This is a genomic window from Acinetobacter sp. YWS30-1 (assembly GCF_033558715.1).
Lineage (GTDB): Bacteria > Pseudomonadota > Gammaproteobacteria > Pseudomonadales > Moraxellaceae > Acinetobacter.
On record NZ_CP114606.1, the window covers coordinates 1,038,089 to 1,153,431 of the forward strand.

The window sequence follows — 115,343 nt, forward strand, 5'->3', positions numbered from 1 at the left end:
AAAATACCGCTGGTAACTGTTTACTGTAAGACAATGACCACATCATACGGGATGCAGCAAATAGACCTGAGTTAGCAGCAGATAGCAATGCTGTGATAATCACAAAGCGGATAATATCTTCGGCATAAGGAATACCGATATGCTGGAATACTGTCACGAATGGGCTGCTACTGACACCTTCAGCTGCCAGACCTGCTTCCTGATGCGGAAGAAGGGAAGTCACCACAATAATCGTACCTACAAAGAAAATCAGTAAGCGGAAAATTGCAGTATTAATCGCTTTTGGTACATTTTTGGCCGGATCTTTGGTTTCACCCGCAGCCACACCAATCAGTTCTGTGCCAGAGAATGCAAAGTTTACAATCAGCATGGTGGTGAAGATTGGGAACAGACCTTCTGGGAACCAGCCTTGAGCTGTCAGGTTACTGAATAGCGGAGCAGTTTCCTGTCCTTGGTAGCTTACTACACCAAAAATAGCGAGTAGGCCAAGCAGGATAAAGGTCACGACAGTAACGACTTTCACAAGTGCTAGCCAGAACTCGGACTCTGCAAACCAGCGGGTAGAAATCATATTCAGTGAGAATACGAAAGCACCAAAAATCAGTGTCCACATCCACATAGAGCTATCCGGGAACCATTCCTGCATTAATAAAGCTGCAGCGGTAAATTCAGTTCCCAAGGTCACTGACCAGGTCAGCCAGTATAGCCAGGTAATGGTGTAGCCAGTCCCTGGTCCAATATAGCGTTTGGCATAGGCGCCAAATGAGCCAGATTCGGGCATATGAACGGCAAGTTCACCCAGACATAGCATAACCATGTAAGCGATGATCCCGCCAAGGAGATAAGCAAGAATGGCACCTACAGGCCCCGTTTGTGCAATGACTTCACCCGAACCTAGAAATAGGCCTGTTCCGATTGCGCCACCAAGCGAAATCATGACCAGATGTCGAGTACTCATAGCGCGTTTTAAAGGCGCAGAATTGCCCTGATGCGTAGCATCATTCGGAGATGAGTGCATAGGAGTCAAAAAATAAAAGAATGAAGCGGGTTATTGTAGTGAAAAACTACAAATCTGCAACGTATTAATATGGATTATGTATAAGACTTGATCGTGAGCGATCAGATAATGGCGTCCCTACGGGGATTCGAACCCCGGTTACCGCCGTGAAAGGGCGATGTCCTAGGCCTCTAGACGATAGGGACGTTGCGAGGTGATGGCTATATTAAGGACTAAGCCGGACTTTGTCAAAAGAGTTTTTACTAAAATGTATTTAACAGTTTAAACATTAGGCAAAACAAAAACTTTATTTTATTAAGATATTATTTTCTGAACGGATTTACCTGATATGAAAAAATAAACCCAATCGGAATTGGGTTTATTAAAGAAATTATTTCAGTGCAAAAGTTTAGAACTTAAGCTTTTTGATGATAAAGCCAGTAATAACTTGCATAACATGCTGCCATAAACAATAAACAGCCAATAAAACCAGAGAGCATTTCAGGGTCAGCTGCCATACTCAGACCGGTTGCAGTACAAGTTACAAAACCTAGAGTGGGAACTAAGGGGAACCAAGGTGTACGGAATTTTAGTTCAGAGACGCTATGACCAGACTTCAGCCATTGGCGACGGAAATTAAACTGGCTCCAGCAGATACTCATCCAGACAATCACCATGGTAAAAGCGGCCACGCCCATCAGGTTTTTAAAGATGACATCTGCACCAAATTGTTCAGAGAGCAGACCAGGCAAGCCGCCAATCATGGTGACCCAAACTGCTACATAAGGCACGCCGGATTTGCTGACTTTGGCAAATAGTCGCGGTAACTGGTTTTGTGAAGACAATGCCCACATCATACGTGAAGCTGCATAGAGTCCAGAGTTTGCAGTAGAGAGCAGCGCAGTGATAATTACGAAACGAATGAAATCTTCGGCATAAGGAATACCCATCTGGGTAAACACGGATACAAACGGACTGCTGCTTAAGCCCCCATGACCACCGACCTGTAGACCTGCATCGGTATAAGTCAGTAACGAGCTGATCACAATGATGGTGCCAACAAAGAAAATCATCAGACGCCATACCGCAGCATGAATCGCTTTCGGTACATTTTTCTCAGGATTTTCGGTTTCACCGGCAGCGATCCCGATCATCTCGGTACCGTTAAAGGCAAAATTCACGATCAGCAGGGTAGTGAATAATGGGATCAAACCATTTGGTAGCCAGCCATGTTCAGTCAAATTATTGAACAGTGGCGCAGATTCATAACCTTGAAATGGAATAAAGCCAAAGATACAGCCAAAGCCCAGAATAATAAAAATCAGTACAGTCGCAACTTTAACCAGTGACAGCCAGAATTCTGATTCGGCAAAAGTACGGGTTGAGCTTAAATTAGGCCTCTTTCATAAATCAAAAAACGATCTTCTTTTTGGTTAATATTTGCACTCCGGATTTCTTGGCATTCGTGCATAATCTGCGGATGAAATACATCGATTCAAACAAGCTTTCTGATCCTCAGTTCAAGCGATACACAGGCATCTCATGGTCAACTTTCTATTTGATGGTTGAGCAATTGCAGAAGCATGTCTCTGCCAAAGGCAGACCGCCCAAGTTAAGCCTGGAGGATCAGGTTCTGCTCTGTCTGAGCTATTGGCGGGAATACCGAACCTTATTTCACGTTGCGACGAGTTACGGGGTTTCAGAGCCCACAGCCTCAAGAATTGTCCGTCATGTTGAAGACTGCCTGATTCGGTCCAATCTGTTTAATTTACCCAAAGATTTACCCAAGGGCGAAGGCATCGACTGGAATGTTGTGATCGTGGATGCCACGGAAATTCCAATCCAAAGGCCTAAAAAAACAGAAGAAAAGCTATAGCGGCAAGAAAAAGACCCATACCTTTAAAGTACAGGCCATGATTCACTACAAAACTCAGCAAATTCTGAGTTTATGTACCAGTCGCGGTGCAGTGCATGATTTCGAGTTGTTCAAACGCAATTTAAACCAGATTCCTTTTGGGGCTTTTATCCTTGCAGATAAAGGCTATCAGGGGATTTATGTGTTGTATCCGAATAGCCTGTTGCCATTAAAAGCCAAAAGACACTGTAAATTGGATCCTGAATTGAAAATCTATAATCAAGAAATCAATAAAAGAAGAATCGGAATTGAGCATGTATTTGGCAGCCTGAAAACCTTCAAAATCCTTGCTGAGCGTTATCGAAATAGAGGTAAAAGGCTTGGTTTGAGATTCAATTTAATCGCTGGAATCTACAACTTGGAACTGAGCAAAAAATGATTTATGAAAGAGGTCTATTGGAGAGCAGTACACCTGCAGCAAAGATCAATGTCCATAACCAGATCGAAGTTTGCGGGAACCATTCCTGCATTAGAATCGCAGCTGCAGTGAATTCGGTACCCAAAGTGGCTGACCAGCCGAGCCAGTACATCCAGGACACCATATAGCCTGTACCCGGTCCAATATAATGGGTTGCAAAGGCACCAAAGGAACCAGACACGGGTAAATGTACGGCCAGTTCACCGAGGCAGAGCATTACCATATAGGCGATCAAGCCACCAATAATATAGGCCAGTACTGCGCCCAAAGGTCCAGCTTGTGAAATCACTTCACCGGAACCCATAAACAGGCCGGTACCAATAGCGCCACCAAGGGAAAGCATGATCAGATGACGTGTGCCCATGGCACGTTTTAATGACGGAGTTTGACCCTCAACAGACGAATGCTGTGAAGGTGGAGAGGGAGATTGCATAGCTCAATTAAAAGGAGAGATTTAAAAAAAGTATTTTAGTTTTAATTATGTGAAATATCACATAAATTGGAATTTCCTCATAAAGTTCTTCTTTTAATTTAAAAAATAAATATTTGCAAAGCCTCTTAAAAACTAGTGATCGGGAGTCTGGTATTGCTCAGTCGGTGTTTTTTCAGCAGGCGTAGTTTCTGCTCGGTTCTCAGCAGTTTTATCATCGCGACTGATCACATAAATATAAAGCGCTGAAGGTGCCAGAATAAGTAAAACAAGCAGGATTTTCTTTAGCATGGGAAAATTGATCAAAACCTAACATCAACTTGATTATAGCCTAAGCAAACGAGAAAGGGCACTAAACTCAGTCAATCGGAATTTATAAAATAGTATTGAAAGCAATAATAAGAAAAAGAGTTTTCTTGAAAAAATGAAAGAAGAGAAGGATAAATAAGATGGCGTCCCTACGGGGATTCGAACCCCGGTTACCGCCGTGAAAGGGCGATGTCCTAGGCCTCTAGACGATAGGGACGTTTAGAAGATGGCGGTATCTTATTGATCCGCCACCAAAGTGTCAAGCAGGTGAGGTGCGAGTTTGTTTAAAATATAGCAAAACAGTTCCGCAGTCTTTTGCGTATCGTATAACGCAGAGTGTGCTTCTTTGCCATCAAACTCAATACCGGCCTGAATACAAGATTTAGCCAGAACCGTTTGACCAAACATCACCGCACTTAAAGTCACGGTATCAAACACAGAAAAACTGTGAAACGGATTCTGGTTTTTGGTTCCGGTACGGGCAATTGCTGCCTGTACAAAGCCCAAATCAAAATGCGCATTGTGACCGACCAAAACGGCATGCGTACAATTTTGCTGACGACGCACTTCATTGACCGATTTAAAAATACGTTTTAACGCGGTTTTTTCATCTTCAGCCATTGCGATCCGCATCGGATTTGACGGGTCAATCCCGATAAATTCCAAAGAGCGGCGATCCAGGTTGGCACCTTCGAAAGGATTGATATGTGCGTGGTAAGCTTCACCGGGCACAAACTGGCCATCTTCATTATAAACAATAGGAATGGCCGCAATTTCTAACAAGGCATCAGTCTGTGCATTAAAGCCTGCTGTTTCAACATCGACAACAACAGGCAAAAATCCACGGAAACGCTGACCAATGACTGGAAGAGTTTCATTTGTCACATTTTTCTCCATTGAATGGTTTTTCCTGCATATAGCGGAACGATTTGTTCACCATCCAAGTAGTCTAGACTTTCAGGAATAACTTGATCTTCTTTGACCAGCGTAATGGTTTTGGTATTACGTGGGAGGCCGTAGAAATCTGCACCAAAGTGGCTGGCAAAACCTTCTAGGCGGTCGATTTTACCTACTTGATCAAAGGCCTGAGCATATAACTCAATTGCAGTCGGAGCACTATAGCATCCTGCGCAGCCACACGCATTTTCTTTGGCATTTTTTGAGTGCGGTGCACTGTCGGTGCCTAAGAAAAATTTAGGATTACCGCTCGTTGCCACTTCAAGCAACGTTTGCTGATGCGTCTGACGTTTTAAAATTGGCAGACAATAGAAGTGCGGCTTGATCCCACCAACCAGCATATCATTACGGTTAAACAGTAAATGCTGTGGGGTAATAGTCGCAGCCACATTACGATCCTGTTCCAGTACGAAATTAGCTGCCTCGCTGGTAGTAATGTGTTCCAGAACCAGTTTCAGTTTCGGGAACTGTTTTAGTAATGGTGCTAAGACTTCATCAAGGAAACGTTTTTCACGGTCAAAAATATCGACATGATTATGCGTCACTTCACCGTGCAGCAATAAAGGCACCTGATGCTCTTCAAGCTGTTCAATGACTGAATATACTTTACGAATGTCGCTTACACCGCTATCCGAGTTGGTGGTTGCGCCAGCAGGGTAAAGTTTAATAGCATTGACATGCTCAGAATCTTTAATCTTTTTGACTTCACTTGGAGAGGTATTATCTGTGAAATACAGCACCATGCGTGGATCAAAATCGCTACCTTCAGGAACATGCGCCATAATACGTTCACGGTAGCTTAATGCTTCTTCCACAGTTTTAACCGGTGGAACAAGGTTCGGCATACAGATGGCGCGGGAAAACTGTTTGGCTAGATCAGGAACGGTGCGTTGCAGAGCGTGACCATCACGCAGGTGGGCATGCCAGTCGTCTGGCTGGAGAAGGGTAATCGTATTCAAGGCGAATTCAATCGGAGAAATAAAACAAATGATAATGCATCTATGCCTAAAATGGTAACGAGAAATATATACAAAATAAGGGATATCTATAAATTAATTTATAAAAGTATGATATTTTAAAATTAATAAAAAAATTACATAAATACTTGGCAATGGAATACAAGTACAATCTAGCAAAATTGCAAGATGAAAAAGAAAAAATAGAAGAATTAATCACACGGCAAAGTCAGCGTGTAGGCTCGGTTTTCCCTCAGAATCTGGAACAGGAGTTCTGGAGCAAAAACCTGGAGCGAGCACGTAAACATGTCGAAAAGTATGTCTGGGCAGGTGTACTGACCTATTTTATTTTTCTGCTGGTCATGATTCCGACCGACTACTGGATTATCGATTCACAATATTTCGTGCAAGATTTTGTGCGCTGCATGCTGGGGCTGATCAATGGTAGTCTAGCTTTACTTGCTTTTTATTTCTTCTCCTGTCTGCCTAAAATCAAACACTTTTTTCCGCAGGCTTCCATGCTGCTAATGTTCTGGATGATAGTCTCGACCTCTTATCTGACCATGTCCATTCAAACAGTAAGCTTGCAACATCAGTCGATGGCGATCATCACTATTATCTACATTCTGGGGTATATTCTGACCGGAGTAAAACCTTTACAGATGTTAATCACGGGGTTGTTTGCTGCACTTTGTACGGTCTGGCTGTTATCCGTGTTATCGATCGAATTTAATGCGCTGGTCTTGGGGCGGATTCTAATTGGCAGTAGCCTATTGGGATGTGTGATTAGTTATATGCTTTTTGCCCGTGAGCGCATGATTTTTCTATACACCATGCGGGCCAGAATCAGTGAGAAAATTCAGCGGATTCATACCACAGAATTATTGCATTTAAGCCAGCATGATGAGCTGACCAAAATCTCTAATCGACGAACTTTCGATGAAACACTGGATATCTTCTTTGAACGTTCTCGCCGTAATCAGCATGCTTTGGCGATTTTGTTTATTGATGTAGATCACTTTAAAAATTATAACGATTTTTATGGACATCAAAAAGGGGACGATGTCATTTCCAGTATTGCCTTTACTATTAAAAATGCGATCCGGCATATGGATTTCGTGGCCCGTTATGGTGGTGAAGAGTTTGTGGTACTGCTTCCAGAAACTGATGCTCATGGTGCTTATGCAGTGGCTTCTAATATTTTTAATGCGATTGAGCGTCTGGAAATTCCGCATGAGAAATCTGGTGTGGCTGATCACATCACCATCAGTTTGGGCATCACTGTGTATCGTGGTGAAGACTTTATTGATAAGGATGTCTTATTGGGAATTGCCGATCAGGCGTTGTATCGAGCCAAACAGCTAGGACGGAATCAGATTTATTATCAGTCGATCCGCACTGCAAATCCAAATAGTGTAAATACCTAAATCGAATCTATAAAAAAACCGCTCAATTGAGCGGTTTTTTTGACGTTAAAACAAACTTATTTGTTTTTGTCTTTTAATTGAGGTACTGCAGAACCTGTACCTACTGCAAGCAGGCCAGAATCTGTATAGATACCCAGTTTTGCACGTGTATCTGTGATGTCCAGATTACGCATAGTCAACTGACCGATACGATCCGCTGGAGAGAACATAGAATCACCTTTCTCCATAGTCAAACGCTCAGCTTCATAAGTGAGGTTAGGAGATTCAGTGTTCATGATGGTGTAGTCATTACCACGACGCAGTTCTAAAGTCACAGTACCAGTGATAGCTTTAGCTACCCAACGCTGTGCAGTTTCACGAAGCATCAATGCTTGAGAATCGAACCAGCGACCTTGGTACAGAAGACGACCCAAACGAAGACCGTTGATACGGTATTGTTCGATGGTGTCTTCGTTATGAATACCAGTGACCAGACGTTCATAAGCGATGTGAAGAAGGGCCATACCCGGAGCTTCGTAGATACCACGAGATTTCGCTTCGATGATACGGTTTTCGATCTGATCCGACATACCTAGACCATGACGGCCACCAATACGGTTCGCTTCAAGAATGAACTCAACTGGATCTTCGATACGTTGACCATTGATTGCAACAGGGAAACCTTCTTCAAAAGTAATCGATACTTCTTCAGGTTTGATTTCAACGTCTTCTTTCCAGAATGCAACGCCCATGATTGGATCAACGATTTTGATACCGGCATTCAGGTATTCAAGATCTTTGGCTTCATGAGTTGCACCCAACATGTTTGAGTCAGTTGAGTAAGCTTTCTCTTTTGACATTTTGTAGTCAAAGCCATTGTCGATCAGGAACTGTGACATTTCTGCACGGCCGCCTAGCTCGTCAATGAAGGTCTGGTCTAACCAAGGTTTGTAGATTTTCAGGTTAGGGTTGGTCAACAGACCGTAGCGGTAGAAACGCTCGATGTCGTTACCTTTATAAGTAGAACCGTCACCCCAGATGTTCACGTCATCTTCTTTCATTGCAGTTACCAGCATGGTACCTGTCACTGCACGGCCAAGAGGAGTCGTGTTGAAGTATGGAACGCCACCTGTAGAAATGTGGAACGCGCCACATTGAATTGCAGCAATACCTTCTAATGCAAGCTGTAAACGGCAGTCGATCAAACGTGCTTTTACTGCGCCATAAGCTTCAGCTTTTTTTGGAATCGCATCGTAATCGTCTTCGTCTGGCTGACCCAAGTTTGCTGTATAAGCATAAGGTTCAGCGCCTTTTTGTTTCATCCACAAAAGAGCTGCAGAAGTATCTAGACCGCCAGAAAAGGCAATACCAACTTTTTTGCCTACTGGGACATTCTGCAAGATAGTTGCATTATCAGACATTGTTCATCCTAATGATATGAAATAGGCACGCCAGAAGTGGTGGCCTGAAAAAACACATATTGCGTCAATTGTATCATTATTTTATTTAGGTTTGCTTTAGAAAAGAAAAACTCGTTTCAAAATCTTGATTCAATAGGCTTAAATAATCATAAAATTACCGTATTTTTGACAAACGCTTAAAAAATAGGAAAATCTGGGAAGATTCAATAAAATCATTAAGAAAAAACATCTTCAGGATAGCCCTCATGAGCCCGAATATTCCTCCTTTGCCTAATCTGCAACCTGCTGCCAAAAATGAAACCTTATCGGTTGTGCATGGAATCTATGCCGGTTTGCTGGTTTTTAGTACGGTTGCATTTTTATATCTGGAATATCAGCAGTCGACGATTTCCATGTTGAGTCTGGGTATTGTGTTGCTGCTTTTGGCTGTGCTGATTGTTTTGAATATTCAGACCTGTCTCAAGGTCAAACAGGGCAATGGTTCAGGACGCACCTTGTCCAGAATTATGGCGATCCTTATGCTGCTCAGTTTTCCTATTGGTACAGTACTCGGAGTAATTGCGTTATGGAAATCCAGTAAAAATCAATGGCAGCAATAAATCCATCACTCAGGTACGGCATGAATATCACAATTGGTATTTGTGCCTGAGAAAGCGGACCTGATAGTCATAAAAAGCCTCTGAAAATCAGTTAAAGTACATTGATAAGATTTAAGCTTTTAGCCAAATAAGAATCAGGGATATTTTATGACAACGACGCGCTATGCAAATATTTTAAAACCATTACATCTGGGTTTCACCACGATTAAAAACCGTGTGGTGATGGGATCAATGCATACGGGCTTGGAAGATCGTTTTTATAATTATCCTAAACTGGCCGCTTATTTTGGTGAACGTGCCAAAGGTGGTGTGGGTCTCCTGATTACTGGCGGGATTTCACCGAATCGTCAGGGCTGGTTATTGCCTGCTGGCGGAACCATGAATACCTTGGGCGATGTTGCACCGCATCGACTGGTTACGCATGCCGTGCATAAGCATGGGGCCAAGATTCTGTTGCAGATTTTGCATGCCGGACGTTATGGCTATCAGCCTTTTGTGGTATCTGCCAGTCCGATCAAATCGCCAATTTCACCTTTTAAACCACGTCAGATGTCTGAAAACCAGATTCTGGATACGATTCAGGACTATGTTAAAACTGCAAAACTGGCTAAAAAAGCGGGTTATGACGGCGTGGAAATCATGGGCTCTGAAGGGTATTTGATTAACCAGTTTTTAAGCCGTCATGTCAATCAGCGTACTGATCGCTGGGGTGGAGAAACTGAAAACCGCATGCGTTTTGCAGTGGAAATTGTTAAAGCGATTCGTGCTGAAATTGGTGAAAAATTTATTATCTGTTTCCGCTTGTCCTTGCTAGATTTGGTACACGATGGAAATACCATGCAGGAAGTGATTACCGTCGCTAAAGCATTAGAGAAGGCTGGAATAACTTTGCTGAATACCGGTATTGGCTGGCATGAAGCGCGTATTCCGACGATTGTCACTTCTGTTCCTCGTGCTGCATTTGTAGATTACACCGCAGAAGTCAAAAAGCATGTTGCTGTTCCAGTTATTGCATCGAACCGGATCAATATGCCAGAAACGGCTGAAGCGATTTTGGCATCGGGTCAGGCAGATATGGTGCAAATGGCACGCCCGTTGTTGGCAGATGCATTCTGGGTAAATAAGACAGCAACCAATCGTGTTGATGAAATTAATACCTGTATCGCCTGTAACCAGGCCTGTCTGGATCATACCTTTAAAAATAAGCGCGCTACCTGTCTGGTGAATCCACGTGCCGGCTATGAAACCGAACTGGTTTATGTCAAAACCAAAAAACCTAAAGGCATCGCCGTGGTAGGTGGTGGGGTGGCAGGCCTATCCGCAGCTACAGTCGCTGCCAGCCGCGGTCATGATGTGACTTTGTTTGAAGCCACTAATGAAGTGGGTGGACAATTTAATCTGGCCAAAGTGATTCCAGGCAAAGAAGAATTTCACGAAACCATTCGTTATTTCAAAGTACAACTGGAAAAAACCGGGGTAGATGTCCGTTTAAATACCCGAGTAAATCGGGAACAACTGGAACGCGAAGGTTTTGATGAAGTCATTGTTGCTACGGGCGTTGTTCCGCGTGAATTGAAAATTGCCGGTAGTGATGCACCTCAAGTCCTGTCTTATGCTGAAGTATTGCGCGGTGCACCAGTAGGAGATCGTGTCGCTGTCATTGGTGCCGGAGGAATCGGTTTTGATGTATCAGAATTTTTATTAAAGCCACCGCATCAGCCACAACCGCAACCTGTAGATGAATGGAAACGGGAATGGGGTGTAGATCTGCATGCAAATTATGCAAGTGAAGGCGGACTGCAGCCAGCAGAAGTCGAGCCACCTGTACGTGAAATTTATCTATTACAACGTAAAACTACTGCTTTAGGAGCAGGCTTAGGTAAAACCACGGGCTGGGTTCATCGTGCCCAATTAAAAAAACATGGCGTACGCATGTTACGCGGTGTGCACTATAAATCGATCACGGATGAAGGTTTGTGGATTGAAGTGGATGGACATGATCAGTTGCTGCGTGTAGATACGGTCGTCGTTTGTGCTGGTCAGGAGTCAGTCAAAGATGTCATGCCTTCAGAGGATCAAAAGACTTTAGCGAATTACCATATTATTGGTGGAGCAAAGCTGGCTGCTGAGCTGGATGCCAAGCGTGCAATTCGTGAAGGGGCAGAATTGGCAGCAAAATTGTAAGGATTTGATGAAACTATATGCAGTTGATGAGATTCACTGTAATTTTCACTTGTCAGTCACCTAAAAGCTCCGTATTATTGCGGACATGGAAGCGTGGCAGAGCGGTTTAATGCACCGGTCTTGAAAACCGACGAGGGCTTATACCCCTCCGTGAGTTCGAATCTCACCGCTTCCGCCAGATACGAAAAACCCCGATCATTGATCGGGGTTTTTTATTGCCTAAGTTTTATTGAGTGGGAAATTGTCTGATTTTTTAGATAAAGCAGATAGATAACAAGCTAATTGATCTAATTTCTAAGATATTTTCTTATTAAAAAAATAAATGAATAAAAACGAATGCATATAGCTTTAATTTCTAAGGCTCTAGACTAGCAAAATGATTATGTTAGTCTAGAATCATGATAGAAAACAGTAAATTAAGTCACTACAAGATTAAAAAAATTATTCAATGCTTTTGTGTTGATATTCCTGCTTCCAAAACAGCCTTATTACTCAATTTAAATCGTAATACGATTAACTATTGGTACATGCTTTTTAGAGAAACTATCTATGATCATCAAACAGATTTAAGAGCTAAGTTTGTTGGTTCAATAGAAGTAGATGAAAGCTATTTTGGAGCGAAAAGGCAACGTGGGTTTCATGGAAAGTTAAAGCGTGGTCGTGGGACTCTAAAACAGCCAGTATTTGGAATATTCGAACGTAATGGGCGCGTCTATACTGAAATCGTACCTGACTGTAAAATGAAGACTTTACAAGAGGTTATCATTGGTAAAGTTTCACTTGAGAGTGTGATTTATAGTGATGGATGGCGTGGCTATAATGGTCTTGTTGATGTGGGTTATTCAAAGCATTTTAGGGTAAATCACGGAGCAAATGAGTTTGCTAGAGGAGAATGTCATATAAATGGAATAGAATCATTTTGGAGCTTTTGTAAAAGAAGGCTAGCAAAGTTTAACGGCATATCAAAAGAGTACTTTGATTATCATCTTAAAGAAACTGAATGGCGTTGGATGAGGGAACCTAATGAGTTAGCAACTGAGCTGTGGAACCTCATTAGGTAAAATTAAGTGTAAATCTGCTAGTCTAGAGCCTTTCTAAAATTTAATCTCAGGCAATTAGCTTAAGCCTAAATTCAAAAAGTATGATCCAAATTTTTATCTGACAAGAGGATATAAAAATTTAAAGCTTATTTCATTGCCGTTATCAGTTTATTAAATAGAACATTTTTCATTATTAATTCGCTGAATGACTGAAACAGCTGAAAGTCGACTAGGATAGTAGGATAATTTTTTGTTCTTTTCGGCTTTCATTTATGTCGAATTTTAAAGTGCGAGTTAAAAATGGCAACTGAACCTCTGAACCCTAAACGTCCACTTTATATTCCCTACGCAGGTACTGCATTACTTGAACTCCCATTGCTGAATAAAGGCTCAGCTTTCTCTGTAGAAGAACGTATTCATTTTAATTTACATGGACTTTTGCCCCAAGTAATTGAATCGATTGAGGAACAAAGTCAGCGTTCGTATCAGCAATACTGCTCATTCAATGATGCAATCAATAAGCATATTTACCTACGTAACATCCAGGACACCAATGAGACGCTTTTCTATCATTTGATCGAAAATCACTTAAGCGAAATGATGCCGATCATCTATACGCCAACGGTAGGAGAGGCATGTCAGCATTTTTCCGAGATTTATCGCCGTCATCGCGGGGTTTTTATTTCCTATCCAGATCGGGATCATATTGAGCACATCCTGCATAACGTGAATCGAAGAAATGTCAAAGTGATTGTGATTACGGATGGAGAGCGCATTCTTGGTTTAGGTGATCAAGGCATTGGCGGAATGGGTATTCCGATTGGAAAGCTGGCTTTATATACGGCCTGCGGAGGCATTAGTCCGGCCTATACCTTGCCAATTACCTTAGATGTAGGCACGAACAACGAGCAGTTGTTGAATGATCCGATTTATATGGGATGGCGTCAGCCTCGTATCACCGGTGATGAATATTATGAATTTGTCGAAATGGTGATACAGGCAATTCAGCAAAGATGGCCCGATGCGCTGATTCAATTTGAAGATTTTGCCCAGCACAATGCCATGCCTTTACTGGAAAAATATCGAGATCGAATATGTTGCTTCAATGACGATATTCAGGGTACGGCAGCTGTGGCAGTAGGCAGTTTGATTGCGGCTTCCTATGCGTCAAACAAACAATTAAAAGATCAGACCATTGCTTTCTTGGGAGCAGGTTCAGCCGGTTGTGGGATCGCTGAACAGATTGTGGCAAAAATGGTGGCAGAAGGCCTGACTGATGCTGAAGCGCGTAAGCGGGTTTTTATGGTGGATCGCTTCGGCCTTATTACTCAAAACCAGCCAAACCTATTAAATTTCCAGAGAAAACTGGCTCAAGAACCAGAAAATATTGCTGAATGGGGAAATGCCGAAGAGATTATTTCTCTATTGGATGTCATCAAATATGCAAAACCCACAGTACTGATTGGGGTCTCTGGACAGCCGGGATTATTTAGTAAAGAAGTAATCACGACCATGGCTGAAAATTGTGAACATCCGATCATCCTTCCTTTATCGAATCCTACTTCTCGCGTAGAAGCTGTTCCAGCCGATATTATTCAATGGACCAATGGGAAAGCTCTGATTGCTACAGGTAGCCCATTTGCACCCGTTAATTATCAGGAACACATTTATACTATTTCTCAATGTAATAACTCTTATATTTTCCCGGGAATTGGACTAGGCGTGATTGCTTCAGGCGCTACACGAGTCACGGATAATATGCTGATGGCATCAAGTAATGCCTTAGCAGAATGCTCTCCAAAACTTCAAGACCCAACCGCCAATTTGTTGCCAGATCTGGATCAGATTCAGCATATTTCCAAGATTATTGCTCTAAGGGTTGCACAAGCTGCGGTTGAGGATGGCGTCGCTCCAAAAGTTGGTTCTGAGGTGCTGCAGAAAGCCATAGATGCGAATTTCTGGATACCGGAATACCGGGAATATAAGCGTGTGACCTTTTAATATTATTAGGGAAAGGGCAGTCTAAAATTAAGTAAAGCAGAGCGATGACATTGTTATTTCTCTGCTTCTTTGTTTGCAGGAAACGAAAGTACACTAAAATGTAGAAGTTTAATTCACTCAAGCAATATGGATTTATTTTATCAAGTCGTTGAAATTAAATAAAATATAATGAAAATTCTGTAAATAATAAAATAATATTTATAAGGTAATTAAATATATATATAAGAAAACTTGATTATTTTAAATCTTCCTGTATACTGGCCTTAACTAGAAAAAAAAGTCTTGTTGCAAAAAATCTTCCTTAAGTATCGTCGTTTTATTCATAATCCTTCGTTTTATCCAGATTTTAAGTTCCATTCTTTATTATTTTCAAAGTTACAACTGGTCATTCAGATGACTAAAAATTATTAAAAATTAGTAGGTTTTATTATGTCAAACTCAAATATTGTTAAAGGTACTGTAAAGTGGTTCAACGAAACTAAAGGTTTCGGTTTTATTCAACAAGAATCTGGTCCAGATGTTTTTGCTCATTTCAGTGAAATTGCTAGTTCAGGTTTTAAAACCTTAATGGAAGGTCAGCAAGTTGAATTCAGCGTAGTTCAAGGTCAAAAAGGCCCAAATGCTGTAAATATTACTGCGCTATAAGTCTGTAGAATAAAAAAGCACGCATCAGTGCTTTTTTATTGTTTTAAATAAAAGTTAAAAAGCTTTTTCTAGATTGGAAGAAGTATAAAAATAGGATACAAGTTGTTAAAAATTAATGAATTAATTGCAAAATCTAAAAATGGTACAGAAATTATTGTTTCTTTGATTCCCTTGAATAAAATGCAAAATACACGTCAAGGTTTTAAGGAAATTGAAGTAGGTAAAAGAGTACTGCTTCAATCAGGAATCGAAGTTGACCTGAATCTAGACGGTCGTACATTTTATACATCTTTAAATCAATTATTTAAATTAAATCATAAAGTTATTTAATATTTAAATTATATATTGGCTAACCAATTTCTAGCCGATCTCTCTTATAATCATTACTAAAGGTTTATTTATGCTTAAGCAAAATATTAATGTGAAAGATCAATTCGGTGTTCAATACGTGATTCAGGCTACTGTTGACCCTGATTTTGTTCATACCCAATCGGATTCTAACGTTAAACATATTACGGTTGAAGGTGAAAATATTCGCCCAAGTTTTGAAATGTTTTTTCAAAGCACCATCAGCGGCAAAATTTTCAAAATTATTTAGTGGTCATATGACATGACCAAAAGTGAATATAAAAAATCCTGGTATCTTGCCAGGATTTTGTCTTTGAAATTATTCACTTCTTAATTAAACCTATTCATCGTCTTATAAATAAACCCTGAATTAATAAGCACATTTTAGTTCACACTTAAATCGACTTAGCCATCATTTCAGTGATCTATATTTTATATCTTCTACTATTTATGCTTTTAGGCATACAACTATCATGAACCTATAAAAAATCTAATACACATCAAATCAGAAAGCCAATCAGAGTTAAAACCCGTCAAGGTTATTATAAGTTTCGTTGGTATGAACTTAAGTCATATAAATGACTGAGGATATACAGCTGGTTTAAGGTGGTGAGCAAGGGCAGTTAAGTTTTCTTTTTGCTAGGACATTCAGAAGCTAAGTATTTAATCTTTTATTTTTGAATATTTAATACTCTATAGATGATCATAAAGTCAGGAGTTTACTCTATGAATAAATGTATAAAATTACTCGCCAAAAAAAATTAAGTATTACTTTTCTAGAGAGTGCATCAGCAGGTTACCTGGCTTACCGATTTTCCCAAAATAAATATTCTGGCGATATTCTATATGGTGGACTGGTGTGTTATGACATGGGTGTCAAAGAGAATATTTTAAAAATCAAACCTGAATTTATTAAAAAATATACCCCGGAATCTATGGAAGTCACGCAGGAAATGGTCAGAAAAGCCAAGAAAATGTTTTATTCTGATATTTATATTGCCTGTACAGGACTCTTAAAAAGAGGCGGGACAGAAACCAAAGAAAAGCCAGTAGGAACTTTTTTCTATGTAATTTCTTATAAAGATGAGCTTTATAGTTTCCGCTTTCTTTGCAGAGGAAAACCGAGAGAGAAATTAAAAAAACTGGCGAGAAATATCAATCTGAGCTTAATTGAAATCCTTGAAGGCAGTGAACCGTACCGGGTTTGTCGGAGAGTCAATATTCTGAGAGACTATCCCGATGACAAAATTAAAATATACCCCTGAAATCAGAGAAAGAGCGGTTCAATTATTGATTGAATCTGAAAAAGATTATCCATCGAATTGGGCTGCGATCACCGCTATTGCTCCCAAGATAGGTTGTACTCCTGAAACACTACGTGTTTGGTATCAAAAATATTTAGATAAACAAAATCCAGTTAAAGTACAGCAGCTTTCAGACCAAGAACGTATCAAACAACTCGAACGCGAAAATAAAGAACTGCAACGCGCCAATGAAATTCTACGTAAAGCAGCCGCTTTTTTCGCCCAGGCGGAGCTCGACCGCCCACACAAATAATGGTGGATTTTATCCATAATAATAAAGAGCTGTACGGAGTCGAGGCGATTTGTAGAATTTTACCGATCGCACCTTCAACCTATTACCGGACTCTAGATCTCTGCGAAAATCCAGAACATCGAGCAAAGCGAGATTTACATGACTTGCATCATGCTGAGGAGATTAAACGAATTTGGAAAGAAAGTTCAGGTCGATACGGTGTGCGTAAGGTCTGGCAACAACTGAAACGTGAAGGCTATGTGATTGCACGTTGTACAGTTGCTCGATTGATGCAGAAGCTAGGTATACAAGGTGTTTGGCGCGGTAAGAATAAACAAACTACCCGTAGCCGGGATGACCAAAAACGGGCAGATGATTTAGTGAAACGTAATTTTAGTGCTGATCATCCAAACCAACTATGGGTCGGTGACTTTACGTATATTCAAACTCATTCAGGCTGGGTCTATACCGCCTTTATTATTGATGTGTTTTCACGAGCAATTGTTGGATGGAAAGTATCTACACGGATGAATACAGATATGGTGCTCGATGCATTGGAGCAAGCATTGCATGATCGCGGCATGCCAAAGAATGTGATTCATCATTCCGACAGAGGTGTGCAATATCTTTCCATTCGCTATACCAATCGTTTAGAAGCAGCAAATTTACGAGCATCAGTCGGTACGACTGGTGATTCATACGATAATGCTTTGGCTGAAACGGTGAATGGCTTATACAAAACAGAGGTAATTGAATATCTAAAAGCAGATTGGCAAGGTTTAGCAGATGTACAACTTGCGACACTAAACTGGGTAGATTGGTTCAATAAAAAGCGTGTACACAGTGCACTGGGTTATGTATCGCCTTTTGAGTTTGAAGCAATGTACTATGATAAGATTAACCCGTTAGGTCAGGTGGCCTAACTTAAATAAAAAAGTCTCCGACAAACCCGGTACGGTTCACAGTCGGGACAAGAAAAATAAATAGCTATTTATTTAGTTCTCACTGATCGCTAATACACAGATCATGAAAATGTTCTGCTATAAAAAATCCCAGCCGAAGCCGGGATTTTTTTATATTAAATTGGTCAATTAGTAAGGATAGTTAGGGAGAGGGCCGTTTGCTGGAATGGTGAGCCATTGTCCTGTTGCCAGGCGATTTGAACCGCCATCTGGTTGCGCATAGAAATACAAAGGTGCGGTAGGCAGATTAAGCATGGCGACTGAAGCATGTGCGGTTGCAGTTACAGGCAAGCCATAAAGTGCATAGAAATCTTTTAGGTCATAGCCCATGATTTTTGAACTGAGTACATAAATCAGGTCAGGGCGGCTCATGTTTTTCGCATTAAATGCAGCTAGTCCCAGTTTATTCTTATCTGCTTGAGAAGCTTTACTTAAATCGATCTGGTTATATAAACGTTGTGCCGTATTCAGTAGGCGTATGAACTCAAATACACCCTGAAGATCAGGTCGTGATTTACCTTGATGTAAACGGGTATAGTTCATGGCCATCTGGATATGGAAAGCCTGCATCGATACATGATAGCCATCTTGCCATAAGCGTTTTTCCATGGCGGCACGTTGTGCCTCACCTGACAGACCAAGACTTCGTGTATCCTTGATATTGGCATATAAAGTTGGGTGACGGAAATTGCTGGCATTACTGTCCTGAGCATATAGATGATATTTACGCATCATGCTTAGGCCTGCCAGAATGTTGTTATTACATTCCACTACGCAACCAATAGTTTTCCCGGTTTCAGTGGAAGGGAATACCATGGTTAAGACATCCTGAACAGTATTATGTCCCAGTTCATGCACCCAGCCCCAACCGGTATCAATGCCAGTTGACCCATCTGATGGATTTCCTGAGCACAGGAAGCCACAGGTCGCAATCCAGCCCACAAAATGTTGAACATTCGGGGCACGATGAACTGTGCCGGTACAATCCCAGCCTAATTCATTACAACGCTGTGCCGTACTGCTATCCAGCGGCATGTTGTTATAACCGTTGGCAATGTGGTTACTGTCAAAGATTACGCCCTTAATCTGATCCACATAGGTACGTGCCGATCGATCACCAATGGCTTTTAAAGCATAGTCATTGGTCTGTTGAATTTCACCACCAACAAATTTAAAAGTGTTCCAGCCGAAGTTTCTACTTTGCAGGATGCTGGTGGCTTCGCTAATATCCGCTTCAGTGATCATTTGAGTAAAATCATAATGCGCATATTTTGCTGCGCCTTTGATTTTTAAGGTCACCACCGAGCCTGCTTTGGCATTGCTGTAATTCAACATCAATGGTCCACCGAACGGGCTAATAAAGTCATTGCTTTGAGTGGCGTCTAATTTTACGGTGAAACTATTGGGACGGCGAGGACGTTTATAGCCGCCATCATCAAAGGGATTGCCCCAGGCACGTAAATAGCTGGTCTGGACTGAAAGCTGCGCACCCTGAGCATCAACAATCTCAATACTGACAGGTTTGCCCGGAATGCTGGCACGACCAATTGCGGTAATTCCACTGCCTTGTGGAATGGTCACGGTAATGGTTTCGGCTTGAGCACTGACAGCCATGTTTTGTGCAGAGGCTGGCATATAATCGCCGGCACCATTTGGATTCACCAATGTGGTTTTGCGTTTATAGTCCGTCCAGGAGTCGCTGGCATAGGTACGCATAAAAGTCAGAGCATCGCCATTTTTCGACAGTCCGCTGTAATTCACGCCTGGACGCCAGAGATCTGCCAATAACACCAAAGCTTTTAGAATCTGATTATTATTTTTTGCGCTAAATGCAGTAATGCCTTGTGCATTTAAATTTTGTAGATTGGTAGAAGCTTTATTGATGGTTTGAATCAACGGATTATTGGCATTTAAATCACCTAGACGTGCCGCACTTGGTGACTTGAAATATTCCAGCATTTGGATCGTACTATCGATGTCATTCACTTTATTCCATTGATCTGTGATAGAACGTCCTGAAGACATGAGTAAAGTATCTTGGCCACGCCAGTAATTATTATTGGTCTCAATCTTCAATGCCGAAAAGATTTTTTCCATCGGTGTAGTGACGTTATAACCCATTGCCTGGAAATATATTGGCTTACCTGCCTCCAGATATTCCTGAATCAAGCTGGATTCAAAATTATTGGCGCCAATATTACTGCCTAAAATCATCAGGTCAGCATCTTTCCAGCAGGTATTGGTTTGATCCAGTACATTACATTGTAGAAAGGTAACTTTAACCCCTAAATGCTGGGAAAAATAACTTTCTATCATGCTCAGGTTGGTTTGTGCCAGGCCATTCACGGTAAGTTTTAATTCTTGTTTAGGCTGTGCTTGTGTTTTCCCCGTCAATAGCCAGCGAAAACCATTGTTGAGCACGGGTGCAAAATCTACCACGTCAGGACTATTCGCTGAGATTCCCCCAAGCATATTCTGGCCAAAAGCCAGCGCACGGCCTTTACTGATTTGTGATGCGACTCCCAGACCACAGCCTTTATTCGCCTGCTGACTTAAATTCCAGCCGCAGGCTTGATCTGAAACTGCGATTGGCAAAGCTGCGCTTAAATCATAAGGATAAAAATTAATCGAAGCAGTTGGCGTAAATTGCAGTTGAGGTTGCAAAACTTTGCCATTCGAACTGGTATAGAGTGAGGTAATTAAACCCTTTTGCCATGTTTGTTGTTGCTTGGCGAGCTGCAAGGCCCAGTCTAACAATGTGGTGGAATCTTGCTGAATCAAAGGTCGGGCATCACCTGTACTCAATGCCTTATTAATCCGGGTGGTCGTTGGCGTTTGTGGATTTAAAGGTGGTGTACTGCCATCAGGTGTTTCTATAGGTGAGGGGGATGATTCCTCGTTATCAGGTGGATGGGTTGTTGATGGTGGATTAACAGCAGAATCTGGTGTTTCTGCAGGAGAAGATGTTCCGCTACTGCCACCTCCACCACAGGCAATCAGACTCATCGATAGCGATAAGGCTAGTAAGGTTGTTCTCAACCTCAAATAATTTCTTTCCACAATTTTCCCCAAGGTATAACCAAAAAGACGACATTATTTTTAAAGTTGTCGTAAATATCAGATGAGAATTATAGAAGTACGTGGTGATAAAATAGAACTAATATTTTATTTAAGTATATGTTTTTTAATGATAAATAATTATTGAAAATAATATTTAATGTGATGCGGATTGAGTTAATTTTTATTTGTTTTAATTAGGCCGCAGTTTAAAAATAGCCACAACCCGAGCTGAAATTTTATGGTCTATCAGTTTTGACTTCGAACTTGAGTAGGGCCAGCGCAATTCTTTCTACATGTTGATAAGCAGGTTGCTCTAACTCCTCACCGAAAATATCCGGATCAATTTCCTCATAACACCAGTCAATATTTTGATGCTGTTTCATCAAGGCTTCCAGATGCTGTAAGAAGCGATTGCCATCCTGACAAATAGTGACGCCAGTATATAAAAATAGACGTCCATCTGGACTGAGTCGTTGTAAACCCTGTTTAATAATCTTAAAAGACAATTCATTACCATCCAGTTCATTGCCACCATGACGGTATTGCCGTTGATCTGGATCAATTAAATAAGGGGGATTGGCAAAAATCAGGTTGAACTGGCCTTCAAGATCAGAAAATAAATTACTTTGCACAGGATGAATCGAATTAAAACCTGAAAAATCGATATTAATCTGGCTATAGAGAAGAGCTTTCGGATTCAGATCTGCGACAAAGATTTCCTCATGATCTGGAAAATGTTTAGCCATATGAATTGCAGCAGCAGAAGTGCCACAGCATATTTCAGCCGCTCGTTTAAAAGAATTGGCCTGGCAAGATAAATATTGCTTTAAATGATAGGCAAAGCGGTAAGTATCAGGACCAAAAAAAACAGCGTCCTGTTGGGTCGTAGGAAAGGCTGAGTGAATAAATAATTCGTCTTCGAGTGAAGCGACTCTGATCAGACTTTTATATGCATTATTCTTAACTTCTAGAAGCTGATGTTCTAACAATAATGAAAAAAGAACAGGATCAAGATCGGTAATTGTAAATTCCAGATTCCAGCCAAAGATATCCTGTAGGGTTTTCTGTTTATTTTTTTCGCTTCTTTTGCGATCCAGAATCCGTTGATGAGAAAGTGGGGTAATGGCGGTAAACTGATATTGCTGTTGTTTTAAAAAATTTAATAGAAAGTGCAGAGCTTGTTGCTGGCTATTTTGAATTTCTAAAATCTGGTTCATTAGATGTGCTCTTCGGTTTATTCAGAATAAATGAAAAGGTGCATACACCTGTTTAATCTATACAAGATAATGACCAGAACAGCCATTCGCTATATTCATTCGCTATATTGATCCAATCAAAATGGATCAGCTCAATCTTCGCCCAAAATTTGCTGTTGTTCGGTAAAAAACTGATGTGAATTGGTTTAATTTGTATAGTGGTATATTGAAGTTCAAATCCTTATAAAGAATGAATCACTTTTATTTTTATATGTTTTCTATAAAAATGCCGACTGATCAAAATGATGAGTCGGCATAGACTGAATATAAATAGAAGTTTTAATGGGTAGCTTCTGGTAAATCAAACCAGATCACCTGAGCATCTTCAATTGCTTTAATTTCTGCGTCATCCATAAAGGCAATCGCACCACCAGCTTCAACTGTATATTCTGCAATTTGTACTGAGCCAGAAATCACATGTACATAATTGATATGCTGGGTTGCCTTAATATCTAGACTTTGACCTTGCTGGATCACTGCTGTTTTGACTTCTGCATTTTGACGAATGTGCATGGGTGCATTGTCATTCGGTCCACAGATTAAATGCCATTGATTCGGTTGTTCTTTGGCATCCAGACGAATTTGCTGATAATTCGGCTGAGCATCACGTTCATTCGGAATGATCCAGATTTGCAGGAGATGTACCTGTTTATCGCCCTGGTTCATTTCACTATGACGTACACCGGTTCCGGCACTCATCAATTGCCATTCACCTGCTGTAATACCGCCATGATTGCCCATACTGTCCTGATGAGTAATCGTACCTTTCAATACACAGGTCAGAATTTCCATATTGTCATGCGGATGGGTACCAAAGCCCTGATGTGCATCAATCAGATCATCATTAATAACGCGTAATGCACTCACGCCCATATAGTTCGGATTGTACCAATTGCCAAATGAGAAGCTGTGTTTAGACTCCAGCCAGCCCATTTTTACATGACCACGATTTTCACTGGGATGTAGAAAAGCTTTCATGAATTTATCTCACTTTAATTTTTAACTTGAGATCATCATAACGTTGTTTTAATTCTTAAAAAATTATAAACAGGCGACAGATCATTGCATTTTTGCAACGATGTAAGAGAAAGCAGGTATAAAAAAGCCCACTCGTAAGCAGGCTTAAGTATTTAAATAAAGATTATTCAAGGAAACGGACAGTTACACCTGATTTCACTTTACGGCCTAAATCATTCGCATCCCAGTTAGTCAGACGGATACAACCGTGTGATGCAGTTTTAGAGATTGCAGATGGATTCGGTGTACCGTGAATACCAAATGATTTTTTGCTTAAACCAATCCAGATATTACCTACAGGACCGTTTGGACCAGGTGGTAAAGAAAGTGGTTTCTTGTTATTGCCCTGAACGAAGTTAGATGGTGAGTAGCTATACCATGGGTTTTTCGCTACGCCAGTCACTTTATAAGTTCCTGTTGGCGATGGAGTACTTGAGCTACCAATCGTTGCAGGGAAAGAAGCAATCATCTGGTTGCGGCTATTGAACAGATAAAGCTGCTTGGCACCTTTATGCGCTACAATTAAATGAATATCTTCAGGCACTTCATTGCGGATATTGGCAACAATCAGCTTTTCCCCAGCTTTCTTAAAGGTAGCTTTTGGATTTAACTTTTTCAAAAAGTCTTCATCCATATGGAATTTTTCACCCAGCATTTCAGTCACGCGAGTGTAATATAGACCTTTCATTTTTGCCTGTAAGGCATAGTCAGAAGGAATAGACTCGGCATAAGGACCTTTCAGGTCTTCTTCAGTGATAGTGTATTCCACAAAAGCAGGCTTAGATCCTTGTTTAGCCAATAGGGCATCCCAAGTTTCCTGAGTCAACGTACCTGTTGGTTTAATACCATTCATTTGCTGGAAAGATGCAATCGCTTTCAAGGTATTTTTACCGCTAGTACCGTCAATCGCACCTGGAGAAGCATGGGCATTATTTAGCATGACATGCGCACGTGCATACACCGGAAATTGGCCTTTACCAATATCTTCATACCAGCTTGCATTATTAAGGCCGTCTAAAGTCCAAGATGCTTTCGCAGCAGCAGAATTTGTCGGTGCTTTAGTCGTGGTTGGAGCAGCACCGATATTGGCAGTCTGGTCTTCAGTATCTTGTAATACATCTAATGCTTCAGAAGCTTTCTTCAGATCTTGTTGTTCTTGAGCACTAATTCGAGTTTCTACTTGTGCTGCCGAAGCTTCAGTCGCTAAAGGATCAATCGGATCCTGAACCGCAACATCAGTGACAACTTGGGGGTTTAATGGTTGTTCAGCATTAGACGCAGCGAAAACAGTACCTGCGAAAATGCAACCTAGACTCACAGCGAGCATTGTGCGAACGAACATGTAACTCAACCTTAAAAATATTTCGTTAACTATGTGAAAAAACACTATAAGTATTACAGAAAAAATGTGGAGATGCAGTAGTTCTTTTGTGTAGTTCCTCACATTTGATCACTTAACATGATCGGTTTTTAAAGTCATGAGAAGTTATTCAAAATGCAGCCATTTTGTTATGATGTGGGCAATATCAAAGATAGATAGGAAAGTGAATGACGACCTTAAAAAATGATCGTTTTCTGCGCGCATTGTTACGTGAACCTGTAGATACTACCCCTGTATGGATGATGCGTCAGGCAGGCCGTTATTTACCAGAATATCGAGAAACACGTGCCAAAGCAGGGGATTTCCTTTCTCTTTGCAAAAATACTGAATTTGCCTGTGAAGTGACTTTGCAGCCTTTACGCCGTTATGAGCTGGATGCGGCCATTTTATTTTCGGACATTCTGACTGTACCAGATGCTTTAGGTCTGGGTCTGTATTTTGAAGCAGGTGAAGGTCCGAAATTCCACAAAACTGTGCGGACTGAACAGGATGTGGCTAATTTACCCAAATTCAATGCCAAGTCTGACCTTGATTATGTAATGAATGCAGTATCGACCATTCGTTCCGCTTTGGGTGGGCAAGTACCATTGATCGGCTTCTCTGGCAGTCCGTGGACCTTGGCGACATATATGGTTGAAGGGGGTTCGAGCAAAGACTTCCGCTTCACTAAAAACATGATGTACGCACAGCCAGAGGTTCTGCATGCTTTATTAGAACGTTTAGCAGATGCTGTGACTGAATATCTGAATGCCCAGATTGATGCCGGTGCTCAGGCAGTACAGATCTTTGATAGCTGGGGCGGGGCACTTGCTCATCGTGAATATATTGAATTTTCACTCAATTATATGCAGAAAATTGTGGCAGGTTTGCAACGTGAAAAAGATGGCCGCAAGATTCCAGTGATTCTGTTTACCAAAGGTGGCGGTCAATGGCTGGAGCCAATGGTTGCGACCGGTGCAGATGCTTTTGGTCTGGACTGGACTACACCGCTTAATGTTGCGCGTCAGACTGTTGCAGGCCGTGCCGCACTACAAGGCAACCTGGATCCGGCAACTTTATATGGCACTCCAGACGCGATTGCTAAAGCGACCAAGTTGATGCTGGATGATGCCTATGCTAACGGTGAAAAAACCGGTTATGTAGCCAACTTAGGTCATGGTATTACCCAGTGGGTGGATCCAGCCAATCCTAAAGTATTTATTGATACCGTACATGAGTACAGCGCTAAATACCTTTAGGATGTAAACCTTGATCGACTTTTTTAAATCAGGGTTTGAATTTATCTATAAGGCAGCTTCGGCTGCCTTATTTGGGATTCTGCTCCTGCTTGCTTTTGCACAAACCGCATCAATGGGTAGTGAACTATTTTACGGTTTCTATCGCTATGACTATCTATTATTTTTCGCTTTACTGATTCAGGTGGTATTACTCTATACCAAACTGGAATCCTGGGCCGAAGCCAAAGTAATTGCCTTGTTCCATATCATGGCGATGGTCATGGAAATTTTCCTGACCCATCCGGCAATTGCATCCTGGCAATATCCGCAACCTGCAATTTTTAAAATACTGACGGTACCTTTATTTGCCGGCTTTATGTATTCGGCTGTCGGCAGTTTTTTTGCACGTTCCTTACGCTTATACCAAGTTTCATTTGAAAAATTGCCGCGCTTTAGCCACATGCTGGCCTTGGCAGTCTTGTCCTACATCAACTTCATGAGCAAATTCTTTATTCCGGACTATCGCTTGCTGTTATTTGTCTGGAGTGTAGTGATGTTCTGGAAAACCAGAATTCGATTTCAGTTGAATCAGCATGCTTTTCAGCTGCCGATGTTACCTGTCCTGTTGATTTTGGCTTTCATTATCTGGGTGGCTGAGAACATCAGTACCTTTTATCAGATCTGGCTATATCCAAGCCAGGTAGAAAAATGGCACATGGTCGGTTGGGGCAAGCTCGGTTCCTGGTATTTACTTTTATTGCTCAGTCTGGTGCTGGTATTAAAGATTCTAGGACAGCGTAATTCTCAAGGTAACTGGAGCCTAAAAACCCGGTAAAATTATTCTGTTTATCTTTATGTAAATTGGACATTTTTTTCATTGCGCCAAATTAGACTTCCCGCTACTCTCCTGAATGTGTAATGAAGATTACATCATTAGCGTAATAACAAAAGATGCATGAGAATAACCGGAGAATAAGTATGTTAAAAAAGATTATGCTCGCTGTGGTATTGGCAACGGGTTCTGGTATGGCGATGGCGGATAGAGATGTAGGTTGTGGTATTGGTAGCCAGGTATGGGCAGGCCAGTCAGGCATTATTCCTAAGCTGCTTGCAGGTACAACAAACGTCCTGTTTACTAACCAGTGGCTGGGTATTACTTTCGGTACTTTAGGATGTAGCCAGGGCGGTACAGTAACGGCTCAAGTCGTGACTTTTACCAATGAAAATGCTGAGGCATTGGCACGTGATATGGCCGTAGGTGAAGGTGAAAGCCTGAATGTACTGGCTGAACTGCTAAATATCAAGGCAGAAGACAAAGCACGTTTCTTCACTGTATCTAAGCAGAATTTCTCTGAAATCTATTCAGAAGAAAACCAGAATACTTTACAAGTGTTAAGTACTCTACAAACAGTCATGGCTAAAGATGAAGTATTAAAAGCTTATATCTAAGTATCGCTGTAAAAACCCTGCTGTCCTGGCAGGGTTTTCTTATAAATAAAAACTGAAAAGAACCGTTGACTGAATGAAATATGCTTTTTTGCTCTCAGCCTTGCTGTGGAGTCCCCTAAGTTTTGCATCCGAAATTTCTCCAGATATTCAAGCTTATCTAGAACAAGCCACACAAAAAAAATTGCACCAGACCGCGACCTGGCAGCGTTTGATGTATGTCAATGCTGAAGGAAAAAGTGAAGTCAGCTATGCTGGCTATTTTCTGGCAAAGCAGAGCAAGACAGACCTGCAACTTGAATTGGAGCAAAATATACAGGCATTGTTTGAGCCAGCAGAACCCAATCAGTCTGTACGATGTAAATTTCCGGCGCGTAGTCAGTGGTTAATGCAACAGCTGAATATTCCTGAACAGCAATTGCCTGAAGCGAGTTGCCCGGATTTTGAGCGCTGGATGAATGAAGTCAAGCCTTATCAAGCGACCCTGATTTATGCCACCGATTATATGGGTAATCCCAGCTCCATGTTTGGTCATACTTTGCTGCGTCTGGATCCCAAAGACCAGCAGCAACTGAATCTGGTTTCTTATGCGGTCAATTATGCTGCCACAGTTGACAGTAATGATAACTGGTCCTTTGCCTGGAAAGGGCTGACCGGACAATATCCGGGGGAATATTCCTTGATGCCGTATTACCGCAAAGTCAAGGAATATGGTGACTTTGAAAGCCGTGATTTATGGGAATATGAACTTAATTTAACACCTGAAGAAACCGGTTTTCTGGTGAAGCATCTCTGGGAAATGCAGCAGGTAAGTTTTCCTTATTATTTCATTAATGATAACTGTGCCTATCGTCTATTAGGGCTTTTTGATCTGGTACGTCCTGAACTGAACTTGCAGCAGCAATTCGATACCGCCGCGATTCCGGTCGAAACTTTAAAAGTTGTGGAACAGCAGGGACTGATCAGGAAGAAGATTTACCGTCCAGCACTGGAAACTCAATTGCTGGCTCAAGCCCGGCAACATGGAAAATCCTTGGCAAAAACTGCGCATCAGGTAGCGTATGCAGAAACCTCTAAAATGGAATCCATGCTACAACATTATCCGGCTGAAGACCAAGCCAAGATTCTGGAAATGGCCTATGACCATTTATATCTGGATTTCCTTCGCCAGGAAGTCGATGAACCTTTTGCCCAACTGCGCTTTCGCAAATTATTGGGCCTAAGAAGTCAGTTGGCGATAGACAAACAGCGTCAGCAGCCAGAGCGTCCAAAAATAGATCCGGTTCAAAGCCATCATGCCCGAAATATCGTTCTTGAAACTGGGCAAGTACAGGGTGATACTTTTGTGCAGTTGGGGCATCGTCAGGCTTATCACGACCTCATGGATCCGCAAGGCGGGCTTCGTACAGGAACCCAATTATTATTCCTTGATGGTGCATTGCAGTATCGTGATGACCGCGTGAAGCTGGAGTATCTGGATCTACTTACAGTGAATTCCTATAACCCGATCAATGCATTTAAAGCGCCTTTATCTTGGGGTTTTAGTTTGGGCTGGAAACAGGAAGCACTGGATCAGCATGGCCAGTTTAGTACCGAGCAGCAGCATGGTGTAGCCAATTTTCAGGTTCAGGGTGGCTATAGCTGGGCAAATGAAGCACGTGAACATCTCTGCTATGTGCAGCTACAAAATCATGTGCAGGCCGGAAAAGCGCTTGACAAAGGATGGCGTGTCGGTATGGGGCCAACGGTGGGTTGTCAGAATATCTGGACGGATCAGATCAATAGTCTGGTACAGGTGGAACTGCCGTATTGGGAAGATTCTCATCAGTGGCAACTGAAGTTGAAAAACCAGTTGCAATATGCCTGGAATGCACAAAATGCCATTCGGGTGGGCTGGGAATATCAGCAACAGGAATCGAAAGACTGGGAAAAATGGAGTCTGGGCTTAGTCCATTATTTTTAATTTGGCTAACATAACCTCGAGTATTGAGTAAATGAAGTTTATAGATCAAATGACTTGTATTTGAATGTTTAAAATAAATTCATGTTCGGAGACTTCTACCGATATTATCAAAGATTGTATTCAGTAATTGGGTTAAAATACCTGAATATTGTTGTATTTGTCACATAATATCACTGCGAATCGCAAGTATCGGGAAAAGTTATATGAATAATGAGTATATGGCTATGCTGGCGGAGCAGTGGAAGCAGATCTGTCAAAATTATTCATCGGATGATTTGCTACACGCATTTCAGTTTATTCAAGACCACTCTTTGGTACTGGTAGAAGAATTCTATAAAAATATGCTTCTGGAAGAAGAAGCATCTCAATATTTTACTGATGAGCTAATTCAGCAGCGTTTACGCGATACTTTACATCAATGGCTTTCAGAAAGTTTTAGTGTGGCGCTGAATAAGCGTTATGCAGAGGCCGTGCAAAAACAGAATATCGTTGGACATGTGCATGCGCGGATCGGGATTCCATCCTGGCTGATTATGCGCGGTGTACGAGAAATTCAGCGCAAAATGTTTGAATTGCTGAGTTTAAATCCGCAGCCGAACATGCTTACTACCTGTAGCTATATTGTACAAATCATGGGATTTGCCACAGAAATTATGTGTCGTTCCTATGAGGCGAAATCCGTCCAGAATCAGGAAATGAAGCACAGTTACCGGGTATTTTCTGCAATGCAAGATGTCGCGGTACAAAAAGATAAACAGCGCAGTTCATTGCTGGATTGGGAAAATGAGCTGATGTTCAAGGTCTTTTCTGGAACTACAGGCATTAGACATCAAATGCTGTCCAAGTCAGAATTTGGCTTATGGTTTATTCATAAGGCGTCTTATGCCTTTACCGGTTCTGATCAGGTCGATTTAATTATCGAGCGAATTTATCAGATCGATACGCTGAATCAGGCAGTGCTGGAATGTACTGAAAAAGATCAGATGCTGAATCTGATTCAAAGTATTCGTGATTTAAACCGTGAAATACAGCACTTGGTCGATCAATTATTCCAGGTTGCAGATTACATCGAATCTGGAAATGACTCTCTAACCCAGTTATTGAATCGCCGTTATTTAAATACCATTATTTCACGTGAAATTAACTTTTCTCGTGATAACCAGACACCATTATCCTTGCTAGCGATTGATGCCGACTTCTTCAAAGCCATTAATGATAAATATGGTCATGCAGCCGGCGATCTGGCCTTAAAATTTATTGCTGATGCCTTACAGAAATATATTCAGGGCAGTGACTATGCCTTCCGTGTCGGTGGGGAAGAATTCCTGCTGCTGCTGGTGGATTCCGATGAAAGACGCGCGCTGAACATTGCTGAAAATATCCGTAAATATGTAGAGCATGGCCTGATCAGTACGGCTCAAGGACAGCAATTTAGACTCACGGTTAGTATCGGCTGCGCGTTATTTGATGGTCATCCGGATTACCAAAGATTCCTGGATGCCGCAGATGCTGCACTGTATATGGCTAAAAATACAGGGCGTAACCGGGTCTATCTGGCGCAACCTTCTCAAATTCAGGGCGCACAAAAAGCGTCTGTCTAATTTAAAATTTGCTGCTGAATCGCAGCCTGAAATTGCTGTTTTTGCCGTACATATTCGGGATGGACTTTGGCTTTATCCCATTTTTGTTTAAATATTTTCGCTGCAGCAGCTTTAACCGGATCTTCAGAACTACGCGGCAATTCCTCACGCCCATGCGCACCACTTAAACCCTTTTTATCATCTGGAACCGGACCATCGTATTTTTTGCCGCCTTTATGATTGGCATAACGTCGGGCGCGGGTATAACCCATTTGTAAAAACTTGCGTGCCATATCGGCCCCGACGAAATCTTCATGTTTTAAATATTCTAGAAACAGGGCATAAATTTTTTCACTACTGGCTTGGGCTTTTTCCGCATCTGCAAAACGCCAGTGGGGCAGAATTTCCGACTTATAAGGTTCTACTAAAAGCACGCCTTGCTCACCGCGTCCAATCCGGTATAAGTCTGGACGTTTACGGAAATCAATTTTTTTAAAATCTAGACTATAGTCAAAACTATTTGAATGAACACGTGAAGGGCGTTTAGGCGGATCAGGCTGTTTTCTACTCATGGCTGTTTCCAGAATTTATACACTTGGATCATGCAGCCTTCTAAACAAAAGATCTGTATTTAAACATGGCAGGTAATGTAGTCAGGAAATTAATTATGCAGCATCAATTTGTTTATTTTTAAAACTAGGGAAGTTAAGTTAATGAGACAACTTTTTGAAAAGAATGTAGGGATAAAATTTTAAGAAATTGAATGAATACGTAGAAAAGTTAAGGAATTGATTGCAAAATTCCTTAACTGATGAAGATATTGAATTCGTACTTATCTTTTAACTTTCTACCACGACATAATATTTTTTAACTGCTTCAACCACTTCAAAAGTGCCAATAAAACCGGGTGGAATAATGCCGGCTTCACCTGCTTTGATTTCAACAAAGGATTGTCTTTGAGCATCATGTAAACGGACGATCCCTTCGATTACCTGAAAGAATTCCTGTTTATTCTCGGCAAATACGATATTCCACGCACCCACTTCACATTGCCAGATTCCGCAATCCATATTGGGATGTTGATAGGCACTCTGGGTCAGGCGTTTAGGATTGCCTTTAACCAGCCGGTCTGGCCGTGGATAATCGATACTTTCTTCAGCCTGGCCTAAACCTTGACCCGCAATCCAAATAGATGACATTTTCGTAACCTCATCGTGTAAAAAAGCCCCAATATCAATTGAGGCTTTCATGTATGAATCTATATTAATAACTTTCTGGTACAGCGCCTAAAAACTCACGGCGGACTTCTTTATCGGTTTTAAAGTCACCGATAAATGACACCGTACGCGTCGTCGATTCCTGTTTGCCAACACCACGCATCATCATACACATATGTGCTGAATCAATCATCACAGCCACACCACGTGCATTGGTGACTTCAGCAACCGCTTCTGCGATTTGCTGGGTCAGATTTTCCTGAATCTGCAAACGACGGGCAAACATTTCAGTAATTCGGGCAAATTTAGACAGCCCCAATACCTTGCCTTCAGGTAAATAGGCAATATGTACACGGCCATAAAATGGCAATAAATGGTGTTCGCAGAGTGAATAAAATTCGATATTTTTCACTAAAACCATTTCATGGTTATCTGATGGAAAAACCGCACTATTGGTCACTTCTTCCAGAGTCTGGCTATAACCTGAGGTTAAATACGAAAACGCTTTCGCAGCACGCACGGGCGTATCTTTGAGACCAGGGCGATTGAGATCTTCACCAACGGCAGTAAGAATGTTTGCGTAAGATTGCTGCATAGTCATATGACGTATTCACTTAAACTGAGAATGAACAAGGACGGCATTGTAGCAGAAATCTTTTACAATGCCTTATTTTGGGGGTAAATCCGCTTACTGTTTAAACTTTGGATTTTTTTCTGCACGTTTTAGCAAAACTAAAACTGCGCCAGTGCCACCCTGTTTTTCAGGCGCACTGACAAAGGCCAGAACATCACGGTGCTGACGTAACCAGCCGTTGACATAAGTTTTTAAAATCGCTTCCGGCCCTTTGCCATGTACGATCTTGATCACGTTCTGGTTTTCATCTTTGGCGATCTGGATAATCTGAAGCACAGCCTGACGTGCCTCTTCGACCGTACAACCATGCAGGTCGACAGCTTCGAACCAGCGCAGATTGCCTGCTTTTAAATCTTCAAAAACCTTATGCTGCAAGGTCGCAATGCGGTAGCTTAAGCTCGCTTGACTGCCAACCGGATTGAGCATGGCTTGAGTATCAGACAGGACGGTTTCATCGGTATGCATGGGGCCTTCGGCAGCAGCACGCTTGGCCAAAGTTTGCGCATCGACTTTTTTCTTGGGAGATTTTTCTATTTTCGCAATATTGCCGGCATCAATTTTTTGTACGCCTTGCATCTGCTTGCGAAATAGATCGAGGTCTTCCTCCTGTTCCTGCTCCGCTGTTTTCACGACAGGGGCAACAGGTTCAGCCTTAGGTTGAGGATGACTAATTTGCTTTTTAAGATCTTTGAGTAAATTGTACTGATCTTTAGAAAGCGAAGAATCGTGTTTGCTCATAATCTGGAAACGGGGGAGATACTGAATTTGGTAAATTATAGTCTTAAATCACTGAAAGGAGAAATGAATTGCACTAAATACAACATATCCTAAACCCAGCTTTAATTTCTGGGTGGTTTTCAAATACTGAATAGCTTGATGAGCTTTAAATAGAAAATAATTCATGAATATTCTCCTTTTATCATTTTAACAGTTGCCGCGATGGAACATCTCTCTTTAAATATAAATCAATCAAACCTGGAAAATAAAAAAATGAGTTACTCAGGCAGTTGTTTGTGTGGCAATGTCCAGTTCAAAGTAAATACGAATATTCATACCATGTATCATTGTCACTGCAATTTATGTCGTAAACAGAGTGGTACGGCCGCGAATGCAGCAACTTTAGTTCATCAGCAATATTTTGAATGGATCTCAAGACACGCTTCAATTGCCTATTATCAAAAAGAGACCGGATTTCGTTCCCATTTTTGTCAACATTGTGGCTCGCCTGTACCGAATCAGGTAGGTGTAACGGCATTGATCTGGATTCCTTTGGGACTCTTGGATCAAGCACCCAAGGTTCAGTATAGACTGAGTTTTTGCCTGAACTCGAAGGTAGATTGGGCAGATGAAATCAAGGCGGATGAGTACTATTCTGAACTGCCAGAATTTGAAAAATTAATCTCTTATTTTGATCATTCAACTCAGTATTAAATGAATTAGTTAATAAAAATAAAAAAGCCCCATGCTGAGATGGAGCTTTTTTATACTTAATATTTTAAACCGATTCAGGTTCACCGAATAAATCACGGAAAGCATGATCTGGGCGTGGCTGTTTCATGAAACTTTCACCGACCAGGAAAGCATGAATATCATGTTCCTGCATCATCGCAACATCAGCAGGGGTCGCAATACCGCTTTCAGTGACCAGCAGGCGTGAAGGATCCAGTAATTTTTTCAGACGTAGTGATGTATTCAGGTCGACATCAAAAGTTTTTAAATTACGGTTGTTCACACCCAGTAGACAACGATCAGAAAGTTTTAAAGCACGCCCTAATTCTTCTTCATCATGCACTTCAACCAGTACATCCAGATTATGCTCAAACGCAGTTTTAGACATTTCTTCTAACTGCTGATCAGACAGACAGGCCACGATCAGCAAGATACAGTCTGCATGTAGTGCACGCGCTTCAATCACGCCATAAGGATCGATCAGGAAATCTTTACGCAGCGCAGGCAAGTCACAGTGTGAACGGGCAATCTGAATATTTTCATCAGCACCCTGGAAAAAATCCACATCAGTAAGTACAGATAAACAGGCAGCGCCGGCATCCTGATATTGCGCTGCAATTTCTGCAGGATTAAAGTTTTCACGAATCACGCCTTTGGACGGAGAAGCCTTTTTAATTTCAGCGATTACACCCGGACGTTTAGACATTAAAGATTGAGCAAAACCACGTATAGGTGTCGCAGCTTGAGCCAACTCTTCTATATCTTTATAGCTTTTCTGCTTCAGACGGAGAGCGAACTCTTCTTTCTTACGATCAACAATTTTACCCAGAATTGTATTTGCGATATCAACCATGATTCAAATTCCTGACCGTATTAAGCTTCGTATTGTTTGATGGTTTTGGTGAATTCAGAGAGCACGCTCATTTTTTCCAGCGCCTGACCTCCATAAATAATATCGTGAGCCAGTGCTACACCTTGCTTATAGCTTGAAGTCAGACCAGAAACATAAATACCAGCACCGGCATTTAGGGCAATCATATTGGCAGCCTTATGACCGATCTCAGATTTCTTCTTGCCTAAGGCATCTTTAATCAGAGCCAGACTTTCTGCTGAGCTTTCAATAATTAAACCAGTTAAGGTTTGCGATTCAATATCGACCTGTTCAGGAATGATTTCCCATTCAGTGATTTTACCGTTTTTCAGCTCAGCCACATGGGTAGAGGAAGCCAGACTAATTTCATCTAAGCCATCACGTGAATGTACGACCATCACATGTTCAGCACCGAGCTGTTTCATGACTTCTGCAATCGGGCGGCAAAGTTCATTGGAAAATACCCCAATGACCAAACGTTTTACGCCGGCCGGATTCGTAAGCGGGCCGAGCAGGTTGAAAATACTACGAATACCCACTTCTTTACGTGGACCAATCGCATATTTCATGGCTTTGTGATGGTTTGGCGCAAACAGGAAGCCCACACCGATATCACGGATACAGCGTTCGGTTTGCTGCATATTCAAATCAAGATTAATGCCTGCCTGTTCCAGTAAATCTGAAGAACCTGATTTGGTGGAAACACCACGGTTACCATGTTTGGCAATGGTTGCACCAGCTGCTGCAATTACAAAAGCAGAAGCGGTAGATACGTTAAACAGGTTTTGTCCATCACCGCCTGTACCCACGATATCCACCAGATGAGGGACATCACTGACATCGATTTTGGTTGCTAGTTCACGCATGACACGTGCTGCAGCAGTAATTTCATCAATACTTTCGCCTTTCAGACGTAGACCCATGAGCAGAGCACCGATCTGGGCATCGGTTGCTTCGCCAGACATAATGGTGCGCATCACGTCTTCCATTTGTTCCTGAGTCAGGTGAATGTTTTTAGTAATATTGCTTAAAGCTTGTTGAATATTCATGACTTGCGTTTCGCTCATTATGCGTAAATTTCAAGAAAGTTTTTAAAGATCTGATGACCATGCTGGCTCAGGATTGATTCCGGATGGAACTGCACACCTTCAATCGGTAGTGTCTTATGTTTAATCCCCATGATTTCTTCCATAGAGCCATCTTCTTCATTGGTCCAGCAGGTCACTTCCAGGCATTCTGGTAAAGTGGTCTGATCAATCACCAGCGAGTGGTAACGCGTCGCAGAGAAAGGATTCGGTAGGTTGCTGAAAATACCTTTGTCGCTGTGATACATATCAGACAAACGCCCATGCATGACGCGTTTGGCACGAATAATATCGCCACCAAAAGCCTGACCAATACTTTGATGCCCCAAACAAACACCGAGTAGGGGAATCTTACCGCCAAAATGCTGAATGGCAGGAATCGATATTCCCGCTTCACTTGGCGAACATGGACCAGGACCAATCACCAGATACTTGGGTTGCCATCGCTCAATATCCTCCAATGTCACGGCATCATTGCGGACTACTTTTACTTCTTGATTCAGTTCGCCAAAATACTGGACGATGTTATAAGTAAAGGAGTCATAGTTGTCGATCATTAGAAGCATGAGCTTAACCTATTGAAATTATTGCACTTAACTGTGCTAAAGTGATCCAGATTGAGCTTTATCGGGACTTGTTGCAAGTCTAGGGAATACACGACTAAATCGTTGATTTCATTGTGTGAAAATAAAGCACGCCTCATCATAGCAAAAAATAGCCACATCGGGCGCAATAATTTTTCAATTTTCAGCCTGGTGATTAGCTCACAGCCTTTTAAATATTTTAAATGTGCATATAAGTAATTAACTGACGAAAAGTAAGTTTAAATAAATATTGCAGTTATTATTTTTTTAAATTAAAAATAAATAAGTTTTAAATGATTAAAATCATTATGCTGAAAAAAACATCATTTGAATAATAATGCATGGGATAAATCAAACAATGAGATCGACTATTTGAATAAAAGTGACTCAAAATAGTGATCTTTTAAAGTACACAAACCTACAGATACCACTTTGTAATTGATAAAAATTAACCAGAATTAAACGAAATTGAATATTTTTTAAACTAAATTAGCATAAAAACGCAAATCCTCACTGAAAAGTGCTCCTATTCTTACCTAATATGAAATCGTCGCACTATTTAGGTGCGCTAAAAAAATACCTGCAACAATTCTCAGGAAGAATGCTTGAATATAGTGCATTTAGTTTAAGTCACAGTATAATAGCGACAAGGTATTTTTATCTTCCTATGTTTTCTTATAAAGATTTCAAGATTTTAGATATACTTTTAAAAGTTGGTACGCTAATTGCTTAATAGATACCAACTTCTAACACGCACTTTGCGAGTGCAACAAAAAACATCGGAGCAAAATGAGCATGGCGAACAAGGTCCTTCAACTCATACAAGAAAGTGGCGCGAAATGGGTCGATTTTCGCTTTACTGATACCAAGGGTAAAGAACAGCACGTTACTTATCCAGCAGACAGTATTGATGAAGATACGTTTGAAGACGGCAAAATGTTTGACGGTTCTTCAATCGCAGGTTGGAAAGGCATCGAAGCATCGGACATGATCTTACGTCCAGATGCAGAAACAGGTTTCATCGACCCGTTCTTTGCAGAGCCAACTGTTGTTGTGACTTGTGACGTTATCGAACCATCAACTGGTCAAGGTTATGAACGTGACCCACGTTCGATTGCTCGCCGTGCAGAAGAATACCTGAAATCTACAGGTATCGGTGATACTGCATTCTTCGGTCCAGAACCAGAATTCTTCGTATTTGACGAAGTAAAATGGGACATCGACATGTCTGGCGCTCGTCATACATTGATCGCTGAAGAAGCTGCTTGGTCTACTGGTAAAGATTACGAAGCAGGTAACTCAGGTCACCGTCCACGTGTTAAAGGTGGTTATTTCCCAGTTCCTCCTGTTGATTCTCATCAAGATATGCGTGCAGACATGTGTGCAAAAATTGAAGAAATCATGGGCCCAGGTCGTGTAGAAGTGCATCACCACGAAGTTGCATCTTGCCAGTTAGAAATTGGCGTGAGCTTCAACACAATGGTTCGTAAAGCTGACGAAGTACAACAGTTCAAATATGCTGTTTGGAACGTTGCGCACCAATACGCTAAAACTGCAACCTTTATGCCTAAACCAATGGTAGGCGACAACGGTTCTGGTATGCACGTTCACATGTCGATCTCTAAAGATGGCAAGAACCTGTTTGCTGGTGATGAATATGCAGGCCTTTCAGAAATGGCATTGTACTTCATCGGTGGTGTGATCAAACATGCTCGTTCATTGAATGCGATCACTAACCCATCTACAAACTCATACAAACGTTTGGTACCTCACTTCGAAGCACCGATTATGCTTGCTTACTCAGCGCGTAACCGTTCAGCTTCTATCCGTATTCCTTATGTTTCTAGCCCTAAAGGCAAACGTATCGAAGCACGTTTCCCTGATCCAATGATGAACCCGTACCTAGGTTTCGCTGCATTGTTGATGGCGGGTATCGACGGTATCCAAAACAAGATTCACCCAGGTGAAGCTGCTGACAAGAACCTGTACGATCTTCCTCCTGAAGAAGAAGCAAAAATCCCTACAGTGGCGCACAGCCTTGAAATGGCACTTGAAGCTCTTAAAGAAGATCATGACTACCTGCTTAAAGGTGGCGTGTTCACTAAAGAAATGCTTGATGCCTATATCGAACTTAAGACTGAAGATGTACGTCGTCTGAACACGACTACTCACCCAGTTGAATTCGACATGTACTACAGCCTGTAATTCTGACCTGAATTTCACTGTAAAAAAGACCCGCCTTTGTGCGGGTTTTTTTTGTATGATGCTGTTATTGATCAAAGATATGAAGTTATGGCACAACGTAAAAGATATACCGGCTTTTTGCCCTGGATTGATCCGCAGGATCATAGCAAAGGCTTTAAACTGAATTTTTCTGAAGTGACCTATGTAGAAGTCGCGCGTACACCTGAAGGCTATAAGCAGGTTGAGTTTGTGGCATTACGTCATCCTGAGTTGGCTCTGGACTATGACTACCCACAAAGTTTTTATCTCACCACAGATGGCATGATTTTGAAAAAGCTGCCAAATGGAAAATATGAAGTGATTGCCAAGACAGATAATGCCTAATCGTGAAGTTGATAACGTTGTGAGTGTAAAATTCAAAAAATCGCATGGACCGCAGATACCTGCCGCGCTTCGAGAATGGCTGTATGCCTCAGGATCATTGACGCAGCAATTAACGGATCTGGCTGGTGGGGAATTCCGGGTAGAACCACAGCAAGAGCATTTTCAGCGTCTGGAATTCGTAGATGCAAGGTGGATGCAGATGCCACATCAGCATACGTCCTGGGTGAGAGAAAGCTATTTATATGGCTGTGAAGAACAGCCTTGGGTCAAAGCAAAAAGTATATTTCCAATTTTAAGCCTACAAAAACGTGCGCGGATATTCCAGCATATTGGATCGAAGCCGATTGGCTGGCTATTATTCCAGCGTACCAATCCACAGTGTGAGCGACGTGTGATTTATCTGGAAGAGGGCTGGACCCGCCAGAGCTGCTATACTTGGCATGGTTGTAAATTTATCGTACAAGAAACGTTTTTACCGGCATTTGAACACTTTATACAAAATCAACAGGCTTAACTTGATATGGCAACTGCACAAGCAATTACTTGGCGTGAACGTCTGAGCGCCTATTATTATCTTTGTCGTTTTGATAAACCAATTGGCACAGAGCTGGTCTTTTGGCCGACCATGTGGGCGCTATGGGTCGCAGCAAAAGGAATCCCTGATCTCAGTATTCTGGTGCTGATGATTCTAGGTGTAATTTTTATGCGCGCAGCGGGTTGTGCCATTAATGACTTTGCCGACCGTAAAGTGGATGCGCATGTCGAGCGTACCAAAACTCGTCCACTGGCAACTGGCATCATTAGTGGTAAAGAAGCGGTGATGGTCTTTCTAGTGCTCGTCGCAGCCAGTGCCTGCCTGTTATTTTTCCTACCGATTGAAACCTTTTACTGGTCATTTGGCGCGTTATTTTTAGCGTTCATTTATCCATTTATGAAACGCTATACCCATTTGCCGCAGGTATTTTTGGGAGCTGCGTTTTCCTGGTCCATTCCTATGGCCTATACCGCAGTGGGACAGACACCGGACTTAACTTGTTGGCTTCTCTATTTTGGCAATCTGGCTTGGACCGTGGCCTATGACACGCAATATGCGATTACCGATCGTGAGTATGATTTAAAGATTGGCGTAAAATCCACAGCCATTTTATTTGGTCAGCATGATATTCAGATCATTAGTACCTTACAGGCTCTAAGTCTGGTCTTGATTGGCTCAGCATTATGGATTGAGGATTTGCTGATTCCATTTGGTCTGATGGGGCTTCTAGCCGTCGCAATTGATTTTATTTACCAATGGTCAAAAACTCGAGATAAGGACCCGCAACGCTGTTTCTGGGCTTTCCGTCATAACCGTTGGGTGGGGCTGATGATTTTCCTTGGAATCTTTGCCGCGCTTCTGTAACTGCACCTTGTCGATTCATAACAAAAGCATCCTATAAGGGTGCTTTTTTTTATGCTTAATTCAAGATTCTTCATGAAAATCATAAACAACAATAAGGGATTAGAATATGAATAATGTAGTGAAAAACGGTTTCAAAAAAACCTGCCTGGCAGTGGTATGTTCCATGTCATTGTTCATGACTGCGTGTAATGACGATGATAATGATTCGTTCCGACCCCAGGAAAGGGTGTTTTTAAGTCAACAGTCTTATGATGAGGATACCTTGCCTGAAGCGGCGGATATTCAAGTCATACGCTATAATATGCCAAACGTAAATGGTGAACGGGCTGAAGCGACAGCCATGGTGTTTTATCCAAATACACCTCAACCTCAAGACGGATGGAGGGTGGTGGTTTGGGAACATGGCACGGTGGGTAGCGGTGATTCTTGTGCACCAAGTAATAACCAGCTGAATAATAATTTTAGAGGACTGGCCAGCAGCTTGCTTGCACAGGGATATGTGATTGTTGCACCCGATTATGAAGGATTAGGTACTCGGGGGATTCATCCTTATTTAAATTTAAAGAGTGCTGCACAATCGGCTATCTATGCAGTAAGAGCCTTTAAAGAACAACAAGGAAATCGATTTAATGGTGCTTGGGTCTCAGTGGGACAATCCCAGGGAGGACACGCATCACTTGCCACAGCCCAGTTTGCCGATGAAGATCCAAATTATAAGGCGGCAGTTGCAGCAGCTCCGGCCTCAAGTCTGGGCTATATTATCAGTGAAGTAGCACCGCAAGCGCTCAGAGCTTTGGTTGAGGCTGGGCAAGATAATGCTGCGAAAGCGGTCTATGCAGAATTACTGGCATATGCGGCTTATGTGGCTGTAGGGATTAAAGCTTATGAACCAGGCTTTAACTATCGCAATATATTCTCAAGCCGTGCAGGGATTGTTGCTGAAAAGGCGGAAGGGACGACTGGAGAAAATGGACTTTGTTTAGGGCCGCTGATTACTGAATATATGCAAGATATTGATGATTATCTAGTGAATAATCCAGAAAAAACGGTCGTGGACTATCCGGGATTAGTAGAAAACTTCCAGAATAATTCGTCGGTTGAAAAGTTCCTTAAGAATAATCAGCCTGCAACTGAAAAAATTAATGTTCCTGTGATGATCATTCAAGGTACTGCAGATATGGCTGTTCCGTATCCAGTGACAAATACATTACAACAAGGCTTGAAAGATATGGGAACCACAGTTAATTTTGTAGAGGTAGAGAATGCTTCACATACCGAGGCTATTGTAGAAAGCAGAACCCAGCTGCTGACCTTCATCAATACCTATATGCCTTCAGGTATTTCTGTCAGTCCTTAATCCTAAAAGGAGCTTCGGCTCCTTTTTTATTCCTTGTGATGCTAGGCCTTGAGCAATCATTTAAGTTTGTTATAGTGACTTAGGATTATAGGTTATGAGTATAGGCTTGTTATGTCGGAACAGACAAAACCCCGCAGTATCAAAAAACTGCTTATCTTTGGAACCCTGGCTTTATGTGTTCCGATTTTTTTAGTGACGATGGCATTTTTGGCTGTTAATAGTGATGCAAAAAATCAGGAAAAATATAAACAGCAACAGGCGGATATGATTGCCCGGATTGAAGCACGCGAAGCAGCTGAAAAATCAAAGGCAGAGCAGGAGGCTCAAGCAACTCAAGCTGCTTCCGAAGCTGAAACAAATTCCTCTCATTAAACTATTTATCTCAAATCTCTTTGTAGCTGCCGGATCGTTGGGATTTCAGTGTAGCGGACGACCGTATAGCCGGCAGCAATCAGCATCGCATCGCGTTCCGCATCTTCCTGTTCCTTTCCAATATGGGTTGGATCATCCAATTCTATAATCGCCACTACATTATATTCCCGGTCCATCACCACAAAATCGGTCACTTTACGGTTGAACTTGCTGCGCATTTTCATATTGTCATGTGTGATCAAAGCACTAAATGCGACCTGTGCCAGAATGTGATGATGCGGAAAAGCATCTTTCAGGCGAGTAAACATCTTGCTTTCGAAAGCTGTAATGACACGCTTGGGATAGAATTTCTTCTGGCGGGTAAACAGATGGGGGAAGAGCAGGCAAATTAAGGCAAAGCTTGCCAGACAGCCAATCACAAAGAATATAAACTGACTCAAATCAAACACGGATCATAAAAGAGAAAAGAATAAAAAAACCCACTTCGCAATGAGTGGGTTTTTCAGAATCTTGGCTCTCCCACCTGGGCTCGAACCAGGGACCTGCGGATTAACAGTCCGTCGCTCTACCGACTGAGCTATGGGAGAATAGATTGGCTCTCCAACCTGGGCTCGAACCAGGGACCTGCGGATTAACAGTCCGTCGCTCTACCGACTGAGCTATTGGAGAATCTGCAAGCGATTATAGAGAGATTTAAAAAGGGGTCAAGGCACTTTTATAAAAAAGCTGAAAAAACTGAATCAAGTGTTTTAAAAATAATCAAAAATGATTGTAGTTCAAAATGTTATGTTTATGTAAACCCAGATTAAGGGTAGAGGGGTTGCGTGATTATTCGCTGCCATGGTTGAGAGTCGCTAAAATTATAAACAAGACTCATATAGATATTTAATCCCAAAAAGATAGACATAAAAAAACCCACTTCGCAATGAGTGGGTTTTTTTAGAATCTTGGCTCTCCCACCTGGGCTCGAACCAGGGACCTGCGGATTAACAGTCCGTCGCTCTACCGACTGAGCTATGGGAGAATAGATTGGCTCTCCAACCTGGGCTCGAACCAGGGACCTGCGGATTAACAGTCCGTCGCTCTACCGACTGAGCTATTGGAGAATCTGATGCGCATTTTAGGCAGGAAAATAAAGACCGTCAATCAATTCCTGTAAAGAAATGAATCATTTGCTTTTTTAATATGCACCTCAGGCCTAAAAATAAAAAAATCACCCATAAAGGGTGATTTTTTAAGCTGGAAATAAAAAATTATTTCTCAACACCAGCAGGTTGACCTGCATATTTCGCATTTGCGTAGTCCCAGTTCACCAGGCTTTCTAGGAAAGTAGAGATGTATTTAGGACGAGCGTTACGGTAGTCGATGTAGTAAGCATGTTCCCAAACATCGATTGTCAACACAGCAATTTTACCGTGCGCCATTGGAGTGTCGGCATTTGAAGTTTTAAGGATAGACAGGTTACCGTTTACTTCATCAGCAACTAACCAAGCCCAACCTGAACCGAACTGAGTTGCAGCAGCAGTTGCGAACTCTTCAGCGAATTTTTCGTAAGAACCGAAAGCTTCGTCAATTTTTGCAGCCAAAGCGCCAGTTGCTTTACCGCCACCGTTTTTAGTCAAGCAGTTCCAGTAGAATGTGTGGTTCCATACTTGCGCAGCGTTGTTAAATACACCTGCTTTAGATGAATCACCAGCAGTTGCTTTGATGATTTCTTCTAGAGTTTTGCCTTCAAGCTCAGTACCAGCGATCAGGTTGTTCAGGTTAACCACATAAGTGTTGTGGTGTTTGTCGTGGTGGTATTCTAAAGTTTCTTTGCTGATGTGTGGAGCAAGAGCGTCGTAGTCGTATGGTAATGGTGGTAAAGTAATGGTTGTCATGTTTTCAATTCCTTGCATTTTGCTGGGTTTTGACAATAAGTGGCGTTATTGTAATAGATTCTTAGGCAAAAATGGGCACTGTGTATAAATAACAATACAGAATAAAGCCTGAAAATTTAAAGATAAAGCCACTCATCTACTTGCCAATCGAAATTAAATCGGATTGTTTAATTCGAAATAACTATACTTAATATTAAATTGTTCTGAAATAGCTTTAGCCAGACGTTGTACACCATATTTTTCAGTGGCGTGGTGGCCGCAGGCATAATAATGCACATCCAGTTCCTGAGCATCATAAAAAGTACGCTCACTGACTTCGCCAGAAATATAAGCATCACAGTCTTGTGCCGCCGCTTTATGAATATAATCCTGTGCACCACCAGTACAGAAACCGACTTTTTGAATCAGGCTTTTTTCAGCAGGTAAATGCAGCGCATCATAGCCAAGTCTTTCTGATACATAGGCCTTGAATCCTTCTGGCGTCATGGCCTGCTTTAAATAACCAATATTCCCAATTGGACGGCGCTCACTCGGATCAAGCTGTTCTAGGTTTTCCAGTTCCAGCAGGTCTGCAATCGCAGCATTATTTCCCAGAGTTGGATGGCTGTCTAAAGGCAGATGATAACCGACAAGGGAAATATCATTTTGGATCAGGCTTTTAATTCTTTTACCACGCATCCCAGCAATCGGGTAGGCTTCGCCTTTCCAGAAATAACCATGGTGAACCAATAATAAATCAGCACCTTGTTCAATTGCAGCTTCGATTGCAGTTTGTGAGGCAGTAACCGCACATAAAATTTTATTGACTTCAGCTCGGCCTTCGATCTGTAAGCCATTCGGTGCATAGTCCTTAAATTCGGAAGATGCCAAAGTCTGATCGCACCAGCGGATAATATCGTTTAAATTCGCCATAAAATTCCTGTCAGTTTATAAATTTGCCAATTCTTATTTATATGTCCAATTGTAACTAAAGCAGCACAAATCTCTGTGGATTTTTTTGTGTTTAGTTATGTATTTGGCATTACAATAGGATACAAATCAATTAGTCATCAACGAATTAAAATATTTTAGAGGATAGCAAAGTGCGCCGCACCTTTACATGGTTACCTTGGGTGTTACTGATTTTAGTCATTATCGGTTTTTTGGGGTGGCAGCAGCTGCAGAAACCTAAATCACCGATTGCGCCGGATGGCGTAAAAATGCCTGCTGAAAAAGTAGAACCGTTGATTGATACTTCGCGTTCTGGAGGGGTTGTCTCCTATAGTGCCGCCGTGAAAGTCGCAGCACCTGCGGTGGTGAATATCTTTACCACACAAAAAGTAAAACAGCAGGCGCATCCTTTACTGACTGATCCAGTCTTCCGTGAATTTTTCGGTGATCAGTTGCCAGACCAGTTTGGTCAGAGTCCAAATGAAAACAGTTTAGGTTCAGGTGTAATTGTACGTCCTGATGGTTATATCCTGACCAATAACCACGTGATTGCACAAGCAGACCAGATTGTGGTGGCCTTGCATGATGGACGCCGTGCCGAAGCCAAGGTCGTGGGTACAGACCCAGATACGGATTTGGCTGTAATCAAGATCGAACTTGAACAATTGCCAGTTTTGCCATTCAAGCTGAGTGGCAATGAAGTCGGTGATGTTGTTCTGGCTATTGGTAACCCGTTTGGTGTCGGTCAAACCGTGACTCAGGGGATTATTTCTGCGACAGGCCGTTCTGATCTGGGCATCAATACCTATGAAGACTTTATTCAGACAGATGCTGCAATTAACCCGGGTAACTCGGGTGGTGCATTGATTGATGTTGCTGGTAACCTGATCGGGGTAAATACAGCAATCTTCTCCCAAACAGGTGGCTCACTGGGGATTGGTTTTGCGATTCCCGCTAAAATCTGTCAGCAAGTGATGAATGCAATCCTGAAAGATGGCCGTGTCGTGCGTGGCTGGCTGGGTATCAGTCTGTTGCCGACAGAACGTAATGATGTTTTGCAACCTAAAGAATCAGGTGTAGTGGTCGCTGAAGTGCTGGAAAATGGACCTGCAGCAAAAGCTGGCATCCAGCGTGGTGATAAAATCATTAAGGTGAATAATGAAGTGATTACTTCTGCCTCACATCTGATTAATTTTGTCGCTTTACAGGCCCCAAACAGTACTGTTCAGATTGAAGTAGAACGCGCTGGAAAAACTATGACACTGGATGTGGTGATTAGTGAACGTAAAACGCAAAGCAGTTCTTCACAATATATTCCTTTACCACGTCAGTAATTTTTTCTTCAGGAAAATCCCTCCATGTGAGGGATTTTTTATGCACGCTGTATTTACTATAGATACAAAACAAAAATATTTTATGTGAATTAAATCATTTAACTTCATTGAATAAAAATCAAAAAGGGTGAAGAACAATGAGTTTTATAACTGCGGACCAAGCCAAAGTTTTATCGAATGTAGCCAACTTGAATATTGAAATGTACAAGCCTCGCTTGGCTCAACTGATTGAAGATAATGCCCGACTGGGCAATACCGCTGTGCTAACGGTATTTCCTAAACATTTGCCTCTAGAAGAAATTCGGGGTCTTTCGGCAGAGCTGACTGAGCTCGGTTATAACGTGCGCTTTGAAGTGCAGGAGTTTTATTATAGCTTTAATGTCTACTGGCTATAATTTTATCAATTGTTCAAAAAAATCCTGTTTAGGCATATATTTTGCTGCATTTACCTCATAACGAAACTATGAGAAATTTATGTCTTTATTTATTCATCCTGCAGCACAGGCAGATGCACCTTATGTGGTGCTTTCATCTGGACTGGGCGGGCATGCCAGTTTCTGGAATCCTCAAATTAGAGTTTTACAGCAGCATTTTCATGTAGTCACTTATGATCAGGAAGGCTGTCATTCAGATTCTGAGCTATTGCCCACGTCTTATTCGATCGACCATATGGCCGGCCAGATTCTGGATTTATTGATCAATGATGGCATTCGAGAGTTTCATTTCATCGGGCATGCATTGGGCGGACATATCGGCATGCAATTAGCGACCTATCAGGCTGAAAGAAAGTTTAAGCTACTCAGTCTGACCATGTTAAATGCTTGGGGAGAGCTGGATGCTCATACTCAGAAGTGTTTCGAAGCCCGGACTTCGTTATTGCTCAATAGCGGGGCAGAGGCATATGTGAGAGCACAGGCTTTATTTCTTTATCCGCCGCAGTGGATTTCAACCCATATTGATCAGTTAACCGAAGCAGAAAATAAGCAGCTCCTTGACTTTCCACCGATCCAAAATGTTCTGGCACGCCTACAAGCCGTGCAGGCTTTTAAACTGAACGCAGAACATCGTCAGGCACTCAAGGATATTCCTGTGCATTTGCTTGCTAACCAAGATGATTTTCTGGTGCCTTATCAGCGATCACAACAATTACAACAATGCCTGCCGCATAGTCACCTCAGTTTGCTTGATACAGGTGCACATGCATCTACTGTGACCGAGACAGATCAGGTGAATCAACTGATCCTTTCATTCCTGATTTCCCCTTAGTTTGAAGATTTTTTTAAAGCCAGACCTCGTGTCTGGTTTTTCATTTTTTCTAATCAATTATTTTTGTAGCATCAGCATGGTTTTTACTTCGAATTGATGCATGAACTGCAAATGCACAAATTGCTACGAGTGCACTTGAATGAAACAGTATGTGCAAAATTGACTCATAGGTGAAAATGGTTATTTTACTAAAAATTCAAAAAATAAAATATTAAGTATTTGATAAATATTAATTAAATAGAGTTGGCACACGCTTTGCAATGCTTATCTTGTAAATAAAATTCCTGAAGTGGAATCAGAAATTTGAATAAGTGTTAAAAATAATGAGGTGTGAAAATGAAAATAGGTGTCTTCTGTCCAATCGGAAATAATGGCTGGTTACTCTCTGAAAATGCACCGCAGTACATGCCGACTTTTGAGTTAAACAAACAAATCGTACAGCGTGCTGAGCACTATGGTTTCGATTTCGCACTTTCTATGATCAAGCTGCGTGGCTTTGGTGGCAAGACTGAATTTTGGGAACATAACCTGGAAACGTTTACCCTGATGGCAGGTCTTGCGGCTGTCACCAGCAAAATTAAAATTTTCGCAACTGCCGCAACTCTGGTGATGCCACCCGCAATTGTCGCGCGTATGGCATCAACCATTGATTCGATCTCAAATGGCCGTTTTGGTCTGAATGTCGTGACCGGCTGGCAGCCACCTGAATATACCCAAATGGGCATGTGGCCAGGCAATGACTATTTTGGTAAACGCTATGAATATCTGTCTGAATATGTACAAATTCTGCGTGAACTTTGGGCGACTGGTAAATCAGACTTTAAAGGCGAACATTTCCAGATGGAAGATTGCCGTGTTAGCCCACGTCCACAAGCCGACATGAAGATTATCTGTGCAGGTCAATCTGATGCAGGTTTAGAGTTTTCTGCACAATACGCTGACTATAACTTCGTGTTTGGTAAAGGCCTGAATACTCCAACAGCTTATGCAGAAATTAATGACCGCCTGAAAGAAAAAACAGATGTGACTGGCCGTGATGTACAGACTTATGTGCTGTTTATGGTCATTGCGGCAGAAACCGATGAAGAAGCTCAAGCCAAATGGCAGCACTATAACGATGGTGCCGACATGGAAGCGATTAACTGGCTGATGAATCAAGGCGGTAAAGATACCACTTCCGGTGCAGACACCAATATCCGTCAAATGGCTTCTAGCGTATCTCCAGTGAATATCAATATGGGTACGCTGGTGGGTTCTTATGAAAATGTGGCACGAATGTTGGATGAAATTGGTGAGATCAAAGGTACGGAAGGCGTACTACTAACTTTTGATGATTTTATTCAAGGGGTTGAAGACTTTGGTCAAAAAATCCAGCCGCTAATGAAATGCCGTGATCATATTGTCATTGAAGATGAAGCGCCAGTTTTGGAGAAAAGCGCATGAGTGAATCAGTCGTAACAGCCGGTTTTACGGAAAAACTCGGCACAGGAAAAACGCTTAAAGCGGAACCCGAAGCGATTTGTCTTGCACCAGAACAGACAGCCTTGATTGTGATTGATATGCAAAATGCCTATACCTCTCAGGGTGGCTATCTGGATCTGGCGGGCTTTGATGTCTCGAAAACCAAGCCCGTGGTTGAAAATATTAAAAAGGCCGTTGATGCCGCACATGCAGCCGGTATTCAGGTGATTTATTTCAAAAATGGCTGGGATGCAGAATATAAGGAAGCGGGTGGTAAGGACTCTCCAAATTTCCATAAATCCAATGCCTTAAAGACCATGCGTAAACGTCCTGAATTACAGGGGCAATTGTTAGCAAAAGGTGGTTGGGATTTTGAGCTGATTGATGAGTTAAAACCACTGCCACAAGACCTGGTGATCGAAAAGCCACGTTATAGCGGTTTCTTTAATACCGCGCTGGACAGCATGTTGCGTGTAAGAGGAATTCGCAATCTGGTCTTTGTGGGGATTGCCACCAACGTGTGTGTGGAGTCGACACTACGTGATGGCTTCTTCTTAGAATATTTTGGTATCGCACTTGCTGATGCCTGCCATCAGGCCGGTCCAGTCGAAGCGCATGAAGCCAGTCTGTATAACATCAAGACTTTCTTTGGCTGGGTATCAGATACCAAAAATTTTGTAGAGACCTTTCAAAAATAAAGTGAGTCACTAAAAGAAACTAAATTAGCTGTAAGCGCATAAAGAATTAAAGAACAGAATTAAGGAAAAATAGTATGCCTAAAGAAATCATTATTCCAGCAGGAACATCGAAACCATTAGCACCGTATGTACCGGCAACCAAGGCAGACAATATCGTGTATGTATCCGGTACATTAGCTTTTGATGAAAATAATAATGTGGTGCATGTCGGTGATGCCGCAGCACAGACCCGTCATATTCTGGAAACTATCAAGCGTGTGATTGAGGAAGCAGGCGGCAGTATGGATGACGTGACCTTTAACCATGTCTTTGTCAAAGACTGGGCAGATTATGCTGCGATTAATGCAGTTTATGCAGAGTATTTCCCGGGAGATAAGCCGGCACGGTATTGCGTACAGACAGGTTTGGTCAAACCTGATGCGCTGGTCGAAATTGCTTCGATTGCCCATGTATAAGTCGATCTACCTGATTCAATCTCATTACTAGATGCCCCAGGTCTGAAACTGAATATTGACTTGGGGGCGGGAGAACAGCATGAATGCCAAACTATCTAAAATCATTACAGAAACAGTTGCAGAAAATAACGCATTAAATAAGGTTTTGGCGACTAACGCATCAGATGACATCTTTACCCAAGTTGATCAGCAGATTTTCCGTCAAGGCATGTCCAATCTCGGGGCTGCAGTCAATGTCATTACCACGCAAGGTGAGGCAGGACAGGCAGGATTTACTGCCTCAGCCGTATGTAGCGTGACGGATACACCACCAACGTTGCTGGTGTGTCTGAACCGTTTTGCTTCAGTTTATGAAACCTTTAAAAAGAATCAGGTGTTGTGTGTGAATACCCTGGCATCACATCAACAACATCTTTCCAATCTGTTTGGTGGAAAAACACCAATGGCAGAGCGTTTCAGTCAGGGGAACTGGAAAACTTTGGTGACCCAGTCACCTGTACTTGAGGATGCCTTAGTCAGTTTTGACTGCGAGGTGGTCCAATGTTTATCCGTAGGCAGTCATGACGTGCTGTTCTGTGAGGTGAAAGCGATGTGCCAGAGTCAAGGCAATGCGCTGATGTACTTCAACCGTTCTTACTGTGAGCCACACAAAATGTGCTAATTCAATTCAATCCTAATCAAGGAGGGGAAGCCGATGCAAGAAAAAGAAACGTGGTTTCCAAAATTTAAGCCTTACCAAGGCAATCTCGATACCACACCCGTGCAAACAGATGAATATCTGCCTGCTGGAAAAAGTATTATTCTCGGGTTGCAGCATGTGTTTGCCATGTTTGGCGCAACCGTGCTGGCACCCTTATTAATGGGGTTTGATCCCAATCTCACGATTTTCATTACTGGGATTGGGACCATTTTATTTTTCCTGATCACGGGCGGTCGATTGCCTAGTTATCTGGGATCAAGCTTTGCCTTTATTGGTGCGGTCGTCGCAGTGACGGGTTATTCAGGGGTTGGAGCCAATCCAAATATAGGATTAGCCCTTGGCGGTACGATTGCTTGCGGTATTGTCTATGCCTTGATTGGGCTACTGGTGATGAAAACTGGTACCAACTGGATTGAAAAACTGATGCCACCTGTAGTGACAGGCGTGATCGTGATGATCATCGGTTTGAACTTGGCGCCCGTGGCGATTAAGAGTGTTTCAGCGAACCAGTTTGATTCGTGGATGGCTTTAATCACGATTATCTGTATCAGTGTGATTGCTGTGTTTACCCGAGGAATGGTACGCCGTCTATTATTGTTATTGGGCTTATTATCTTCCTACCTGATTTATTTCCTTTTCACCAATGTGATGGGCTTCGGACCTGCGATTGATTTTACCAAAGTCAGTGAAGCAGCATGGTTTGGTTTGCCGAATTTCCAGAGTCCGGTCTTTGAAATGAATGCCATGCTGATGATTGCACCAGTGGCAATTATCTTGGTTGCAGAAAATCTAGGGCACTTTAAGGCAGTCTCTGCGATGACCGGTAAAAACCTGTCTCCATATATGGGTCGTGGTTTCTTTGCTGATGGGGTGTGTACTTCATTGTCCGCTTCTGTCGGTGGTACGGGGATGACCACTTATGCTGAAAATATCGGTGTGATGGCAGTCACCAAGGTTTATGCAACCACGGTATTTGTCTTCGCGGGTATCTTCGCGATTTTACTCGGACTTTCGCCTAAATTTGGTGCAGTGATCAGTACCATTCCAGTGGCTTTATTGGGTGGTGCATCGATTGTCGTATTTGGTCTGATTACGGTGGCTGGTGCAAAAATCTGGGTAGATAACAAGGTTGATTTTACCAAGAACAGTACGCTGATTATTGGTGCCGTGTGTCTGATCATGGGTACAGGGAACTATAGCTTGCAGATTGGTGGTTTTGATCTAGGGGGTATTGGTACTGCGACTTTAGCTGCGATCTTACTCAATCTATTCCTGAATCGTGGTGAAGATAAAGAATTGCCAGCCTCTGAACCAGCTGAAACCATAACTGAGGTTGAGGCTAAGCCAGTCGCTTAAAATGAGGAGTATTTTTTGAGTCATACAATTGCATTTTTAGGACTCGGGGCAATGGGCTGGCATATGGCCTCCCATCTGCCAAAACTCGGACATCAGGTTTGGGTCTGGAACCGGACTGAACAGAAAGCTGTAGCGCATGCTGAAACTTTTGTAACGCAGGCAGTTGGTATTGAGCAGGCGGTTCAGGCAGATTTTATCTTTTCCTGTTTGCCGACCAGTCAGGATGTAGAAGCATTAATTGCAGCTCATCCACCCAAACAAGGGGCAATCTGGATTGACTGTACCAGTGGTGTACCGGAATCAGCACAGAAACTGGCGAAGCTCTTGGAGCAACAAAGCAGTTTTTATCTGGATGCACCGGTTTCTGGCCAAACCATTGGAGCGGAACGCGGTACTTTAACTGTGATGGTCGGAGGCAATGAACAAGCCTTTGAACAAGCCAAACCGATTATTGAAGCCTTTGCTGGTCTGATTGAATATGTGGGAGAAAGTGGTTCTGGTTTTGCGGTAAAAGCCGTGAATAATACCCTAATGGCGACTCACTTGTGGGCCCTGGCTGAAGGGCTGACTGTACTGAAAGGACAGGGAGTTGATTTAAGCAGTGCACTAAACTGTATTAATCATTCTAGCGGTAAAAGCAGCATGTCGGAAAATATCATGGCGCAGCGTGTACTGAACCGTGAGTTTCACAAGACGTTTGCACTGGATTTGTTGCAGAAAGATATTGGCATTGCTTTGGAGCTGGCACAACAACAGCAACTGGATTTATCAGTGATGTCTTTGGTTCAGCAGGAATTTCAGCAGATTTCCAAGCCACAGGCTAGCCAGCTGGATTTCTCCGCTGCGGTGCAAGGCTTGGAGCAACGTACTCAAATTGAATTAAGAGGATAATCTTTTCAAACAATATTAAAGACAGTGTTAAAGAAGTTATAGCTATAGATATATCAGTTTAAAATTTAAAAAGCCGGGAATTTTAATTCCCGGCTTTATTATTGATAAGCCAGTTAAATAGCCTAAGCAATTCTTAATTCTGCTGATTCGCTTGATATTCCTGAATTACTTCAAGCGCTGCACGGAAGGCTTCCTGAGTGGCAGGGGCACCGCAGTAAGGTAGACTATGTAACAGTACTTCCTGAATTTCTTCTACTGTTGCGCCATTATTCAAAGCGCCACGAACATGGCCTTTCAATTCAGTCGGGCTTTTTTGCGCTGTAAGAAAAGCGATAGTAATTAAAGAACGGTATTTACGTGGTAAAACCCCTTCACGTTGCCAGGTCGAACCCCAAGCATGTTCATTAATCCAGTCCTGTAAAGGTTGGGTAAAAGGAACTGTATTGTCCTGAGCGCGCTTTACAAAGCTTGCACCCATCACTTCAGTACGGACTTTCAAGCCATTTTCATAATCTTGTTGTGACATCATTGACCCTCAATTTTATTATGGGTCTAGCTTAACGTTTTATATTCTAAATACCATCGTGCAATGGTCGTAAAAAAGTGGCTAAATAGCCACTTGAGATATCCAAAGTGAAGTCAAGAAATAACTTCACTTTGGAAAGCAAGATCCGATTGAGATAAGAGATCTATCTAAGGGCTGGTTGAATGTGAAGGTGCACTTTGAACTGATGTATCAGTACCTGTCGCATCTGCTTTCGAAATATGAGGATTTTCAAGTTCAAATACTTCTTGTAAATGCAGATCGAAGACATCAGTCAACATGCTGTCATAGCGACGCGCATTATAGTGCAGTAACTTATTGGCTTCTTCTTCATTAATAAAGCCTTGTTCATGCGCATCAGCCACATGATCAGCAAAACTGAGTCCTTTAAATTGACCTTTGTTTTCGGCTTTTTTAAAGCGATCCCAAAGCTGCTCAATCTCCAATAACATGGTGAAGGTTGATTCCATACGACCATTCACATCATCTTCCGCTGTGCTATAGAAAACATGCTTTTTCAGTACCTTCCGGAAAGCGTTATCTTCCATCATGACATTTGCGACTTCCTGTTTAAGTCGGTCAGATGGTTTCGCGACAGGGCGGCCAAATGGGAAACAGATGAGTTTGACCATGCCAGCAGCAACACCCACCGGGAAGTTTGCAAACAGGTCATAAAACGCTTCTTGAGCGGTATATAAAGATTTCTCAATTGCCAATTGTGCATGCAGACGTTCAGCTTCAGTTTTTTTGCTATGTTCAAAGAATTTCAGGATTGCCGTGGCAATGAACAGATGGGCATGAATATCAGCCAGACGGCCAGAAAGCATTTCCTTGCGTTTAATATCACCTGCCAATAGACCTAAACACATATCTGCAGTCAGGGCAAAGTTGGCACTGAGCCGGTTAATGATCTTGTAATAAGGACGGGTAAAATCAACCGCACTTTGTGGCGCAGCACTTGAACCACCGCTAAAAGCATAGGCAAAAGAGCGGGCAGTCCGGTTAAAGGTATAACCCAGATGTTTAAACAACATAGTATCGAATGGATTCAGAGCGGCTTTCGGGTCTTCAGCTTGCAGAAGCTGTAATTCTTCATACAGATAAGGATGGCAACGCATCGAACCTTGGCCAAAGATCATTAATGAACGGCTCAGAATATTGGCGCCTTCGACTGTAATCGATACTGGAATAGCCTGATAGTTAAGAGCCAGGAAGTTACGAGGCCCCATTTGAATAGCACGACCGCCCACGACATCCATACCGTGATTGACAATTTTACGCATGGTCTCAGTGGCGTAGTATTTGGCAATTGCCGTCATGACTGCTGGTTTACCACCTTGGTTCAGACCACAAGTCACTAAATAACGGAAAGCTTCCAGCATATAAGCATCACTGGCAATTTCGCTATTGGCTTCCTGTACGCCTTCAAATTTACCCACCGAAATCTTGAATTGCTGACGGATTCGCGAGAATGCGCTGACATTCAGATAAGTCATTTCGGCACTGGAGGTAGACAAAGCCGGTAAGGAAATACCACGGCCAACCGCTAGACATTCCATCAGCATACGCCAGCCCTTACCGGCATTTTTCACGCCACCAATGATCCAGTCTAAAGGAATAAATACATCCTTACCTTCAACAGTACCATTCATAAAAGGGGAGCCAGGATTATGACGTGGACCGACTTTTACCCCTTCATGATTGGCCGGTAGCAAGGCACATGTAATCCCATAATCCGTTTTATCACCGAGTAGATGATCAGGGTCATACATTTTAAAAGCCAGACCGACGACAGTAGCAATCGGTGCTAAGGTAATCCAGCGTTTGGAAAAATTCATTCTCAAACCGAGAACTTCCTGACCTTCAAACTGCCCATAACAGATCACACCGGTATCTGGAATTGCACCGGCATCTGAACCGGCTTCAGGACTGGTCAGACCAAAACATGGGATTTCTTCACCTTTGGCCAGACCGGGTAAATAACGATTTTTTTGCTCATCGGTACCATAATGTAGTAACAACTCACCCGGCCCAAGTGAGTTAGGCACCATACAGCTCACAGCAGCAGTGAGAGAGCGTGAAGAAATTTTGCTCATCACCCGGCTTTGAGCAAATGAACTAAAGGCACGACCGCCGTATTCTTTGGGAATAATTAGTCCCAAGAAACCATTATCTTTAATGTATTGCCAGATATGTTCAGGCAGCATTTTCTTCTCATGGATTTCCCATTCATCCAGCATGCTACACAGTGTTTCGACTTCGTTATCCAAGAATGCCTGTTCCTCAACAGAGAGTTTTGGATAAGGATAGCTATTAAAGGTTTCCCAGTTCGGCGCACCCATAAAGAGTTCTTTTTCCCACCAGCTGGTGCCGGAATCAAGAGCCTCACGTTCTGTCGGGCTAATGCTCGGCATGGCATCCGCTAAAGCCTTATAGGCTGGCCTGGAAATGAAAGACATACGCAAAGGTTCGATCATGACGACCAGACTGATCAGGATCAGGGGAATACCCAGAATCAGTGACCAAGGACTGATAAAAGCACAAACCACTGACATGACAATAAGGGTAATTGCACCAATGGTACGGGAGAGTTGAAAAAAGAAAATCGCCCATAAACTGGCAATGAGAAGAAGTACGGCGAAAATAAATAGCATTGTTATATTTCTCCAGGGTCATACAATTGTGATGCTGCCGATCTCCCTAAGGTGTCTTCATAAGACTTGATCAATTTTTTTACATCGCTTAAGCAACTGGCAAATTCACAATTGTTGTTGTGAGAACGATCGTTATTAAATATTTCAACGATATATTGAAGTGTTTTATCTGTTTTTTGAGATTGTTTGAAAAATGCGCAGTCTTCAAGTGAGAACACGCAAAGAAATGTGAAGATAAGTAATAACTTAATCTCCAAGAGAGGGTAGGTAAAATAATTAAAAAGTGAACAAATATAAATTTAGTTAGGCATAAAAAAGCCCTCTACTTAAGAGGGCTTTGATCTAAGTCATTTTAAGCTTCAATTGCCTGTACAGCAATTTTTTTTGCTGGATCAACTTTACGGCGTACTTCCGGAACCGGTTCGCCATAGTATTGACGATCCGCAAAGTAACTTGAACGTACCATCGGTGCTGACCAGATATTCTTAAAGCCAAGTTTACGACCATGTTCTGCATAACGTTCGAATTCTTCTGGCGTTACAAAACGGTCGATTGGTGCATGCTGTTTAGATGGCTGTAGATACTGACCAATCGTTACATAATCTACGTCATGTGCTTTCAGGTCGTCTAACAGAGCGAGAACTTCTTCTTCAGTTTCACCAATACCGACCATCAAACCACATTTGGTTGGAATTTCTGGGCAATAATCTTTAAACATTTTCAACAGATTTAAAGAGTGCTGATAATCAGAACCTGGACGCATGGCTTTATACAGACGTGGCACAGTTTCGATGTTGTGGTTAAACACGTCTGGCGGACATTCAGTCATGATGCGCAGGGCAATGTCCATACGACCACGAAAATCCGGTACCAGAATTTCCAGCAAAGTCTTTGGACTCAAAGCACGGGCTTCTTTAATACAATCTACAAAATGCTGTGCACCGCCATCTAGCAGGTCGTCACGGTCAACTGAAGTGATGACTGCATATTTCAGACCCAGGTTGGCAATCGTTTCTGCCATATGACGCGGTTCATCCGGATCAAGTGCATTTGGACGACCATGTGCCACATCACAGAACGGACAGCGACGCGTACAAATATCACCCATAATCATAAAGGTTGCTGTACCCCCACCAAAACATTCAGGCAGGTTCGGACAGGCAGCTTCTTCACATACGGTATGCAGTTTTTGCTGACGAAGTGTAGTTTTAATACGCTGAACTTCCTCGGGAGCGGCCATTTTCACGCGGATCCAGTCCGGTTTACGTGGCGTTTCAACCGTAGGAACAACTTTTACAGGAATACGGGCGACCTTTTCTGCGCCGCGAAGTTTGATACCCTGTTCAGGTTTACGGTTTTCAGACATATATAACTTTTCCACTGTTTTGAAGGAGGGAGATAAATCAAAGTTAACACTTTTTTAATTATAACGAAACTCGGGTGAAATAGGGCGAAAAGGATTATTCATTTAAAAAATGTTCTTATCACACAATATATGTAAGTTAAATACACCAAATTGGCAGCAATTACGTCATAATATAGCGTAGATTAAAGCAAAATTTTTTAATTTTAAGGAGCGTTGAATGCCACGTAAAAAAGAGGTCGTTAGTGGGACTTTCGTTAAGTACGATGCGGTAGTTCTAGGTTCAGGCCCTGCGGGCGAAGGCGCGGCAATGAAACTTGCCAAATCTGGTAAGCGTGTTGCAATTGTGGATATGCGTGAACAGCTGGGTGGTAACTGTACTCACGTAGGTACGATTCCAAGTAAGGCATTGCGTCAAACGGTATCCAGCATTATCCGTTATCAACGTGATCCAATGTTTCAAAAAGTAGGTGAATGGAAACAATTCACCATGAAACAGGTACTGCGCAATGCACATAAAGTGATTCAGCAGCAGGTGGATACTCACTCACGTTTTTATGACCGTAACAAGATTGATATCTATCATGGTCGTGCTTACATTCAAGACGCAAATACGATCTTTGTATTTACACCAGATGGCATAAAAGAAACTATTATGTTCCAGCAACTGGTAATTGCGACCGGTTCACGTCCATACCGTCCAGAGATTCTTGATTTCAATCATCCACGTGTATTTGATTCAGACAAAATTCTGGATCTGGATTTCTCAATCCAAAAAATCATTATTTATGGTGCAGGTGTGATTGGCTGTGAATATGCATCAATCTTTATTGGTCTGGGACATAAGGTTGACTTGATCAACACCCAACCAAAACTGCTCAGCTATTTAGATGATGAAATCTCTGATGCGCTGTCTTATCACTTACGTGAACAGGGTGTATTGATCCGTCATAATGAACAGATCGATTTCCTTGAAACTTCTGATGATTATGTGGTTCTGCATACACAAAGCGGTAAGAAAATTAAAGCTGATGCCATTCTGTGGTGTAATGGCCGTTCAGGAAATACTGATGGTTTAGGCCTTGAAAATATTGGTTTGAAACCAAACAGTCGTGGTCAATTAACTGTGAATGAGCAGTATCAGACTGAAGTCGAAAATATCTATGCTGCGGGTGACGTGATTGGCTGGCCATCATTGGCTTCTGCTGCTTATGACCAAGGTCGTTGTGCAGGTGCCAATATGAGTGGTGAACAAGACGTTGCACCTGTGACTGATATTCCGACTGGTATTTATACCATTCCGGAAATTTCTTCAATCGGTAAAACTGAGCAACAGCTGACTGAAGAAAAAATTCCGTATGAAGTGGGTCAGGCTTCTTTCCGTCATCTGGCGCGTGCACAGATTACTGGTGATACGGTTGGTGAATTAAAAATCCTGTTCCACCGCGATACGCTGGAAGTTCTAGGTGTGCATTGCTTCGGTAATAACGCTTCGGAGATTATCCATATTGGTCAGGCTGTGATGAACAGTCCTAACAATACGATCAAGTATTTTGTAGAAACTACATTCAACTATCCAACGATGGCAGAAGCTTACCGTGTGGCAACCTTGAATGGTATGAACCGTTTATTCTAATTTGATTTATTCAGGTTAGATCAAAAACCCGCAGATTTGGCTTGCGGGTTTTTTATTTTCCAGATTGAAAAAATTCAATCTAGTCAGTAATGCTGGAAATTAGGCTGCTATTTTGCGGCATTCTTCAGCACAGCGACGGCAAGCTTCGGCACATTGCTGGCAATGATCATCCTCATGATGGCCACATTCTTCTACACAATAATCGCAAGCTTTTGCGCATAGCTCGCAAATCTCTTTCATAAATGGAGATTGCTTTTGTTGCATGCGGGCGCAGAGCTGACACAGATCAGCACAGTCCAGACAGCGCTGGATACATTCCCGCATCATTTCTAAATGTTCTTCTTTCAGGCAGGCACTGGCACAGTTGGTACAGGCCAGCGAGCAGGTCATACATGCGCGGATACAATCTGAAAATTGAATCTCGTTCATTTTCTTCTCCTTTTTTGCAGCTTATAGCAATGGCTTGATTTTTAATACGCTAAACAGAAAAGGAAAAATACACTAGGCAGTTTGAGTGAGAAAAAGTAATCCAATCACCGATTTTGTTAAAAGCTGTATTTCTAAAAAAGTTAATTTAAAGCCTCTAGCCTGATATTCCCAAAATAGGACGACTAAAGATTTAAAAATAAAACCATTGAGGCGGTCATTCCTCAATGGCGGAAAATCTACATGATGAGTCGTTATTGTCGAAGGCTTAAATGACCTTTCTTGTTATTATATTTGGCTCTAGACTAGCAAAATGATTATGTTAGTCTAGAATCATGATAGAAAACAGTAAATTAAGTCACTACAAGATTAAAAAAATTATTCAATGCTTTTGTGTTGATATTCCTGCTTCCAAAACAGCCTTATTACTCAATTTAAATCGTAATACGATTAACTATTGGTACATGCTTTTTAGAGAAACTATCTATGATCATCAAACAGATTTAAGAGCTAAGTTTGTTGGTTCAATAGAAGTAGATGAAAGCTATTTTGGAGCGAAAAGGCAACGTGGGTTTCATGGAAAGTTAAAGCGTGGTCGTGGGACTCTAAAACAGCCAGTATTTGGAATATTCGAACGTAATGGGCGCGTCTATACTGAAATCGTACCTGACTGTAAAATGAAGACTTTACAAGAGGTTATCATTGGTAAAGTTTCACTTGAGAGTGTGATTTATAGTGATGGATGGCGTGGCTATAATGGTCTTGTTGATGTGGGTTATTCAAAGCATTTTAGGGTAAATCACGGAGCAAATGAGTTTGCTAGAGGAGAATGTCATATAAATGGAATAGAATCATTTTGGAGCTTTTGTAAAAGAAGGCTAGCAAAGTTTAACGGCATATCAAAAGAGTACTTTGATTATCATCTTAAAGAAACTGAATGGCGTTGGATGAGGGAACCTAATGAGTTAGCAACTGAGCTGTGGAACCTCATTAGGTAAAATTAAGTGTAAATCTGCTAGTCTAGAGCCTATATTTTTATGGTGATTAAAATGGACGACTACCTGCCAGGCTGATACGTTTTAATAAACGGCGCTGATCAGCAGGGAAAGGACGGCGTGAATGTAGAGTAACCTGATTGTCCCAGAACACGATATCGCCTGCTTCCCAATTGTGCTCATAAGCGAATTCAGGTTTTAAGACATGCTCACGTAATTTTGCAATCAGTTCACTACCTGCCTGATCGTCATAATTCACTAATTCAACTTCAGTATGGGTATTTAACCAAAGTGCTTTACGGCCAGATTCAGGATGGGTGCGTACCAGTGGGTGCGGATAGGCATGACCTAAAATTGGCTGATCTTTAAAGCGATATTTTGGCATATTTCCCGCATACGCATTACCACCTTTATTGCTCTGGAAGCGTACAAATGGATTATAGGTAATGAGCTGTAACTGATCGATTTTTGCTTTGGTTTTTTCATCTAAGGCTTCATAAGCCTTGATGGTATTGATCCAGGACGTCTGGCCACCGTCTTTTGGCAGTTCAATGGCATAGAGTAAAGAGCCAAAAGAAGGTAACGGTGTCCACTGGTGATCGGCATGCGGTGCAAGTTCACCATGACCGGTGTAATCCCCTTGACCGACTGCATTGGAAACTGGTACGACATCAGGTGGAGTGCCCGTATCTGTTTTAGAAGCCAGCACTGGCGTGTCGGCATCTGGACGGAAAATCGAACCGAAATAGGTGGCAAATGCCAGATACTGTAGATCATCCAGACTTTGATTCTTAAAGATCAGGATCAAATGTTCAGCCAGAGCCTGCTTCAGACGCAGGATGGTTTCGCCAGATTGGGCTTTACGGGCATCGAGGCCATAAACCACTGCGCCTAGGGCTTGATCTGCCTGCGGGACAATTTTGATTTCATCAGTATTCTGGAACTGATCTTGCTGATGCCAGCGTGGTGCATCGTGAATGGCTTGTGAAAGTTGGGTCAAGCTTGTCATTGGAAAGTCTCTGAATTTTCTTGTTGCAGAAAATCTAAAAAAAACCAGAGCAAAAATAAAATCAAAAGAATTGCTAAACTTATGAAAAACTTAATAAAAATATCTAAATGATTGATTTGATATCTTTTAATTAAAATGGCAAAACAAAGTCCTAAAGCTGCTGAAAAATGTCAAATATTTGACAATCAGTGTGCGCAAAAAGCCTGATTAAAGTACTCAAACAGTTCTGGAGTCTGGCTCCAGAGCAATAGAGAAATAGCGAGGAGAAGTACCATCGCTACCGCAATGGAAAGCTTGAGCAGAAAGGTCGAATCAGTCATGTACGATTTGCTCCTCATTCACCCATAAGTGCACCAGTACGCCAAAAATACTTAAGGCAATCGACAACATCCATACCGCATTATAGTTACCACTCATGTCATGGTTTACACCACCGAGCCAACCGCCAAAGAATGAACCGACCTGATGGGTAAAGAATACAATCCCGCTGAGCATAGTTAGATATTTCACGCCAAACATATTGGCAACAATACCGTTGGTCAGTGGTACGGTGGAAAGCCATAATAATCCCATGATGACACCAAATGCATAGACCGTCCAGGTGCTTAAAGGCAGCATCAAAAAGGCGATAATCGCAATCCCGCGCAGACCGTATAAGCCCATTAGCAGACGTGGTTTGGAATACTTTCCACCGAGCCAGCCAGCCGTATAGGTACCGACAACATTAAACAGGCCCACCAGCGCCAGGAAAATGGTGCCAGTTGTAGCATTGAATCCATGATCAATCAGATAACCCGGCAGGTGAATCCCGATAAAGACCACCTGAAAGCCACAGACAAAAAAGCCCATCGCCAGAAACCAGAACGGCTTATGGTTTTTGACTATCACTAAAATCTGTTTAAAACTGAGTGAAACTTTATTCGGTGTAGGAGTCGCATTCGGATCGACATACATCGGGGCTTGTAGCATCCAGGCCAAAGGTACAATCAAAGCGATTAAAATTGCGCTGACAACAAGTGCTGCTGACCAGCCGACATTCTGTAAAAGTAATAATGTTGAAGGCAGCATAATAAACTGGCCGAAGGAGCCTGCTGCACTGGCAATCCCCATTGCCAGACTACGTTTTTCAGGTGGTGCAGCTCGTCCAACCGCAGATAATAAAACCGGGAAAGAGGTGGCAGACAAGGCCAGACCTAAAATCAGTCCGACGCTGAGATTCAATAATAATCCGGTTGAACTGACAGCCATCAATAACAGGCCAAGCGCATATAAAGCACCGCCAATGGCAACGACAATCTTGCTGCCATATTTATCAGCGAAGGCACCAGTAATGGGCTGAACAGCACCCCAGATCAGGTTTTGCATGGCAATGGCTAAACTAAAGACATTATGACCCCAGCCAAATTCTTCACTCATTGGCACCAGGTACAGGCCAAATGCATGACGAATCCCCAAAGATAAAGCCAGAATAATGGCAGTGCCAATCAACATAAAAATCAGGGTTCTGGAAAATTGACTGTCAGCCATAAGTCATTCATGCATATAAAGTTGATAAGTATAGTATTCGATTCAACCTAGAGAGGCGATAAAATAAAAATTAATCAAACGATAAATTTTTTTTATAGCTGCATAGAACGTCAGAAAACAGAACAACGGCCGTAGCCGTTGTCCTGAAGTATTCAGTTTTTTTAATGAAAGAATTAATTGATTAGAAACGCATCCCGAATCCGGCATAGGCGAGAATTGGATTGACTTCAATATCGGCTTTAGAGCGAATCAGTTCACCTAGATTTGCATCTGTTACCGTAATCGTGGTGTCATTTTTCAGATGAGCATAAGATACAGAACCTACCGCGAACCAGGTATCATTAAAGTCATAAGTAAAGCCGACAGTCGCGACAGGAGCAAAAGCATCAGACGCTTCTAGATCAACTTTTGGATTAGCACTACTTTCTATGCCATCTAAAGAAGCGCCAGCTTTGCCTTCCTTAATGTTGGCAATCATATGACCGGCCTTAATCAGGTCTTGTTCAGTACTTGAATTGATTTCCAGTTCATTGAAATAGGCATACATGAGTCCAAGCCCGACATAAGGACGGAATTTATTGACACCTGTTTTGCCAAAATGGTACTGAAATTCAAAAGCCGGGGTCCAGGCACGTGCAGATGCTGCCGGTCCATACGCTTCCAAATCCGTAATCGGGATGTCATTTTTTAAGTCAATACTCGGTAAATCAATGCTACCCGGTATCTGAGGAATTAAATCAATACTTGGCGTTGCCATTGCAGAGAATGGTGCATAAATCTTGCCTTTACCTTGCAAGTCGACTTTGGGAGGAATGCCGGCCTTTATTTCCAGTGAGACATTGTCAGTAAAGAAATAGTTGGTCATGATCCCGAGTGTAGTGACATCATCGGCTTCCAGACCCGTTCCGGCATTATTCCAGCTTTCCAGACCATAAATCTCTGCACTACCACTTAAATTACCAGATAAAGTTTTTACGCCTAAGCCATCGATGAGGTTAATGAAGCCGGTTGAAAGATTCGATTCCATGGCAGGATCAAGATTGCCTTTGACTGCGGCGATCGATATGTCACCGACTTTAGCCGTTTCACCATCTTGAACTGCTGTATTTACCGCAAATGGTTGTGCTTTTCCTTGTGGCATGACATGCAGTGCACCGACTGAAACGGAAAATCGCTTAAAGCCATCGCCATCCTGTAGGCTGAAATATGGGGATTCTGCATGTGCAAGCAGGGGTAATGTGGCTAGACCTGCCATGCATACCATGATTGTCTTCATTGTTCAGAGGACTCCTTGTCCGTGCTAGTTATTTGTTTTTCTATTGAACAATTTAGTTAAATCTCACCAATTTACACAGTTACAGAACGAGTAGTGAAAAGTTAACAGAAAGTAAAAAATGCCAAAATTTGTATAAATTGTATTAATAAAATATATATTTATGTAGAAATTATTATGAATAGTGAAGATAAATAGGATATTAATTTTTATAAAATTTTCAGTTTTATCTAAGTAATAGAATAATAAGTGGGTAACATTTTTCTCATTAATCTAAGTTTTAAATAATGATTTAAGCTTTCTATCCTGGACGCGATTTGTACAAGAAATCAGGAAATTTTCTGCTCAAAACCTACTAGAAAAAGCTTGAATAAATTTAGCCAACCGGTGGTACACAGCAGATAGAGTTTTTTTGTACAATAGCCGCATAAATTATTGAGTATTGCGCATGAGCTCCCAAAATTCTCCCAAGAAAAAGCCTCTGGTTAATTTACCATTTCCATTAAAACAGGCAGAACAATCTGCTTCAGATGAAGTTCTGGAAGATCTGCGGCCTAAACCGCAGCGTTATGCCGATCGTACTTGGATGCCACCTCGTGGTACACGCCGTTCAATGGGCAAACGTTAACAAATAAAAAAGCCATGAAGTTCATGGCTTTTTTATGAGTAAAATTTGAGATCTTCTTAGCGAACTGTTTTACGCGCCTTATTTTCAGGTTTTGGCGGGGCAATCTCACGATCACCTTTCCAGACATCAATAAAGTCTTTTTCATTAATATTATAAAGTTCCAGTAACGCCAGAATCACGGCACCAAACAGCATGGAACCTTCAGAATTGTTCTTGAAATCAAAAATCTTGCCATTCAGGTTATGCAGAATATCTTCAATCTCAAATACACGATCGCGACCATTGCTGTCGACCGGATAAATCTGAGTATTGAGCAGAATCTTGGCCAGACTCTTTTCATTATCGGTCAGTGCCAGCACATCAATCAGCTCATCTGTCGCCGGAGTAAAAATCACCGAATCCCGAAAGATGGTATGCAGGAATTGCGACGTAATTTTCGGAAGCGCTTTTTCTACAAAAGGCCGGAATGACTGGGGGAAAATAACATTGTGAGAAATGCCTTTGAACATCGGAGCAATTTCTTCAACTTTATAACCTGCAATTCCACAACCGACCGAAGTAATAAAATATTTAATTTTAGGATGGTTCTTGGTGTAAATCTTGAAGTCATCAATATAGTGCTGGATCTGTGAGAGAGGCATCTGTTGCAAATGCTCATTCATAGTCGGAATCGCATAACTTTGACCTGCCCAACCACGACCAACCCCCATGACCGCCCCAAAATGCTCATAAGCTGTTCTGGCTGCTCCTCCGGCATGTTGTCCAGCCAAGTTGCTTCCGAAAACAAATACCGTATTTTCTGGCAGAGATTTAACAATACTTTCATCGTGATAATGGTAAGTCATGGCTTTTTTATTCGATGTCCTGATTAGCTTCATGTTGCCTTTGAACGCTATAAGGGTCAAGACGAAATTAATCTTTATTACGTCATCAGATAAGGCAGAACTTTGTCCAGAAATTTTAGCTGAATAGCGAATAAGCTAGAATGAAGTAATGATCCGGCTCGAAATTTATGCTGATTCAATTTTGATAGAAAAGTTTAGATCTAAAACGACTTTAAGCTACGAAAGCATAATATTTCACTCGATTTATTTTACTAAACAGAAACCTGGATAGGGATTGAGTAATTCAGTTTTACCCCCATAATAAATTGAGTCGATATCGGCAGTGAAATGATTAAAGCTATGAGTGATAAACAACCCTTTGAACTGGTGACTAATTATCAACCTGCTGGCGATCAGCCACAGGCCATTGAAAAGCTGGTCAAGGGTATAGAAAAAGGCTATCACGATCAGCTTTTGCTGGGGGTTACCGGTTCAGGTAAAACCTATACTATGGCCAATGTCATCGCCCGTACCCAGCGTCCGACTATTGTCATGGCCCATAACAAAACGCTGGCTGCACAGCTTTATGGCGAATTTAAAGCATTTTTCCCGAATAATGCGGTTGAATATTTCGTTAGTTATTATGACTACTATCAGCCAGAAGCCTATGTGCCATCTTCAGATACCTTTATCGAGAAAGATGCGGCGATTAATGACCACATTGACCAGATGCGTCTTTCGGCCACCCGTGCACTTTTAGAACGACGTGACGCGATTATTGTTGCTTCGGTGTCTGCAATTTATGGTCTGGGTGATCCGAATGCTTATATGAGCATGCTGCTGCATGTGGTGGAAGGGGATCGCATTGGTCGTGATGATATTATCCGTCGTCTGGTCGAAATGCAGTATTCACGTAATGAACTGGAATTCCTGCGCGGTACCTATCGTATCCGTGGTGAGATCATTGATATTTTCCCAGCCGAATCGGATCAGGATGCCATCCGGATTGAACTGTTTGATGATGAAGTCGACTCCATTCGCTGGTTTGATCCTTTAACCGGGAAAATGATCCGTAAAGTGCCGCGTGTCACGATCTATCCTAAAAGTCACTATGTAACACCTAAAGACAATCTGGCTCGCGCGATTGAAACGATTCGAGATGAGTTAAAAGAACGTCTGGTCTTTTTCCGTGAAAATGACAAGTTGCTGGAAGCTCAGCGGATCGAGCAGCGTACCCGTTATGATCTGGAAATGATGCAGCAGCTCGGTTATACCAACGGTATCGAAAACTATTCACGTCATTTATCGGGTCGTCCGGCAGGCGAAGCACCACCGACGCTTTTTGATTATGTACCCGATGATGCTTTGCTGATTATCGATGAATCGCACGTGACGGTTCCACAAATTGGAGCCATGTACAAAGGTGACCGTTCCCGTAAAGAAAATCTGGTGAATTACGGTTTCCGCTTGCCAAGTGCGCTGGATAACCGTCCAATGAAATTTGAGGAATGGGAACGTATTGTACCGACGACCGTGTACGTCAGTGCCACACCTGCACGATATGAACTGGAAAAATCTGAACAGGTGGTCGAGCAGGTGGTTCGTCCAACCGGTCTGATTGATCCGGAAATTGAAATCCGTCCAGTCTTGACGCAGGTCGATGATGTATTGTCTGAAATCAATATCCGTAAGGAAATGAATGAACGTGTGCTGGTAACGACATTGACCAAGCGTATGGCGGAAGACCTGACATCCTATTTAAAAGAATATGGAATCAAGGTTGCCTATTTGCACTCCGATATTGATACCGTAGAGCGTGTGAAAATCATTCATGAGCTGCGTACCGGTGTGCATGATGTTCTGGTCGGCATTAACCTGCTGCGTGAAGGTCTAGATATGCCAGAAGTTTCACTGGTTGCAATTCTGGATGCGGATAAAGAAGGTTTCCTGCGTTCAGAGCGTTCACTGATCCAGACCATTGGTCGTGCAGCGCGTAACTTGAAAGGTAAAGCGATTTTGTATGCGGATCGCATTACCGATTCTATGCAAAAAGCTATTGATGAGACTGAACGCCGTCGTGCCAAACAGATCCAGTTTAATGAAGAGCATGGCATTACACCACGTAGTGCAGTACGTCAGGTGATTAAGGAAATTGATACAGGCGAAGTGCTGGATGATGAAACTATTGAGCTGAAAGCTTCCGATCAGGCCCGTGCGATCAGTGCAGATGAACGCCATATCATGGCCGATCCAAAGATGTTCGCGAAGCATATCAATAAACTGGAAAAAGAAATGCTCAAGGCTTCAAAAGAACTACAGTTTGAGCAGGCTGCACGTATACGGGATGAAATTTTACGTTTAAAAGCGCAGATGTTAAGTTAGGTCTGTGTGTAAATTACAGATTTAAATTACGTAAAATCAATCACAAACCTAACATAATGCTACAAAATATGTCTGCGGATGCCGCTATTGTAAGTACGAAATATTCATGTTGAAAATTTTGTCCTGATCAAATAGGTATCGTATGACAACTAAAAATAATCTCCCTCATGCGGGATTGAAACTTGCAAAAATTGCAGTGGGTGGTGCAGTTCTACTTGGACTCGGGGCTGCAACCATGGCTTATGCCAAGAACGATTCTTTACCCACTGTAGAGAAAGTTGAACTGGACCGTTATTTGGGCACCTGGTATGAAGTGGCTCGTAAGCCACTTACATTCCAGAACAAGTGTGATCGTGACGTTACGGCGACGTATACATTAAATGAAAATGGTAATGTTAATGTAGATAACCGCTGTATCCAGAAAAATGGTCAGGTGACCCAATCAGTGGGTGAGGCATATATTCAGAATGCACCTTATAACACCAAGCTCAAAGTAAGTTTCTTACCAGAGTTTATTCGCTGGTTGCCGGTGGGCCGTGGCGATTATTGGGTATTGAAACTGGATGATAATTATCAAACCGTACTGGTCGGCGAGCCTAAACGTAAATATATGTGGGTATTGTCACGTGATCCTCAACTTGATCAGAACGTGGTGAATGAATACCTGCAATATGCGCAATCTGTGGGTTATGATTTGAGTGATGTGATTCATACCAAACAGACCCAAAAGGCAAGAAAATAAAAGACCAATCGGGTTATGTATAAAAACCATGCTTCGGCATGGTTTTTTTAATGCTTCTCTTTTTTGAATCATATGTTTTGCCTTGCTATCACTTTTGGTCAGATGAATCTTCAAGCTTTATTTTAGACTAATCGTTATAATGCGCTGGAATAATCTTGGGTTTGAAGTATGTATAAAGGCATTGCATTATCGGTATTGGCATCAGTAGTATTTGGTGTTCTTTATATATTCACGCCATTTTTGCAGCCTTTAGACAGTGAACAGACCTTTGCCTGGCGGATGTTGGCGACCATTCCATTTTTGACTGCGTTCATGTGGTGGTCAGGTGACCTCAGCCATATCACTCAAATTTTAAAACGCATTCTCAAACAACCTGCTTTTCTGCTCTGGTTGATCATCAGTTCCCTGTTATGTACGACACAGTTGTGGCTCTTTTTATGGGGACCAATTAATGGCCGCGGTTTACAGGTATCCCTAGGATATTTCCTGTTGCCCTTAGTCATGGTGCTGGTCGGATGTGTGCTTTATAAGGAAAAACTATCGCGCTGGCAGATGGCAGCAGTCGCACTGGCCATATTAGGTGTGGGACATGAAATCTGGCGAATCGGTTCGATCGCCTGGGAAACGGTCTATGTGGCTTTGGCTTATCCACTGTATTTCTTCCTGCGCCGTCGCTTTGGTACGGATCACTTGGGTGGATTCTGGTGGGACTTGTGTCTGATTCTGCCAGTGGCTTTCTATCTGGGCTTTGTACATAGCGATTCTCTCAAGCTTATGGTCAGTTTCCCTCATCTCATCTTGGCAGTGTTGGGTTTGGGCTTCTTAAGTGCTTTAGGCTTAGGTAGTTATATTCTGGCAAGCCGTTATCTGCCTTTCGTAATTTTTGGTCTGCTGAGCTATCTGGAGCCAGTACTTTTGGCTTTTGCGTCTATGGCATTAGGGGAGCGGGTTGAAGCCGGCGAATGGCTGACCTATCTTCCGATCTGGCTGGCCGTCGTATTGTTGGTAATTGAAGGTATACTACACATTATTGAACAACGAAAAAGACGCCTGACACTAGCACAAAATTTAGAGCGTTATCAGAAACGTTTAGATTCTTGAATGATAAATTTGGCTGAATAAACAACATTTAACAAAAATCTGGTTTTTACAGGGAATAGATGATTTTTCAAATTTTAAATGCAAAATCATCTGACTAATTACAATTATTTTCAAAATTTATAGTGAATATATCGGATTTTCGGCCAGAGTTAATCAGCTTTTGATTCAAACTTGCGGCCAATTCCATTACAATTATCGGGTTTTGAAATTTATGCTTAGATTTACAATTAATTAGAGGACGTATCTGTGAGCAAAGACACTATCGTTGCCCTCCATGCAGAGCACCAAGGTCGTTGGAAAAACCGTGAAGAACTTGCGGAACGTATGATTGCCCTAGTAGGTCAGTTATATCGTGAAAAAAATATCGTAGCTACAGTTTACGGTCGCTCTTTAATTAACCGTTCTGTAATCCAGATCCTTAAAGCGCATCGTCGTACTCGCGTATTAGACGTTGAGCTTTCTGTTGTAGACACTTTCCCAATCCTTGAAGCATTGGCAAAAGTGGAAAACATCGGTACTGCTGAAATTGATCTAGGCAAACTTGCTGTTGAATTCAAAGCAAAAGGTGGTGATGTTAACGCATTCGTTGCTGACGCTGTGAAATCACTTGAAGGCAATGCAACTTCTGTAGAAGGTAAAGACGTGGTGCTTTACGGTTTCGGTCGTATCGGTCGTATCCTGGCCCGTTTGATGATCAGCCAGTCAGGTCTAGGCCGCGGCTTGAACCTGAAAGCAATCGTAGTTCGTAAATCATCTGACGGTGACCTTGAAAAACGTGCGTCTTTATTACGTCGTGACTCAATCCACGGTCCATTTGCGGGTACGATTTCTGTAGACGAAGAAAACGAAGCAATCATTGCAAACGGCCAGTTCATCAAAGTGATCTATGCATCTAATCCATCTGAAGTGGATTACACTGCATACGGTATCGAAAATGCTTTAGTGATCGACAACACTGGTAAATGGCGTGATGCTGAAGGTCTTGCTCAACACCTGAAATGTCCAGGCGCTGCTCGCGTAATTCTGACTGCACCTGGTAAAGGTGACATGAAGAACGTTGTATTTGGTGTGAACCAGGCTGACATCCTTGATGAAGATCAAATCATCTCTGCTGCAAGCTGTACTACCAATGCGATCACTCCAACACTGAAAGTGTTAAACGACAAATACACAGTGATCAATGGTCACGTTGAAACAGTTCACTCGTTCACAAACGACCAGAACCTGATCGACAACTACCATAAAGCTGATCGTCGTGGCCGTGCTGCAACATTGAACATGGTTATTACTGAGACTGGTGCTGCTAAAGCGGTTGCGAAAGCACTTCCTGCACTGAAAGGCAAGTTGACTGGTAACTCTGTACGTGTTCCTACGCCAAACGTATCTCTTGCAATTCTGAACCTGACTTTAGACAAAGAAGTTGATCGTGATGAAGTAAATGAATACATTCGCCAAATCTCAATCAATTCTAACCTTCAAGGTCAAATCGGTTATACAAACTCGACTGAAGTTGTATCTTCTGACTTTATCGGTTCTCGTACTGCAGGTGTATTCGACGCTCAAGCGACCATCACTTCAGGCAACCGTTTAACTTGCTACGTTTGGTATGATAACGAAGTAGGTTATAGCTGCCAGGTACTTCGTATTGCTGAGCAAATGGGCGGCGTAAGCTATCCAAAAGTTCCTGCTGAAACAAATGCATAATTTGTAGAAGTCATCTAAAAAAAGAGCCTCTTTTGAGGCTCTTTTTTATTGTGGAAAATAAAGTTGGCCAATCAGCTTAATAAAATCATATACATTAATTGATGGAAAATTCACCTTGATACGCTCATATGAATCTGTTAGCTTACAAATGGTAAGTACATTAAAAATAGTAAGTAATAACTAAAAACCGTGATCAAGAAAGGAACTCTTCAATGACCAAGTATGCAATCAGTCCATTACTGGGGCAGGTGCTATCCAATGAATGTCCATCCCGTGAAATACTGGAACATCTCACCAATAAATGGTCAGTGCTGGTATTGCACTGTTTAAGTGAGGGCGTACATCGCTTTAGTGAGTTGAAACAGCGAATTGAAGGGGTCAGTGAAAAGATGCTGGCACAAACCTTAAAAATGCTGGAACAAGATGGTTTTATTTTAAGAACGGTATATCCGGTTGTACCCCCTAAAGTGGAATATCAATTGACCATTACCGGTTCGCAAGCGGCAGAAAAAATAAATTATTTGATTGGCTGGGTAGAGCGGAGTTTGCCAGAGATTTTGGAAAATAAAGAGCGTGTTGCTAAATAAAAATTAAATTGCTTTTGGGGCTTAGGATATGAAACCTATCAAGTTAGCCTGTATTTTAATAATGGCTTATTTTTTTCTTTTTATCTTTAGCTGTGCTGTCTTTGGATTATCAAAGTTTAGTATTGATAATGAAAATATCATAATTATAGCTATGAATTGGTCAGCAACTATGTTTGCTCCAGTTGCTTTGTTAATTACATTTAATCTTTGGAAATCGCAAAAGAATACAGAAATAATAGCTGAACAATGTAAATTGATAGTAATAAAAGTGATTGAGCTTGAGCATGTTTATCTTAGATTGAGAGATGGAGTTATTAGTTCCAACAAGACATTTGAGAATGTCAAATTACAGCTAAATAAATTTCGAGAACTAAGGGCGATAATTAAAGAAGAAAATAAGTTTTTGCAAGAATGTTTTCGAAATAGTAATTTTAAAAATGAAATACAAACATTCGATAAGGCAATATTTTCATTACAAAGTCAATTTAGTAATCTAGTTAATAATAGATCTCTTTCATAAATCAAAAAACGATCTTCTTTTTGGTTAATATTTGCACTCCAGATTTCTTGGCATTCATGCATAATCTGCGGATGAAATACATCGATTCAAACAAGCTTTCTGATCCTCAGTTCAAGCGATACACGGGCATCTCATGGTCAACCTTTGATTTAATGGTTGAGCAATTGAAGAAACATGTCCCTGCCAAAGGCAGACCGCCCAAGTTAAGCCTGGAAGACCAGGTTCTGCTCTGTCTAAGCTATTGGCGGGAATACCGAACCTTATTTCACGTTGCGACGAGCTACGGGGTTTCAGAGCCCACAGCCTCAAGAATTGTCCGTCATGTTGAAGACTGCCTGATTCGGTCCAATCTGTTTAATTTACCCAAAGATTTACCCGAGGGCGAAGGCATCGATTGGAATGTTGTGATCGTGGATGCCACAGAAATTCCAATCCAAAGGCCTAAAAAAACAGAAGAAAAGCTATAGCGGCAAGAAAAAGACCCACACTTTCAAAGTACAGGCCATCATTCATTATCAAACTCAAAAAATCCTGAGTTTATGTACGAGTCGTGGTACCGTACATGATTTCGAACTCTTCAAACGTAACTTGAATCAGATTCCTGCAGGTGCATTTATCCTTGCGGATAAGGGTTATCAGGGAATTTATACAGTGTATCCAAATAGCCTGTTGCCATTAAAAGCCAAAAGACACTGTAAATTGGATCCTGAATTGAAAATCTATAATCAAGAAATCAATAAAAGAAGAATCGGAATTGAGCATGTATTTGGCAGTTTGAAAACCTTCAAAATTCTTGCTGAGCGATATCGCAATCGAGGCAAAAGACTAGCATTAAGATTCAATCTAATTGCTGGAATTTATAACTTGGAGCTGAGTGAAAAATGACTTATGAAAGAAATCTAATTTTGAAAATATTAAAGGAAATACTAAGGTTCCTATCTTGCATGAAGAGACTAACCCTTTTATTCGATTTAAGAGAGAGCTAATGAAATATGCGCTTTATGAAAAATAATATAAAGTGTGTGATTCATAGACATCATTTCAATATAATGGGTGTCTATGAACAGAGAAATTCAACAAAGACTCGTATGGGTTAAATTATTTGAAGAGACCAATAATGCTGGCCTGGTTTGTCGGAGATGTGGCATTTCTAGACCAACGTTACGCAAGTGGTGGAAACGATATTCTGAACAAGGTATTGATGGATTAAGTAGTCAGAGTAAACGTCCCTTAAAATCGCCAAATACTAAAATCAATGCTGAGCTAGAAGCTTTAATATTAGAAATGCGCTCGGCTAGAAATCTTGGTGCTCGACGTTTGCAAACAGAATTAATGAGGCTGCACGGAGTCTCGTTGTCCTTAGCGACTATCCATAAAGTACTATCCACCCATCAAGTCAAACCGATTAAAAAATTCCGTCGTAAAGTAGATTTCATTCGTTATGAACGCCCATTACCAGGCGATAGAATTCAAATGGATACCTGTAAACTGGGTCCTGGACTATGTCAGTACACATCTATCGATGACTGCACACGATATCGCGTTTTAAGGATATATAAACGCCGAACAGCAGCGAATACTCTCGACTTTTTAGACTGCGTAATTGAAGAAATGCCTTTTCCCATACAGCGAATACAGACCGATCGTGGACGAGAATTCTTTGCTGAAAAAGTACAGAAAAAAATGATGCAGCATGGAATCAAATTTAGGCCAAATAAACCAGGTTCACCTCATCTGAATGGCAAGGTAGAGCGCTCACAAAAGACTGATAAATCTGAGTTCTACGCTACTGTAGATATCGATTCAGAGGATATCCAGAACAAACTGGCAGAATGGCAGCATTACTATAACTGGATGAGACCACATTCAGCTTTGAAAGGTAAAACACCGATGGAAAGGTACTTTGAATTATGTGAAGAAACTCCTTTCTCAGATGAAGTCCAGAAGCAATACAGCCCCTCAAATGAACGGATTCAACATGCCAATTACAAGATGGATTTAGAGATCGCTAAATTGAAATGATCTCTATGAATCACACATCTGAATATCTGTTGATCAGTTAAAGCAACTCCAATTGAAAAAAGTAAAACTATAAAAATAAAGATGACTAAGCTATAAGAAGAATTACCGTGATTCTGAAATAAGTGAAAACATTTTTATAATTCTTATTTTGTATAAGTTCCTCACAATAATTTCTTGATAAATCGTCAATCTGTATCAGCTTTTTGCTTGAATAATATAAAATAATCTTAAATTGGGTCTTCTTCATGGAAAGCTCAATAAATATAGTCGAGAAATGCTTTAAAATATGGCAGAATAGGCGGTTTTTAAAGTTTTTAGAGGATTGGCATTATGCGCTTTGTTGATGAAGCAGTCATTACCGTAGAGGCTGGCGACGGTGGCAATGGCGTAGCCAGTTTTCGCCGTGAAAAGTTCGTACCATTTGGTGGTCCAGATGGTGGTGATGGTGGTCGTGGCGGCAGCATTTATATTCAGGCTGACGACGACACGAGTACCCTTGTAGATTATCGTTATACCCGTAAATTTCGCGCTGAACGTGGTAAAAACGGTGCTGGCGCAAACTGTGCTGGTCGTGGTGGCGAATCAGTTATTTTAAAAGTTCCTGTGGGAACAACAATCGTCGATTCAGAATCTGGCGATATTATTGGCGATCTGGTTGAAGATGGCCAGAAAGTATTAGTGGCACATGGCGGCCAAGGTGGTTTGGGTAATACGCACTTCAAATCATCAACCAACCGTTCTCCGCGTAAATGTACACATGGTACTAAAGGCGAATTCCGTGAAATCCGCCTTGAGCTGAAAGTACTGGCTGATGTGGGCTTGCTTGGCATGCCAAACGCAGGTAAATCAACCTTTATCCGTGCAGTCTCTGCAGCAAAACCAAAAGTGGCAGATTATCCGTTTACGACCATGGTACCTAATCTGGGTGTAGTGGATGCGGATCGTCACCGTTCATTTGTAATGGCGGATATTCCAGGTCTGATCGAAGGTGCGGCAGAAGGTGCAGGTCTCGGGATTCGCTTCCTGAAACATTTGGCACGTACCCGTATTCTGCTTCACATTGTCGATGTTCAACCGATTGACGGTTCAGATCCAGCTTACAATGCCAAAGCGATTTTGAATGAGTTGCAAAAATTCTCCCCAACACTTTCAAAATTACCGGTGGTATTGGTTCTGAATAAGGTCGATCAGCTTGCTGTAGATACTCGCGATGAATGGTGTAATCACATTCTTGAAGAATTGCAGTGGGAAGGTCCTGTCTTTAAAACTTCAGGCTTAACGGCTGAAGGAACTAAGGATGTGGTGTATTACCTGATGGATCAAATCGAGCAGCAACGCGAACGCGAAGTTGAAGATCCTGAATACGCAGCAGAGATGAAAGAATTCCGTGATCAGCTTGAAGCTGAAACACGTGAACAAACGATTGCTGCGAAAGAAGCTTATCGTGAAATGCGTCGCGCTCAACGTCTGGGCGGCGATGACTTTGATGATGAAGATGATGACGACAGCGACGTAGAAGTATATTACGTACGTTAATCTTTTAAAGATAAGTCTGAGGACAAGATGATAGAAGTGGTAGATGGGCAACGTCAGCTCAAGGGTTGTAAACGAATCGTTGTTAAAATCGGATCATCTTTACTCACAGCAAACGGGCAAGGTTTAGATTTAGATGCGATCTCGCATTGGGCGGGACAAATCGCGGATCTACACAATGCCGGACACGAGATTATTCTCGTTTCTTCCGGAGCTGTGGCTGAAGGTATGGTTCGAATGAAACTTGAGAATCGACCCACCGATCTACCCAGTCTTCAGGCTTGTGCTGCCATTGGTCAGATGGGTTTAATCCAGACCTGGTCAAGTGTGCTGGAAAAACACAGCATTCAAACTGCTCAGGTGTTATTGACTCATGATGACCTGGCAGACCGTCGTCGCTATCTCAACTCTTGTGATGCTTTGCAGCACCTGATTGATTGGCATGTGATTCCGGTCATTAATGAAAATGACACGGTTTCTACTGACGAAATTCGCTTTGGTGATAACGATACCTTAGCTGCGATGGTGGCGGGACAAGTTCACGCAGATCTGCTGATTATCCTGACTGATCAGGAAGGCATGTTTGACTCGGATCCACGTTCTAATCCGGATGCCAAACTGTTCCATACCGTGCGTGCCATGGATGAAAGCCTGTTTGATATGGCAGGCGGCGGCGGAAAATTTGGTCGTGGCGGTATGCTGACTAAAGTTCGTGCTGCACGTCTGGCTGCGAAATCTGGTTGCCCAACCTTGATCGCTAGTGGTGATAGTGACAATGTTTTATCGCGCCTGATGGCAGGTGAAATGTTGGGTACGTTATTTATCACTGATGATGATCGCATGACTGCACATCAGCAATGGTTAGCAGCGCATCTGCAAACTGCAGGTCGTCTGGTGATTGATGATGGCGCGGTTAAAGCCATCAAAGAGAATCACCGTAGCCTATTGCCGGTCGGTGTCAAAGCCGTAGAAGGACATTTTGACCGTGGGGATGTGGTTGAATGTGTTGACCGACAAGGTCACCGCATTGCTGTAGGACGTGTCAACTTCAGTTCACGTTCAGCGGAAATCGTGAAAGGTCTGGCCTCAGATAAAGTGCATCAGGTCTTGGGTGAAGCGCGTTCTTTAGAGATGATTCACCGTAATCATATGGCGATTTACTAAATCTTCGGTCTATAAAAAAAATCCCGCTTTCGAGCGGGATTTTTTATGTCTGGAAATTTACTTCACCCAGCCCATCCGAATAAAAGGCTTAAACAGGAATTGATGAATGCTGAAAATAAAGCTCATGATTTTATTCTCATATTTCCACCAGAGCGGTAAGCCGGCAAGATTGACTGCTAAAGCAATCAGGAATGCTCCCACCATATCAATCGGAAAATGTACACCCACATAAACCCGTGACCAGGCTACCAGCCAGGCAGTCCAGAGCAGGATTCGTCCCAAATCACGTTGTGCTGAGAAATAATAGGCAAAGGCAATCCCGCTAAAAATACTCATGTGATTGCTTGGGAATGAACCTGTAGGTGCGTGCTCAATCAGGGTTTGACCAACCTCCATGACAAAAGGGCGGGGTGTGTTTAGAACGGCAGATAATACCTCGCTAATCGACAAGGTGATTGCTGTGAAGATCGCAGCTTTAATAATCCCTGTTTTGATTTCACGACTGCCACGCAGCCAGGTAATAGCAAAAATCAGCAGAAATAAATACACCAGATCATGCGCTATCAGACTGGCATAGTTAATCATCCAGATCGAGGCTTGGTCAGGTACATTGAGAAGATGAAACAGATACAGGTTTAGTTGATCGAGTGACATGAGGAGAGAGAGGGCTGACACAAATGTCCGTTACTCTAAACCGATCAAAGCTCAATTCATATCTGAGTTTGTATGAATTTGTAGCATTGATTTTTCACAGAATATTCAAGTGATAAAAAACCACCCAAAAGGGTGGTTTTTAAACCTCTAAATAATTTTATTAAGACTTATTTAAACTGAATAGAACCATTGGCGCTCACGGTCATTTTGGATTCACCCGCTGCCATTTCCTGTTCTGGAACTGCTTCGGCATAAGCAGATTTGGCCATCGCCATGCGTGGCACAGGTGGATAACCCGAATTATTGGTGTTGATATTCAGATTCACCAGTTGATAGCCTGGTTTGTTCCAGGCTTGAGCCAGACTTTGCGCACGTTGCTGGAAGTTTTTCGAAGCTTCAAGCATCAGCTCGTTTTCGACTTTCTTACGTTTTGCTTCAGATACTGTGAAGTTAATTGATTCAGTCTGGAAGTTCTGTTGTAGCTCAGCAATCAGTTGCGAGGCGGCTTTAAAGTCAGTTGATTCAATTCGTACCTGCGCACGAGCACGCCATTCTCTTAGCTTACGGTTGTCGTTGTCATAGACTGGATAGGTATGCTGTGAACCAGTTTCAATTTTTACCGTAGGATATTTTTTAGCAGTATTAATGGCCTGTGTCATCAACTGATTGATTTGTGCTGCCAGCTCAGCCGGCTGTTTATTAGATTTTTCAACAAATAAATTGGCGTTCATCAAGTCATTGGAAATATCGCGGCTGGCTTCTGCTGAGATATTCACCACATTATAATTCAAGGTTTCTTCAGGAGCTGCGAAAGCGGCAGAAGATAATGCGCCGAGCAAAGCAAGCGCTGAAAAAGAAGAAAGACGCATTTTGTTGTCCTGTTTTAGTGGAATTGTTGGCCTTTGGCCTTGTGCTGATCATAAAATACTAAGGTGGAAATGTGTTGATATTCCGAAATTATTGTCGTTGGATTGTTAAAAATATATTTTATTTATTGTAGATGTATCGGAAATAAATGTGATTAAAATTATATACTTATTGAGATAATTGTTTGATAATTACACTGTTGTATTCATGACAACAAAATTGCATAAAATGTTTAGGGTTCCTTGTCATTGCCATGCATAAAGTTGATAATTTAGACAGCAACATTTTTTGATATATTTTTTCAATAACAGCCGAGGCAAATTGATACTAAAAGTTGTTTATTTTCCTGAAAAAAACTGTATCATCCGCCTCTCCTAGTTACTGAATAGAAAATTGTCTAACTAGATTATATAAAGCACCGAGTCAAACGACCGCAAGTCACCAGACTTATTTCTTTCAACCCATATCAGAGATGGTAATTCGATATGAGCGTTTCTTCTGTAAATCCTGCCACCAATTCCACAAACGAATACTACTTGACTCGCCAAAGTCAGATGGAATCGAATGTGCGTAGTTATCCACGTAAATTACCGTTAGCGATAGCGAAAGCACAAGGTTGCTGGGTTACCGATGTTGAAGGTACGGAGTACCTTGATTGTTTAGCTGGGGCAGGGACATTGGCATTAGGCCATAATCACCCTGCGGTCATTCAAAGTATCCAGGACACACTTGCAAGCGGTCTTCCATTGCATACGCTGGATCTCACCACTCCTTTAAAAGATGCTTTTACTGAAGCACTTCTTGCTTACCTGCCAGGTGGCAAAGAAGAATACTGCTTACAGTTCTGTGGACCATCTGGTGCAGATGCGACTGAAGCAGCGATTAAACTTGCTAAAACCTTTACTGGCCGTAGTTCAGTGATCAGCTTCTCTGGTGGCTATCACGGTATGACTCACGGTTCTTTGGCAATGACAGGTAACCTGTCTGCGAAGAACTCAGTGAATGGTTTAATGCCAGGCGTTCAATTCATGCCATATCCGCATGAATACCGTTGCCCATTGGGTCTAGGCGGTGAAGCGGGCGTTGATGCTTTGACTTATTATTTCGAAAACTTCATTGAAGATGTCGAAAGCGGTGTAACCAAGCCAGCAGCTGTAATTCTTGAAGCGATTCAGGGTGAAGGCGGTGTGGTAACAGCACCAGTAAAATGGCTGCAAAAAATCCGTGAAGTAACAGAAAAACACAACATTGTGTTGATTCTTGACGAAGTTCAAGCAGGCTTTGCGCGTTCAGGCAAAATGTTCGCATTCGAACATGCGGGTATCGAACCTGATGTGGTTGTAATGTCTAAAGCTGTTGGCGGTAGTTTGCCACTTGCAGTACTGGGTATCAAACGTAAATTTGATGCATGGCAACCTGCTGGCCACACCGGCACTTTCCGTGGTAACCAGCTGGCAATGGGTACAGGTCTTGCGACTCTACAAACCATTAAAGAACAAAATCTTGCGCAAAATGCACAAGAACGCGGTGATTTCCTGCAAGCTGAACTGAAAAAACTGGCGGCTGAATTCCCATGTATCGGTAATGTACGTGGTCGCGGTCTGATGATCGGTGTTGAAATCGTGGATGAGCGTAAACCAGCGGATCATATGGGTTCTTTCCCTGCTGATGGCCAATTGGCTGCAGCAATTCAAACCGCTTGTTTCAACAACAAACTGTTGCTGGAAAAAGGTGGTCGTAACGGTACAGTAATCCGTTTACTTTGCCCATTGATCATCACTCAAGCTGAGTGTGAAGAAGTTCTGGTTCGCTTCAAGAAAGCGGTTGCTGAAGCTCTAATCGCAGTTCGAGGCGCATAATTCATGGTAGATTTTGCAGAACACCGTAAAGCGTTACTCTGCAATGATGCTGCATCTATCGCTGACTATGAGTCGGCGATGGATCAGGCGACCAAAGCGGTTGCAGCATGGTTGCAAAACGACAAGATGTATACCGGCGGTAGCATCAAGGAATTGCGTAGCGCAATTGCTTTCAATCCTTCTAAAGAAGGTCTGGGCGTACAAAAGTCTTTAGAGCGTATGGTTGAGCTATTCCTCAACAAGAGCTTGAAAGTACATCACCCGCATTCTTTAGCGCATTTGCATTGCCCAACGATGGTCACTAGCCAGATCGCGGAAGTGTTGATTAATGCCACTAACCAGTCAATGGACTCTTGGGATCAAAGCCCAGCGGGTTCTTTGATGGAAGTGCAGCTAATTGACTGGCTACGTCAGAAAGTTGGCTATGGTTCAGGTCAGGCGGGTGTATTCACTTCTGGTGGTACACAATCCAACCTGATGGGCGTATTGCTGGCGCGTGATGCCTGTATCGCAAAAAACTGGAAAGACGAAAACGGTAATCCGTGGTCGGTTCAACGTGATGGTATCCCAGCGGATGCAATGCGTAACGTTAAAGTCATCTGTTCTGAAAATGCACACTTCTCTGTGCAAAAGAATATGGCGATGATGGGCATGGGCTTCCAGTCTGTCGTGACTGTTCCTGTTAACGAAAATGCTCAGATGGATGTTGATGCTCTGGAAAAAACCATGGCGCATCTTCAGTCTGAAGGTAAAATCGTGGCATGTGTGGTGGCAACTGCTGGTACAACTGATGCTGGTGCAATTGATCCCCTCAAACAGATTCGTGAAATCACCAATAAATATGGTGCGTGGATGCACATCGACGCAGCATGGGGTGGTGCACTGATTCTGTCTAATGACTATCGTTCTATGCTGGATGGCATCGAGCTGTCTGATTCTGTGACACTGGATTTCCATAAGCATTACTTCCAGACGATTTCATGTGGTGCGTTCTTGCTGAAAGATGAAGCGAACTATCGTTTCATGCACTACGAAGCAGAATATCTGAACTCTGCTTATGACGAAGAGCACGGTGTTCCTAACCTGGTGTCGAAGTCGCTACAAACCACTCGTCGTTTCGACGCGTTGAAATTGTGGATGACTGTAGAAGCGTTGGGTGAAGAGCTTTATGGTTCGATGATCGACCATGGCGTGAAATTGACTCGCGAAGTGGCAGACTACATCAAAGCAACTGATGGTTTAGAACTTCTGGTTGAGCCACAATTCGCATCAGTATTGTTCCGTGTAGTTCCAGCAGGCTATCCAGCTGAATTTGTGGATGCTTTGAACCAGAACGTCGCAGACGAACTGTTTGCACGTGGTGAAGCAAATATTGGTGTGACTAAAGTGGGTCAAGTTCAATCACTGAAAATGACGACTTTAAGCCCGGTTGCAACCCTTGAAAACGTGAAGAACCTGTTGGCACTCGTGCTTGCAGAAGCGGACCGTATCAAGGATTCAATTGCGGATGGGACTTATACACCGCCAATTGCTTAATCAATTGCAGGTGAAAAAAAGGAGATCGTTAAGATCTCCTTTTTTATTGGAATTTGGCTGACACATAGATAATGATTTTTAAATAAAATTAAGCTGCAAATAAAGGACTAAAGCCTTTTTTCCTTAATAGTTTACGGTACATACTGGAGCTGCGATCTGCCGGGAAATGTGCTTCCAGAGATAAGTCTAGCGGTAAAAACTCAGGCTTCTGATTTTCGACAATCAGGCGATCTTCTTCAAAAATCTTCAGATTAAAATCATAGGCTTCTTCGACAGGTAAGTCTTTATCATAATTACGACAGATGGGAGCAAACAGTCGGGTCTGACGGGCGGTCATCGGTGAAGCAGCATTCATAATCACCTGTTTGGCATCATTAGGGAAATGGATGGTCAGGGTTGCGGTAAAGGGCAGACTAATTTCAAAATGCCGTAGCCATTTAAAATCTTCCTGACCGCGCTGATCTAACCCAATCGGATAACGGCCGACACTGTTGATATAGTCGGCATTAAAACCATATTCAGTTTCCGTTGTGGTGTAATCCGGGACTTCGACATCATTCGGATCACCAAAGGTATCTGGATGTACCCAGGCAAAATGGGCGACATCAATAAAGCCTTCTAGCTGTCTGCCAGCAAAACATTTGATGTCGACTTGTGGGCAAACCAGTTGCTGATAATCTGCATCATTCCAATAAGGCATCACTGGAATATTCGGTTCAGCATCTTTGTCAGCTGTCAGTGAACACCAGATCAGGCCGTAGCGTTCTACAGCCGCATAGGTTCTTAAATGAAATCGGTCTGAAATTTTATGCTGTGGATGGGCAGGGATACGGTTACATTTACCTTGTGCACCAAAGCGTAAGCCATGATAAGGACAGACCACGCCTTGACCATCATTTTTTCCCAGACTTAAGGGCACACCACGATGCGGACAGGCATCTTTGGCCACGATCAGTTCATCCTGCATCTTGTAAATGACCAGTGGCATATCTAGCAATATTGTCCCTAGCGGCTGTTCAGAGACATCGCGGGCTAAGGCCACTGGATACCAATATTGAGCCAGGAGATGCCAGTCATGTTCTTCAAATGTCATGTGAATCGGTAAATCGGGATTGAAAACTGGAATGGTTGTGCTGTTCATGACGCTATCACTGTGATTCTTTATTTCCAATATAGGCCAATGTGATGTTCTACGAAATTTCAAAGATCAGGACATCCTGTTGCATAAATTCGAACAGGAGGTAAGGAAGAATGAGCTATAGGCAAAAAATTAAAGGAAGCAATATTTAAAGTTCCGAAAAATGCTTCTTTTATTTTTCATGCACAAAATGTGTATTTAGGGCTTTATGCCTAATGTGATATGCAAGCTCCGTTCAGATAAAATCAGCTAATGTCAGGGAACAACAAAAATATCTGATTCAGGATGAAGAGATGACTAATTTGCATGTATCCCAACCCGTTGGCTGTATTATTCAAGGAAAAATGGTACAAGGCGGTGGCGAAAGTTTTGTGGTGATCAATCCTGCTGATGAGCAGGTATTGGCACTGTGTTCCTCTCCCTCAGAAGCACAAGTTGAAGACATCATCCGTAGTGCCGAGCAGGCTTTTCACCAATGGAAAAATACGGATGATGCAACGCGACAGGAAATTCTGCATCGTATTGCGGATCGTATTGAAGAACACCGGGAAGAATTAGCGCGTTTAGTGGTGCAGGAGCAGGGCAAACCTTATGCGCTGGCTGAATTTGAAGTCGGTGGGGCCATTGCCTGGACCCGCTATCAGGCAGAACTCAAGATTGAAACTGAAATCTTACAGGATGATGCCAATAAACGGATCGAACTGCATCATCGGCCTTTAGGGATTGTGGCATCGGTCACTCCATGGAACTGGCCTTTGATGATTGCTGTCTGGCATATCATGCCGGCAATTCGCGCTGGCAACGTGGTGATCAATAAGCCTTCAGAATTTACCCCATTGTCGACCCTCCGACTCGGTGAGCTGATTCAGCAGGAAGTTGCACCTGGAGTGGTCTCTATACTTACAGGTGGCGGCGAAGTTGGGGCTAAGCTGACCAGTCACCCTGCAATTGCCAAAGTGGTATTTACCGGTTCGACCGCAACTGGTCAAAGAATCATGCAGAACGCAGCTGCGACTTTCAAGCATTTAACACTGGAACTTGGTGGCAATGATGCAGGCATTGTTTTGCCAGATACCGACATTCAGGCAATGGCAGTCCGAATCTTTCATGGAGCTTTTATCAACATGGGCCAGACCTGTGCAGCGTTAAAGCGTCTTTATGTGCATGACAGCCAGTATGATGCACTGGCACAGGAATTAGTAAAAGTCGCACAGCAACAGTCTCTGGGAGATGGTTTAGCCGAGACGACTACTTTTGGTCCAGTGCAAAACATCAAGCAATACCAAAAAGTTCAGACTATGATTCAGGAAGCCCAGGATGAAGGGGCAATAGTCATGACATCTGGTCAGAATCTACCGGATACAGGCTATTTTATTGCACCGACAATCGTAACCAATGTGAGTCCAGATAGCCGCCTGGTTCAGGAAGAGCAGTTTGGTCCGGTATTACCTTTGATCCGTTATCATGATATTGAAGAAGTACTGACTGAAGCCAACAATACGGATTTTGGTTTAGGTGGCTCAATCTGGTCATCCAATCTGGAGCAGGCGCAGCAGTTTGCTCAACGACTGAGTTGTGGTACGGCGTGGATCAATACGCATGGTGAGATTTTCCCGCATGTACCTTTTGGTGGATGGAAGCATTCGGGCATTGGTGCCCAGTTTGGGCTGAGTGGTCTGCTCGAAAATACGATTCAGCAGGTTGTTCATATCAATAAAAATTAAATCAAAAAAAGCTCAAGTTTAACTTGAGCTTTTTTCTTTTACTTAAAATATATCAACGTAATAAAGGGCGGGCAGCCTGAAAATCAAAATGTAATTGCTTGAATTTATTTAAGACAATATAAGATTTGATATGGCCGATAAAATTACAGCTTAGTAATTTTTCAGTCACAAAATTTGCCAGTATTTCCAGATTTTTAGCGCCTACTTTTAACATGAAATCTGCATCACCACTTAAAGAAAAAGCTTCCTGAATAGCTTCTTCTTCTTCAATCAATTGTTGAAAAGCGATCTTCGCTGCTGCGTCATGTGTTTTGAGATTGACCTGAACCATAGCCAAAACTGCAATTCCCAAAGCTTCAGGATGAATGCAGGCGCTATAACCCAAAATAATTCCTTTTTGTTCCAGCAGCTGACGCCGTCTAGAACATTGAGAGGCTGACAAACCGATTAAATCTCCGATTTCCTGATTCGTCAGGCGCCCATTTTTTTGCAAAGCCTGGATGATTTTCCAGTCAAATTTATCCATTGCATCCATTGCATTGAATCCTTATCCGATACACGTTTTATGTGTTTTTGAATCATTGTGACTTGCATTATGCACGAAATCAGAAAATGAAATGCAATATTCTGTAATTGAAGCATAATAAGTGATAGGGAAAATAATAATGTTTATGGAAATTGGTCAGTACCTTAACCAGCGCCTGCAAGAACTAGGAATTCAGCATATTTTTGGTGTGCCAGGTGACTTTAATCTCTCCTATTTAGAACAGATCGAAATTGATCCGAAACTGGAATTTATTGGTAACTGTAATGAGCTAAATGCAGCTTATACAGCAGATGGTTATGCGCGTCTACATGGTGTCGGTGCTTTGCTGACCACTTATGGTGTGGGTGACTTGAGCGCGATTAACGGCATTGCAGGTGCATATGCCGAGCAGGTTGCCATGGTGCATATTTCCGGCATTCCACCTTTGCATGCCGTAGAGCAGGGCGCTTTGTTACACCATACCCTGATCGATGGCGATTATGACAATATTATGAATTGCATGCGCGAATTTACGGTGGCACAGACGCGTTTGACTCCAGCCAATGCAGTGAGTGAAATTGACCGGGTATTAAAGCAATGTATTTTGATGCGTCGACCGGTTCATATTCAGCTTCCTTCGGATATTACCCATCTCCAGATTAAAGTACCTAAGCAGCCTCTGGATCTGAGCCGTCCACAGAGTGATCCAAAACTGCTGCAAGAAACTGCGACACGGATAGCCAAACGCATCAAACAGGCACGTCAGCCAGTCCTGCTCATTGACAATGAAGCAGAAATTTTCCAGCTTACCGATATGCTGCAAAATTGGGCTGAGCGCATGCAGATTCCCTATACCTGTCTGTCTACTGCCAAAAATATCATGAATGAAAGTCACCCCTTATATGCGGGCGTTTATGCAGGTGCAGCAAGCGCAGCATCGACCTGTCAGTTGGTAGAGCAGTCAGATTGCCTGATCGCTATTGGGCCACGTTTTACCGATGTTGCCACAGCATTTTTCTCACATCGTGTATCCGCACAAAATATGCTGTATCTGGCGGATTCCTGTCTTTGCTTGGATGGGCAGATGATCAGTGGACTGGATTTAGTTCAATTGATCCAAGCCATCTCAAAACAGACTTTAGATGATCAACCACGTACTTTTAATCCTGCACCGAAACCATCGTTACAAACTCAACAGATCGAAGAAAATACTGCGCTTAGCCAAACTGCACTCTGGCAGCAAATTTCTGAGTTCTTACAGGAAGATGATGTGATTGTGGCAGAAGTGGGCACTGCCAATGCAGGTTTATCAGGATTGACCTTACCTGTGACTGCTAAGTATCTGGTTCAACCGATCTGGGGTTCGATTGGTTATACCTTGCCTGCCTTGCTTGGCAGTATGCTTGCTGCACCACAGCGCCGTCATCTGTTATTTATTGGGGATGGTTCGATTCAGCTGACCATTCAGGAGCTTTCTACCTTATTAAGAGAAGGCTTAAAACCTGTAATTTTTATTTTAAATAATGGCGGCTATACCATTGAACGTTTGATCATGGGTGAAAATGCCAAGTACAACGATGTTCAGAACTGGCAATACAGTCAGTTTGCCCAAGTCTTTTCTGCAGATACCCCGCATCAGGCTCATATAGTCAAAACCCCGGCAGAATTAAAGCGTACACTCGCACAGGTTCATCAGGCTGAGGAATTATGTCTGATTGAACTGCAACTTCCACGTATGGATGCTCCACAACGCTTAAAACAGTTTGCTGAAGTCGTGGCACGCTATGACTATGGTGAATATGGTTATAAGCAGCTAGTCGAGCAGAATACACCTCCCTACAAAAAGGCAATCTAGCAAAATGTAGAAATTAAAAAAAATTGTTCACAAGGAGTGACAATATGGATGTTGAAGATCATCAATTAAAAAAACAGCTTTCCAACCGGCATATTCAGCTAATCGCCTTAGGCGGAGCGATCGGTACAGGATTATTTTTAGGTTTATCACATACGATTCAGCTGGCAGGCCCATCAGTGCTTTTGGGCTATGCCATCGCTGGTATCATTGCATTTCTGATCATGCGCCAATTGGGTGAAATGGTAGTGCATGAACCGGTCAGTGGCTCTTTCAGTTATTTTGCCAATAAATACTGGGGCAAAAAAGCAGGCTTTATTTCAGGCTGGAACTATTGGGTGCTCTATGTCTTAGTCAGTATGGCTGAGTTGAGTGCAATTGGTACTTTCGTTCAGTTCTGGTGGCCGGAGATTCCGACCTGGCTCACGGCACTGGCATTCTTCCTGCTCATGAATGGCATCAATCTGGTCAATGTCAAATTCTTCGGTGAGAGCGAATTTATATTTTCCATGGTCAAGATCATTGCCATTTTAAGCATGATCGGATTCGGGATCTATCTGCTGTTTAGCGGTTCTGCAGGAAGTCAGGCAAGTGTGACCAACTTGTGGAAGCATGGCGGATTTTTCCCTGAGGGCTGGTCGGGTTTTATGATGGCACTTGCCGTGATTATGTTTGCATTTGGTGGGCTGGAGCTGATTGGTATTGCTGCCAGTGAAACCAAAAATCCAGAAAAGACCATTCCAAAAGCAGTGAATCAAATTGTCTACCGTGTACTGATTTTCTATATTGGTGCCATTGGTGTGTTGCTATGTCTCTATCCATGGAATCTGGTGGCGCAAGGCGGTAGTCCGTTTGTAATGATTTTCCAGTCATTGAATAGTCACGGCGTGGCCAATGTTCTTAATTTTGTAGTTCTGGTCGCTGCACTTTCAGTCTATAACAGTTGTATTTACTGTAATACCCGTATGTTGTTGGGTCTGGCTCAGCAAGGTAATGCACCCGCATTTTTAAAGAAAATTAACCGCCGGGGTATTCCGGTGAATGCTGTTCTATTCTCGGCAGCAGTCTCCGGTATCTGTGTATTAATGAATTACCTCATGCCGGGTGAAGCTTTTGGTATTCTGATGCTACTGGTGGTTTCAGCTCTGGTGATTAACTGGCTGATGATTTCACTGACCCATCTGAAATTCAGAAAAGCCATGCAGCAACAGCAGCAGACGACCGCATTCCCAAGTCTGTTTGGCCGCTGGAGTAATTACCTGACGATTTCATTTATCATCATGATCTTAATGATCATGAGCTTTACCAAAGAAATGCAGATTGCCGTTGCATTGGTGCCGGTCTGGCTGCTGTTTTTGACGGTGATGTATGTGATGAAATATCTTAGGAAACCTGTACTTTTACCTGAATCTACTGAACCCACTACTTAAATGAAAAGACCCTGAACAGCATTGCTGTCCCACAATTTTTCACAAGAGGAAGCTCATTTGAGCTTCCTCTTGTTTTATGGGTATTTTATCGGGTGAAAATAAAGCTTTTAAAGTTCTTCTTTCAAACAAATTCACTTGAATTATTCTGAGTAAACGTTGAACTGTCCAACCTGTTTTTCCTAAATGTTGAGCGAAACTCACCAATAAATAGGCGATCATCGCAATCCAGATTTGTGTCTGAATTGCGTTCCTGCTGCGACCTAGAAACGCTTTTAATTTGAGATTCTGCTTAATCGCCTTAAAGAACAGCTCAACTTTCCAACGATCTTTATAAATCGCCGCAATGGTGGAGGCGGCTAAATGAAAGTTATTGCTGAGAAAGCTAAAGTGCTTGCCACTTTGCTGATCTCTATATTCAATTCTTCTTAACACTGGGGCTTTTCTTTTTAGGGCATGTGCGCTATTCAGCTGAATGGTTTCATCTTTTAGAATACCTTTGGATTCAAGCACTGGATGTTGCTGGATCACCTGATACACAGATTTAGGCCTAAAACGTGTGACAAATCCAATGTTTTGAGCAGTCAGATTTGCATACCATTGGTAATCGACATAGCCTTTATCAAAAACTACAATGCTGCCAGCAGGAAACTGGAATTTGCGGCCTTGTACCATGTCATTTTCTTTGCCATTTTCAACTGCAACAAACTCAGGAATATCATTGCTGTGATTCAATCCTATACTGAGTTTCATGCTGGCTTTTGAGTCGTGAACTTTGGCCCATTCACATAAGGAAAGCGACAGGTCAATATGACTGGCATCCAAGGAATACAAGGGATTCTTAAAGCGAAATTTATGAGCGACTTTTGAGTGGTCATAGTATTTAAGCAACTTGTAAAATAGCTGTTGATACAAGGCAGCAGGCTGCTGCTCATTGATTCGTGCCAGCGTGCTTCGGGGAATAGACTTTGCTCCGAGATGACTTAGCTTTTCCTGTTGGCACTCCAAATTGGATTGAATATCTCTCAGACTTTGCCTACAAGAGAATTGAGACATCAATATGGCAATAAACTGATCCCACCGGGAAGCCGCTCTAAATTTCTGTCCAACATGGTGTACTTTAGCAAGTTGTTCAAAATCCTGTCGCACAACAGGTTTAATTAGCTCATGAAATACGGTATTCTGATGTAACAAAACCTGAATCCTGGTCGTTAAAGTGTTTGTTTGCACTCATATTTTAACTGTTAGGACTCAGGTTTTTTTATTTAAAGCAAACTATGGGACAGCAGTGCCCTGAACAGGGTCTTTTTTTATGTCAATAAGGTGCTAACTGTCTATTTAATTATCATTAAAACGTCATAAAGATGTAACCTGTCTGTCATATTCTAAAACCACAATGCATGTATCGAAACAAGTACAAAACTGAATAAAAAGTGGCGTACTCCCAAGTTGTATAAATGAGAGAGATACAGAATGCGCTTTACCAATATTGCCTTAGCTTTAGCTTTAACCGGGGCTGCAGCAACTACAGCAAATGCTGCACGAGATACAATTCAGATTGCAGGGTCTTCAACCGTTCTACCTTATGCCAGTATTGTGGCTGAAGAGTTTGGCAATACCTTTCCGCAGTTCAAAACTCCGGTTGTCGGTTCTGGCGGTTCTTCAGGTGGTTTAAAACAGTTTTGTAATGGTGTAGGGGATAACACCATCGATATAGCCAATGCTTCACGTCAGATCAAAAGCTCTGAATTGGCAGAATGTAAGAAAAATGGTGTGAACCAGGTTCTCGAAATCAAGATTGGTTATGACGGCATCGTCTTTGCTTCAAATGCCAAAAAAGCGGCATACAAATTACGTCCACAGCATGTTTATGCTGCATTAGCGGCAGAGTTGCCGGCTAAGGGTAAAATGGTACCTAACCCATATACTCGCTGGAACCAAATTGATTCATCATTACCGAATGAGCCGATCACGCTAGTAATTCCAGCTTCGAATCATGGAACGCGCGAAGTCTTCCAGGAGAAGATGGTGGATGCAGGTTGTGAATCGTATGCTGCTATTAAGGCTCTAGCGAAAGATGCACAGAAAAAAGCATGTACCAGCTTCCGTAAAGATGGCCGTGTTGTTGAAATTTCAGGTGACTATACTGAAACCTTGGCACGCTTAAAAACCTCACCGAGCGCTGTTGGCGTATTCGGCCTGGGCTTTTACGATCAAAACCGCGACAAGCTACGTGTAGCAACCGTCAACAACGTTGCTCCTTCTGAAAAGACCATTTTAAATGGGGCTTATCCAGTATCTCGCCCGTTGTTCTTCTATGTCAAAGGCGAACACCTGAAATCAATCAAAGGTTTGCAACAGTTCACAGAGTATTTCCTGAATAAAAAAGTATCAGGTAAGGGTTCCAAGCTAGAAAAAGCCGGCTTGATTTCAATGTCAGACAAAGAACGTGCAGCAGTGCTGGCAAACTTTAAGGCTGCAAAAGCCGTAGTAGTGAAATAAAACAGGATTTAGGAAAATGCTGGTGACAGTCGACCTGTCATCGGCTTTTCATAGCAAGCAAGTTTTTTCACAGGCTAAAATCCTTGAAAGAACCATGGAGAATACATGAATCTGCTACTTATAGGTGTGTTACTGGCTTTAATTGCCATCGCCTATCAAATCGGATTAAGTAAAAGCCGGAAACTAGCAGGTCAGGGCAATAATTCTGCGATGCTACATTCACGTCCTGGATATTATGGCGCACTGGTAGCTTTGTGGTGTGGACTTCCTGCATTTTTGATTCTGATGGCATGGAACATTGTTGAACCTAGCCTGCTGGAACAGGTCGTAATTAAGCACCTGCCTCATGATGTTTTGACTCATCTGGATCAAGCCAGTCTGAGTGTGGTCATAGACCGTGTACAGGCATTGGCTTCCGGTTTCGGTGTCAGTGATCAGCCAGCTGCTTATGAACTTGCAGCAGCAGAACAATTAGCTAAATTTTCTACCATCGGTACTTTTGCCAAACTGGCAGTTGTTATTTCTGTGGCTTTGGCCGGTCTGGTCTGGGCAAAAAAACGGATCAGCCAGAATTTTCGTGCACGGAATCAGGTCGAAAAGATCATGAATATCGGGCTGGCCTTGTGTTCTGGAGTAGCCATCCTGACCACACTCGGCATTGTGATGTCGATGTTTGGCGAAGCCATGCGATTCTTCAGCTTTGTCAGTCCACTGGATTTCTTCTTTGGCACCGAATGGGATCCGGGTTTTAGCACCACGGGTCATGCCGAAGGCAGTTATGGATTATTGCCATTGCTGTGGGGAACATTGATGGTCAGCGGGATTGCATTACTTGTTGCAGTCCCCTTAGGACTGATGATTGCGATTTATCTGGCCGAGTACGCATCACCACGCTTCCGAGCTTGGGCAAAGCCGACCATTGAGGTTTTGGCTGGAATTCCAACGATTGTCTACGGTGTTTTCGCCTTAATGATTCTGGGGCCATTTCTTAAAAGTCTAGGTGCTTTGGTCGGTATTGATATTAATGCCACCAGTGCGCTTACTGCTGGCTTCGTCATGGGCATCATGATTATTCCATTTGTTTCCTCTTTATCAGACGACATTATTACCCAGGTACCACGTGCCTTGAGGGATGGTTCTTTAGGTCTGGGCGCGACCAAATCTGAAACGATTCGTCAGGTCGTATTACCAGCCGCTTTACCCGGCATTATTGGCGCTTTTTTGCTGGCTGCATCGCGGGCCATTGGTGAGACCATGATTGTGGTACTCGCAGCAGGAAACAGTCCGCAACTGCATGCCAATCCACTGGAAGCAGTTTCAACAGTGACCATTACCATCGTCAATCAGTTGACGGGTGATACTGACTTTGCCAGTCCGCAGGCGCTGGTGGCTTTCGCCTTAGGTCTTACTTTGTTTGTCATTACTTTGGGGCTGAACATTGTTGCACTGTACATCGTGCGTAAATATCGAGAGCAATACGACTAATGAGTACTTCAAATACAACGCCTGTAGATCAGCCTATTGATCCATCTGTGGCTGCTGAGCAACGTGAAAAGCGCAGGAAGACCATTCAAAGCTCTCTGGCACGACGTCATCGCAAAGAAAAAACCTTTCGTGTCATGGGGCTTTCTGCCGTATTGGCTGGTTTGTTCTTTGTGGTAGTTCTTTTCGGCAGTATTTTGGGCAAAGGTTTGCCGGCATTCTGGCAAAGCAGTATGAGCTTGCCGATTCATTTTGATCCAGCCATTGTCAATATTAATCCTAAACCTAAACAGGCTGCGGGAGAATCCCAGGCACAATTTGAACAGCGTATGGTGGATTGGCAAATGCAGGTCGGTCTGGTTGACTGGGATGCCTTGATTGTAAATGGCATGATTGCCAAAGACAGTAAGCTGGAAAGCCAGCGTGATGAACTGGGCTATTTATATACCAGTTCAGAAGCGTATCGTCTGCGGGATATGGTACTGAATAATCCGGCTCTGGTCGGTCAAACCAAAGACGTAAAAATTCTCGCAGATGCCAATGTTGATGTCTGGCTGGCTGGCAATATTGACCGCGATCTGCCCGATGAACAGCAACAGCTCAGTCCTGAAGTCCGTCAGCTTGCGGATGATATGAAAGCTGCCGGAATCATAGAAAGTAGCTTTAATACCAATATCTTTACCAGTCCGGACTCGCGCAGTTCACCTGCTACCTCAGGTCTCGCAGGCGCATTTATGGGCTCATTGTTCATGATGCTGATCGTGATCTTTATCTCGATTCCGATCGGGGTAGCATCGGCCATCTATCTTGAAGAATTTGCACCAAAGAACTGGATTACCGATGTCGTAGAAGTGAATATTAATAACCTTGCAGCAGTTCCTTCCATTGTCTTTGGTTTACTCGGTGCAGCGATTTTTATTGGCTGGATGCATTTACCACTGTCAGCACCGTTGGTGGGTGGTCTGGTATTAAGTTTGATGACACTACCGACTGTGATTATTACTACGCGTGCATCACTTAAAGCCGTACCGCCATCCATTCGTCAGGCAGCATTAGGCTTAGGTGCATCACGCTTGCAAACCGTATTTCACCATGTTTTACCGCTTGCACTACCAGGTATTTTGACGGGGGCGATTATTGGTGTGGCACAAGCACTGGGTGAAACGGCCCCGCTATTATTGATCGGGATGAGTGCTTTTGTCGCAAGTGTACCGGCTTCACCATTTGATCAATCCACAGCATTGCCGGTGCAAATTTTCCTGTGGCAAGGCAATGAGCTACGTAACTTCTTCGAAGGACGTACTGCAGCAGCCATTATTGTACTTCTGGCCATGATGATCAGCCTGAACAGCTTAGCCATCTGGTTACGTAAGAAATTTGAAGTCCGTTGGTAAGGAAGAGCAGAATATGAATACAGCAAATCCAACTATAAATGCCTTAGAAAAGGATCCGTCTGTGAATCCACAACATACACAATTTACCCAAGATTCTGTGACCCAAAAGCCGGCGACTGCTTTTGTTTCCCAGTTTGATACTCAGGCTGAAAACAAAGCACCGAAAAAGTCAGATCAGGTCAAAATCAGTACCTCAGATGTACATGTTTACTATGGTGAAACAGAAGCAATTAAAGGTATTGATCTGAACATCTATGAAAATGAAGTCATTGCTTTTATCGGTCCTTCAGGTTGTGGTAAGTCAACATTCCTGCGTACTTTAAACCGGATGAATGACACGATTGATCATTGTCGTGTGACCGGTAAGGTGTTGCTGGATCATCAGGATATTTATGACACGAATCTGGATGTGGTATTGCTGCGTGCGCAGGTGGGGATGGTGTTCCAGAAGCCAAACCCTTTTCCAAAGTCGATTTTTGACAATGTCGCTTATGGGCCAAAATTGCATGGTCTGGCACGGGATAAATATGATCTGGAAGAAATTGTAGAAAACAGTTTGCGTAAGGCAGGGCTGTGGGATGAAGTCAAAGACCGTTTAAATCAGCCGGGTACGGGGCTGTCGGGTGGTCAGCAGCAGCGTTTATGTATTGCACGGACGATTGCCGTTTCTCCTGAAGTGATTCTAATGGATGAACCTTGTTCAGCACTCGATCCGATTGCAACAGCCAAAGTTGAAGAACTGATCTCCGAGCTTTCAACCCAATACACCATTGCTATTGTGACTCACTCCATGCAGCAGGCAGCGCGAGTCTCTGATCGGACTGCTTATTTCCATTTAGGTGATCTGATTGAAGTCAACTCGACCGAGAAAGTCTTTACCCAGCCAGATCATCAGCTCACTGAGGCCTATATTACCGGGCGTTTTGGTTAAGAAGTTTGATCTAATGAAAAAAGGGCTAAAAAGCCATTGCTGTCCCACAATTTTTCACAAGAGGAAGCTCATTTGAGCTTCCTCTTGTTTTATGGGTATTTTATCGGGTGAAAATAAAGCTTTTAAAGTTCTTCTTTCAAACAAATTCACTTGAATTATTCTGAGTAAACGTTGAACTGTTCAACCTGTTTTTCCTAAATGTTGAGCGAAACTCACCAATAAATAGGCGATCATCGCAATCCAGATTTGTGTCTGAATTGCGTTCCTGCTGCGGCCTAGAAACGCTTTTAATTTGAGATTCTGCTTAATCGCCTTAAAGAACAGCTCAACTTTCCAACGATCTTTATAAATCGCCGCAATGGTGGAGGCGGCTAAATGAAAGTTATTGCTGAGAAAGCTAAAGTGCTTGCCACTTTGCTGATCTCTATATTCAATTCTTCTTAACACTGGGGCTTTTCTTTTTAGAGCATGTGCGCTATTCAGCTGAATGGTTTCATCTTTTAGAATACCTTTGGATTCAAGCACTGGATGTTGCTGGATCACCTGATACACAGATTTAGGCCTAAAACGTGTGACAAATCCAATGTTTTGAGCAGTCAGATTTGCATACCATTGGTAATCGACATAGCCTTTATCAAAAACTACAATGCTGCCAGCAGGAAACTGGAATTTGCGGCCTTGTACCATGTCATTTTCTTTGCCATTTTCAACTGCAACAAACTCAGGAATATCATTGCTGTGATTCAATCCTATACTGAGTTTCATGCTGGCTTTTGAGTCGTGAACTTTGGCCCATTCACATAAGGAAAGCGACAGGTCAATATGACTGGCATCCAAGGAATACAAGGGATTCTTAAAGCGAAATTTATGAGCGACTTTTGAGTGGTCATAGTATTTAAGCAACTTGTAAAATAGCTGTTGATACAAGGCAGCAGGCTGCTGCTCATTGATTCGTGCCAGCGTGCTTCGGGGAATAGACTTTGCTCCGAGATGACTTAGCTTTTCCTGTTGGCACTCCAAATTGGATTGAATATCTCTCAGACTTTGCCTACAAGAGAATTGAGACATCAATATGGCAATAAACTGATCCCACCGGGAAGCCGCTCTAAATTTCTGTCCAACATGGTGTACTTTAGCAAGTTGTTCAAAATCCTGTCGCACAACAGGTTTAATTAGCTCATGAAATACGGTATTCTGATGTAACAAAACCTGAATCCTGGTCGTTAAAGTGTTTGTTTGCACTCATATTTTAACTGTTAGGACTCAGGTTTTTTTATTTAAAGCAAACTATGGGACAGCAGTGGCTAAAAAGCTCTTTTTTTTATATCCAAAAGTAACCAAAGAATAGAAGATATATCAATTGAATCAGTGAAATGTGGAAAAATAAACCGAATCCTATTGTGCCCTAAATTCTTATAGAATATGCCGTCTTTGACATGGCAGAGCTGTCAAAAGATAGATGTTAAGAAAAGGTTGCATCCGCTATGGAAACACTCAAAAAGATGTCAGTTTTTCTGATGCTGCTGATCGCATTAAGTTTAGGCATTGGTGGTTTGTGGCATCAATTACAAGGCGGCAGCATGTTTTATACACTGATTGGATTGCTGTATGGACTCAGTTTGAATTTCTATTTCAAAAAGCAGGAAAAAGCCTTATATACGAATTCTGCTATATTGCTAGGAGTTATTATCTGGGCAGGTTATCAACATGGCATTAATTTTCTATAGTGCGAATTATTTTTGCTCTACTAGAGCCCCATGGATACTGCTCTGTTTCAGCAATTAAACAACAATATTCTATTGAAAAAAAATCATTTGACCTTATCTTAAATTGAAACCTATATAAATAATTGAGACCCGATTTTTATGTTATTTCATACCCCCAAATTACCCGCTGAAATCCGTATTAGTCATTTGAATGCGCGCATTAATGAGCAACGAAAAAAAATAGCGCAAACAACTTCATCTAAACTGGAACTTTTGCAATTGAGCCAGCAATTGTCAAAAGAAGCGCGTGCGCGTAAGAAAACTAACCAGAAAATCTATGTGCTCGATTTTAAAGGCGATATGGCTGCGTCTGCGGTAGAAAGCCTGCGTGAAGAAATTACCCTGATTCTATCTACAGCGAAAGCTGGTCGTGACCGTATCATTGTACGTTTAGAAAGTCCGGGTGGTATGGTGCATGGTTATGGTCTTGCAGCTGCGCAGCTGGTGCGCTTACGTGAAGCGGGTTTTCATGTGACCATCTGTGTTGATAAGGTTGCAGCCAGTGGCGGTTATATGATGGCGTGTATTGCAAATGAAGTGATTTCTGCGCCGTTTGCGATTGTGGGTTCAATTGGGGTAGTGGCACAGGTGCCAAACTTTAACCGTCTACTGAAAGAAAACAAGATCGATTTTGAACTTTATACTGCGGGTCAATATAAACGTACGGTGACCATGTTTGGTGAAAATACCGAAGAGGGCAAAGCCAAGTTTGAAGAAGAATTGCAACAGACACATGCCTTATTTAAACACTTCGTGGAAAAATATCGCCCACAGTTAAATGTTGAAAAAGTGGCAACGGGTGAACACTGGTATGGTCAGGATGCCCTAGATCTGAATCTGGTGGATAAACTGCAAACTTCTGATGAATATCTGTTAGACCTCTTACCACAGCATGATGTGTATTTAATTCAGACTCGTAAAAAACCAACGCTGGGCGAAAAACTAGGTTTGCAAGCAGCACAAATTGCAGATTCTTTTATCCCAGCAGTGATGAATAAAGTGGTAGATACGCTAACCAAAGCCAATTCAAATCTGGTTCAGATGCGCGATCCTAAACTTTAATTCATTATTCAGTTATGAATCTAAGAGCTCACTTCGGTGGGCTTTTTTATGATCTAAAATCAAATAATTGTGCTATAAATAACTGACTTATAGTGGTTTCTCATTTATATGCTCACGTTTCTTTTACTATTCGGCTTCTTCAGTATCATTTTTATTCCGATGCTATGTATGTTCTATTCTGAAGCGAAATTAACCACTGACGAATCGAAGAAAATTTTATTTTGGCTCAGCTTTCTTCCGGGCACTTCAATCTTTTTGCTTTACGCATTTTTAAAGCCAGATGCTCCACCTGTTATTCCTTCGCAGGACTGTGGCGTGATTCAATTTTACCAATTCAATGCTCGTCGTGGTGGTTACTTTGAGCGTGTCAGCATCCGCTTTGATGGTGCTCAATATAATCGTCATCTATTTTTTGATAAGCATCTAAAGAAAATTCCTCAAGGTCAAAAAGCCTGCTTTGAATATTTAGATAAGTTCAAATATCCGCATTTGGCAGAATCTAAGCTGGTTAAATGGATTGAACCTTCATAAATATCAGCCATGGTTACTGCTCATCAGCTAAAATGAAGCATATTTCCATTAAGAGCAGAAAGATGACCGTGGCTGAAGCATTTTTAGCAATCCAAAATTGTTATTTTAACTAACCCGAATCGCGGATAAAAAATTGACTTGAAAAATAAGAGGACTAGAGCCATCAGTTGAGTTACCACACAAAACTTAAAACTCTAGTCCCGATGTTTAATAGTACCGAATTATTTTGCGTAATTGATGATTTCTTTCTTAAATTTGAAGCAACCTACTGGAATTTCCTTAAACAAAGTCGTCGTTTCTCCAGAGTCCGAACCGCTCACTTGAGTATCTCAGAAATCACTTTTATCGCGATCTGGTATAAATGTTCTCATTTTACTAATTTTAAAGCATTTTTCACATGGTTGAAACAGGATAAAAAATCATTTATTTAAAAGCTTACCCTGTTACCAACGGATGATTCATCTGATTAATAGACATCAATTAGCTCTACACGCTTTACATGTGGCGCTAATGAAAGGCCAAGGTACACAATATTTATGGATTGATTCAACAACTCTGCCAGTTTGTAAAAATCAACGTATTCAACGCCATAAATCATTAGTCCAAATTGCATCATGTGGTAGAAGCTCGATGGGCTGGTTTTATGGCTGTAAATTACATATTGTGATGAATCAATTTGGTGAAATTGCTTGTTCTGCTTTATCCAATGGACATTTGGCTGATATCAAAATGGTTGAGAGACTCGTTCAAGAGATGGAAGCAAAGTTGTATGGAGATCGTGGCTATATTATTCAAGAACTGAAGAGTAGGTTGAAAGAGCAAGGTATTGATTTAATTACCTATCATCGAAAAAATATGCAGGCTATACAACTTTCTGAGTCAGATAAATATCACTTAAAACAGCGCAATAAGATAGAGACTTTATTCAGTTTATTGAAAGGTCAGTACAATTTAGTGACAAGCAAAGCACGTAGTGTTCATGGATTTCTAGGAGGGATTTACGCGCCCTTGTGTGCATATCAACTGATCCATAAAAATAAGCCAACAATTCAAATTATGAAGTCATCGGCTTAAGCAGGATTCGGGTTAACTATGAATTTGAGGAACTGAATTTAGCGGATGACTTCCCAGAAGAGTTGCCTGTTTCTCTACGTGGAATTATGTACAGACATGAGATTCAATATCCCGATGCCACCTATTATATTTATTACAGCGAGATATTGACGGGTAATGAATTGCAAAAAATGAAAGATGATTGGCAGCGATATTGCCCACTTCCATAATTTAAAATAAGAAAATATAAAATCTAAGTCTTTAATTCCAGCAAATAAAAAAGCTCACTTTAGTGGGCTTTTTTATTTACTGGAATTAACATCAATCCACCAGTAAACATCGCCCCAACTGTCGCTAATAATATATCTTTATGGGCATCCCACATATCACCTTGCTGGCCGTTATAACTTTCCGCCTGTTCAGGTGATAAGCCAATGGCGATCAGCCATTCAATCCATTCATAAATCAGACTGGTTGCCATCACAAATTGAATGACTAAAAGAAAAATGGTGAATGGTTTTTGCTGGGGTAACCAGACCTGAAATAGTCGATAAAAAACAGGATAGAGCAACAGGCCAAAAACCAGATGCACAAAACGGTCAAACATGTTGCGAGACCAGCCTATGAGAGCATTTAGGTCAAAGCCAAACAGTGTCTGAATCCAGTCATTATAAGGCACATAAGAATATAGATAATGTGCTGCAACGATATGGATGAATAAAAACAGAATATACAGATTAAAACTAAGAAAACTGAGTCCGATTTTATACAGGCAGAAAATCAGCATACCGATCATAAATAGGGTACCGGTCTGATGCAGTAAATAGGATTGCATTTCCAGAGGCTGAATGCTGGCAACAATGATCGCAGCCACCAAAACCCCCAGGCTGATCAAATGTTTGCCGCTCAATCGATGATCTATCATCTTGTTATCTGTCGTTTTGTTTTAAAGTTGAAAATAATTATAAATAAAAAAAGCGAAGCCGGAGCCTCGCTTTTGGTCTTAATTATCTAAATTAGATTTTAGAAATTAAGTCTTTAATTTGTTTTGCCTGGTCAGCAGCATTACCTGTATAAGTTGCAGGGGTCATTTCAGCCAGACGTGCACGGTCTGCAGCAGGAACTGCTTCAAGCTCATTACCATTCACGAAGCTCACCATCATGTCACGAGTCATCGCTTGACCACGAGTCAGTGCTTTCAGTTTTTCGTATGGTTTTTCAACGTTATAACGACGCATTACTGTTTGGATTGGTTCAGCCAGAACTTCTTGTGCGTGGTCAAGATCTTCAAGAATACGAGCAGCATTCAGTTCAAGTTTACCGATACCTTTTAAGCAAGCTTCAAATGCGATCAAGCTTTGTGCAAAACCAACACCCATGTTACGCAGAACAGTAGAATCAGTCAGGTCACGCTGCCAGCGAGATACAGGCAGTTTTTCGCCTAGGTGAGCCAATACGGCATTTGCAATACCCAGGTTACCTTCAGAGTTTTCAAAGTCGATTGGGTTCACTTTATGCGGCATGGTAGAAGAACCCACTTCGCCTTCTTTCAGTTTTTGTTTGAAGAAGCCAAGAGAGATATAACCCCAAACGTCACGGTTAAAGTCGATCAGGATGGTATTGAAACGACGCAGTGCATCAAACAGTTCCGCCATATAGTCGTGCGGTTCGATCTGAGTGGTGTACGGGTTGAAAGTCAGACCTAAAGATTCCACGAAAGCTTGTGAGTGAGCAGGCCAGTTGATTTCTGGGTAAGCAGAGTAGTGTGCATTGTAGTTACCTACAGCACCATTGATTTTGCCCAGCAATTCAACATTTTTGAACTGTTTGATTTGACGAGCCAGACGGTAAGCCACGTTCGCCATTTCTTTACCCAAAGTGGTTGGGCTGGCAGTTTGACCGTGAGTACGAGACAGCATTGGCTGTTCAGCGTGAGTCTCAGCCAAAGCCACGATTGAATCGATAATTTGTTGCATAGACGCGATTAAAACATCACGGCCATTTTTCAGCATTAAAGCATGAGACAGGTTATTGATGTCTTCAGAGGTACATGCAAAGTGAATGAATTCACCTGCATTTTTCAGCTCTTCAATCCCTGCAATTTTTTCTTTCAGGAAATACTCAACCGCTTTCACGTCATGGTTTGTAGTACGTTCGATCTCTTTAATGCGGTTGGCATCTTCTTCAGAGAAGTTTGCAACAATCGCATCAAGTGCAGCATTGGTTTCAGATGAGAAAGCTGGCACTTCAGTGATTTCAGGACGGTTGGCAAGCGCTTGTAACCAACGCACTTCAACAGTCACACGAGCATGGATCAGACCAAACTCAGAAAGAAAAGGGCGCAGCGCATCACATTTGCTAGCGTAGCGTCCATCTAATGGAGAAAGTGCAGTTAAAGCGTTCATATCGATTCCCTAAATTTTGGAATTAAACGAAAAACGGTGCGCGTACAACAACATGGTTTAGATCACCTGAAACTGTAAGCGCGCGAGATTTTGGATATCCTGTAGCAGCTTGCGCTTGCCAAAAATCATGCCCCATGAACTGCCACCAAGCTGACGCCATAAGTGCGCCATCTGCAGTCCAGTAAAGAGTGAAGCACGGATGCGGTTGGTATGACCGGAATCTTTAAAGGCTTCAGCATTGCCACGCACCATGATCCGCGGATTGATCTGTCCGGCGGTATCGACATAGGTCTGAGCGAGGTTGGCAATGATGCTGGGATGCATGTAATTGTTATCGAAGAAGGAGAGCTGTCTGAGGATTTTTTGCTGGGATTGTTCGATGATTTCAACAAACTTGGGATTACTATAGACCTTCTTTTCTAACTGAAGAAGTGCCATGGCATAGGACATTGGAAGTTTGGTCGATGAAAGTTTTGGAAGTCTGGATTTTGGGGACGTATTAAAAGGTTGGGTAATGCTGCTTTCCAGGGTTTTTAAACCGAGGGAAATATCGGCCAGCTGATTAAAGAAGTCTAAGGTCTGGGCATTTAACTTGCCACTTGGACGGATATTTAAACTGGCTTTAATCAACTGCTCAAAATAGAAATTACCGCTTTCACCAATGCTTTGCTGTCCCGTCAATGCAGTCATATGCGTCAGCTGGGTGGCCTGAAAAACCCCTGCCAGCGCCAATGCACGATTTTGACGAACATTCAACGTTGTGGCTTGTTGAAACGGTAACTCCGTCATGCCGAAATCATCCTTTAATAAAATCAGGTTTAGGCGCATTGGTATGATGAATCACGCCACCACCTAAACAAACTTCACCTGAGTAGAATACAACGCTTTGACCCGGGGTCACAGCACGTTGCGACTCATCAAATTCAACACGAACACCATTTGGTGTTTCTGGATCCTTGAAAATAGTACACGCTTGGTCAGGCTGACGGTAGCGGGTTTTTGCCGTACAGCGGAAACCTGATTCAGGAATATCCTGTTCACCGGCTACCCAGTCAATCGCTTCAGACCACAATATGGTACTTTGCATCAGTGGATGTTCATGACCTTGACCCACCACCAGACGGTTGCCTTCGATATCTTTATGCAGCACAAACCAGGCACCTTCTTCCGCGCCTTTCATACCGCCAATACCGATCCCGCCGCGTTGACCGAGCGTATAGTACATTAAGCCGTGATGATCACCAACCTCTTTGCCATCTTCCAGCACGATTTTTCCAGGTTGAGCCGGTAAATATTGCTTCAAGAAGTCATTGAAGCGACGTTCCCCAATAAAACAGATACCCGTAGAATCTTTTTTCTTGGCTGTTGCCAGACCTAATTCTTCTGCAATTTTACGTACTTGTGGTTTTTCAATTTCACCGACAGGGAACAGGGTCTTATTAATTTCACGACCATGAACCGCATGCAGGAAGTAAGTCTGGTCTTTATTATTGTCATAACCACGCAGTAATTGAGCATATTGCTCACCACGTGAATTGGTCATAGTCTCGCCGCGACGACAGTAGTGACCGGTGGCAATAAAGTCGGCGCCGAGATTGATCGCATGATCCAGGAAGGCACGGAATTTAATTTCTTTATTACACAAAATATCCGGGTTTGGCGTACGGCCAGCAGCATATTCAGCCAGGAAATGCTCGAACACGCGATCCCAGTATTCCATCGCGAAGTTGGCAGTATGCAGTTTAATCCCGATCTTGTCGCAAACGGCTTGTGCATCGGCAAGATCTTCCATTGCCGTACAGTATTCTGTGCCGTCATCTTCTTCCCAGTTTTTCATGAAAAGACCTTCAACCTGATAACCCTGTTGAAGGAGGAGAGCTGCAGACACAGATGAATCTACACCACCAGACATACCGACGATGACACGTTGTTGCATAGGATTAGGCATCCAAATTTGAAATTAAGGGAGAATTTTGGTGCTCGTAAATGAGCGATAAAGGATAGCGTTTGCCAGCTTGGGCATCCTGCACGGCTTTAATCACCAATGGGCTGCGAGCACGTGCGGTTTCAATCAGTTCATCCAGCGTCATCCAGACTGCACCGACAATACCGGTATCCAGTTCAGCATTTTCATCATGGCTGATGGCTTCTGCTCTCAAACAGAAACGGAAATAGGTACGATCCGGGAACATCGGTGGGGTATAGGTATAGATGCCGATCAGATCAATGACATTAACCTGATAGCCGGTTTCTTCCATGGTTTCACGAATAGCTGCTTCGACAATGGTTTCACCTGCCTCCACATGGCCTGCTGGCTGATTGAATACGGTATGGGTGACACCTTCAGTATGTTCTTCAACGAACAGGAATTTTCCATTTTTTTCGACGACAGTTGCAACAGTGACGTGAGCAGTCCAAGCGGTCATAAAGGAGCACCATGGAATAAAAACTGTATTCTACAAAATTTAGGCGGCGGTGGCTATGTCGATACTCGGGATTTTAATTTAGATGATTAACAATAAATGTATTTGGCGAAAAAGAAAACGTAGAATATAATGAGTACATAAAATACTAAAACAGTAATATTTGCATTCTACGCTTTAATATAAGAATTTGATTTAAAATAAAATTTAATAAAAATTAGCAGTATTTCATAACAATTAAAATAAATAACAGGCTTTATAGGACAGGATTCCAATGAAATTCAGAACAGACATTAATGGCCTCAGAGCAATTGCCGTGATTGCAGTCATGCTATTTCATTTTAATGCGGCCTGGATGCCTGGCGGTTTTGTTGGAGTAGATGTCTTCTTTGTGATTTCAGGCTTTTTAATGACTGGAATCATATTTAAAGATTTAGAACATGAAAAATTTTCTATTCTGAAATTTTATGTGGCTCGTGCGAATCGGATTATTCCGGCTTTGGCCGCGCTGTGTCTGGTATTAATGATTTTTGGCTGGTTTTATCTGACACCTTTTGATTACAAGTTATTGGGTAAGCATGCTGCGAGTAGCATGACTTTTTTATCCAATATCAGTTACTGGAAGGAATCCGGTTATTTTGAGGCAGGCACTCACGAAAAGTGGTTATTACATACCTGGTCACTTTCCGTCGAATGGCAATTCTATATGATTTATCCGCTCGTTCTCATTGCCATGCGCAAGTTCATGTCCATCCAGACCATGAAATTTATGCTGCTGGCAGGAACAATTTTAGGATTCATCCTATCAATAATCGCTACCTATAAATGGCCAAACCCGGCTTATTTCCTGTTACCTACCAGAGCCTGGGAAATGATGATCGGGGGAATTGCTTATCTTTACCCTTTGACCTTGCAGGAAAATAAGAAAAGGTTGCTGGAAGGAACGGGATTGGCACTTATACTGGGGTCTTATTTCTTCATTTCAGCAGAAGATTTGTGGCCTGGCTATCTGGCAGTTTTTCCTGTTATCGGCACTTTTCTGATGATTCAGTCACATCGAAATGACAGCGTTATTACCAATAATATTGTGTTTCAAAAATTAGGGACCTGGTCTTATTCTATTTACCTCTGGCACTGGCCTTTGGTGGTTCTGATCTATATCTACTCATTGCCTGAATATTATGTGTATGCCGGAATAGTACTTTCTATAGTGTTAGGTTTTCTGAGCTATAAGTATATTGAACAGATTAAATTACCTTCATACCATCAGTGGAAAGATATTTATCGTATAAAACCGCTTTATTTTTCTCTAGTGCTCATGAGCTTAGGAGTTACTTTAAATATATTTAATGGTTTTAATACAGATCTGCGCCAAGGTGCAGCCTCAGAACAGGCAAAATTCTTAGATTATTATAATGAAAAATTCAAAAATTTAAGGGAGGCGTACTGGCTAAAATGTGATACTTACGTGAGTCTGACTGAGCATAATAGTTATGATCCTGATCCGGTCTGTATCACGAAACAAAAGGAAGGCGGAGTGTTCTTATGGGGAGATTCTCATGCTGAGGCACTTTCTTTAGGGCTAAGGACATTACTGAAATCCAATGATATCCCTTTTTATCAGAAAACCTCTTCCATTTGCCGCGCATCTTTAACCGAGATTAACTATCATAAAGGAGCTTATAAAGAAGCCTGTGATTATTCCAATAAACTGGCGCTAAAGAGCATCGCAGAACTTAAGCCCAAAATTGTGGTCATCACCCAAGCCCTAAAACACGACGAAACCAATTGGGAAAATATCGGGAAAAGTTTACTTCAGCTTGGCGTATCCAATATCGTCATTGTGGGGCCAATTTCACAATGGAAACCTTCGCTTCCGAAAGTGATGGTGAAACCGAAAAACTGGAATAGTGCTGAAGATTTTATATTTGATGCCGGGCTGGATCTAAGAGCAGTTCAGGTAGACGAGAAAATGAAAAAATTAAAATATCCTCAGGGAATTACCTATATATCCCTCATTGATCATCTATGTAAAAAAGATGATGTTCAGCAGCAATACAAATGTCGGATTCGTGCAGCTCAAGGAGAAGATCTGCTTCAGGTGGATTATGGTCACTTAAGTGAATCAGGCTCTCTATTTGTAGGGAATACCATACTGTCAAAATACTTATTAAATTTATATTCTCAGAGTGTGACTACAAATCAATAAGCTTATTTCCTGTGATTGATCAGCCACCCATTGAGGTGGCTTTTACATATATAAGTTTGATGAAGATTATTCATTCATTTTGAATACTTCAGTGATCCCGCAATCACGCACAAACTGTTCATCGTGTGAAACTAAAATCACAGCGCCTGTATAAGATTGAATTGCACGTGCCAACAAAGCTTTAGACTCAATATCCAGATGATTTTCTGGCTCATCCAATAATAAAAGTTCGGGTTGAGGAGAGACCTGGCTAAGACCTAATAACGCCACTTTCAGCTTTTCACCACCACTTAACTGAGACAAAGGATAAGTACCTTTATCACCACGAATTCTAAGTTGACCCAACAGATTACGCCATTCCACCTCCGGAAAATCAGGATTTATCTGCCTTAAATTTTCAATTGCACTTAGTGTCTCATTGAGAAAACCAAAATTTTGATCCAGATAAAAACAGCTTCGTGCCAAAAAGATTTGATCCAAAGGTTGCTGCTTTTGTTGGGCGATCAGTTTCAGTAAAGTGGATTTACCAATTCCATTTCGGCCTGCAATATGGATTTTTTCACGTGCATTTAAAGCAAGATTCACAGGCTGTGGAGTACCAAAAGGAAGCTTTAACTCTTTAACCCGCAGAATTTCACCAGACTGTGGTTTAAGGTCTGGAAATTGAAATAGCTGAGGTTTTATCTTTTCAAGTTGCTGCTTTTGAACTTTTAACTCAGATTGTTCATTGGAAATTTGCCGTTGGTGCTGTGCCTGAACTTTACCTATACTTTGACCAGCCTGTTCTTTTTTAAAGTCTAAAAGCACTTTGGCTTGGGAATTCGAATCACGTAATTTGTTTCCGGCACGTTCCCGCTTTTGTGCTTTCATTAAAACGTCATGCTGCTTGTGCTTCATCTGTTTAATATCACGCTGACTCTGCTGAATTGACTGTTCGAGTGAAGTGACATTTTTCTGATACTGTTCAAAAAACTCCGCATAGTTTCCAGTAAAGTGCTGTAATCCATGCTCATTTAAATAATAAATATGATCAACCTGATCTAGAAAAGTCCGGTCATGACTAATGATCAACGCACCAGCAGGATGTAACTTTAAATACTCTATTAACCATGTCCGTGCTTCACGATCCAGATGGTTGCTTGGCTCATCCAGCAATAAATAATATTCAGGCTTTAAGAACAAGCTACATAAAGCAAGTTTGGTCTTTTGGCCCTCACTCAAATATTGCACAGGAAAGTCCAGATCGGTGGGTAATTGTGCTGAGCTCAACAGTTGCTGCCATTCATGCGGTAAATGCCAACTATCCTCAAGTAGCTCATAATCCTCGAAACTGGCTGTACCATGTTCAACATTTTTAAAAGCACGATGTAATTGACTTACTTCGAGTGCTTCAGCAATTGTGGCTGCCTTTAACCGATGCAATTGTGGTAGATAGGCATGATGCATTTGCCAGGAAACTTGACCTGAGCAATGTGGAGTAGAATGCTGAGTCTGATGCAAAAGCTGCATGAGCAAAGACTTACCTTGTCCATTACGGCCAATTAAAGCGCTGACCTGAGCTTTAGGAAGGGTAAAATTTAAATTCTGAAATATGACTTTGGAAGGGAATTCTAAAGTCAGATTGGATATTACACATGCCTGTTGAGTCATAAATAACCTCATAAATACAGGATGCACAAAATAAACAAGAGATTTTTTCTAGAAAAGATCAAGCCAGACGATCTATTTTGCACATCAATCTAAAAATAATCGTTGATGAGAAAAATAGACTTACTTCATTGGCGTGACTCACTTATAAGAGAAGGGGAATTTGGACCTTATTTTAATACAAATAAGCTTGCTTAAAAATAGATCAAATTAGGATTGTTTATTCACTGTATTGAGGCTGATTTAAGTGAATTTAAGAATTTTAAGAATATGAAGTGATTTACTTGAAGTTGAACGAGTAAGTTTCATTTACACTATGCGGCTAAAGTCTCTCTATTTTACTTTTAAAGGATTTTTTTATGTCTGAACTCAAGCTCTACATTACTTTATTGGGCGGCAAGCATGAAAAAGCCAATGTAGAAGTACATGACGTAATTCCGGTCATTAGTTCAGATATTAAGACAGCTTTCCCATATTTGAAGCAGCAATGGTTTGGTTTGCAAAAAGGCCTGCATGTCGATGGCTGGATGACGATCAATGGTGTCAACTATCAGGATCTGAATTATCAGGTTCAGGTGACAGACACACCTGTAAAACAGGGTTTAAAATTATTCCTGATCAATCTGGGTGCTTATGTGCCAGATCAGTTTGGTGAAATCCATAAATATCTGGTTGTTGCTGCTAAAAATAAAACTGAAGCTAAAGCGCAAGGCAAGCTGGCCATTGAAAAGACCTGGTTTAAACCTCATACCGATGCCGTGATTGATGTGGATGATTGTTTAGAACTGAACAGAATTGACCAGAAATTTGTGCGTCTGGTAGAGGGAGACTTTGAAGCCAATAGTTTTAAGAATGATTATGTGGTTATTCCTTGATTTAAATAAGGCTACGTAAAGTAGCCTTAATTTATCGATTTATTTGTAATGGCCTGAGACTTTCACATAGTTTTGTGCTGAATAAGGCAAGAAAGCTATTTCCTTTTCAGTCAGTGGACGCACTTTTTTGACTGGACTGCCTACATACAAGTATCCACTTTCTAATACCTTATTCGGTGGTACCAGTGAACCCGCTCCAATCATCACATCATCTTCAACGATTACATCATCGAGAATAATTGTACCGATACCCACTAAAACACGATTACCAATGGTACAGCCATGTAATTTTACATGATGACCAATCGTCACATCTTCACCAATAATCAGTGGTGAACCTTCAGGTTTATCCGCCTTTTTATGACTCACATGCAACATGGAATGATCCTGTACATTCGAGTTCTTGCCAATACGAATATGATTCACATCACCACGAATTACGGCAAAAGGCCATACAGATACATTTTCGCCTAAAACAACATCACCTACGACCACCGCCATCGGATCGATATAACAGGAGTCAGCGACTTGCGGGCGAGTATCCAGATAAGGGCGAATGTTTTGGCTCATGTCAGTATCATCCTGAAAGTTTATAAGCATTATAAAATAAAAAAGCACACATTCGATGAATGTGTGCTTTGGCTTTAGTAAGATCTAATATTGATAATAAATATTAGAACAGGTTACTAAAGAATTGTTTGATATGATCCAGCATACGGGCAAAGAAACCAGCTTCTTCAACTGCTTTCAGCGCAACAAGTGGTTTCTCAGCAATTACTTTACCGTTTAAAGTCGCCACATATTTACCTACGACTTGACCTGGTTGTAAAGGCGCAGTCAGTTTAGGCTGAACGACCAATTGAGTCTTGATGGCATTGGCCTGACCTTTAGGCATAGTCACGTTAAAGTTTTCTGCAAGGCCGATCTGAACTTCATTTTCCTTACCAAACCAGACTTTAGACTTGGCTAGAACCTGTTTAGCTGGCTGAACATTTTTGGTTTCAAAGTTCGCATAACCCCAAGCCAGAAGTTCACGTGTTTGTGATGCACGTTCATTCATGGTTGGTGCACCAAAAATCACTGAAATCAGACGAGTCGGACCGCGTTTTGAAGAGGTCGTTAAGCAGTAACCGGCTTCATCAGTATGACCAGTTTTCAAACCATCTACACTTGGATCAGTATAGAGCAGGGCATTACGGTTGCCTTGCTTAATCCCGTTAAAAGTAAACTCTTTTTCAGAGTAGATTGGATAGTATTTTGAACTGTCTTTGATGATGTGCTGAGCCAAAGTTGCCATATCTTTCGCAGTCGAATAATGGCCTTCAGCTGGCATACCAGTCGAGTTGATGAAGCTGGTATTGGTCATGCCAATCCGTTTCGCTTCCTGGTTCATCATATGTGCAAAGGTACCCTCGTTCCCTGCAATATGTTCAGCCATCGCCTTAGATGCATCGTTACCGGACTGGATAATAATCCCGCGCAACATTTCTAGTGCAGTCGCCGTACCATTTAAAGGTACATACATACATGATTCTGCACTGCTACCACGGCACCATGCAGATTCATTCATGCGAACCTGTTCATCTTCAGTCAGCTCACCACTTAATAACTTCTGCTCGATGATGTAACTGGTCATCATCTTGGTCATTGAAGCAGGGGCTAATTTTTCATTTTCATTTTTTGATGCGAGAATTTGCCCTGTCTCGTAGTCCATTAGCACATAAGATTTATTATTCAATTCTGGTGGTGCAGATAAGACAGTTGCTGCAAAGCTAAAACTAGGAATTAATAATAATGCAGCAAGGGCAGTTTTTTGGGTCATTTCTAGTGGGTTCCAATATCTTGATGTAAGCACGAAGAGCCTAGCATTTTAGGACAAAGCTAGGCTGACTTCTATGGGAAACCCGGGGTTATTTCAAAAGTATTGTAAGCAATCACGCAAAAAGTGGATTATTTACTGTAGCTCACCAACTCATTGCAAATGGCCTGATTCTTTTTCTTGCCAGCCTTTTTGGCATCACTCTGTGCTTCGGCCAGAATGTTACGGAAATCTGACTGTTTTACCATCTGGTTCAGGCGCTCAACCGGATTTTTTTGGCCGGGCAAATATTCAGTCACCAGCTGGTTATACCCCTGATTGAATTTTGCTTTGTCTTTGACCATGCTTGGGCAAATTTCAGAAAGGACATAAATTGCAGCTAATTCTTGCTTGGTGATTTCCTGACTCGGGGTGACTTCAATATTTTCATTTGCTGCATAAACCGAGCTTCCCCAAAGTGTCATACCAGCAACAACAGATAAACTTAAACTTTTAATTAATGTATGTTTCATCAAAAAACTCAAAAATTACATGTAGAACAATAATTTGTTAGCTTAAAGATATTTTCAAAATTGAAAAGAGGGGAAATGTAGTGAAGCTGTAGAATTATGAAGAAATGTGTAAGAGAAAAAAGACGATGCTGGCATCGTCTCATTTCAGTGAGAAAGACCTTATTCCTGATAAGCTAAAACGTCTTCACACGCTGTTTTTTGTTCGTCTTTTGCAGTCTGTTTTGCACCTTGACGTGCTTCTTCAAGCACAGTCTTGTATTCACTGTCTGCCTGAAGTTTTTGATAGGTCATCGATTTGTCTGAGTATTCTTTTAGATAAGATTGAATCAGCTGCTGAATCGTTGTATCGAATTTTGCATTCTGACCAATAATGCCCGGGCATACTTCAATCATTACCTGTGCAGATGCGACATCTTCTTTCACGATCATGTCATTTTCTTCAGCTGTCAAATCATTGGCAATAACTGCAGGAGAAACAAAAGTTGCCAAACTTAAAGCCAAAGTACCCCAAAGAGAGAATTTTTTCATCATCTTAAGCCATATGTATTAATGGATATCGTGCTACAAATATATATAATTCCTGAACTAATACAATGAAATGTCCTAGCGAGTCATTTTTTAGCTCAACGAGATTTTGCAGTGAATATATTAATTTCCAATGATGATGGCGTTTTTGCACCAGGTATACAGGCACTGGCGCAGGCCTTGAGGCCTTTAGGACGTGTTGTGGTGGTAGCTCCAGAAAGTGAACGTAGCGGATTTTCCAGTGCACTGACTTTAGACCGACCATTAAGACCGATCCAGATTTCTCCCGATGTATGGGCGGTTAATGGCACGCCGGCTGACTGTGTCTATCTGGCCATGAACGGCTTATTTGATGTTGAATTCGATCTGGTGGTCAGCGGCATTAACAGTGGTGCCAATCTGGGAGATGATGTGCTGTACTCGGGTACGGTGGGGGCTGCATTTGAAGGCCGTCTGGCCAAACAACCTGCATTAGCAGTTTCTCTATGTGGGCAAAACGTTCGATCTTATACCTTACCAGAAGATTATCGCATTGCAGCGCAATGGGTACATGATTTTATTGCGGCAGGTTTGCCGACTTTGCCTGAGCGTCATATTTTTAATGTGAATATTCCTGATGTGGCTGAGCTGAAAGGAACTAAAGTGACCTTTCAGGGACGCCGTAGCCAGTCCAAGCCGATTACCAGTCATGTAGATCCACGTGGTCGTCAGGTTTACTGGATTGGGCTATCGGGTGAAGCAGTCGCAATGCCAAAACATAAAGGAACTGAAATCGAGTCAGACTTTTTTGCAATTGCCAATGGCTATGTAAGCGTGACGCCAATTCAGATGGATGCCACAAACTATGACACACTTCACACTTTGCAAGCCCAGATTCTAAATAAAATCTAATGAATGTTATAAGTTTGTGAAAAATGAAAGCTTACAAGTATATTGTAGTAAAACTTTGCTAATCTTACTGGGTTTTTGCAACCGTATAGATGTTAGAGAGGAAGATAATGTCCTTGGTGTCACCGAAATACTTCATTCATGCTTCACCATCCAGCTTCATCAAAACTCTGGTTTTGTCCACTGTGGTTGTTTCCACAATGATTATTACTGGTTGTGCCACTAAACCTCAGGTCAATAATATGACGCGCTATGCCGCAGCGCCTGACTTCTATACGGTACGCTCTGGGGATACTTTGAGTGGCATTGCAGCACGTTATGGTCTGAGCTATATCAGTGTGGCAGAGATGAATGATATTGCTCCACCGTATCGTATTTATGTGGGTCAGTCGATTCGCCTGAAAAATAACACTACTGCGCGCCGTACTACAGCGACTCAACCTGTTACCCAAGCTGCCCCGATTCAGCGTCAAACGATTGCGATTTCAGCGCCAACCACTCCAGCTCCAACGACTGTTAAGACTACGCCAAAACCTGCCACCACTACTTCTGCACCGATTACCCCAGTATCGACAGCAGCGGGATTACGTTGGGTCAAGCCATCAAATGGTCCGGTATTACAAAACTATGATCTGACTGCAAATATCAAAGGTACCCGTTATGGCGGTAATGTCGGAGATCCGGTCTTTGCTGCAGCAGATGGGCAGGTGGTATATGCAGCAGATGGCCTGAAGGAATATGGTAATCTGGTATTAGTTAAACATATTAATGGCTATATCACCGCTTATGCGCATAACAGTAAATTAAGCGTGAAAAGTGGCCAAAATGTAACGGCTGGTCAAAAAATTGCCGAGATGGGGGCGACTGGTACAACCCGTACTATGCTTGAGTTTCAGGTTCGCTTAGACGGAAAACCGATTAATCCAACAGCAGTTTTACCAAATAATTAAATAAATAATGCAAAACGTAAATTTCACCGTATAATACAATGAGTTGCTTTTATCAAAAGATGAAGCATCTCATAAGTTTAGAGGGGAATTTATGTTAGATCAACTTCGAGCAATGGGTGTCTTTGCTTGTGTTGTGGAAAAGAACTCGTTTAGCGGTGCTGCACGTGAGCTAGGGATTACAACCAGCGCCGTGAGTCAACAAATTCGCTCTTTGGAACAGGATATGGAAGTTGTACTTCTAAATCGTTCTACGAGAAAATTAAGTCTGACCGAAGCGGGACAAGCTTTTTTTCACAGCTGCCAGGAAATGTTGTCTGCTGCTGAGCGTGGAAAGGTTCGCATTAACGAGTTACGTGATGATCTTGTTGGTGAACTTCGTATTGTATCCTTACCGGAAGTATGTGCGAATCATGTGATTCCTGCACTTTCTCACTGGATGTCCGCACACCGTGGCCTGACAGTCCACCTGGAAACAAACAATCATGAGGTTGATTTGTTGGAAGGGCGTATTGATATTGCCCTGCGATTTGACCAGAACGATGATGATCACAACCTTCAGGTTGTGCCATTAATGCAGATTGAACAGATTCTTGTTGCTGCG

108 protein-coding genes, 7 tRNA genes, 4 pseudogenes and 1 other annotated feature (2 of these 120 running past the window's edge) are annotated in these 115,343 nt (G+C 42.1%); of the genes and pseudogenes, 67 read left to right on the top strand and 52 right to left on the bottom strand.

Translation table 11 applies throughout. The features are described from left to right. The 3 genes and pseudogenes from O4M77_RS04745 to O4M77_RS04755 all read right to left on the bottom strand — a co-directional run. A protein-coding gene (locus tag O4M77_RS04745) for an amino acid permease (protein WP_323713939.1) crosses the window boundary here: on the bottom strand, positions 1–1,018 show its 5' portion. Its footprint begins 395 nt before the window's first position; only the first 1,018 of its 1,413 coding nucleotides appear in the window; it begins with the start codon at positions 1,016–1,018; its stop codon lies beyond the left edge, outside the window. Positions 1,019–1,127: 109 nt separating this feature from the next. Beyond that, positions 1,128–1,203, bottom strand: a tRNA-Glu gene (locus O4M77_RS04750). A 210-nt stretch (positions 1,204–1,413) separates the two neighbouring features. Then, positions 1,414–2,391 (bottom strand): annotated as a pseudogene (locus tag O4M77_RS04755) (amino acid permease); the annotation flags it as partial. Positions 2,392–2,477: 86 nt separating this feature from the next. Between O4M77_RS04755 and O4M77_RS04760 the strand changes: the two are divergent. Both O4M77_RS04760 and O4M77_RS04765 read left to right on the top strand, forming a co-directional pair. After that, positions 2,478–2,873, top strand: coding sequence for a transposase family protein (locus tag O4M77_RS04760; RefSeq protein ID WP_323713940.1), 396 nt, complete (start codon positions 2,478–2,480; stop codon positions 2,871–2,873). Continuing rightward, complete coding sequence (locus O4M77_RS04765; protein ID WP_004809604.1) at positions 2,821–3,291, top strand: IS5/IS1182 family transposase; 471 nt, start codon at positions 2,821–2,823, stop codon at positions 3,289–3,291. The genes O4M77_RS04760 and O4M77_RS04765 overlap by 53 nt, the downstream gene beginning before the upstream one ends. Before the next feature lie 28 nt (positions 3,292–3,319). Here the strand turns inward: O4M77_RS04765 and O4M77_RS04770 are convergent. The 5 genes and pseudogenes from O4M77_RS04770 to pyrC all read right to left on the bottom strand — a co-directional run. Beyond that, positions 3,320–3,763, bottom strand: a pseudogene (locus O4M77_RS04770) (amino acid permease); the annotation flags it as partial. Positions 3,764–3,895: 132 nt separating this feature from the next. After that, entirely contained in the window at positions 3,896–4,051 is a 156-nt protein-coding gene (locus O4M77_RS04775; RefSeq protein ID WP_004782839.1) for a hypothetical protein, read from the bottom strand. Positions 4,052–4,210: 159 nt separating this feature from the next. Continuing rightward, positions 4,211–4,286, bottom strand: a tRNA-Glu gene (locus O4M77_RS04780). Positions 4,287–4,306: 20 nt separating this feature from the next. After that, complete coding sequence (gene rnt / locus O4M77_RS04785) at positions 4,307–4,966, bottom strand: ribonuclease T (RefSeq protein ID WP_034704922.1); 660 nt, start codon at positions 4,964–4,966, stop codon at positions 4,307–4,309. Continuing rightward, entirely contained in the window at positions 4,951–5,985 is a 1,035-nt protein-coding gene (gene pyrC, locus O4M77_RS04790; protein ID WP_004782837.1) for a dihydroorotase, read from the bottom strand. Before pyrC ends, rnt begins: the two co-directional genes overlap by 16 nt. A 152-nt stretch (positions 5,986–6,137) precedes the next feature. Between pyrC and O4M77_RS04795 the strand changes: the two genes are divergently transcribed. Then, positions 6,138–7,409 (top strand): GGDEF domain-containing protein, encoded by a 1,272-nt coding sequence (locus tag O4M77_RS04795; RefSeq protein ID WP_180002328.1) that lies wholly within the window; start codon positions 6,138–6,140, stop codon positions 7,407–7,409. A 56-nt stretch (positions 7,410–7,465) separates the two neighbouring features. Here O4M77_RS04795 and argG read toward each other — a convergent pair whose 3' ends face one another. Further along, entirely contained in the window at positions 7,466–8,809 is a 1,344-nt protein-coding gene (argG, locus tag O4M77_RS04800; RefSeq protein ID WP_180130400.1) for an argininosuccinate synthase, read from the bottom strand. A gap of 245 nt (positions 8,810–9,054) precedes the next feature. Between argG and O4M77_RS04805 the strand changes: the two genes are divergently transcribed. The 10 genes from O4M77_RS04805 (at position 9,055) to O4M77_RS04850 (ending at position 18,085) form a co-directional block, all read left to right on the top strand. Continuing rightward, positions 9,055–9,408 carry a hypothetical protein gene (locus O4M77_RS04805; RefSeq protein ID WP_323713941.1) on the top strand — a complete coding sequence of 118 codons (354 nt, stop codon included), beginning with the start codon at positions 9,055–9,057 and terminating at the stop codon, positions 9,406–9,408. A 147-nt stretch (positions 9,409–9,555) separates the two neighbouring features. Next, entirely contained in the window at positions 9,556–11,592 is a 2,037-nt protein-coding gene (locus O4M77_RS04810; RefSeq protein ID WP_159123360.1) for an NADPH-dependent 2,4-dienoyl-CoA reductase, read from the top strand. A gap of 87 nt (positions 11,593–11,679) precedes the next feature. Further along, positions 11,680–11,770 (top strand) — tRNA-Ser (locus O4M77_RS04815). Positions 11,771–11,990: 220 nt separating this feature from the next. After that, positions 11,991–12,653 (top strand): IS1595-like element ISAcra1 family transposase, encoded by a 663-nt coding sequence (locus O4M77_RS04820; protein ID WP_004783898.1) that lies wholly within the window; start codon positions 11,991–11,993, stop codon positions 12,651–12,653. A 279-nt stretch (positions 12,654–12,932) separates the two neighbouring features. Then, positions 12,933–14,633, top strand: coding sequence for an NAD-dependent malic enzyme (locus tag O4M77_RS04825; RefSeq protein WP_323713942.1), 1,701 nt, complete (start codon positions 12,933–12,935; stop codon positions 14,631–14,633). Between the two features lie 429 nt (positions 14,634–15,062). Further along, positions 15,063–15,278 (top strand): cold-shock protein, encoded by a 216-nt coding sequence (locus O4M77_RS04830; protein WP_004782814.1) that lies wholly within the window; start codon positions 15,063–15,065, stop codon positions 15,276–15,278. A gap of 102 nt (positions 15,279–15,380) precedes the next feature. Then, positions 15,381–15,608: a hypothetical protein gene (locus O4M77_RS04835; protein ID WP_004782813.1), complete on the top strand. Its 228-nt coding sequence runs from the start codon at positions 15,381–15,383 to the stop codon at positions 15,606–15,608. Positions 15,609–15,678: 70 nt separating this feature from the next. Continuing rightward, the gene (locus O4M77_RS04840; protein ID WP_034706083.1) at positions 15,679–15,876 is read left to right on the top strand and encodes a hypothetical protein; all 198 of its coding nucleotides are present in this window, start codon (positions 15,679–15,681) and stop codon (positions 15,874–15,876) included. A gap of 484 nt (positions 15,877–16,360) precedes the next feature. Further along, on the top strand, positions 16,361–16,891 hold the full coding sequence (locus O4M77_RS04845; protein WP_323713943.1) for a nicotinamide-nucleotide amidohydrolase family protein: 531 nt from the start codon (positions 16,361–16,363) through the stop codon (positions 16,889–16,891). Then, positions 16,866–18,085 (top strand): IS3 family transposase gene (locus O4M77_RS04850; protein ID WP_200230925.1). Its coding sequence is split into 2 segments (ribosomal slippage): positions 16,866–17,142 and positions 17,142–18,085, totalling 1,221 coding nucleotides; the frame shifts between segments, so codons are not numbered across the junction. The genes O4M77_RS04845 and O4M77_RS04850 overlap by 26 nt, the downstream gene beginning before the upstream one ends. Further along, positions 17,141–17,257: a sequence feature (AL1L pseudoknot), on the top strand. (Overlaps the previous gene by 117 nt.) 168 nt (positions 18,086–18,253) lie before the next feature. On the opposite strand, the gene O4M77_RS04855 is transcribed toward O4M77_RS04850, so the two are convergent. The 4 genes from O4M77_RS04855 to O4M77_RS04870 form a co-directional block, all read right to left on the bottom strand. Continuing rightward, positions 18,254–21,169 (bottom strand): ImpA family metalloprotease, encoded by a 2,916-nt coding sequence (locus tag O4M77_RS04855; RefSeq protein ID WP_323713944.1) that lies wholly within the window; start codon positions 21,167–21,169, stop codon positions 18,254–18,256. A gap of 251 nt (positions 21,170–21,420) precedes the next feature. Further along, complete coding sequence (locus O4M77_RS04860; RefSeq protein ID WP_323713945.1) at positions 21,421–22,401, bottom strand: class I SAM-dependent methyltransferase; 981 nt, start codon at positions 22,399–22,401, stop codon at positions 21,421–21,423. 318 nt (positions 22,402–22,719) lie between these two features. Further along, complete coding sequence (locus tag O4M77_RS04865; RefSeq protein ID WP_323713946.1) at positions 22,720–23,418, bottom strand: pirin family protein; 699 nt, start codon at positions 23,416–23,418, stop codon at positions 22,720–22,722. A gap of 163 nt (positions 23,419–23,581) precedes the next feature. Further along, a complete protein-coding gene (locus tag O4M77_RS04870; protein ID WP_323713947.1) occupies positions 23,582–24,799 on the bottom strand; it encodes a L,D-transpeptidase in 1,218 nt (405 codons plus the stop codon). A 206-nt stretch (positions 24,800–25,005) separates the two neighbouring features. Between O4M77_RS04870 and hemE the strand changes: the two genes are divergently transcribed. From hemE to O4M77_RS04895, 5 genes are all read left to right on the top strand, one after another. Further along, entirely contained in the window at positions 25,006–26,076 is a 1,071-nt protein-coding gene (gene hemE / locus O4M77_RS04875; protein WP_179992059.1) for a uroporphyrinogen decarboxylase, read from the top strand. 10 nt (positions 26,077–26,086) lie between these two features. Beyond that, on the top strand, positions 26,087–26,890 hold the full coding sequence (locus O4M77_RS04880) for a DUF817 family protein (RefSeq protein WP_179992058.1): 804 nt from the start codon (positions 26,087–26,089) through the stop codon (positions 26,888–26,890). A 143-nt stretch (positions 26,891–27,033) separates the two neighbouring features. Continuing rightward, entirely contained in the window at positions 27,034–27,504 is a 471-nt protein-coding gene (locus O4M77_RS04885; RefSeq protein WP_004782788.1) for a DUF3015 family protein, read from the top strand. Between the two features lie 73 nt (positions 27,505–27,577). Further along, positions 27,578–29,464, top strand: coding sequence for a DUF4105 domain-containing protein (locus tag O4M77_RS04890; protein WP_323713948.1), 1,887 nt, complete (start codon positions 27,578–27,580; stop codon positions 29,462–29,464). 203 nt (positions 29,465–29,667) lie between these two features. Further along, the gene (locus O4M77_RS04895) at positions 29,668–31,065 is read left to right on the top strand and encodes a diguanylate cyclase (protein WP_323713949.1); all 1,398 of its coding nucleotides are present in this window, start codon (positions 29,668–29,670) and stop codon (positions 31,063–31,065) included. On the opposite strand, the gene O4M77_RS04900 is transcribed toward O4M77_RS04895, so the two are convergent. From O4M77_RS04900 to O4M77_RS04915, 4 genes are all read right to left on the bottom strand, one after another. After that, complete coding sequence (locus O4M77_RS04900; protein WP_159124405.1) at positions 31,062–31,616, bottom strand: DUF4385 domain-containing protein; 555 nt, start codon at positions 31,614–31,616, stop codon at positions 31,062–31,064. The two genes, O4M77_RS04895 and O4M77_RS04900, sit on opposite strands and share 4 nt — an antisense overlap. A gap of 267 nt (positions 31,617–31,883) precedes the next feature. Further along, positions 31,884–32,243: a cupin domain-containing protein gene (locus O4M77_RS04905; RefSeq protein ID WP_159124404.1), complete on the bottom strand. Its 360-nt coding sequence runs from the start codon at positions 32,241–32,243 to the stop codon at positions 31,884–31,886. 64 nt (positions 32,244–32,307) lie between these two features. Further along, the gene (gene folE / locus O4M77_RS04910; protein WP_284879281.1) at positions 32,308–32,856 is read right to left on the bottom strand and encodes a GTP cyclohydrolase I FolE; all 549 of its coding nucleotides are present in this window, start codon (positions 32,854–32,856) and stop codon (positions 32,308–32,310) included. Between the two features lie 93 nt (positions 32,857–32,949). Beyond that, positions 32,950–33,633, bottom strand: a complete 684-nt coding sequence (locus tag O4M77_RS04915) for a Smr/MutS family protein (RefSeq protein WP_034590020.1) — start codon at positions 33,631–33,633, stop codon at positions 32,950–32,952. A gap of 252 nt (positions 33,634–33,885) precedes the next feature. Here O4M77_RS04915 and O4M77_RS04920 point away from each other — a divergent pair, with 252 nt between their 5' ends. Beyond that, entirely contained in the window at positions 33,886–34,326 is a 441-nt protein-coding gene (locus O4M77_RS04920) for a GFA family protein (RefSeq protein WP_284879204.1), read from the top strand. 64 nt (positions 34,327–34,390) lie between these two features. On the opposite strand, the gene trpC is transcribed toward O4M77_RS04920, so the two are convergent. Genes trpC through O4M77_RS04935 form a run of 3 tightly spaced genes read right to left on the bottom strand, consistent with a single transcriptional unit; the run spans position 34,391 to position 36,866 of the window. Next, positions 34,391–35,197, bottom strand: a complete 807-nt coding sequence (trpC, locus tag O4M77_RS04925) for an indole-3-glycerol phosphate synthase TrpC (protein ID WP_284879205.1) — start codon at positions 35,195–35,197, stop codon at positions 34,391–34,393. Positions 35,198–35,217: 20 nt separating this feature from the next. Beyond that, positions 35,218–36,264, bottom strand: a complete 1,047-nt coding sequence (trpD, locus tag O4M77_RS04930) for an anthranilate phosphoribosyltransferase (protein WP_284879206.1) — start codon at positions 36,262–36,264, stop codon at positions 35,218–35,220. Positions 36,265–36,281: 17 nt separating this feature from the next. Beyond that, on the bottom strand, positions 36,282–36,866 hold the full coding sequence (locus tag O4M77_RS04935; protein ID WP_284879207.1) for an anthranilate synthase component II: 585 nt from the start codon (positions 36,864–36,866) through the stop codon (positions 36,282–36,284). Positions 36,867–37,673: 807 nt separating this feature from the next. Between O4M77_RS04935 and glnA the strand changes: the two genes are divergently transcribed. The 6 genes from glnA (at position 37,674) to O4M77_RS04965 (ending at position 42,580) form a co-directional block, all read left to right on the top strand. Further along, on the top strand, positions 37,674–39,089 hold the full coding sequence (gene glnA, locus O4M77_RS04940) for a type I glutamate--ammonia ligase (RefSeq protein WP_262737873.1): 1,416 nt from the start codon (positions 37,674–37,676) through the stop codon (positions 39,087–39,089). An 87-nt stretch (positions 39,090–39,176) separates the two neighbouring features. Next, entirely contained in the window at positions 39,177–39,452 is a 276-nt protein-coding gene (locus O4M77_RS04945) for a hypothetical protein (RefSeq protein WP_323713950.1), read from the top strand. After that, a complete protein-coding gene (locus tag O4M77_RS04950; protein ID WP_284879209.1) occupies positions 39,445–39,966 on the top strand; it encodes a chorismate--pyruvate lyase family protein in 522 nt (173 codons plus the stop codon). Before O4M77_RS04945 ends, O4M77_RS04950 begins: the two co-directional genes overlap by 8 nt. Before the next feature lie 6 nt (positions 39,967–39,972). After that, positions 39,973–40,851, top strand: a complete 879-nt coding sequence (gene ubiA, locus O4M77_RS04955) for a 4-hydroxybenzoate octaprenyltransferase (protein WP_004782764.1) — start codon at positions 39,973–39,975, stop codon at positions 40,849–40,851. A 106-nt stretch (positions 40,852–40,957) separates the two neighbouring features. Continuing rightward, complete coding sequence (locus tag O4M77_RS04960) at positions 40,958–42,208, top strand: alpha/beta hydrolase family protein (RefSeq protein ID WP_284879210.1); 1,251 nt, start codon at positions 40,958–40,960, stop codon at positions 42,206–42,208. A gap of 111 nt (positions 42,209–42,319) precedes the next feature. Beyond that, the gene (locus O4M77_RS04965; RefSeq protein WP_004782761.1) at positions 42,320–42,580 is read left to right on the top strand and encodes a hypothetical protein; all 261 of its coding nucleotides are present in this window, start codon (positions 42,320–42,322) and stop codon (positions 42,578–42,580) included. 5 nt (positions 42,581–42,585) lie between these two features. On the opposite strand, the gene O4M77_RS04970 is transcribed toward O4M77_RS04965, so the two are convergent. The 7 genes from O4M77_RS04970 to O4M77_RS05000 all read right to left on the bottom strand — a co-directional run bounded on the left by O4M77_RS04970 (position 42,586) and on the right by O4M77_RS05000 (position 45,372). Then, positions 42,586–43,029 carry a DUF2726 domain-containing protein gene (locus O4M77_RS04970; protein WP_004782760.1) on the bottom strand — a complete coding sequence of 148 codons (444 nt, stop codon included), beginning with the start codon at positions 43,027–43,029 and terminating at the stop codon, positions 42,586–42,588. A gap of 62 nt (positions 43,030–43,091) precedes the next feature. Beyond that, positions 43,092–43,167: transfer RNA gene (locus tag O4M77_RS04975), tRNA-Asn, on the bottom strand. A gap of 6 nt (positions 43,168–43,173) precedes the next feature. After that, positions 43,174–43,249: transfer RNA gene (locus O4M77_RS04980), tRNA-Asn, on the bottom strand. Between the two features lie 279 nt (positions 43,250–43,528). Continuing rightward, a tRNA-Asn gene (locus tag O4M77_RS04985) sits at positions 43,529–43,604 on the bottom strand. A 6-nt stretch (positions 43,605–43,610) separates the two neighbouring features. After that, a tRNA-Asn gene (locus O4M77_RS04990) sits at positions 43,611–43,686 on the bottom strand. A gap of 147 nt (positions 43,687–43,833) precedes the next feature. Then, complete coding sequence (locus tag O4M77_RS04995; RefSeq protein WP_004782758.1) at positions 43,834–44,460, bottom strand: superoxide dismutase; 627 nt, start codon at positions 44,458–44,460, stop codon at positions 43,834–43,836. Between the two features lie 153 nt (positions 44,461–44,613). Beyond that, positions 44,614–45,372: a Nif3-like dinuclear metal center hexameric protein gene (locus O4M77_RS05000; RefSeq protein WP_284879211.1), complete on the bottom strand. Its 759-nt coding sequence runs from the start codon at positions 45,370–45,372 to the stop codon at positions 44,614–44,616. Positions 45,373–45,542: 170 nt separating this feature from the next. Here O4M77_RS05000 and O4M77_RS05005 point away from each other — a divergent pair, with 170 nt between their 5' ends. The 9 genes from O4M77_RS05005 (at position 45,543) to O4M77_RS05045 (ending at position 53,551) form a co-directional block, all read left to right on the top strand. Next, on the top strand, positions 45,543–46,724 hold the full coding sequence (locus tag O4M77_RS05005) for a S1C family serine protease (protein ID WP_284879212.1): 1,182 nt from the start codon (positions 45,543–45,545) through the stop codon (positions 46,722–46,724). A gap of 137 nt (positions 46,725–46,861) precedes the next feature. Next, the gene (locus tag O4M77_RS05010) at positions 46,862–47,119 is read left to right on the top strand and encodes a hypothetical protein (RefSeq protein ID WP_284879213.1); all 258 of its coding nucleotides are present in this window, start codon (positions 46,862–46,864) and stop codon (positions 47,117–47,119) included. A 79-nt stretch (positions 47,120–47,198) separates the two neighbouring features. Continuing rightward, entirely contained in the window at positions 47,199–47,990 is a 792-nt protein-coding gene (gene rutD / locus O4M77_RS05015) for a pyrimidine utilization protein D (RefSeq protein ID WP_284879214.1), read from the top strand. Positions 47,991–48,326: 336 nt separating this feature from the next. Then, the gene (gene rutA, locus O4M77_RS05020; RefSeq protein WP_004646490.1) at positions 48,327–49,433 is read left to right on the top strand and encodes a pyrimidine utilization protein A; all 1,107 of its coding nucleotides are present in this window, start codon (positions 48,327–48,329) and stop codon (positions 49,431–49,433) included. Next, the gene (gene rutB / locus O4M77_RS05025; RefSeq protein ID WP_284879215.1) at positions 49,430–50,149 is read left to right on the top strand and encodes a pyrimidine utilization protein B; all 720 of its coding nucleotides are present in this window, start codon (positions 49,430–49,432) and stop codon (positions 50,147–50,149) included. Before rutA ends, rutB begins: the two co-directional genes overlap by 4 nt. Positions 50,150–50,223: 74 nt before the next feature. Continuing rightward, positions 50,224–50,604, top strand: a complete 381-nt coding sequence (rutC, locus tag O4M77_RS05030) for a pyrimidine utilization protein C (RefSeq protein ID WP_004646493.1) — start codon at positions 50,224–50,226, stop codon at positions 50,602–50,604. A gap of 145 nt (positions 50,605–50,749) precedes the next feature. Then, positions 50,750–51,265, top strand: coding sequence for an NADH-dependent FMN reductase RutF (gene rutF, locus O4M77_RS05035; protein WP_416359251.1), 516 nt, complete (start codon positions 50,750–50,752; stop codon positions 51,263–51,265). 33 nt (positions 51,266–51,298) lie between these two features. Further along, positions 51,299–52,660 carry a pyrimidine utilization transport protein G gene (rutG, locus tag O4M77_RS05040; RefSeq protein WP_284879217.1) on the top strand — a complete coding sequence of 454 codons (1,362 nt, stop codon included), beginning with the start codon at positions 51,299–51,301 and terminating at the stop codon, positions 52,658–52,660. Positions 52,661–52,711: 51 nt separating this feature from the next. Then, the gene (locus O4M77_RS05045) at positions 52,712–53,551 is read left to right on the top strand and encodes an NAD(P)-dependent oxidoreductase (RefSeq protein ID WP_323714088.1); all 840 of its coding nucleotides are present in this window, start codon (positions 52,712–52,714) and stop codon (positions 53,549–53,551) included. A gap of 133 nt (positions 53,552–53,684) precedes the next feature. Here the strand turns inward: O4M77_RS05045 and O4M77_RS05050 are convergent, their stop codons facing one another. The 3 genes from O4M77_RS05050 to lipA form a co-directional block, all read right to left on the bottom strand. Then, positions 53,685–54,077 (bottom strand): carboxymuconolactone decarboxylase family protein, encoded by a 393-nt coding sequence (locus O4M77_RS05050; protein WP_180015134.1) that lies wholly within the window; start codon positions 54,075–54,077, stop codon positions 53,685–53,687. A 167-nt stretch (positions 54,078–54,244) separates the two neighbouring features. Further along, on the bottom strand, positions 54,245–56,749 hold the full coding sequence (locus O4M77_RS05055; protein WP_284879219.1) for an acyl-CoA dehydrogenase: 2,505 nt from the start codon (positions 56,747–56,749) through the stop codon (positions 54,245–54,247). Between the two features lie 352 nt (positions 56,750–57,101). Further along, positions 57,102–58,115, bottom strand: coding sequence for a lipoyl synthase (lipA, locus tag O4M77_RS05060; protein WP_004782741.1), 1,014 nt, complete (start codon positions 58,113–58,115; stop codon positions 57,102–57,104). 217 nt (positions 58,116–58,332) lie between these two features. On the opposite strand from lipA, the gene sthA reads away from it, so the two are divergent. After that, positions 58,333–59,748: a Si-specific NAD(P)(+) transhydrogenase gene (gene sthA, locus O4M77_RS05065; protein ID WP_004782740.1), complete on the top strand. Its 1,416-nt coding sequence runs from the start codon at positions 58,333–58,335 to the stop codon at positions 59,746–59,748. 99 nt (positions 59,749–59,847) lie between these two features. On the opposite strand, the gene O4M77_RS05070 is transcribed toward sthA, so the two are convergent. Next, a complete protein-coding gene (locus O4M77_RS05070) occupies positions 59,848–60,177 on the bottom strand; it encodes a four-helix bundle copper-binding protein (protein WP_284879220.1) in 330 nt (109 codons plus the stop codon). Between the two features lie 332 nt (positions 60,178–60,509). On the opposite strand from O4M77_RS05070, the gene O4M77_RS05075 reads away from it, so the two are divergent. Then, positions 60,510–61,172, top strand: a complete 663-nt coding sequence (locus O4M77_RS05075; protein ID WP_004783898.1) for an IS1595-like element ISAcra1 family transposase — start codon at positions 60,510–60,512, stop codon at positions 61,170–61,172. Positions 61,173–61,218: 46 nt separating this feature from the next. Here the strand turns inward: O4M77_RS05075 and O4M77_RS05080 are convergent, their stop codons facing one another. The 4 genes from O4M77_RS05080 to O4M77_RS05095 form a co-directional block, all read right to left on the bottom strand. Then, positions 61,219–62,178 (bottom strand): TauD/TfdA dioxygenase family protein, encoded by a 960-nt coding sequence (locus O4M77_RS05080; RefSeq protein WP_323713951.1) that lies wholly within the window; start codon positions 62,176–62,178, stop codon positions 61,219–61,221. 185 nt (positions 62,179–62,363) lie between these two features. After that, positions 62,364–62,498 (bottom strand): hypothetical protein, encoded by a 135-nt coding sequence (locus O4M77_RS05085; protein ID WP_034170050.1) that lies wholly within the window; start codon positions 62,496–62,498, stop codon positions 62,364–62,366. Further along, positions 62,491–63,705, bottom strand: coding sequence for an MFS transporter (locus O4M77_RS05090; protein ID WP_323713952.1), 1,215 nt, complete (start codon positions 63,703–63,705; stop codon positions 62,491–62,493). The genes O4M77_RS05085 and O4M77_RS05090 overlap by 8 nt, the downstream gene beginning before the upstream one ends. Before the next feature lie 181 nt (positions 63,706–63,886). After that, the gene (locus tag O4M77_RS05095; protein ID WP_323713953.1) at positions 63,887–64,981 is read right to left on the bottom strand and encodes an OmpW/AlkL family protein; all 1,095 of its coding nucleotides are present in this window, start codon (positions 64,979–64,981) and stop codon (positions 63,887–63,889) included. A 445-nt stretch (positions 64,982–65,426) separates the two neighbouring features. Here O4M77_RS05095 and O4M77_RS05100 point away from each other — a divergent pair, with 445 nt between their 5' ends. Beyond that, positions 65,427–65,606, top strand: a complete 180-nt coding sequence (locus tag O4M77_RS05100) for a hypothetical protein (protein ID WP_004782731.1) — start codon at positions 65,427–65,429, stop codon at positions 65,604–65,606. 56 nt (positions 65,607–65,662) lie between these two features. On the opposite strand, the gene O4M77_RS05105 is transcribed toward O4M77_RS05100, so the two are convergent. Beyond that, complete coding sequence (locus O4M77_RS05105; protein ID WP_323713954.1) at positions 65,663–66,451, bottom strand: hypothetical protein; 789 nt, start codon at positions 66,449–66,451, stop codon at positions 65,663–65,665. A 339-nt stretch (positions 66,452–66,790) separates the two neighbouring features. On the opposite strand from O4M77_RS05105, the gene uvrB reads away from it, so the two are divergent. The 11 genes from uvrB (at position 66,791) to proB (ending at position 78,185) form a co-directional block, all read left to right on the top strand. Further along, positions 66,791–68,812 carry an excinuclease ABC subunit UvrB gene (gene uvrB, locus O4M77_RS05110; protein WP_034170047.1) on the top strand — a complete coding sequence of 674 codons (2,022 nt, stop codon included), beginning with the start codon at positions 66,791–66,793 and terminating at the stop codon, positions 68,810–68,812. A 142-nt stretch (positions 68,813–68,954) separates the two neighbouring features. Next, positions 68,955–69,554 (top strand): lipocalin family protein, encoded by a 600-nt coding sequence (locus O4M77_RS05115; RefSeq protein ID WP_125278386.1) that lies wholly within the window; start codon positions 68,955–68,957, stop codon positions 69,552–69,554. A 168-nt stretch (positions 69,555–69,722) separates the two neighbouring features. Beyond that, positions 69,723–70,655 carry an EamA family transporter RarD gene (gene rarD, locus O4M77_RS05120; protein WP_034702892.1) on the top strand — a complete coding sequence of 311 codons (933 nt, stop codon included), beginning with the start codon at positions 69,723–69,725 and terminating at the stop codon, positions 70,653–70,655. 246 nt (positions 70,656–70,901) lie between these two features. Next, the gene (locus O4M77_RS05125) at positions 70,902–72,359 is read left to right on the top strand and encodes a glyceraldehyde-3-phosphate dehydrogenase (RefSeq protein WP_004782721.1); all 1,458 of its coding nucleotides are present in this window, start codon (positions 70,902–70,904) and stop codon (positions 72,357–72,359) included. A 212-nt stretch (positions 72,360–72,571) separates the two neighbouring features. Beyond that, the gene (locus tag O4M77_RS05130; protein ID WP_323713955.1) at positions 72,572–72,946 is read left to right on the top strand and encodes a helix-turn-helix domain-containing protein; all 375 of its coding nucleotides are present in this window, start codon (positions 72,572–72,574) and stop codon (positions 72,944–72,946) included. 28 nt (positions 72,947–72,974) lie between these two features. After that, entirely contained in the window at positions 72,975–73,466 is a 492-nt protein-coding gene (locus O4M77_RS05135; protein WP_323713956.1) for a hypothetical protein, read from the top strand. 71 nt (positions 73,467–73,537) lie between these two features. After that, positions 73,538–73,933, top strand: coding sequence for a transposase family protein (locus O4M77_RS05140; RefSeq protein ID WP_079281082.1), 396 nt, complete (start codon positions 73,538–73,540; stop codon positions 73,931–73,933). Then, complete coding sequence (locus tag O4M77_RS05145; protein ID WP_323713957.1) at positions 73,881–74,351, top strand: transposase family protein; 471 nt, start codon at positions 73,881–73,883, stop codon at positions 74,349–74,351. The genes O4M77_RS05140 and O4M77_RS05145 overlap by 53 nt, the downstream gene beginning before the upstream one ends. 174 nt (positions 74,352–74,525) lie before the next feature. Further along, the gene (locus O4M77_RS05150; RefSeq protein WP_323713958.1) at positions 74,526–75,488 is read left to right on the top strand and encodes an IS481 family transposase; all 963 of its coding nucleotides are present in this window, start codon (positions 74,526–74,528) and stop codon (positions 75,486–75,488) included. Between the two features lie 330 nt (positions 75,489–75,818). Next, a complete protein-coding gene (gene cgtA / locus O4M77_RS05155) occupies positions 75,819–77,024 on the top strand; it encodes an Obg family GTPase CgtA (protein ID WP_004782712.1) in 1,206 nt (401 codons plus the stop codon). Between the two features lie 27 nt (positions 77,025–77,051). Continuing rightward, positions 77,052–78,185: a glutamate 5-kinase gene (proB, locus tag O4M77_RS05160; RefSeq protein WP_005234922.1), complete on the top strand. Its 1,134-nt coding sequence runs from the start codon at positions 77,052–77,054 to the stop codon at positions 78,183–78,185. A 57-nt stretch (positions 78,186–78,242) separates the two neighbouring features. Here proB and O4M77_RS05165 read toward each other — a convergent pair whose 3' ends face one another. Together O4M77_RS05165 and O4M77_RS05170 are read right to left on the bottom strand one after the other, a co-directional pair. Further along, a complete protein-coding gene (locus O4M77_RS05165; protein WP_323713959.1) occupies positions 78,243–78,839 on the bottom strand; it encodes a phosphatase PAP2 family protein in 597 nt (198 codons plus the stop codon). Between the two features lie 167 nt (positions 78,840–79,006). After that, positions 79,007–79,708, bottom strand: a complete 702-nt coding sequence (locus tag O4M77_RS05170; protein WP_004782671.1) for an SIMPL domain-containing protein — start codon at positions 79,706–79,708, stop codon at positions 79,007–79,009. A 483-nt stretch (positions 79,709–80,191) separates the two neighbouring features. Between O4M77_RS05170 and O4M77_RS05175 the strand changes: the two genes are divergently transcribed. Next, complete coding sequence (locus O4M77_RS05175) at positions 80,192–81,565, top strand: diaminobutyrate--2-oxoglutarate transaminase (RefSeq protein ID WP_034703655.1); 1,374 nt, start codon at positions 80,192–80,194, stop codon at positions 81,563–81,565. 3 nt (positions 81,566–81,568) lie between these two features. Next, on the top strand, positions 81,569–83,101 hold the full coding sequence (locus O4M77_RS05180; protein ID WP_125278393.1) for a pyridoxal phosphate-dependent decarboxylase family protein: 1,533 nt from the start codon (positions 81,569–81,571) through the stop codon (positions 83,099–83,101). Positions 83,102–83,189: 88 nt separating this feature from the next. Here the strand turns inward: O4M77_RS05180 and O4M77_RS05185 are convergent, their stop codons facing one another. Continuing rightward, complete coding sequence (locus O4M77_RS05185) at positions 83,190–84,242, bottom strand: aromatic ring-hydroxylating dioxygenase subunit alpha (RefSeq protein WP_323713960.1); 1,053 nt, start codon at positions 84,240–84,242, stop codon at positions 83,190–83,192. Positions 84,243–84,532: 290 nt separating this feature from the next. On the opposite strand from O4M77_RS05185, the gene O4M77_RS05190 reads away from it, so the two are divergent. Beyond that, complete coding sequence (locus O4M77_RS05190) at positions 84,533–85,963, top strand: aldehyde dehydrogenase family protein (protein ID WP_416359245.1); 1,431 nt, start codon at positions 84,533–84,535, stop codon at positions 85,961–85,963. A gap of 52 nt (positions 85,964–86,015) precedes the next feature. Here O4M77_RS05190 and O4M77_RS05195 read toward each other — a convergent pair whose 3' ends face one another. Then, complete coding sequence (locus O4M77_RS05195; RefSeq protein WP_034590007.1) at positions 86,016–86,489, bottom strand: Lrp/AsnC family transcriptional regulator; 474 nt, start codon at positions 86,487–86,489, stop codon at positions 86,016–86,018. 139 nt (positions 86,490–86,628) lie between these two features. Between O4M77_RS05195 and O4M77_RS05200 the strand changes: the two genes are divergently transcribed. Continuing rightward, complete coding sequence (locus O4M77_RS05200; protein ID WP_323713961.1) at positions 86,629–88,344, top strand: alpha-keto acid decarboxylase family protein; 1,716 nt, start codon at positions 86,629–86,631, stop codon at positions 88,342–88,344. 44 nt (positions 88,345–88,388) lie between these two features. Beyond that, the gene (locus tag O4M77_RS05205; protein ID WP_323713962.1) at positions 88,389–89,771 is read left to right on the top strand and encodes an amino acid permease; all 1,383 of its coding nucleotides are present in this window, start codon (positions 88,389–88,391) and stop codon (positions 89,769–89,771) included. Positions 89,772–89,810: 39 nt separating this feature from the next. Here the strand turns inward: O4M77_RS05205 and O4M77_RS05210 are convergent, their stop codons facing one another. Next, complete coding sequence (locus O4M77_RS05210) at positions 89,811–90,962, bottom strand: IS4-like element ISAbe18 family transposase (protein WP_323713751.1); 1,152 nt, start codon at positions 90,960–90,962, stop codon at positions 89,811–89,813. 279 nt (positions 90,963–91,241) lie between these two features. Here O4M77_RS05210 and O4M77_RS05215 point away from each other — a divergent pair, with 279 nt between their 5' ends. From O4M77_RS05215 to pstB, 4 genes are all read left to right on the top strand, one after another. Further along, positions 91,242–92,270 (top strand): substrate-binding domain-containing protein, encoded by a 1,029-nt coding sequence (locus O4M77_RS05215; protein ID WP_004782659.1) that lies wholly within the window; start codon positions 91,242–91,244, stop codon positions 92,268–92,270. 105 nt (positions 92,271–92,375) lie between these two features. Continuing rightward, the gene (gene pstC, locus O4M77_RS05220) at positions 92,376–93,755 is read left to right on the top strand and encodes a phosphate ABC transporter permease subunit PstC (RefSeq protein ID WP_180003467.1); all 1,380 of its coding nucleotides are present in this window, start codon (positions 92,376–92,378) and stop codon (positions 93,753–93,755) included. Further along, positions 93,755–95,146: a phosphate ABC transporter permease PstA gene (gene pstA, locus O4M77_RS05225; RefSeq protein WP_180033326.1), complete on the top strand. Its 1,392-nt coding sequence runs from the start codon at positions 93,755–93,757 to the stop codon at positions 95,144–95,146. Before pstC ends, pstA begins: the two co-directional genes overlap by 1 nt. A 13-nt stretch (positions 95,147–95,159) precedes the next feature. After that, positions 95,160–96,077, top strand: a complete 918-nt coding sequence (gene pstB, locus O4M77_RS05230; RefSeq protein WP_323713963.1) for a phosphate ABC transporter ATP-binding protein PstB — start codon at positions 95,160–95,162, stop codon at positions 96,075–96,077. A 54-nt stretch (positions 96,078–96,131) separates the two neighbouring features. Here the strand turns inward: pstB and O4M77_RS05235 are convergent. Next, positions 96,132–97,283 (bottom strand): annotated as a pseudogene (locus O4M77_RS05235) (IS4-like element ISAbe18 family transposase). Positions 97,284–97,561: 278 nt separating this feature from the next. Between O4M77_RS05235 and O4M77_RS05240 the strand changes: the two are divergent. The 5 genes and pseudogenes from O4M77_RS05240 (at position 97,562) to O4M77_RS05260 (ending at position 100,719) form a co-directional block, all read left to right on the top strand. After that, the gene (locus tag O4M77_RS05240; RefSeq protein ID WP_200230301.1) at positions 97,562–97,804 is read left to right on the top strand and encodes a hypothetical protein; all 243 of its coding nucleotides are present in this window, start codon (positions 97,562–97,564) and stop codon (positions 97,802–97,804) included. 138 nt (positions 97,805–97,942) lie between these two features. Next, positions 97,943–98,905 carry a protease SohB gene (sohB, locus tag O4M77_RS05245; protein ID WP_180033324.1) on the top strand — a complete coding sequence of 321 codons (963 nt, stop codon included), beginning with the start codon at positions 97,943–97,945 and terminating at the stop codon, positions 98,903–98,905. 108 nt (positions 98,906–99,013) lie between these two features. Continuing rightward, positions 99,014–99,436: a hypothetical protein gene (locus O4M77_RS05250; RefSeq protein WP_180012522.1), complete on the top strand. Its 423-nt coding sequence runs from the start codon at positions 99,014–99,016 to the stop codon at positions 99,434–99,436. A 203-nt stretch (positions 99,437–99,639) separates the two neighbouring features. Continuing rightward, positions 99,640–100,510, top strand: a pseudogene (locus O4M77_RS05255) (IS982 family transposase). Further along, positions 100,501–100,719 (top strand): hypothetical protein, encoded by a 219-nt coding sequence (locus O4M77_RS05260; RefSeq protein ID WP_323714090.1) that lies wholly within the window; start codon positions 100,501–100,503, stop codon positions 100,717–100,719. Before O4M77_RS05255 ends, O4M77_RS05260 begins: the two are co-directional and overlap by 10 nt. Before the next feature lie 59 nt (positions 100,720–100,778). Here the strand turns inward: O4M77_RS05260 and O4M77_RS05265 are convergent, their stop codons facing one another. The 5 genes from O4M77_RS05265 to O4M77_RS05285 all read right to left on the bottom strand — a co-directional run bounded on the left by O4M77_RS05265 (position 100,779) and on the right by O4M77_RS05285 (position 105,320). Further along, a complete protein-coding gene (locus tag O4M77_RS05265; RefSeq protein WP_323713964.1) occupies positions 100,779–101,414 on the bottom strand; it encodes a DUF2238 domain-containing protein in 636 nt (211 codons plus the stop codon). Between the two features lie 91 nt (positions 101,415–101,505). Then, entirely contained in the window at positions 101,506–102,894 is a 1,389-nt protein-coding gene (purB, locus tag O4M77_RS05270; RefSeq protein ID WP_034703634.1) for an adenylosuccinate lyase, read from the bottom strand. Between the two features lie 57 nt (positions 102,895–102,951). After that, positions 102,952–103,683, bottom strand: a complete 732-nt coding sequence (gene hflD / locus O4M77_RS05275; protein ID WP_004782648.1) for a high frequency lysogenization protein HflD — start codon at positions 103,681–103,683, stop codon at positions 102,952–102,954. A gap of 7 nt (positions 103,684–103,690) precedes the next feature. Further along, a complete protein-coding gene (mnmA, locus tag O4M77_RS05280; protein WP_034703632.1) occupies positions 103,691–104,830 on the bottom strand; it encodes a tRNA 2-thiouridine(34) synthase MnmA in 1,140 nt (379 codons plus the stop codon). Positions 104,831–104,834: 4 nt separating this feature from the next. Then, a complete protein-coding gene (locus O4M77_RS05285) occupies positions 104,835–105,320 on the bottom strand; it encodes an NUDIX hydrolase (protein WP_284879235.1) in 486 nt (161 codons plus the stop codon). A gap of 313 nt (positions 105,321–105,633) precedes the next feature. Between O4M77_RS05285 and O4M77_RS05290 the strand changes: the two genes are divergently transcribed. Then, positions 105,634–107,526 carry an acyltransferase family protein gene (locus O4M77_RS05290; RefSeq protein WP_323713965.1) on the top strand — a complete coding sequence of 631 codons (1,893 nt, stop codon included), beginning with the start codon at positions 105,634–105,636 and terminating at the stop codon, positions 107,524–107,526. A 66-nt stretch (positions 107,527–107,592) separates the two neighbouring features. Here the strand turns inward: O4M77_RS05290 and O4M77_RS05295 are convergent, their stop codons facing one another. After that, entirely contained in the window at positions 107,593–109,176 is a 1,584-nt protein-coding gene (locus O4M77_RS05295; protein ID WP_284879237.1) for an ATP-binding cassette domain-containing protein, read from the bottom strand. Between the two features lie 356 nt (positions 109,177–109,532). Between O4M77_RS05295 and O4M77_RS05300 the strand changes: the two genes are divergently transcribed. After that, positions 109,533–110,048, top strand: coding sequence for a DUF1543 domain-containing protein (locus O4M77_RS05300; RefSeq protein ID WP_323713966.1), 516 nt, complete (start codon positions 109,533–109,535; stop codon positions 110,046–110,048). A gap of 39 nt (positions 110,049–110,087) precedes the next feature. Here the strand turns inward: O4M77_RS05300 and O4M77_RS05305 are convergent, their stop codons facing one another. The 4 genes from O4M77_RS05305 to O4M77_RS05320 all read right to left on the bottom strand — a co-directional run bounded on the left by O4M77_RS05305 (position 110,088) and on the right by O4M77_RS05320 (position 112,910). Further along, positions 110,088–110,618 carry a gamma carbonic anhydrase family protein gene (locus O4M77_RS05305; RefSeq protein WP_125278412.1) on the bottom strand — a complete coding sequence of 177 codons (531 nt, stop codon included), beginning with the start codon at positions 110,616–110,618 and terminating at the stop codon, positions 110,088–110,090. A 103-nt stretch (positions 110,619–110,721) separates the two neighbouring features. Next, entirely contained in the window at positions 110,722–111,870 is a 1,149-nt protein-coding gene (gene dacC / locus O4M77_RS05310; RefSeq protein WP_004782636.1) for a D-alanyl-D-alanine carboxypeptidase PBP5/6, read from the bottom strand. Between the two features lie 128 nt (positions 111,871–111,998). Next, positions 111,999–112,379 carry an MCR_0457 family protein gene (locus O4M77_RS05315; protein ID WP_004782633.1) on the bottom strand — a complete coding sequence of 127 codons (381 nt, stop codon included), beginning with the start codon at positions 112,377–112,379 and terminating at the stop codon, positions 111,999–112,001. Between the two features lie 159 nt (positions 112,380–112,538). Then, entirely contained in the window at positions 112,539–112,910 is a 372-nt protein-coding gene (locus O4M77_RS05320) for an MCR_0457 family protein (protein ID WP_004782632.1), read from the bottom strand. Positions 112,911–113,018: 108 nt separating this feature from the next. Here O4M77_RS05320 and surE point away from each other — a divergent pair, with 108 nt between their 5' ends. From surE to O4M77_RS05335, 3 genes are all read left to right on the top strand, one after another. Next, positions 113,019–113,795: a 5'/3'-nucleotidase SurE gene (surE, locus tag O4M77_RS05325; protein ID WP_125278414.1), complete on the top strand. Its 777-nt coding sequence runs from the start codon at positions 113,019–113,021 to the stop codon at positions 113,793–113,795. Between the two features lie 107 nt (positions 113,796–113,902). After that, the gene (locus O4M77_RS05330) at positions 113,903–114,742 is read left to right on the top strand and encodes a peptidoglycan DD-metalloendopeptidase family protein (RefSeq protein ID WP_323713967.1); all 840 of its coding nucleotides are present in this window, start codon (positions 113,903–113,905) and stop codon (positions 114,740–114,742) included. 91 nt (positions 114,743–114,833) lie between these two features. Next, positions 114,834–115,343, top strand: partial view of a LysR family transcriptional regulator gene (locus O4M77_RS05335; protein WP_034702058.1) — the 5' portion only. It continues 420 nt past the right edge of the window; only the first 510 of its 930 coding nucleotides appear in the window; it begins with the start codon at positions 114,834–114,836; its stop codon lies beyond the right edge, outside the window.

Excerpts from the sequence above, each read along its gene's own strand:
- O4M77_RS05300 (WP_323713966.1), top strand. The coding sequence starts at position 109,533 with ATGTCTGAACTCAAGCTCTACATTACTTTATTGGGCGGCAAGCATGAA.
- dacC (WP_004782636.1), bottom strand. The coding sequence starts at position 111,870 with ATGACCCAAAAAACTGCCCTTGCTGCATTATTATTAATTCCTAGTTTT.
- O4M77_RS04945 (WP_323713950.1), top strand. The coding sequence starts at position 39,177 with ATGGCACAACGTAAAAGATATACCGGCTTTTTGCCCTGGATTGATCCG.
- rutG (WP_284879217.1), top strand. The coding sequence starts at position 51,299 with ATGCAAGAAAAAGAAACGTGGTTTCCAAAATTTAAGCCTTACCAAGGC.
- O4M77_RS04840 (WP_034706083.1), top strand. The coding sequence starts at position 15,679 with ATGCTTAAGCAAAATATTAATGTGAAAGATCAATTCGGTGTTCAATAC.
- O4M77_RS04865 (WP_323713946.1), bottom strand. The coding sequence starts at position 23,418 with ATGAAAGCTTTTCTACATCCCAGTGAAAATCGTGGTCATGTAAAAATG.
- hflD (WP_004782648.1), bottom strand. The coding sequence starts at position 103,683 with ATGACGGAGTTACCGTTTCAACAAGCCACAACGTTGAATGTTCGTCAA.
- O4M77_RS04885 (WP_004782788.1), top strand. The coding sequence starts at position 27,034 with ATGTTAAAAAAGATTATGCTCGCTGTGGTATTGGCAACGGGTTCTGGT.
- proB (WP_005234922.1), top strand. The coding sequence starts at position 77,052 with ATGATAGAAGTGGTAGATGGGCAACGTCAGCTCAAGGGTTGTAAACGA.
- O4M77_RS04830 (WP_004782814.1), top strand. The coding sequence starts at position 15,063 with ATGTCAAACTCAAATATTGTTAAAGGTACTGTAAAGTGGTTCAACGAA.
- rutB (WP_284879215.1), top strand. The coding sequence starts at position 49,430 with ATGAGTGAATCAGTCGTAACAGCCGGTTTTACGGAAAAACTCGGCACA.
- O4M77_RS04795 (WP_180002328.1), top strand. The coding sequence starts at position 6,138 with ATGGAATACAAGTACAATCTAGCAAAATTGCAAGATGAAAAAGAAAAA.
- O4M77_RS05105 (WP_323713954.1), bottom strand. The coding sequence starts at position 66,451 with ATGACTTACCATTATCACGATGAAAGTATTGTTAAATCTCTGCCAGAA.
- O4M77_RS05050 (WP_180015134.1), bottom strand. The coding sequence starts at position 54,077 with ATGTCACAACAAGATTATGAAAATGGCTTGAAAGTCCGTACTGAAGTG.
- O4M77_RS04765 (WP_004809604.1), top strand. The coding sequence starts at position 2,821 with ATGCCACGGAAATTCCAATCCAAAGGCCTAAAAAAACAGAAGAAAAGC.
- lipA (WP_004782741.1), bottom strand. The coding sequence starts at position 58,115 with ATGTCTGAAAACCGTAAACCTGAACAGGGTATCAAACTTCGCGGCGCA.
- argG (WP_180130400.1), bottom strand. The coding sequence starts at position 8,809 with ATGTCTGATAATGCAACTATCTTGCAGAATGTCCCAGTAGGCAAAAAA.
- rarD (WP_034702892.1), top strand. The coding sequence starts at position 69,723 with ATGTATAAAGGCATTGCATTATCGGTATTGGCATCAGTAGTATTTGGT.
- O4M77_RS05045 (WP_323714088.1), top strand. The coding sequence starts at position 52,712 with ATGGGCTGGCATATGGCCTCCCATCTGCCAAAACTCGGACATCAGGTT.
- hemE (WP_179992059.1), top strand. The coding sequence starts at position 25,006 with ATGACGACCTTAAAAAATGATCGTTTTCTGCGCGCATTGTTACGTGAA.
- O4M77_RS04825 (WP_323713942.1), top strand. The coding sequence starts at position 12,933 with ATGGCAACTGAACCTCTGAACCCTAAACGTCCACTTTATATTCCCTAC.
- rnt (WP_034704922.1), bottom strand. The coding sequence starts at position 4,966 with ATGGAGAAAAATGTGACAAATGAAACTCTTCCAGTCATTGGTCAGCGT.
- O4M77_RS04810 (WP_159123360.1), top strand. The coding sequence starts at position 9,556 with ATGACAACGACGCGCTATGCAAATATTTTAAAACCATTACATCTGGGT.
- O4M77_RS05130 (WP_323713955.1), top strand. The coding sequence starts at position 72,572 with ATGACCAAGTATGCAATCAGTCCATTACTGGGGCAGGTGCTATCCAAT.
- O4M77_RS05180 (WP_125278393.1), top strand. The coding sequence starts at position 81,569 with ATGGTAGATTTTGCAGAACACCGTAAAGCGTTACTCTGCAATGATGCT.
- O4M77_RS04845 (WP_323713943.1), top strand. The coding sequence starts at position 16,361 with ATGTATAAAATTACTCGCCAAAAAAAATTAAGTATTACTTTTCTAGAG.
- O4M77_RS05305 (WP_125278412.1), bottom strand. The coding sequence starts at position 110,618 with ATGAGCCAAAACATTCGCCCTTATCTGGATACTCGCCCGCAAGTCGCT.
- rutC (WP_004646493.1), top strand. The coding sequence starts at position 50,224 with ATGCCTAAAGAAATCATTATTCCAGCAGGAACATCGAAACCATTAGCA.
- O4M77_RS05135 (WP_323713956.1), top strand. The coding sequence starts at position 72,975 with ATGAAACCTATCAAGTTAGCCTGTATTTTAATAATGGCTTATTTTTTT.
- O4M77_RS04935 (WP_284879207.1), bottom strand. The coding sequence starts at position 36,866 with ATGCTTCTAATGATCGACAACTATGACTCCTTTACTTATAACATCGTC.
- pstA (WP_180033326.1), top strand. The coding sequence starts at position 93,755 with ATGAGTACTTCAAATACAACGCCTGTAGATCAGCCTATTGATCCATCT.
- O4M77_RS05295 (WP_284879237.1), bottom strand. The coding sequence starts at position 109,176 with ATGACTCAACAGGCATGTGTAATATCCAATCTGACTTTAGAATTCCCT.
- ubiA (WP_004782764.1), top strand. The coding sequence starts at position 39,973 with ATGGCAACTGCACAAGCAATTACTTGGCGTGAACGTCTGAGCGCCTAT.
- O4M77_RS05315 (WP_004782633.1), bottom strand. The coding sequence starts at position 112,379 with ATGAAACATACATTAATTAAAAGTTTAAGTTTATCTGTTGTTGCTGGT.
- O4M77_RS04775 (WP_004782839.1), bottom strand. The coding sequence starts at position 4,051 with ATGCTAAAGAAAATCCTGCTTGTTTTACTTATTCTGGCACCTTCAGCG.
- O4M77_RS05055 (WP_284879219.1), bottom strand. The coding sequence starts at position 56,749 with ATGCTATTTATTTTCGCCGTACTTCTTCTCATTGCCAGTTTATGGGCG.
- O4M77_RS04995 (WP_004782758.1), bottom strand. The coding sequence starts at position 44,460 with ATGACAACCATTACTTTACCACCATTACCATACGACTACGACGCTCTT.
- O4M77_RS04760 (WP_323713940.1), top strand. The coding sequence starts at position 2,478 with ATGAAATACATCGATTCAAACAAGCTTTCTGATCCTCAGTTCAAGCGA.
- uvrB (WP_034170047.1), top strand. The coding sequence starts at position 66,791 with ATGAGTGATAAACAACCCTTTGAACTGGTGACTAATTATCAACCTGCT.
- O4M77_RS05195 (WP_034590007.1), bottom strand. The coding sequence starts at position 86,489 with ATGGATAAATTTGACTGGAAAATCATCCAGGCTTTGCAAAAAAATGGG.
- O4M77_RS05285 (WP_284879235.1), bottom strand. The coding sequence starts at position 105,320 with ATGACCGCTTGGACTGCTCACGTCACTGTTGCAACTGTCGTCGAAAAA.
- O4M77_RS05330 (WP_323713967.1), top strand. The coding sequence starts at position 113,903 with ATGTCCTTGGTGTCACCGAAATACTTCATTCATGCTTCACCATCCAGC.
- O4M77_RS05200 (WP_323713961.1), top strand. The coding sequence starts at position 86,629 with ATGTTTATGGAAATTGGTCAGTACCTTAACCAGCGCCTGCAAGAACTA.
- O4M77_RS05175 (WP_034703655.1), top strand. The coding sequence starts at position 80,192 with ATGAGCGTTTCTTCTGTAAATCCTGCCACCAATTCCACAAACGAATAC.
- O4M77_RS04950 (WP_284879209.1), top strand. The coding sequence starts at position 39,445 with ATGCCTAATCGTGAAGTTGATAACGTTGTGAGTGTAAAATTCAAAAAA.
- sohB (WP_180033324.1), top strand. The coding sequence starts at position 97,943 with ATGTTATTTCATACCCCCAAATTACCCGCTGAAATCCGTATTAGTCAT.
- O4M77_RS05115 (WP_125278386.1), top strand. The coding sequence starts at position 68,955 with ATGACAACTAAAAATAATCTCCCTCATGCGGGATTGAAACTTGCAAAA.
- O4M77_RS05265 (WP_323713964.1), bottom strand. The coding sequence starts at position 101,414 with ATGATAGATCATCGATTGAGCGGCAAACATTTGATCAGCCTGGGGGTT.
- O4M77_RS04805 (WP_323713941.1), top strand. The coding sequence starts at position 9,055 with ATGAGCCCGAATATTCCTCCTTTGCCTAATCTGCAACCTGCTGCCAAA.
- cgtA (WP_004782712.1), top strand. The coding sequence starts at position 75,819 with ATGCGCTTTGTTGATGAAGCAGTCATTACCGTAGAGGCTGGCGACGGT.
- rutA (WP_004646490.1), top strand. The coding sequence starts at position 48,327 with ATGAAAATAGGTGTCTTCTGTCCAATCGGAAATAATGGCTGGTTACTC.
- rutD (WP_284879214.1), top strand. The coding sequence starts at position 47,199 with ATGTCTTTATTTATTCATCCTGCAGCACAGGCAGATGCACCTTATGTG.
- O4M77_RS05170 (WP_004782671.1), bottom strand. The coding sequence starts at position 79,708 with ATGCGTCTTTCTTCTTTTTCAGCGCTTGCTTTGCTCGGCGCATTATCT.
- O4M77_RS05240 (WP_200230301.1), top strand. The coding sequence starts at position 97,562 with ATGGAAACACTCAAAAAGATGTCAGTTTTTCTGATGCTGCTGATCGCA.
- O4M77_RS05140 (WP_079281082.1), top strand. The coding sequence starts at position 73,538 with ATGAAATACATCGATTCAAACAAGCTTTCTGATCCTCAGTTCAAGCGA.
- O4M77_RS05185 (WP_323713960.1), bottom strand. The coding sequence starts at position 84,242 with ATGAACAGCACAACCATTCCAGTTTTCAATCCCGATTTACCGATTCAC.
- O4M77_RS05100 (WP_004782731.1), top strand. The coding sequence starts at position 65,427 with ATGAGCTCCCAAAATTCTCCCAAGAAAAAGCCTCTGGTTAATTTACCA.
- O4M77_RS04965 (WP_004782761.1), top strand. The coding sequence starts at position 42,320 with ATGTCGGAACAGACAAAACCCCGCAGTATCAAAAAACTGCTTATCTTT.
- O4M77_RS04915 (WP_034590020.1), bottom strand. The coding sequence starts at position 33,633 with ATGAGCAAACACGATTCTTCGCTTTCTAAAGATCAGTACAATTTACTC.
- glnA (WP_262737873.1), top strand. The coding sequence starts at position 37,674 with ATGAGCATGGCGAACAAGGTCCTTCAACTCATACAAGAAAGTGGCGCG.
- mnmA (WP_034703632.1), bottom strand. The coding sequence starts at position 104,830 with ATGCAACAACGTGTCATCGTCGGTATGTCTGGTGGTGTAGATTCATCT.
- folE (WP_284879281.1), bottom strand. The coding sequence starts at position 32,856 with ATGCAGCAATCTTACGCAAACATTCTTACTGCCGTTGGTGAAGATCTC.
- O4M77_RS04905 (WP_159124404.1), bottom strand. The coding sequence starts at position 32,243 with ATGTCATCTATTTGGATTGCGGGTCAAGGTTTAGGCCAGGCTGAAGAA.
- O4M77_RS04900 (WP_159124405.1), bottom strand. The coding sequence starts at position 31,616 with ATGAGTAGAAAACAGCCTGATCCGCCTAAACGCCCTTCACGTGTTCAT.
- O4M77_RS05250 (WP_180012522.1), top strand. The coding sequence starts at position 99,014 with ATGCTCACGTTTCTTTTACTATTCGGCTTCTTCAGTATCATTTTTATT.
- pstB (WP_323713963.1), top strand. The coding sequence starts at position 95,160 with ATGAATACAGCAAATCCAACTATAAATGCCTTAGAAAAGGATCCGTCT.
- O4M77_RS05070 (WP_284879220.1), bottom strand. The coding sequence starts at position 60,177 with ATGAACGAGATTCAATTTTCAGATTGTATCCGCGCATGTATGACCTGC.
- trpD (WP_284879206.1), bottom strand. The coding sequence starts at position 36,264 with ATGAATATTCAACAAGCTTTAAGCAATATTACTAAAAACATTCACCTG.
- O4M77_RS04920 (WP_284879204.1), top strand. The coding sequence starts at position 33,886 with ATGAGTTACTCAGGCAGTTGTTTGTGTGGCAATGTCCAGTTCAAAGTA.
- O4M77_RS05085 (WP_034170050.1), bottom strand. The coding sequence starts at position 62,498 with ATGACTGATTCGACCTTTCTGCTCAAGCTTTCCATTGCGGTAGCGATG.
- pstC (WP_180003467.1), top strand. The coding sequence starts at position 92,376 with ATGAATCTGCTACTTATAGGTGTGTTACTGGCTTTAATTGCCATCGCC.
- O4M77_RS04870 (WP_323713947.1), bottom strand. The coding sequence starts at position 24,799 with ATGTTCGTTCGCACAATGCTCGCTGTGAGTCTAGGTTGCATTTTCGCA.
- O4M77_RS04890 (WP_323713948.1), top strand. The coding sequence starts at position 27,578 with ATGAAATATGCTTTTTTGCTCTCAGCCTTGCTGTGGAGTCCCCTAAGT.
- O4M77_RS05150 (WP_323713958.1), top strand. The coding sequence starts at position 74,526 with ATGAACAGAGAAATTCAACAAAGACTCGTATGGGTTAAATTATTTGAA.
- O4M77_RS05000 (WP_284879211.1), bottom strand. The coding sequence starts at position 45,372 with ATGGCGAATTTAAACGATATTATCCGCTGGTGCGATCAGACTTTGGCA.
- O4M77_RS05190 (WP_416359245.1), top strand. The coding sequence starts at position 84,533 with ATGACTAATTTGCATGTATCCCAACCCGTTGGCTGTATTATTCAAGGA.
- trpC (WP_284879205.1), bottom strand. The coding sequence starts at position 35,197 with ATGGTTGATATCGCAAATACAATTCTGGGTAAAATTGTTGATCGTAAG.
- O4M77_RS04820 (WP_004783898.1), top strand. The coding sequence starts at position 11,991 with ATGATAGAAAACAGTAAATTAAGTCACTACAAGATTAAAAAAATTATT.
- O4M77_RS05010 (WP_284879213.1), top strand. The coding sequence starts at position 46,862 with ATGAGTTTTATAACTGCGGACCAAGCCAAAGTTTTATCGAATGTAGCC.
- O4M77_RS05320 (WP_004782632.1), bottom strand. The coding sequence starts at position 112,910 with ATGATGAAAAAATTCTCTCTTTGGGGTACTTTGGCTTTAAGTTTGGCA.
- purB (WP_034703634.1), bottom strand. The coding sequence starts at position 102,894 with ATGAACGCTTTAACTGCACTTTCTCCATTAGATGGACGCTACGCTAGC.
- O4M77_RS05090 (WP_323713952.1), bottom strand. The coding sequence starts at position 63,705 with ATGGCTGACAGTCAATTTTCCAGAACCCTGATTTTTATGTTGATTGGC.
- O4M77_RS04960 (WP_284879210.1), top strand. The coding sequence starts at position 40,958 with ATGAATAATGTAGTGAAAAACGGTTTCAAAAAAACCTGCCTGGCAGTG.
- O4M77_RS05205 (WP_323713962.1), top strand. The coding sequence starts at position 88,389 with ATGGATGTTGAAGATCATCAATTAAAAAAACAGCTTTCCAACCGGCAT.
- O4M77_RS05080 (WP_323713951.1), bottom strand. The coding sequence starts at position 62,178 with ATGACAAGCTTGACCCAACTTTCACAAGCCATTCACGATGCACCACGC.
- O4M77_RS05215 (WP_004782659.1), top strand. The coding sequence starts at position 91,242 with ATGCGCTTTACCAATATTGCCTTAGCTTTAGCTTTAACCGGGGCTGCA.
- sthA (WP_004782740.1), top strand. The coding sequence starts at position 58,333 with ATGCCACGTAAAAAAGAGGTCGTTAGTGGGACTTTCGTTAAGTACGAT.
- O4M77_RS05145 (WP_323713957.1), top strand. The coding sequence starts at position 73,881 with ATGCCACAGAAATTCCAATCCAAAGGCCTAAAAAAACAGAAGAAAAGC.
- O4M77_RS04895 (WP_323713949.1), top strand. The coding sequence starts at position 29,668 with ATGAATAATGAGTATATGGCTATGCTGGCGGAGCAGTGGAAGCAGATC.
- O4M77_RS04860 (WP_323713945.1), bottom strand. The coding sequence starts at position 22,401 with ATGAACCAGATTTTAGAAATTCAAAATAGCCAGCAACAAGCTCTGCAC.
- O4M77_RS05075 (WP_004783898.1), top strand. The coding sequence starts at position 60,510 with ATGATAGAAAACAGTAAATTAAGTCACTACAAGATTAAAAAAATTATT.
- O4M77_RS05165 (WP_323713959.1), bottom strand. The coding sequence starts at position 78,839 with ATGTCACTCGATCAACTAAACCTGTATCTGTTTCATCTTCTCAATGTA.
- O4M77_RS05095 (WP_323713953.1), bottom strand. The coding sequence starts at position 64,981 with ATGAAGACAATCATGGTATGCATGGCAGGTCTAGCCACATTACCCCTG.